An 85,579-nucleotide genomic window follows, 5' to 3' on the forward strand; every position below is an offset into this window, starting at 1 on the left:
GCAACAAGCCTTCGATTTGTTTGAATTGCTCGGCGGTCAGTTGCATGGCACTCGGTCTCAACACTATTTGCTGCATTATAGCAAATAGTGTTAACAGGCCATAGGGCGGCTTTGAGCAAATTTTTCGTGACCGTACCCTTGATGGCAGTTTTTTGCGGCTATCCAAAGCCGTCCTGGGCCAACAATTGAATGCTGTTCCAGATTTTTTCAGGGGGCCGTTTTCCCTCTTATTTGAAATTCTGCTCGCAACCTCTGCCAGGCAGCCCCAGAATTTTTGGGCGATATGCTGTTGGTTATGGGCTACTGATGGAGGGCGGGGTTACGGCAGAGGCGGGCCAGTTGATCTGGTAACGGGTGCTGCGACCGCCGCCGGGCAGTTTGCGCAGGCAGTTCTTTTCCAGCAGGTCGCCGAGGTGGCGGGTGGCGGTTGCCTTGCTGACCTTGGCCACGACCTGGTACTGGGCGGCGCTGATGCCGTGCTCGAAACCCTTCTCACCGCCATCGAGCAGGCGGTTGAGCACCTTGATCTGCTCGGCGGACAGCGCCTGCTGGCAGTGCTGCTGCCAGAAGCGCGCCTTGGCCAATACCCGGTCGATGCGGGCCAGAGCCTGCTGCAGGCTGCTGCGCAGGGTGTGCAGGAACCACTCGAGCCACTCGGTGATGTCGAGGGTGGCCTTCTGGCTGCTTTCGAGGATGCGGTAATAGCCGCGGCGGTCGTCGAGGATGCTGGCCGACATGGCATAGAAGCGGATGGCCTGGTGTTCGGCCTGGGCCAGGGCAAGGTCGGTGATGGCGCGGGCCAGGCGGCCGTTGCCATCATCGAAGGGATGCAGGGTGACGAACCAGAAATGGGCGATACCGGCTCGCAATAGGGGATCGAGGCCGGCATCGCTGTGGCTCTTCTCGAACCAGTCGAGAAAGGCGGTTAGGTGCTCCTCCAGTCCGGCCCGTGGCGGTGCCTCGAAATGCACGGTGGGGCGGTCGAGGCGACCGGAAACCACCTGCATGGGGTCTTCGCCACGCAGGGCACCGACACGGATGCGCTGCGGCAGCAGGCTGTCGTCGGCGGGAAAGAGCAGGGTGTGCCAGTGCAGCAGGCGTTCGAGTGTCAGTGGCTGCTGGAAATGCTGGGTGGCATCCAGCATCAGCTCAGCCAGGCCTTCGCTGCGCGGGCTGACGCGACTGTCCCCGGCCTCTTGCAGCCCCAGGCGGCGGGCCAGCGAGGAACGCACCGAGCCGACGTTGAGTTGTTCGCCCTCAATGGCCGAGGACGTGACGATGTTCTGCAGCAGGGCATCCAGTTCGCTCTGGGCGCTGGACTCGCTATCCACCGCGCCGGCCATGCCAAGTAGACACCCCTGGGATTGGGCGCAGTCGCGCAGCGGCGGCACCAGGCGCTCGGCTTGCCAGCGAAAATGGGGCCAATCCGGCTGCTGCCAGATCCAGCGAGGGTGTTCCATGGTGGTCCTGTTGAGGCTAGGTGAGCCGAATACTGAGCTTATTCGGCTCATGGTGTGAGCTTATTGTGATGGCTATTCGGCTCATGGTACCAAGGACCAGTACATCCTGTTCTCCATCAAGGCCGCTATTCAGGCCGCGTGGAGGTTTGACCCTGTGATACGGTCATCGGGAGCCTTCTGTCTCGATCAAGAGATAGGAGGTCACAACCCCATGGATTTCATGATCTCCGCTTCACTCACCGACTCCGGCATGACCACGGCATCCTTGAGCATCAGCTTGCCGCGTAGCAGGCGGTCGAGGTGCACATCGAAGGAGTCGAACTCGGGGTGGACCACAGCGGGCAGATGAATGTGCACATCCTTCTTCTGCCCGATGCGGTATGCCCGGTCCGAGGCCTGAGCTTCCTTCGCGGGATTCCAGTGGCGTTCGAGATGCACCACATGGTTGGCGCCGATCACGGTAAGGCCCACGCCTGCGGCGACCGGCGACATGATCAGGACATTGAAGCCGGCTTTGGCTTCGAAGACATCGATCAACTGCTTGCGGGTAAGGATCTCCGACTTCTTAGCGACGGCTGCGGTATCGCCGTTGATGATGGCGATATCCAGACCATGGATCTGATCCAGCCACAGCTTGAGCAAGCGCTGCAGGCGCTTGGTGAGGATCTGATGACTCTGGTTCAGCGCCTCGGCCTCCAGCGGCAGGCCAAAGCCTGTCTGGAAGTCGGCGGCGAGATCCCCTTCGGGCCTGAAGCGCTGGTAGATGGCGGCGATGTCCCCGGCGTTCAGGCACTCGACCCAGGCGGCGTACTCCAGCGCCTGCGCCACCACCTCGCGGGGCGTGCGCTCGCGCTTGAGTTCGATCAGCACCAGCGCGGCATCCGGGGCCATGGCCAGCAGATTGATGCGCCCGCCCTGGCCGGTGTTCTCCTGCCGGCCGATCAGCATCCAGTTGTCCGACAGCAACGCCGGTGCGGCGACGATCATCGCCTCCAGCAACTGCTCGCTGGCCAGTGGCGCGGCCTTGAGCGGCGCGGGCTGCGCGCCGACGGTCCAGATCTGTGTGCGGATGGGCATGGGGGCGCTCCTTGTCCCGGTTTCAGGCCACGGCTTGCTCGACCAGCACGCCGGCCAGCCGCTCGTGGAGCTGGCGTGCATCAACCAGGCGGGCCTTGAGCTGGTCGCAGAGGGCGAGCAACTGGTCGAGCTTGGCGACGATGCGGTGTTGTTCGGGGAGAGGGGGCACGGCAATCGGCATTTTCAAAAGAATACCGTGATTCAGGTTAACCATCGTCGTGCCTACAGCCGCTCCGGCCAAATAGGTGCGTACTAAATTACATCTGAACAGAGTCCATATATATGCTCTCGAAACTTCTGGAACGAAGCGAAGTACAAAGCTCCCTGTGCCGCAGAGCCAACCATCTTCGATCTTTGTTACCAGGGCTGCCCGCCCAACCTCGCCACGGCGGGCCATCACCATATCCCCTTCATTCAAACGGTATGAGGCTAGGCTCTCGGCTATTTCGGTGGAGAGCGAAACAGAGTGATCGGGAACTATGCTGCCATCAACCATGTGCGATGGGTTAACTAAAGGAACACCACCATCGACATAATCAGCTTGGTGTATCAACGAGCCAAATGGACCAGTAGATACGTCCAAGGCAAAATCAGCAAAGCGCACCCACTCCCACCCTTCCGGCAGCTCAAACGGCTTCTCCTCCTCGCCAATCGCTGCCAGCGGCTTCTGCTTCTTGATCTTGCCTTCGGCCACCAAGCTTGCCTTTTCCTCGGCAATGCGCTTGAGCAGTTCGCTGGCCGGTTCGTCGCTGGCATCCTGCGGCTCCAGCTTGCCCATCACCGCCAGTTGCAGCAGGGTCTGCTTGAGGGCGTCGATGCTGGATTCGCTGCTGAACAGGCTGTGGAAGTGCTCGGCCAGGCGCTGCCAGCTGGCGGCAAAGTCGTCGGCGTCGCTGGCTTGGGTCAGGCAGTCGAGCAGCGCCTGCACCAGCCGGGCGTGGGCGCTTTTAGCATCGGCCTGCCGGGCTTCCAGCCGGTCGCACAGGGCCATCAGCTCGTCGACTTTGGCGACGATGCGGTGTTGTTCGGGGAGGGGAGGTAGCGGAACGAGCAATCGCGGGATATCGCCAAGGTTCAATTTATTTGTATGGCTACCTCCTGCCTTGATTTGATCGTACTGGTGATACATCAAAGGGCTGGATAGTGCGCAGTGAAGATATCTGGAGACGTCTGCCTGCTTCGGTAGCTTCAATAGTCCTACGCTCACGAAAAGACTGAACGGGATATCAGTGTCCACAATTGTTGGACGCCCCAGTGTTCCAATCCGGCAAAGCAAAATGTCGCCTTTTTCCGGGTTGCATCTGGTATTTATTGCAGCATGTTTTTCTTGCGAAATATATTTGCAGTTGTCGAAGGAAACAGTAGTCCCATCAATGTCATTTTACAGAAATGAAGGGAACACCTGACGTCACATAGTTTGGTGTGTGATGGGTTCCATCAGTGATTAGCAATGTTAACCCTGCAATGCTGGTCCACTCCCAGCCCTCCGGTAGCTCGAACGGCTTCTCGTCCTCGCCAATCTCCGCCAGCGGCTTCTGCTTCCTGATCTTCCCCTCAGCCACCAGCCGCGCCTTTTCCTCGCCAATGCGCTTGAGCAGCTCGCTGGCTGGCTCGTCGCTCGGGTCCTGTGGCACCAGCTTGCCGCGCACGGCCAGTTCCAGGATCAGCTCGCGCAGCTTCCTGATGCCATTGGGCGCGCCGGCCAGCAAGGGCAGGCTGTCGAGCAGGCGGTTTTCCCCGCCCTGGTTCTCCAGCGGGAGAGGGAATTGGTCGTAGGCGGTCATGGGCGGGGTTCCGGGGCAAGCATGTTCATGATCAGGCGGATCAGGGTGTCTTCGCGCCCGCCGTCCACGCCCAGCCCGGGCGCGCGGGCGGTCCTGCGCACCAGCTCCAGCGCCGCCTCCAGTTCGCAGGCATTGGCCTCGAAGCGCTCGCGCTCGAGGGTGTAGCCGCGGGTCAGGTGTTCCTTGAGCAGGCGGGTGGCCCATTGGCGAAAGCGCACGCCTTCCCGGGACTTGACCCGATAGCCGACCGAGATGATCACGTCCAGGTTGTAGAAGCTCACCGGCTTGTCCGAGCCGGTAATGTGCAGATTTTGCACATTGCTTTGCCGCTCGAGCTCGCCCTCGGCGAAGACGTTGCGAATATGGCGGCCGATCACGGTCCGGTCGCGTCCGAACAGCTCGGCCAGTTGCTCCTGCCGGAGCCACACGCTTTCCTGCTCCAGCGTGACGCTGATCGCACCATTTTCGCTCTCGTAGATCGCGATCTCGCTCATGGCTCGCTTTCCTGGCTCATGGGCGCTCCAGGGCTTCGGTCAGCACGGACTTGAGCTGCTCGCGCAGGCCGGCGATCTCGTCCTGCAGCTTGGCATAGTCGCGCAGCAGCTCATCCGGGTCATGGCTGACCTGCTCGCCGACATGGGGGTTCTTGCAGTCGAGGTTCCAGTTGCGCGCCTGCAGCTCGTCGATGCCGACCTTCCAGGCGAATTCGTTCTCCACCCGGCTGGCAAAACCGTCGGCGGCGCTGCCCCACCAGGCCTGTTCGGCGGCGAATTCCTCGATGCGCATGGGGCGGGTCTTGGAGTAGTTCTTGTAACCGGCCGGGTAGGGATGCTCGTAGAACCAGACGTGCCGGGTCGGCGTGCCCTTGGTGAAGAACAGCAGGTTGGTCTTGATGCCGGTGTAGGGGTTGAACACGCCGTTGGGCAGGCGCACCACGGTGTGCAGGTTGCACTCGGTGAGCAGCTTTTCCTTGATGCGGCTCTTGATGCCCTCGCCGAACAGGAAGCCGTCCGGCAGCACCACGGCGGCGCGGCCGCCGTCCTTGAGCAGGTGCTGAATCAGCACCAGGAACAGATCGGCGGTTTCGCGGGTGCGGAAGGCGGTGGGGAAGTTGCCCTCGATGCCGTCTTCCTCCATGCCGCCGAACGGCGGGTTGGCGACGATGCACTCGACCCGCGCCGATGGCCCCCAGCTGGTCAGCGGGCGGGCAAGGGTGTTGTCGTGGCGGATCTGGCTGGGTACCTCGATGCCGTGGAGGATCATGTTGGTGGTGGCCAGGAGGTGCGGCAGCGGCTTCTTCTCGACGCCGAAGAGGCTGGCCTGCAGGGTGCGTTCGTCCTCGGCGGTCTTCACGTAGTGCCGGCGCTTGTGCTCGATGGCGCAGGTGAGGAAGCCGCCAGTGCCGCAGGCCGGGTCCATCACCTTGTCGTCGAGCCTGGGATCGACCATGCGCACCATGAACTCGGTGACCGGGCGCGGGGTGTAGAACTCGCCGGCATTGCCGGCGCTCTGCAGGTCGCGCAGCAGCTGCTCGTACATGTCGCCGAAGGCGTGGCGTTCCTGCGCCCGGTTGAAGTCGACGCCGGCCTGGATCCTGTTGATCACCTGGCGGATCAGCTGGCCGGACTTCATGTAGTTGTAGGCGTCCTCGAACACGCCGCGGACCACGAAGGCAGCGGGGGTGGTGCTGTATTCGTGGAGGTTCTGCAGTTGCGGGAACAGGTGATTGTCGATGAAGTCCTTCAGCTCCTCGCCGGTGATGCCTTCGGGATCGGCCGCCCAGTTGCGCCAGCGGCAGCTCGCCGGCAGCGGCGAGCGGTAGTCGTCGTCGAGCAGCTCCCATTCCATCTCGCGGTCGTCGAAGATCTTGAGAAACAGCATCCACACCAGCTGGCCGATGCGCTGGGCATCGCCATCGACGCCGACGTCCTTGCGCATGATGTCCTGGATGGATTTGATGGTGGTGCTGATGGACATGGTTTCTCTCGGGGCAAACGGCAAAAGTCGGGGATTCTAACCGGTAGGGTGGATAACGCCGCCTGCGGCTTATCCAGCGCATTGGCTGGTGGGCAAGGCTGCGCCGTTGCCCACCCTACGGATTTGGGGGATCAGCCGGTGTACAGCTGGTCTTCCAGCTCCTGCACGGCCTTGGTGTAGCCGGCCTTGCCACCGAAGGCTTTCACCAGCTCGATGGGCGCGCCGATCCGGCTGAATGGGTCGAGCTGGAGGATCTTGATGTCCTCGATGTGCTCGATGCCGGTATCGGCGTACTTGTCGAGCAGTGCCTCCAGCACCTGCCGCGCCGCGCCGGAGTATTTGCCGAAGTAGTTGCGCTTTTTCACCTGTTCGGCGCGCTCGCGGCGCGACAGCGGCGGCTGGTCGAAGGCGACGTGGCAGATCAGGTCGAAGGGGTCGAGGGGCTTGGCCAGCTTTTTCTCGACTTCCTCGGCCAGAGCCTCCCAGAGCACGCCCTGGGCGGCCAGTTCGTCGATGATGGCCTTCTTCTGCTCGGTGTCGCTCCAGCGGCGCAGGAAGTCGTCCAGCGAGGCGAACTGCTGTTTCACGCGGTTACGGGTGTAGTCGCGCAGGGACTCGGTGATCAGCTTGCCGTCCGGGCCGTAGTACTGCACCCGCTCGGCAATCACCGAGACCGGGACGTTGTCGACCACGTACTTGATGCGCCTCCTGCCATCGCTCTCGCCCGTGTCGGGCAGGCCGGTGTTGCTGCCATCAAGCGGGCCGTTGTCTCCGGCAAGGGTGCCGTCGTCTTCTGCCAGGTCGTCGGGCGGTACGGGCGAGTCGTCGCCCTGCGGGCTGTAGACCTGCACCGGCTCGCCGTCGAAGGCCGGGTCGGCGAACAGTTCGGTGGCCTTCTTGAAGTCCATGATGGTGAACCAGAACTTGCCGTAGTCCTCGTTGATGCGCGTGCCACGGCCGATGATCTGCTTGAACTCGGTCATCGAGCGAATTTGCTGGTCGAGGACGATCAGCTTGCAGGTCTGGGCGTCGACGCCGGTGGTCATCAGCTTGCTGGTGGTGGCGATGACCGGGTAGCGCTCCTCGGGGTTGATGAAGTTGTCCAGCTCGGCCTTGCCTTCCTGGTCGTCGCCGGTGATGCGCATGACGTATTTGCGGTTTTCCCTGACCCGTTCGGGGTTGAGGTTGACCAGCGCCTGGCGCATGCGCTCGGCGTGGTCGATGTCGTCGCAGAAGATGATGGTCTTCTGGTACGGATCGGTGGCCTTGAGGAGCTCGGTGACCTTTTCGGCGACCTTCTGGGTGCGCGCCTCGATGACCAACTGGCGGTCCATGTCCTGGAGGTTGTAGATGCGGTCCTCGATCAGCTCGCCGTGCTTGTCGCACATGCCCTTGGGCGGCCGCCAGCCGAGCAGATCCTTGTCGAAGTCGATGCGCACCACCTTGTAGGGGGCGAGGAAGCCGTCCTCGATGCCCTGCCTGAGGGTGTAGCTGTACACCGGCTCGCCGAAGTAGTGGATGCTGGAAACCTCGCGGGTTTCCTTGGGGGTGGCGGTCAGGCCGATGTGGGTGGCGCCGGAGAAGTAGTCGAGGATCTCGCGCCAGGCGGAGTCCTCGGCGGCGCTGCCACGGTGGCATTCGTCGATCACCACCAGGTCGAAGAAGACCGGGGAGAACTGCTTGTAGACGTTCTTATCTTCCTCGCTGCCGGTGACGGCCTGGTACAGCGACAGGTAGATCTCGTAGGAGGTGTCGATCTGGCGTTTGGCGATCTTGGTCATCGCCTGGCCAAAGGGTTTGAAGTCGTTGTTCCGGGTCTGGTCGACCAGGATGTTGCGGTCGGCGAGGAAGAGGATGCGTTTCTTCTGCTTCGACTTCCACAGCCGCCAGATGATCTGGAAGGCGGTGTAGGTCTTGCCGGTGCCGGTGGCCATCACCAGCAGGATGCGATCCTGGCCGCACGCCACCGCCTCGACGGTGCGGTTGATGGCGTTGGTCTGGTAGTAGCGCGGCATGCGCCCGGAGCCGTCGTCGTAGTAGGGGGCTTCGGCCTTCTGGCGGGTCTCGCCTTCGAGGCCCTTCCACTGGCAGTAGCGCTGCCAGAGTTCGTCGGGGCTGGGGAACTGCTCCAGGCTCAGCTCGGTTTCCAACTGTGCGCCGGTGCCGCTGCGGTCATGGAACAGGAAGCCGTCACCGTTGCTGGAGAACACGAAGGGCACGTCCAGCGCCTCGGCGTAGCCCAGTGCCTGCTGCATGCCAGAGCCGACGGAGTGCTTGTTGTCCTTGGCCTCGATGACGGCGATGGGCAGGTTGGGCTGGTGGTGGAGGATGTAGTCGGCGCGCTTGGCCTCGCCCCGACTATGCAGCTTGCCGCGGACAATGATGCGGCCCTTGGTAAAGCTGACCTCCTCGCGGACCTGCTTGTGGATATCCCAACCGGCCTGCTGGATGGCCGGAGCGATGAACTTGGTGCAGATGTCCCGTTCGGAAAGCGATTTTTTGTCCATGACCCGGAATCCCTTGCAAGTAGGCATGGGGGTATCTTGATGGCCTACTGATATGCTGAATCGGGTAAATGTACCTTGTTTTGGTGTGGACATGGGGAGGAGCGCCTGCTACTCGACTGTGTCAGCAGGAGATGACGGCGGGATGGCGCCCTGAGCGCCCAGGGGCAGCAAAGGAGCCAATAAGGGGGGCGTCTGATGCAGCCGGTGGTCGTTCTTTAGCGAGCGTGATTGACCGTACGCTTGAGAGGGGAGGAGTTACAAACGTAACTAATTGATTTTATTGGTGGGCCCGCAGGGACTCGAACCCTGGACCAAAGGATTATGAGTCCTCTGCTCTAACCGACTGAGCTACAGGCCCCCAGAAGGCCGGCGGATTATAGCGGCGGCTTTCCGCCTGCGCCAAGCGATTGGAGCAGAAAAGGCCAGCTCCCGCCGCGAAACCGGCAGGCTGGTTTCGCGGCGGGAGCTTTCAGCAGCAGTCGTCCTCGACCCGCTGCAGCAGGTTCAGGGCTTCCCGGTCGTCGTTGCGGGCGAAGAGTTCGTAGACGACGTTCATCTGGGCGTGCAGCAGCAGACGGGCGTCGCTCTCGGTGCCGTCGCGCGAGCCGATCTTCTCGCGAAAATAGTTGCAGATCGGGCAACTGCCCTGGTCCCGCTGCAGGTAGTGCTGGATCCGCGCGTAGATGGCGCGGATGCAGCGGTCGCAGTCGATGCAGGGCAGCGATTCTTCGCCGCAGATGCTGCGATAGGCCGTCGTGGTCATGAGCGCTCCTCCGGCAAGCCGATGGCTGAGTGGGTATCTGGAGCGCTCATGCTAGAAACTGCGCTGGGGGGCGTCTGTCAGCCAGCCGATACATTGCCGGGCTGCTGGCTGCGGGCACGCAGGCGTTCGGCGTCGTGGATGTCGAAGATGCCGTTGCCGGCGCGGCTGAGAATGCCTTCGCGGGCCATCCGGTTGAGCAGGGAGGAGACGGTCTGGCGGGTGGTGCCGAGCAGTTGGGCGATGTCTTCGGTGTTGAGGTCCAGCTCGAGGCGCAGGCTGCCCTGGTGGGGGCGGCCCTTGCGCGCCAGCATGCCGTCGAGGAAGCGCGCCAGGCGGCCCTCGACGTCGCGGAAGGCCAGGTCCTCGATGATGCGCATGCAGTTGTCGAGGGTGGCGCCGAGCACGCGGATGATCGCCGGCACGGCACTCGGCAGCGAGCGGAGGGTGGCCATCGTTTGCGCGGTGTCGCCCATCAGCACCTCGCTCGGGCGCACGGCCTGGACATAGGCCTGGCTGTGGGTGCTGTAGATGCCGCCGGCTTCGAGGAAGGTGAGGGTGTATTCCTTGTCCTCGAAGGCGAGGAATACCCGGATGCGCCCGCTGCGCACGATGAACACGCTGTCGCGCTCGCCGTTCGGGCTGCCGAGCAGTTCGCCTTCGACCAGCTGGCGCTGGTGGAAACCCTGCAGCAGTGCGGCCTGGGTGAGCACGTCCAGGCGTTCGAGCAGGTTGTGGGGGGCGGGTCCGTTCATGGCGTCATGTCGTCGGAGGAGGGCGCTGCGAGGTCCCTGCAGTATAGGGCCATCCTGCCGCCCGGTCGGCAGGCAGAAAGCAAGACCCCCGGTGGGCCGGGGGTCTTGTCGTCACTCGTCGAGGAAAGAGCGTAGGTGCTCGCTTCGTGAAGGGTGGCGCAGCTTGCGCAGGGCCTTGGCCTCGATCTGACGGATGCGCTCGCGGGTCACGTCGAACTGCTTGCCGACCTCCTCGAGGGTATGGTCGGTGTTCATGTCGATGCCGAAGCGCATGCGCAGCACCTTGGCTTCCCGGGCGGTGAGGCCGGACAGCACTTCGCGGGTGGCTTCCTTGAGGCTTTCCACGGTCGCCATATCGATCGGCGACTGCATGGCGGAGTCCTCGATGAAGTCACCCAGATGCGAGTCTTCGTCATCGCCGATCGGGGTTTCCATGGAGATCGGTTCCTTGGCGATTTTCAATACCTTGCGGATTTTGTCCTCGGGCATCTCCATGCGTTCGCCCAGTTCTTCCGGGGTTGGCTCGCGGCCCATCTCCTGCAGCATCTGACGGGAGATACGGTTGAGCTTGTTGATGGTCTCGATCATGTGCACCGGGATGCGGATGGTGCGTGCCTGGTCGGCGATCGAGCGGGTGATCGCCTGGCGGATCCACCAGGTGGCGTAGGTCGAGAATTTGTAGCCGCGGCGGTATTCGAATTTGTCCACCGCCTTCATCAGGCCGATGTTGCCTTCCTGGATCAGGTCGAGGAATTGCAGGCCGCGGTTGGTGTACTTCTTGGCGATGGAGATCACCAGGCGCAGGTTGGCCTCGACCATTTCCTTCTTGGCGCGGCGGGCCTTGGCTTCGCCGATGGACATCTGGCGGTTGATGTCCTTGATCTGGGCGATGGTCAGGCCGACTCCTTGCTCGAGGTCGATCAGCTTTTGCTGGCACTGCTTGATGTCGTCGGCCAGCTTGCCGAGGGCTTCGGAGTACTTGGCCTTGCCTTTGGCGAGGAAGTCGACCCAGTCCTGGTCGATCTCGTTGCCGGGGAACTGGCGAAGGAAATCGGCGCGCGGCATGCGCGCATCGCGCACGCACAGCTGCATGATCGCGCGCTCCTGGGTGCGCACGCGGGTCAGGGCGCCGCGCACCTGCTCGACCAGGGTGTCGTACTGCTTGGGCACCAGCTTGATCGGCATGAACAGGCTGGCCAGCGCCTGCAGCTCTTCCATGCTCTGGGCGCTGCCGCGGCCATGCTGCTGGAGGACCTTGTGGGCCTTTTCCAGCTGCTCGGCGACGGCGCCGAAGCGCAGGCGGGCGATTTCCGGATCGGGGCCGCCGTCGCCTTCCTCTTCCTCGCTGTCCTCTGCGCCCTCTTCCTCTTCCTCGTCGTCAGACCCCGCGGGGGCTGCGGCGCCCTTGCCCTTGAGGTCGACGGGGATTTCGGCCTCGGCGGGAACCGCCGAGTCGTCGTCGGGGTCGATGTAGCCACTGAGAATATCGGAGAGGCGGCCGCCCTCGCTGGCGACACGCTGGTACTCGTTGATAATGCTGTCCACGGTGCCGGGGAAGTGGGCGATGGCGCCCATCACCTCGCGAATGCCTTCCTCGATGCGCTTGGCGATCTCGATCTCACCTTCACGGGTGAGCAGTTCCACGGTACCCATTTCGCGCATGTACATGCGCACCGGGTCGGTGGTGCGGCCGATGTCGGTCTCCACTGCAGCCAGGGCTGCGGCGGCTTCCTCGGCTGCGGCTTCGTCGGTGTCGGCTTCGGCCAACAACAGGGCATCCGTATCCGGGGCGCTTTCGAATACGTTGATCCCCATGTCATTGATCATGCGGATGATATCTTCCACCTGTTCCGGATCGGAAATATCCTCCGGTAGGTGGTCGTTGACTTCGGCGTAGGTCAGGTAACCCTGTTCGCGGCCGCGAGCGATCAACTCTTTGATGCGGGACTGCTGTTGAGCTTTTACGGACATGACACCCTATCCACTGAATGTTCTGGCGGGCTGAAAAGCTAAATATTATAGCTGATGCTTGACCTCGCGCGCCAGTTGCGGGGAGGCGGGGGATGTGTTGCGGCTGAGCAGGTCGCACAGTCGAGCCTTTTCGTCTGCGCTCAGTTCGCTTTGGCGGGCTTTGCGAAGTAGCTGTTCGATACCGCGCTCGCGCTGACGGGCTGCTAATGTATTTATAGTGTCGAAAAACTGTTGTTCAAGGTTGTCCGTCGAAATCAGCCATTCCTTTTCCGCCAGGGCGCGCAGCAGGCGGCCCTGCTCGGTGCCGTGCCAGCGGGCGATCAGCTGCAGAGTGCTGCTTTGCGGATTCTTCTGCAGCGCCTCCAGCAGGGCGACCAGCAACTGGGCGTAGGGGTCTTCCTCGCTGGCGAAATGGCTGGCATCGGCGACTTTCTGCGCCAGTTGCGGATGATGCAGCAGGGTGCGCAGCGCGCTCAGGTTGGGCGGTTCGACGCTGACTGCGGCGCGCGGTCGTGGCGGGAAGTCGCCACGCTCTTTCCGATAGCCGTTGCGCCCTTGGCTCTTCCGCTGGCCCTTGCCGTGGGCGGAGCGCCCGAAGGGCGCAGGCCGTTCGGGCTCGGCGAAGTCGGGGTAGCTGGCGTGGCTGGGCTCGGCCTGGTAGTAGGCGTCTTCCATGGGGGGTGGGTAGTCGCCCGGGATCTGCCTGGACGAGGGTGGGCTCGGGACGCCACCGGTCAGCCCGGTGATCTCGCCGAGGCGCTGGCGCATCAGGGCGCGCAGGTTGGCGCCGGGAATTTTCTCGATCAGCGGGGCGGCAAGGGTCGCCAGGTGTGCCTTGCCTTCCAGGGTGCGCGGGTCGGCTTCCTCGGCCAGTTGCTGGAAGAAATAGTCGGCCAGCGGCTGGGCATGCTGCTCTAGACGGGCGAGGAAGGCCTCGCCGCCTTCGGCGCGCACCAGGCTATCAGGGTCCTCCCCTTCGGGAAGGAACAGGAATCGCGCGCGACGGCCGTCCTGCAGGCTCGGCAGGGTGGCCTCGAGGGCGCGCCAGGCGGCCTTGCGGCCAGCCTGGTCGCCATCGAAGCAGAACAGCACGCTGGGCACCAGGCGGAACAGGCGCTTGAGGTGCTCTTCGCTGGTGGCGGTGCCGAGGGTGGCCACCGCATTGCGCAGGCCCTGCTGGGCCAGGGCGATGACGTCCATGTAGCCCTCGACCACGATGATCTCGTCGAGGTCGCGGTTGTGCCGGCGTGCCTCGAAGAGACCGTAGAGCTCCTGGCCCTTGTGGAACACCGGGGTTTCCGGGGAGTTCAGGTATTTCGGCTTGTCGTCGCCGAGCACCCGGCCGCCGAAGGCGATGACCCGGCCGCGACTGTCGCGGATCGGAAAGATCACCCGGTCGCGGAAGCGGTCGTAGCGCTTGCCGGTCTCGGCGTTCTCGATCAACAGGCCCGCATCGATCATTGCCTTCAGTTGCAGGGCGTCGCCGCCCAGGTGCTTGAGCAGGTTGTCCCAGCCGGGCGGGGCGAAGCCGAGGGCGAAGTCGCGGGCGATAATGCCGGACAGGCCGCGTCCCTTCAGATAATCGACGGCGGCCTGGCGCGCGGGATGGCTTTTCAGGGCCTGACGATAGTAGTCGGCGGCGGTGGCCAGCAGGGGGTAGAGCGGTGAGTCGATGCTCTGGCGTGGCTGCTGGCCGCGACCCCGCTCCTCACGAGGGATCTCGAGGCCGGCACGCTTGGCCAGTTCCTCGACCGCCTGGGGAAACTCCAGATGGTCGTGGTCCATGAGAAAGCCCAGCGCGTTGCCGCCGGCACCGCAGCCGAAGCAGTAGTAGAACTGCTTGTCCGGGCTGACGGTGAAGGAGGGGGTCTTTTCCTGGTGGAAGGGGCAGCAGGCGCTGTAGTTCTTGCCGGACTTCTTCAGCTGGACGCGTGAGCCAACCACCTCGACGATGTCGGTGCGGTTCAGCAGGTCATCGATAAAACCTTGGGGGATCAGTCCGGCCATGGGATTTCCGCTTCGGGCGAAGGCCGGGTTGCTGGCCAGAAAAGCCAAAAGCCCGGTTCGTGACCGGGCTTTGGAGAGCGGCGAAACCTTGCTGTAGCTTAGTACAGGCGCTCGCGGCGGCGCTGCTCACGCTGCACTTTCTTGGCGTGGCGCTTGACGGCTGCGGCGGCCTTGCGCTTGCGCTCGGCAGTGGGCTTCTCGTAGAACTCACGGCTGCGAACTTCGGCCAGAACGCCGGCTTTTTCGCAGGAGCGCTTGAAGCGACGCAGGGCTACGTCGAAGGGTTCGTTCTCTTTAACTTTGACGGCGGGCATCCAGGGCTACCTTAACTATTGACCGTTGGTGAACGCCCTCTCCGGACTCGGCTCGGGAGAACGTCGATTTTCAAAGGCTGCGGATGTTACCTTATTTGCCGTGCGCAATGCAAAGCCTGCGGCGCGAAAAGCGCTGGCCTGCGGGGTGGTCGCCGATTATCATGCGCCCCTTGATTTGCCAGGCTAAAGGTCGAACCCATGCTCGTTCTGGGGCTGGAAACCTCCTGCGACGAAACCGGCGTCGCGCTTTACGACAGTGAGCACGGCTTGCTGGCCGATGCGCTGTTCAGCCAGATCGATCTGCACCGCATCTATGGTGGGGTGGTGCCCGAGCTGGCCTCGCGGGATCATGTCAAGCGCATGCTGCCGCTATTGCGCCAGGTGCTCGACGAGTCCGCTTGCACACCGGGGGACATCGATGGCATCGCCTATACCGCCGGCCCCGGCCTGGTCGGCGCGCTCCTGGTTGGCGCCTCCTGCGCCCAGGCGTTGGCGCTGGCCTGGGGGATTCCGGCGCTCGGCGTGCACCACATGGAAGGCCATCTGCTGGCGCCGATGCTGGAAGAGCAGCCGCCGCAGTTTCCCTTCGTCGCCCTCCTGGTTTCCGGCGGGCACACCCAACTGGTGCGGGTCGATGGCATCGGCCGCTACCAGGTGCTCGGCGAGTCGCTGGACGACGCCGCCGGCGAAGCCTTCGACAAGACCGCCAAGCTGATCGGCCTCGGCTATCCCGGCGGGCCGGAAATCGCCCGGCTGGCACAGGACGGCAGGCTGGGGCGCTTCGTCTTCCCGCGGCCGATGACCGACCGGCCGGGCCTGGAATTCAGCTTCAGCGGCCTCAAGACCTTCGCCCTGAACACTTGGCAGCACTGCCAGGCGAGCGGCGACGACGGCGAGCAATCGCGCCGCGACATCGCCCTGGCCTTCCAGCAGGCGGTGGTGGAGACGCTGACCATCAAGTGCCGGCGGGCGCTGAAGCAGACCGGTCTCAAGCGTCTGGTGATCGCCGGCGGGGTGAGCGCCAACCAGGCTCTGCGCTCGGCGCTGGAGAAGATGCTCGGCGAGTTGGATGGCCAGGTGTTCTATGCCCGGCCGCGTTTCTGCACCGACAACGGCGCGATGATTGCCTATGCCGGCTGCCAGCGCCTGCTGGCCGGCCAGCAGGACGGGCCGGCGATCCAGGTCCACGCGCGCTGGCCGATGGAGACCTTGCCGGTGGTCTGACCTCGGTCGGACCCTGGGCTCAGGGCTAGAAATGCCTTTCCCGTCCGGCGAAGAGGTCATGCAGGTTGCCACGATGGCGCCAGACGATCACCCCGTAGAGCAGCAGCATCGGCAACAAGGCTTCGGGCTGCTGCCAGGCCAGCAGCGGCAGGCAGAACGGCGTGGCGATCAGGGCGGCGAGGGAGCTGGTGCGGCTGACGGCGAAGACCAGCAGCCAGGCGGCGATGGCCGGCAGCACCGCCGGCGGATAGAGGCCCAGCAGCATCCCGGCGGCGGTGGCCACGCCCTTGCCGCCGCGGAAGTTGAAGTACAGGGGATACAGATGGCCGAGCACCGCGGCCAGGCCGACCCAGGCCTGCAGCTGGACACCGAGGCCGGCGTGCTGGGCGATGAGCACCGGCAGCAGACCCTTGCAGAGGTCGCCGAGCAGGGTGAGCGCCGCCAGGCGCTTGCCGGCGATGCGCAGCATGTTGGTGGTGCCGGGATTGCCCGAGCCGCAGGCGCGCGGGTCCGGTCCGCCGCTCAGGCGGCTGAGCAGGATAGCGAAGGACAGCGAGCCGAGCAGGTAGGCGAGGATCGCCAGCAGCCAGAACATGGGATCCATTCCGGGGTGAGGGCGCCCCGATTCTAGCGGGGCGCAGCGCCTTTCGTGGAGATGAATTTGGACAAAGTGTTTATCGAGGGACTGGAGGTCGACACCGTCATCGGCGTGTACGACTGGGAGCGCGGCATTCGCCAATGCCTGCGGCTGGACCTGGAGTGTGGCTGGGATGTCCGTGCGCCCGCCGCTGGGGACGAGCTCGCCTGTGCGCTCGACTATGCGGCGGTGGCGGCGCGCATCCAGGCCTTCGCCGGCGAAGCGAGCTTCCTGCTGGTGGAAACCTTCGCCGAACGCCTGGCCGGCGTGCTGATGGCGGAGTTCGGGATTCCCTGGCTGCGCCTCAGGCTGACCAAGCCGGGCGCCGTTCCCGCAGCCGCCGGGGTCGGCGTGGAGATTGAGCGCGGATGCCGCTGATTCCTGTGTTACTTGGGCTCGGCAGCAATATAGAGCGCATTGCCCATCTCACCGCCGGCCTCGAGGCGCTGTCCGGCTTTCTACAGGGCATGCGCTGCTCGCCGGTGTTCGAGAGTCTGCCGGTGGGGATCAAGAGCGGGCCCTTCTACAATCTGGTGGTGGCCGGCCAGACCGAACTGCCGCTGATCGAACTGGACCGCCGGCTCAAGTTCATCGAGGCGGACAACGGTCGCTACGCACCCGAGCGCAAGGGGCTGCCGCTGGATATCGACGTACTTATGTACGATGAACTGGTCGGCAATTTCAGTGGGCTGGTGCTGCCGCGCCCGGAAATCCTGAGAAATGCCTTCGTGCTCTGGCCGCTGGCGCTGCTAGTGCCAGAGCGGTGCCATCCCGGCGTAGGCCGCGCTTTCGCAGAACTGTGGTGGGAGGCACGGATCGAGCAGGCGTTGTGGCCGGTTTCCTTCCACTGGCGTGGCGCGCAGTTGACCCCGTTGGAGCTGAGCAGGGCCTTTCCCGCACCGCCGCTCGAGCTGTAGGGGCACGAACGCCGCGGCGCAGGTCGCGGTGCCACACAGCCTTCCTTCCTCCAATCCTGTTCGGCGTCGCTGCGCAAGCGCAGCGGTTGAGGCCGGTTTGCGGGTCTTATTCGAAGGTCGGCAGGCTCGGCGTGACCACTGCCTTGTCGGCTGCACTCCAGGCATCGAAGCCGCCGGCGATCGACTGCACCTGCAGGTAGCCCATGTCCTGCAGGGTGCAGGCGGCCAGGGCGGCGCGGCCGCTGGTCTTGCAGTAGAGGACGATGCTGAGGTCGCGGGCGGAAAGTTCCGGCGTGTTGCTGAGCTTGAATTCCAGCAGTCCGCGGGGGATGTTCACCGCGCCGGGAATATGGCCAGCGTGGAACTCGTCCGCCTCGCGCACGTCGAGCAGCACGTCGGCATAGCGGATGGCTGCCTCGGCGGCATCAAGGTCGATTTCGTGGATGCTGGCCTTGGCTTCGGCCACCAGATCATGGGCGCTTTTCACTGTCACTTTCCTGCATTGTGGGTTGAGGGGTGGGCCGAGCCGGCTGCAAAGCCTTGGCGGCGCATGCCGATGGCGCGCTGGGTGGTCTGCGGATCGAGTTCGGCCAGGGCCTCGAACTGGCTGATGAATACCCGGCCGCCGAAATGCTCGAGGAAGGCCGAATGCCTGAGCTGGTCCATCACCGGGCCCTTGACCTCGGAGAGGTGCAACTGGATGCCGGCGGCGCGCAGGCGCACACAGATTGCCTCGAGGCTTTCCAGGGCGCTGGCGTCGATCAGGTTGACCCCCGGACACATCAGCACCAGGTGCTCGGCCTGGGGATGCTCGCTGACCAGCTCGGCAATGCGGTCTTCCAGGTAGCGGGCATTGGGGAAGTAGAGGCTCTCGTCGACGCGGATCGACAGCACCTTCGGGCTTTCCACCACGGCGAAGCGTTTGACGTTGCGAAAGTGCTCGCTGCCCGGCAGCTGGCCGACCACGGCGATGTGCGGCTGGCTAGTGCGCCAGAGGAACAGCAGCAGCGACAGGCCGACACCGATGATGATGCCGGCCTCGACGTCGATCAGCAGTACGCCGAGCATGGTCGCCGCCATGGCCGCGGCATCCTGGCGCGAATAGCGCCAGGTGCGCTTGAGCGCGCCGAGATCCACCAGGGTCAGCACTGCGACGATGATGGTGGCCGCCAGCACCGCGTGCGGCAGGTTGTGGAACAGCGGGGTGAAAAACAGCACGGTGACGGCGATGCCCACGGCGGTCAGGGCGCCGGCCATGGGCGTCTGTGCGCCGGCATCGAAGTTCACCACCGAGCGCGACAGGCCGCCGGTGACCGGGAAGCCGCCGCTCAGCGCCGCGGCCAGGTTGGCGCTGCCGAGGCCGACCAGTTCCTGGTTCGGTTCGATGCGCTGGCGGCGTTTGGCGGCCAGGGTCTGCGCCACCGACACCGATTCGACGAAGCCGATCAGGCTGATCAGGATCGCCGCCGGCAGTAGCTGCAGGGCCTGCGCGGTATCCAGCGGCGGCTGGCTGAGCGATGGCAGTCCCTGGGGGATCCGCCCGACCACATGCACGCCGGCGGCGGTCAGCTCGAACAGCCAGACCACCAGCACCGAGACCAGCAGCGCCACTACCGGCCCGGTCTTGGTCAGGGTGCCGGCGACTTTCGCGGTGAAGCCGAGGGCGCGTAGCCAGCCGTTGAGGCGGGTACGCGTCAGATAGAGGAAGACCAGGCTGCCAGCGCCGATGGTCAGGGTCGACAGGTTGGTCTGCGGCAGGCCACTGGCCAATGCGCCGAGCAGCTCGACGGCGTTTTCGCCGTCGGCCTTGATGCCGAGTATGTGCTTGAGCTGGCCGAGGGTGATGAGGATGCCCGAGGCGCTCATGAAGCCGGAAATCACCGGGTGGCTGAGGAAGTTGGCGAGAAAGCCCAGGCGCAGCACCGCCATCAGCAGCAGGATGACGCCGGAGAGCAGCGCCAGCAGCAGCGCGGCGGCGTTGTATTCGGCACTGCCGGCGACGAACAGCGGGCCGAGCACGCTGGCGGTCACTAGCGACAGCACGGCGGCCGGGCCGACCGCCAGGGTGCGGCTGGTGCCGAACAGGGTGTAGGCCAGCAGCGGCAGGATGCTGGCGTACAGGCCGGTGACCGGCGGCAGCCCGGCGAGCATGGCGTAGGCCAGGCTCTGCGGGATCAGCATCAGGGTCACGATCACCGCGGCCAGGCCATCCTTGCCCGCCGCCTCGCGGTCGTACTGCCGTGCCCATTCCAGGCATGGCAGGTAGCGGGCCAGCCGCTCCATCATCATTTCTTCTCCTGGGTGAAGTCACAGGCCGCCGGCGACTCCACCGGGCGCGGCTCGAAGTCCAGATGCCTGGGCTCGGCCAGCCACTCATGACCCTTGAGCATCAGATCGAAGTAGATGCCGGGCATCCATTTGGTCTTCAGGGCCCAGGCCAGGCGGCGCGGCACGCGCGGGTCGAAGGGGAAGGTCGGCAGCAGTTTGCCGCCGTAGCCGAACTCGGCGAGGATCACCTTGCCGTGCTCGACGGTCAGCGGGCAGGAGCCGTAGCCGTCGTAGATTGCCCGCGGGCCGCGCCCGGCGAGCACGCTGAGGGCGTTCTCGGCCACCACCGGTGCCTGTTTGCGCACCGCGGCGGCGGTCTTGGCGTTGGGCGCGGAACAGACGTCGCCGAGGCTGAAGATGTTGCCGTAGCGCGGGTGCCGCAGGGTTTCGTAATCCGCCTCGACCCAGCCGTCGGCGTTGGCCAACACGCTCTGGCGGACGAAATCCGGGGCGCGCTGCGGCGGCACCAGGTGCAGGAAGTCGAATTCGCGCTCCACCGTGCTGGTGCTGCCGTCGGCGCCGGTGACCTTGAACCAGGCCTTGTGCGCCCCGCCGTCGACCTTGATCAAGTTGTGGTTGAAGTTGAGGTGGGCGCCGTAGCGTTCGACGTACTTCATCAGCGGCGGCACGAAGTCGGCGACGCCGAACAGCACTGCGCCGGCCGAGCAGAAGTCCACCTGGATGTTGTCCAGCACGCCCTGCTTCAGCCAATGGTCGCAGGATAGGTACATGGCCTTCTGCGGCGCGCCGGCGCACTTGATCGGCATCGGCGGCTGGGTGAACAGTGCGCGGCCGTGGCGCAGTGCCTGCACCTGCTGCCAGGTGTAGGGCGCCAGCTCGAACTCGTAGTTGCTGGTCACGCCGTTCCTGCCCAAGGTTTCCTGCGCGCCTTCGATGGCGTCCCAGTCGAGGATCAGGCCCGGGCAGACGATCAGCGCGCGATAGCCGAGGCGGCTGCCATCCTCCAGTACCACCTGCTGCTGTTCTGGCTCGAAGGCGCTGGCGGCGGCGCGGATCCACTGGGCCTTGCCCGGGATGCAGCGGGCCATGGCGCGCTCGGTGCGTGCACGGTCGAACATTCCGGCGCCGACCAGGGTCCAGCCCGGCTGGTAGTAGTGCTGCTCGCGCGGCTCGACCACGGCGATGCGCAGGCCGGGGTCGCGCTTGAGCAGGCTGGCGGTCACCGCGCAGCCGGCGGCGCCTCCACCAATCACCAGTACGTCATAGCGCGGGGTGTGGGCGAACTGCGCCGGTGCAAGCGGCTGGTTGGGCAGGCTCTGCCAGCGCTGCTCGAGGCGCGGCTGCAGGGCGGCGAGGTCGTAGCCGGCGGCTTTCGCGGTCTCCAGCAGGACATCGGAGGCGAGGTGGTGGGCTTCGGCCAGCGCCCACAGGGTGGTGGAACGGGTACCGGTGCGGCAGAAGGCCGCTACCGGGCCCTTGACCTGGTCGAGCAGGCTGCGGAAGGCGGCAACGTCCTCGTCGGTGATCTTCCCGGAAATCACCGGCAGGTCGTGGTATTCCAGGCCCGAGGCTTCGGCGGCGGTACGCATCGCGGCGCTGGACGGCTGGCCTTCGCCCTCGTTGTCCGGACGATTGTTGATCACGCAGCGGTAGCCGCTGGCGGCCAGGGTGCCCATGTCCGCGGGTTCGAGCTGGGCAGCCACGGCAATGAACGGGGTCAGGCGCTTGATCGGTTGCATCTTGTGGTCCTCCTGACGGAGTTGACAAGCCGTTGAATAACTACCTGCGTTGCAGATGCTGCGTTAAAAATGGCTTCAAAATGCTCATTTACACCTCGTAAACTGCGCTTTTTCAGCCATTTTTGCCTTGCCTCAATTGCCTCGCCTATGTTTCTCAACGGCCTGTCAGAGCACGTCGAGCGGGATCTTCAGGTAGCGGGTGCCGTTGTCCTCGGCTGGCGGCAGCTCGCCGGCGCGCATGTTGATCTGCACCGAGGGCAGGATCAGGGTCGGCATGCCGAGGGTGGCATCGCGGGTCTGGCGCATGGCGACAAACTGATCCTCTCCGATTCCTTCATGGATGTGCACGTTGTGCACGCGTTCGGCACCGATGGTCGTTTCGTGCAGGTGCTCCTCGCGACCCGGGGCCTTGTAGTCGTGGCACATGAACACGCGGGTCGCGTCCGGCAGCAGGAACAGCTTGTCGTGGATCGAGCGGTACAGGGTGCGTGCGTCGCCGCCGGGGAAGTCGCAGCGGGCGGTGCCGTAGTCGGGCATGAACAGGGTGTCGCCGACGAGGGCGGCATCGCCAATCACATAGGTCATGCAGGCCGGGGTGTGGCCGGGAGTATGGATGGCGAGGGCCTCGACGCTGCCGACGGTGAAGTTTTCGCCGTCGTGGAGCAGGTGGTCGAACTGGCGGCCGTCGGTGGCGAATTCGGGTTCGGCGTTGAACAGTTTGCCGAAGGTGTTCTGCACCACGGTGATGTGGTCGCCGATGGCCAACTGGCCGCCGAGCTGCTCCTTGAGGTAGTGGCCGGCGCTCAGGTGGTCGGCATGCACGTGGGTTTCCAGAATCCACTGCACCGTCAGCCCCTGCTCGCGCACGTAGGCGATCAGACGGTCGGCGTTCTTGCGCGAGGTGCGGCCGGCGGCGGGGTCGTAGTCCAGCACGGGGTCGACCAGTGCGCACTGGCGGGTTTGCGGATCGCTCACCACATAGCTGTAGGTGAAGGTGGCGGGGTCGAAGAAGGCTTCAACATGGGCGTTCATAAGGCGATTCTCCGTGCATGCCCGGGATACCCGGAGGCATTTCATGGGAATCAGCTTAATAGTACTTTTAGTGCTATGCTTATATTTTTAATTCATATACAAAAGATTTTAAGTCTTCTCCGGAGGGGCAGCAGGCCCCCATCGGTTTTGCCGGGTGGGGGATAACGGGACATGCAGTGCCCCCCCGGCGTAGTGGGGGCGTCTGCGGCAAGGGCGGCATCAACGCCGCCCTTTGTCAGCGTCATGGATTTTCCGGGAGCTCAGTCTGCTCCGCCTTTTCATCCTGTGCGCTGGCCTTGTAGGTCTTCAGCGCCCGGAGCCGCTCGTGCTTCAGCGCTTCGCCCAGCGCTGCGCCCTCGAGCCCCTTTTCCAGCAGCGGCTGGACCGTGACCGCCCGGACCGCGGCGGCGGCACCGCGCAGGTAGTCGGCCTGCGGGTAGTCGCGCCGCTCCAGGCCGAGGCGACCGCGGGCATCCATCTCGCAGGCGGCGATGAACTCCTCGAAGCGCTGCGGGCGGCGATAGACGTCGAAGCGCTGGAGCAGCTCGAGCAGGGTGGCGGGGCGCAGTTCCAGGGCACGATGAGCGTGGCTGTGGTATTCGCCGACCAGCAGGGCCAGTTCCTGGCAGTCGCGCGGAGCCTTGCCGCGGGCGTTGACCGCGCGAATCAGCTTCAAGCCCTTGTGTTCGTGGGCAATATGCCGCGGCCAGTCGTCCGCCGGCGTCATGCCCTTGCCCAGGTCGTGGAGGAGGCAGGCCCAGCGCACGGTCAGCGGCTGCTCGTGCTCGGCGCACTGGCGCAGCACGGCGAGCACGTGTTCGCCGGTGTCGATTTCCGGGTGGTGGTTGGCCGGCTGCGGCACGCCAAACAGGGCGTCGACTTCCGGCAGCAGCTCGTGCAGGGCGCCACAATCGCGCAGCACCTGGATGAATACGTCCGGACGCGGCTCCATCAGAGCGCGGGAAATTTCCTTCCAGCTGCGCTCGGCGGTGAGTGCCTGCAGTTCCCCGGATTCGGCGAGCTGGCGCATCAGCGCCAGGGTTTCCGAGGCGATCCGAAAGCCCAGTGGTGCATAGCGGGCGGCGAAGCGCGCCACGCGCAGGACGCGCAGCGGATCTTCAGCGAAGGCCGGGGAGACGTGGCGCAGCAGCCGTGCCTCGAGGTCGCGCCGGCCCAGGCACGGGTCGATCAGCCGGCCTTCGGCGTCCTCGGCCATGGCGTTGATGGTCAGGTCGCGGCGCAGCAGATCCGCCTCCAGGGTCACCTCCGGACTGGCGTAGAAGGTGAAACCGCCGTAGCCACGCCCGCTCTTCCGCTCGGTGCGGGCGAGGGCGTATTCCTCCCCGGTTTCCGGGTGCAGGAATACCGGAAAGTCCGCGCCGACCGGGTAAAAGCCCTGAGCCAGCAGATCTTCGGCGCTGGCGCCGACCACCACCCAGTCGACCTCGCTGACCGGTCGTCCGAGCAAACGATCACGTACTGCGCCACCCACTTTATAGATTTGCATGTCTACCTCCTGGGCAGAGCATAGCGGGTGGGTGGGGCCGGGGGAACGGCGCAGGGGCTGGCCGATCGCACTCTGCAGCGGCGGCAGGCCTGTTGCTGGGGGAGTGGCGCCGCCATCGTCGCGATGACGGCCGGGATGGTCAGATCGGCGGGATGGCCAGATCCAGGCGCGGGTAGTTCTCTTCGTTGTCGCCGTCACCCTTGGGTGGCATGTGGTAGCTGTTGACGATCCGCTCACCATGCATCGACTCAAGGTGGATGTCGAAGCCCCACAACCGGTGCAGGTGCTTGAGTACATCCTCGGTGGAGTCGCTGAGTGGCTTGCGGTCGTGCTGCTGGTGGCGCAGGGTCAGCGAGCGGTCACCGCGCCGGTCGACACTCCAGATCTGCACGTTCGGTTCGCGGTTGCCCAGATTGTACTGGGCGGCGAGCAGTTCGCGCACGGTGCGGTAGCCGTCGTCGTCGTGGATGGCGGAAACCAGCAGATCTTCCTTCTGGTCGTCGTCGACGACGCTGAACAGCTTGAGATCGCGGATCACCTTGGGCGAGAGGAACTGCAGGATGAAGCTCTCGTCCTTGAAGCTCTGCATGGCGAACTTAAGGGTGCTCAGCCAGTCGCTGCCGGCGATGTCGGGGAACCAGCGCCTGTCTTCCTCCGTCGGGTTTTCGCAGATCCGACGAATGTCGCGGTACATGGCGAAGCCCAGCGTGTAGGGGTTGATGCCGCTGTAGTAGGGGCTGTCGAACGGCGGCTGGTAGACCACACTGGTGTGCGACTGGAGGAACTCCATCATGAAGCCGTCGGTGACCAGCCCCTCGTCGTAGAGATCATTGAGCAGGGTGTAGTGCCAGAAGGTTGCCCAGCCCTCGTTCATCACCTGGGTCTGGCGCTGCGGATAGAAGTACTGGGCGATCTTGCGCACGATGCGCACGACCTCGCGCTGCCAGGGCTCGAGCAGCGGTGCGTGCTTCTCGATGAAGTAGAGGATGTTCTCCTGGGGTTCGGTGGGCCAGCGCGAGCGGTCCTTTTCGCTGCCTTTTCCGGACGTCCGGGGAATGGTCCTCCACAGATCGTTGATCTGTCGCTGCAGGTGCTCTTCGCGATCCTTCTGGCGGCGCCGTTCCTCCTCGGCGGAGATGGGGTAGGGACGCTTGTAGCGGTCGACGCCGTAGTTCATCAGGGCGTGGCAGGAGTCCAGCAGCTCTTCCACCGCATCGATGCCGTGGCGCTCCTCACACTGCATGATGTACTGCTTGGCGAACACCAGGTAATCGACGATTGAGCTGGCGTCGGTCCAGGTGCGGAACAGGTAGTTGCCCTTGAAGAAGCTGTTGTGTCCGTAGCAGGCATGGGCGATCACCAGTGCCTGCATGCACATGGTGTTCTCTTCCATCAGATAGGCGATGCACGGATCGGAATTGATGACGATCTCGTAGGCCAGGCCCATCTGACCGCGCTTGTAACCTTTCTCTGTGGCGAGGAAATGCTTGCCGTACGACCAGTGGTGGTAGCCGATGGGCATGCCCACCGAGGCATAGGCATCCATCATCTGCTCGGCAGTAATCACCTCGATCTGGTTGGGGTAGGTATCGAGCGCATAGCGTTCGGCGATGCGGCCGATTTCCTTGTCGTAGGCCTGGACCAGCTCGAAGCTCCACTCCGATCCGATGGAAATCGGCTGGCCCTTTCTCTCTCTCGGGGTCATGTCGCAAGCCTCCGCTGGAAGAGTTCGCGGAACACTGGATAGATGTCGGCGGTCGACACTATCTGCTGCTGGGCGAAGGAGTCGGAGAACGCCTCGCGGACGCTCTCGTACTCGTACCACAACGCCTGGTGCTCACGCGGGGTAATCTCGACGTAGCTGTAGTACTGCACGAAGGGCATGATCTGCTTGGCCAGGATGTCCCGACAAATCGGTGAGTCGTCGTTCCAGTTGTCGCCGTCCGAGGCTTGGGCGGCGTAGATGTTCCATTCGTTGAGCGGGTAGCGTTCGATCATCACCTCCTGCATCAGCTTGAGGGCGCTGGACACGATGGTGCCGCCGGTCTCCCGGGAATAGAAGAACTCCTCCTCGTCCACTTCCTTGGCGCTGGTGTGGTGACGGATGAACACCACGTCGATTTTGTCGTAGCTGCGCTTGAGGAACAGGTAGAGCAGGATGAAGAAGCGCTTGGCGATGTCCTTGGTCGCCTGGGTCATGGAGCCGGAGACGTCCATCAGGCAGAACATCACCGCCTTGGAGCTGGGGTTGGGCTGCTTGACCAGCAGGTTGTACTTGAGATCGAAGGTGTCGAGGAAGGGTACCCGCTCGATGCGCATGCGCAGGCGGGCAATTTCCGCTTCCAGTTTCTGGATGTCGCCGAAGTTGTCCGGCTCCTCGATCTTCAGCCGCTCCAGTTCGGCCTTGGCCGCGCGCAGCTTGGCGCGGCTATTGCCGGACAGGGCAATGCGCCGGGCATGGGCCGAACGCAGGGTACGGATGATGTTGATCCGCGAGGGGTTGCCCTCGCTGCTGATTCCGGCCCGCACCGTCTTGAAGGTGTCGGCACCGGTGATGTGGCGCTTGATCAGATTGGGCAGTTCGAGGTCCTCGAACATGAAGTCGAGGAACTCTTCCTGGGTAATCTGGAAGACGAAGTCGTCCATGCCCTCGCCGCTGTTGCTGGGCTTACCTGCGCCGCTCCCGCCCCCCCCGCCGCCGGACGGGCGTGGAATGCGTTCGCCAGTGGTGAATTCCTTGTTGCCCGGGTGGACGGTGGTCTGTTTGCCGCCACGGCCGTGGTGCAGCACGGGCTCGTCGATGTCGCGGCCGGGAATGCTGATCTGTTCGCCGTGCTCCATATCGGTGATGGAGCGGCGGCTGACGGCCTCCTCCACTGCCTTCTTGATGTGATCACGGTAACGCCGCAGGAAGCGCTGGCGGTTCACCGTGCTCTTGTTCTTGCCGTTCAGGCGTCGGTCGATCACATAACTCATAGGCCCCTCCGGGGAGCTGCCAGCCCCAAGCCGCAAGCTGCAAACGGAGCCGAGCTCGAGGGCTTGCTTCCGTTTGCAGTTTGAAGCATGTGGCTTGCGGCTGGATTACTGCGATTTTCGGACCCGCAGATACCACTCGGAGAGCAGCCTGACCTGCTTCTCGGTGTAGCCGCGTTCGACCATGCGCGTGACGAAGTCGTTGTGCTTCTGCTGGTCTTCCTTGCTCGCTTTGGCATTGAAGCTGATGACTGGCAGCAGGTCTTCGGTGTTGGAGAACATCTTTTTCTCGATCACCACACGCAACTTTTCGTAGCTGAGCCAGCTGGGGTTCTTGCCGTTGTTGTTGGCACGGGCACGCAGCACAAAGTTGACGATTTCGTTGCGGAAGTCCTTCGGGTTGCTGATGCCGGCCGGCTTCTCGATCTTCTCCAACTCCTCGTTGAGGGCCATGCGGTTGAGGATCTCGCCAGTTTCCGGGTCGCGGTATTCCTGGTCCTGAATCCAGAAGTCGGCGTAGAGCACATAGCGGTCGAAGATGTTCTGCCCGTACTCGCTGTAGGACTCGAGGTAGGCGGTCTGGATCTCCTTGCCGATAAAGTCGATGTAGCGCGGCGCCAGGTATTCCTTGATATAGCGCAGGTAGCGCTCGCGCACCTCCGGCGGGAACTGCTCCTGTTCGATCTGCTGTTCCAGCACGTAGAGCAGATGCACCGGGTTGGCGGCGACTTCGTTGGGGTCGAAGTTGAACACTTTGGAGAGGATCTTGAAGGCGAAGCGGGTCGACAGGCCGTTCATGCCCTCGTCCACCCCGGCGGTGTCGCGGTACTCCTGGATCGACTTGGCCTTGGGGTCGGTGTCCTTCAGATTCTCGCCGTCATAGACGCGCATCTTCGAGTAGATGTTGGAGTTTTCCGGCTCCTTCAGTCGCGAGAGCACGGAGAACTGGGCCAGCATCTTCAGAGTATCAGGCGCGCAGTGGGCCTTGGCCAGCGAGCTGTGGGTCAGCAGCTTGTCGTAGATCTTGATCTCGTCGGCAACGCGCAGGCAGTAGGGCACCTTGACGATGTAGATACGGTCGATGAAGGCCTCGTTGTTCTTGTTGTTGCGGAAGCTGTGCCACTCGGACTCGTTGGAGTGGGCGAGGATGATGCCACTGTAGGGAATCGCGCCGAGGCCTTCGGTGCTGTTGTAGTTGCCTTCCTGGGTGGCGGTCAGCAACGGGTGCAGCACCTTGATTGGCGCCTTGAACATCTCGACGAATTCCATCAGACCCTGGTTGGCACGGCACAGGGCCCCGGAGAAGCTGTAGGCATCGGCGTCGTTCTGCGAGTATTCCTCCAGCTTGCGGATGTCGACCTTGCCGACCAGCGCGGAGATGTCCTGGTTGTTCTCGTCGCCCGGCTCGGTCTTGGCCACCGCGATCTGGTTGAGAATCGAGGGATACAGTTTGATCACGCGGAACTGGCTGATGTCGCCACCGAACTCGTTCAGCCGCTTGGTCGCCCAAGGCGACATAATGGTGGAGAGGTAGCGCTGCGGGATGCCGAAATCCTCTTCCAGGATGGCACCGTCCTCGGCGGCATTGAACAGCCCCAGGGGGGATTCGAACACCGGAGAGTCTTTGATCGCGTAGAAGGGCACCCTTTCCATCAGCTGCTTGAGCTTCTCCGCCAGGGAGGACTTGCCGCCACCCACTGGACCCAGCAGGTAGAGGATCTGCTTCTTCTCTTCCAGGCCCTGGGCCGCATGGCGGAAGTAGGACACGATCTGCTCGATGCAGTCTTCCATACCGTGGAAGTCGGCGAAGGCGGGGTAGCGGCGAATGACCTTATTGGAGAAGATCCGCGACAGCCGCGGGTCGACGGAGGTATCCAGCAACTCCGGCTCGCCGATCGCCATCAGCATCCGCTCGGCAGCCGTGGCATAGGTGCTGCGGTCCTGTTTGCACAGTTCGAGGTACTCCTGGAGGGAGTACTCTTCCTGGCGCGTCGTTTCGTAGCGTTGTTGAAAGTGGCTGAAGATACTCATGTTGTCACCTCGTTCGATGCCCGGAGCCGGCTTTGATTGAAGCATTTGAGGGATCGGCGGTTCGCTGACGCGGGTCAGCCGATGAAATCCCCCTGTCCGAAGGTCATTGCCTTGAAGTGTAGTAGCAAGCCGTGTGCCGGCTTTGCTCGGATGTGGATGGCATAGGAACAAGAATAGTTCGGTATCGACAGTAACACGGTTGCGCGGAGAAATGACAAGGGGACGCGCGATTGCTCGGGCGTTGCAGATGGCTGCTTTCTGAGGGCGGAAAAGGGGCGGATTTTCGGCACGCAATGCTCAGCCCGACCCGTCTGGCGGGTCGGGAAAACATGGTTCAGGCTAGCTCAGGCAAGCTGCTCCGCTTCGCCTTGCGCGACCTCGTTGGGGAAGGTGGCGCGCCACAGCTCGAAGCCACCATCCAGGCTGTAGACCTCGGCGAAGCCCTGCTGGGCCAGGTAGGCCGCGGCTCCCTGGCTGGAGTTGCCGTGGTAGCAGGCGACGATCAGCGGCTGCTCGAAGTCCGCCTGGGCCATGAAGTCGGCAAGGGAGTGGTTGTCCAGGTGTCGTGCGCCGGCGATGTGGCTCAGGGCGTAGCTCTGCGGGTCGCGGATGTCCACCACCACGGCGCCCTGGGTGCGCAGTGCCTGGGCCTGCTGGGGCGGGATACGACGGAATTCGCTCATGAATGCACCTCGATGGCTGAAGCTGGTCGCTCGTCAATGCGGAGAAACTACCCGATCCGCGACCGCCCCACTAGAGCCACTCTTCGCACTGTTGCAGGCACAGCGGTGATACTCGCCGGTGTCCACGTTGAGCAGGGTCAGGCTCCCGCCCCAGACGCAGCCGGTGTCCAGGGCGATCACCCCGGGCTCGTCGCAGCGGCCTTCCAGCGAGGCCCAGTGGCCGAAGAGGATCTTCTGCCCGCGGGTCTTGCGTCGAGGGTGGCTGAACCAGGGGGCGAAGCCGGCCGGCGCGCTGCCCAGGCCTTCCTTGCATTTCAGGTCGAGGGTGCCGTCGGGGGTGCAGAAGCGCATCCGCGTGAGGTAATTGGTGATCACCCGCAGGCGCGCTGCGCCGTGCAGACGGCCGTTCCAGCGCAGTGGCTCGTTGCCGTACATGCCGTCGAGAAATTGCGGCAGCCGGGTGTCGTCCTGGAGGGCTTCCTCGACTTCCCCGGCCAAGCGCAGCGCCTTCTTCAGCGACCACTGCGGGGGAATGCCGGCATGCACCAGGGTGATGCCACGCTCGCCATCATGGTGCAGCAGCTTCTGCCGGCGCAGCCAGTCGAGCAGAACGTCGCGATCGGGGGCCTCGAGGATTTCCCGCAGCGTGTCGCTTTTCTTCAGGCGCTCGATGTCGTGCGCCACGGCCAGCAGGTGCAGGTCATGGTTGCCCAGCGCGCAGGTCACCGAGTCGCGCATGGCATGGAGGAAGCGCAGGCTTTCCAGCGACTGCGGGCCACGATTGACCAAGTCGCCGGTCAGCCACAGGCGATCCCGAGCCGGATCGAAGGTGACCCTGTCCAGCAGGCATTTGAGTGGCTCCAGGCAGCCCTGCAGATCTCCGATTGCATACACAGCCATCAGTGCAGGGCTCCGGGCACGGCCAGGCGGAACGGGTGGATCGGTGCGTCGAAGGGGTGCCCGTCCTCGGCAAGCATCTGGTAGCTGCCCTGCATGGTGCCGACCTGGGTGGTGAGCAGCGTGCCGCTGTCGTAGTTGTGGCTCTGTCCCGGGCCGAGCAGTGGCTGTATGCCGATCACGCCCGGGCCACGGATCTCCTGGACATGGCCGTCGCCATCGGTGATCAGCCAGTGGCGCGATAGCAGCTGGGCCGGCAGCAGGCCGCTGTTACGGATGGTCACGCTGTAGGCGAAAGCATAGCGGTTCTGTTCCGGCTGCGACTGCTCCGGCAGGTAATGGGTCTCGACGCTAACGTCGATCTGATAACGGGGATCTGACATGCGTTGGGCTCTATTGTCGGATGGCTAAACATGGGTTTGAGCTCACTTGAGCGGGCTATGTTCCTTCGCCTGTTCATGCAGGCGGTCGGCCAGGCGGACGAAGGTGGCCAGGTCCAGCTGCTCGGGGCGCAGGCTGCCGTCGACGCCGGCGGCTTCGATGTCCTCGGCGTCGAGCAGGCCCTTGAGGGTGTTGCGCAGGGTTTTGCGGCGCTGGTTGAAGGCCGCGCGGACGACCCGCTCGAGCAGGGCGGGATCCCGGGCCGGATGCGGCAGGGTTTCGTGGGGGATCAGGCGGACGATCGCCGAGTCGACCTTCGGCGGCGGGTTGAAGGCGCCCGGGCCGACGTTGAACAGGTGCTCCACCCGGCAGTGATACTGGACCATGATCGACAGCCGCCCCCAGTCGCCGCCGCCCGGCTCGGCGGCCAGGCGCTCGACCACCTCCTTCTGCAGCATGAAGTGCATGTCGCGGATCAGTCCGGCATGTTCCAGCAGATGGAAGATCAGCGGGGTGGAGATGTTGTAGGGGAGGTTGCCGACGATGCGCAGGCTGTGCGGCGTGCTGCATAATGGGGCGAAATCGAATTTCATCGCATCGCCCTGGTGCAGATGGAAACGCGGATCGAGGCCGAACTTCAGCTTGAGGAGGGGAATCAGGTCGAGGTCGAGTTCGATGACGTCGAGGCGTGCACCACTGCCGAGCAGCCCCTCGGTCAGCGCGCCCTGACCCGGGCCGATTTCGACCAGGTGTTCACCGGCACGCGGGTGGATGGCCCGCAGGATGCGGTGGATCACCCCGGCATCGTGCAGGAAGTTCTGGCCGAAGCGCTTGCGCGCGCGGTGCTGGTACAGCTCGGACATGGGACGGCTCCAAGCTTCAAGCCACAAGCTCAAAGCGAATGCAAAAGGATGCAGTTTAGCAGTGAGGTGGCGGCAAGCTTCAAGCCGTATGCTGCAGGAAAGGCTCGGAAAGGCTGCAGTGATTCCCGCTTCAGCCGACCTGCGGTCGGCTGGCGGTCATCAGGTAGGCGGTTTCCAGCGCCACCTGCAGGCTGCCGGCGTCGATCCGGCCGCTACCGGCCAGATCCAGCGCAGTGCCGTGATCGACCGAGGTGCGCACGATCGGCAGGCCGAGGGTGACGTTGACCGCGGCGCCGAACCCCTTGTACTTGAGGACCGGCAGGCCTTGGTCGTGGTACATCGCCAGCACCGCGTCGCAGTGTTCGAGGTGTCTGGGGGTGAATAGGGTGTCCGCCGGCAGCGGGCCGACCAGTTGCAGGCCTTCGCTGCGCAGACGCTCCAGCGTTGGCTCGATTATCTCGACTTCCTCGCGGCCCAGATAGCCGCCTTCGCCGGCATGCGGATTCAGGCCGCAAACCAGGATGCGCGGGCGGGCGATGCCGAACTTGCCGACCAGGTCGTCATGCAGGATGCGCGTCACCCGCTCCAGACGCTCGGCGGTGATGGCGTCGGCCACCGCGCGCAGCGGCAGGTGGGTGGTGACCAGAGCCACGCGCAGGCCGGCGGTGGCGAGCATCATCACCACCTGTGCGGTGCCGGTCAGCTCGGCGAGGAATTCGGTATGCCCGGAGAAAGGGATGCCGGCCTCGTTGATCACGCCCTTGTGCACCGGCGCGGTGATCATTCCGGCGAAGCCACCGGCGAGGCAGCCCCGACCGGCGCGGCTCAGGGTTTCCAGGACGTAGGCGGCATTCGCCGGATCGAGCCGGCCAGTCTGTACCGTGGCGCGCAGCGGAGTGTCCCAGACATACAGGCTACCGGCCACGGTGGGGGTGGCCGGCCAGGCATCCGGCGCGACGGGAATGAGATCGATGTTTAAACCCAGCTGAGCGGCACGCTCCTCTAGAAGTGTGCGGCTGGCGATGGCGATCAGCACCTGGGCCTGGGCCTGGCGGGCCTGCAGCAGGCACAGGTCGGGACCTATGCCGGCCGGCTCGCCGGGGGTGAGGGCGAAGCGTCGCGGGCTCACAGCTTGGTTTCCACGTAGGCCTCGTCGCGGATCTGGCGCAGCCAGGACTGCAGCTCCTCGTCAAACTTGCGGTTGCGCAGCACGTTGAGTGCCTGCTGCTCGCGGGCCTGTGCGCTGCTGTCGGTGGCGCGGCGCCCGAGCACTTCCAGCACGTGCCAGCCGAACGGGCTCTTGAACGGGGGGGACAACTCCCCGGCGGGGGTATTGGCCATCATGTCGCGGAACTCCGGGACCAGAATGTTCGGGTCGATCCAGTTGAGGTCGCCGCCATTCAGTGCCGAGCCCGGATCTTCCGAGAAGCTCTTCGCCAGCTCGGCGAAGTTCTCGCCGCTGCGGATGCGCTCATGGATGCGTTCGATCAGGACCCGGGCCTCGGCCTCGCGGCGGATCTCGCTCGGCTTGATCAGGATGTGGCGGACGTGCACCTCGTCACGGACCTGGACGCTGCCGCCGCGCTTTTCGAGCAGCTTGATAATGATGTAGCCGCCCGGGGTGCGCACCGGTTCGGTCACTCCGCCGACCGACAGCTGGCTGACCAGGCTGTCGAATGGTGGCGGCAGTTGGGCAGCCTTGCGCCAGCCGATCTCGCCACCTTCCAGTGCGGTTTCGCCGGCCGAGCTGGCGATCGCCAACTGGGCGAAGTCTGTGCCCGCGCGCAGTTGCCGGTAGATGTCCAGCACCCGCTGCTCGGCGGCCTGGATCTCCTCGGGAGAGGCGCCGTCGGGCAGCGGAATGGTGATATTGGCCAGCCGGAACTCTTCTGACAGCTGCAGCTTGCCGAGGTCCGAGGCGAGGAAGCTCTGCACCTCATGGTCGCTGACCTGGATGCGATCGGCCACGACGCGCTGGCGGACGCGGCTGACGATCATCTCGCGGCGCACCTGCTCGCGGGCGTCGGCGAAGGACAGGTCGTCGCGGGCCAGGGCGGCCTGGAACTGCTCGGGGGTCAGGCCGTTACGCTGGGCAATGGTGGCCATCGCCTGGCTGAGCTCTTCGTCACCGATGCGGATGCCGGAGCGCTCGCCGATCTGCAGCTGGATGTTTTCCAGGATCAGCCGCTCCAGCACCTGCGAGCCGAGCTGCTCCCGCGGTGGCAGCTGGGCACCGCGCTTGGCGATGGTCTGCTCGACCTCGCGCAGGCGCTGGTCGAGCTGGCTTTGCATGATCACGTCGTTGTCGACGATGGCGACGACGCGGTCCAGTGGCCGCACCTCGGCGTGCACCGCGCTGCCGAGCAGCAGGGTAGCCAGCAGCAGTGGGCGCAGGCGCTCACTTAGCGTTTTGTTGCTCTTCACGTTCACGGTACCCTTCGATGCCTTGGTCGAGGAAGGCCTCCACCTTGTTGCCCATCACGCCGCCGAGGCCCTTGAACACCACCTGCAGGAAGATGCCCTTGTCGGCCTCGTCGTTGCGGTCCGGGTTGAGGTCGGTCTCGTCGTAGCCGATCCAGTAGCGGTTGATCACCCGCAGCTTCCAGCAGCAGCTGTCGTACTCGAAGCCGCCGAAGGCTTCCAGGGTGCGGCTGCGGCTGTAGTCGTACTGCCAGCGGGCGATGGCGCTCCAGCGCGGAGCGAGCGGCCAGATGGTGGAGAAGTCGTGCTGGTCGATCTTATAGTAGTCCTCGATGTAGTAGGGGTCCCCCGGCCTGCCGTAGTCGGTGCTGTAGTCCCAGCTGCCGCTGGACTGGTTGTAGCGCATCACGTCGTTGCGGTAGCGATAGCCCAGGTTGACGATCTTGTTCGGATTGTCCGCCGGCTGGTAGTGGAACATGACATTGCTGGAGCGCGGGTGGTGGTCGTCCGGGTCCCAGTTGAGCTCGGAGGTCAGGCGCCAGTCGTGGTTGAAGCGGTACAGGTACTCCAGCGCGTAGGGCGAGACCTTGGATTCGGAGTCGTCGCGCTTCTCATGGTCCACGCGCGGCATCTGCACCCGGCGATCCTTGAAGTAGAAGGTCTGGCCGAAGCTGATGCGCTGGCGCTCGAAACCGTTGGCCTCGATCCAGCGGCTGGTCACGCCGAGCGACAGCTGGTTGGCGTCGCCGATGCGGTCCTTGCCGGTGAAGCGGTTGTCGCGCCACAGCGAGGCGTAGCTGAAGACGTGCTCGCCGGTGTCGAACACCGGGATGTCCTCCTGGTCGCGGTAGGGTACATAAAGGTAGTACATCCGCGGTTCCAGGGTCTGGCGGAAGCCCTTGCCGAACCAGTTGACCTTGCGGTCGAAGTAGAGACCGCCGTCCAGGCTATAGAGCGGTACGGTGCGGTCCGGGCTGTCGTCGAAGTTCTGATCGCCGAGCGTGGCCTTGCCCTTGGCATCGAGGTCCAGATCGTAGCGGGTGTGGGCGAGCTTGACCGAGGGCTTGAGGTAGCCCCAGGTCCACTCCAGCGGCAGGCTGACGCCCGGTTCCAGGTGGATGCGGTCGCCTTCGGCGCGGTCCAGACCTGTAATGAGTTCGTCATACCATAGGTCGCCTCTTGTTCCATCAGCATTAACCGGGCCGCCATCTTCATCAATAAATCGGCCGCTGCGCAGGTCGCGCTCGAACTTCACATATTCAGTGCCGTAGGTGAAGTTCAGGCCGTACGGCTGGTATGGCAGGAAGCCGTCGAGGCTGAGCTGCGGCAGGCGGTCATAGGGCGTGGTGTCGGTGACCGAGGTGCGCTCGAAGGCATGCACGTTGAGGCGCGCGGTATAAGTGTCGCCGCGCCAGGTCAGGCTGCCGCGCTGGTTGAGGAAGTCCGGCTGGTCGATGCCCAGGTCGGTCTGCAGATCCTGGAAGTAGTAGGGGTCGCTGATGTCGGTGAAGTCGACCTCGGCCAGCAGGCGCGAGTTCAGTCCGCCGGTGTGCTGCCAGCTGTACATCCAGCGCTGATCCTCGTAGTCCGACTGCAGTTCGCGCTCGTCTTCCTTGTCGTCGATGTAGGCCGCGCCGACCTGGCCTTCGCTGGTCTTGGTCAGGTAGCGGAACTCGCCTTCCAGCAGCAGGCCGCGGTCGGCCATGTAGGTCGGGTAGAGCGTGGCATCGTAGTTCGGCGCCAGGTTGAAGTAGTAGGGCGCCTGCAGGGTCAGGCCGCTGTCGCCCGAGCTGCCGAGGGCCGGCGCCAGGAAGCCGGACTGGCGGCGGTCGTCGATCGGGAACTGGATGTATGGGGTGTAGAACACCGGTAGATCCTTCACCCGCAGCGTCACGTTGGTGGCGGTGCCGCGGCCGGTAGCCGGATTCAGCTTGATATTCTTGCCCTTCAGGGTCCAGGCGTCGCTGCCCGGGTCGCAGGTGGTGTAGGTGCCGTCCTTGAGGCGGATGATCGCGGTTTCCTCGCGCTTGGCGGTGAGCGCGCTGCCGCGGACGTGGCCGCGGTGGATGACGTACTCGACGTTCTCTATCCGCGCCTCGCCGTTGTCCAGCTGGAGCTCGGCGCGGTCGCCGACGATCAGGAAGCCCTTGTCGCGCAGTTTGACGTTGCCGAGCACCTCGCCGCGGTTCTCCAACTGGTGCAGGCGCGCCTCGTCGGCCTCCACCTGCATGCTGCCCTGGCGCATGACCACGTCGCCGGCGATCGAGGTGATCTGCCTCTCCTGGTCGTAGCGCGAGGCCCTGGCGGAGACGTGGGTCGGCGCGTCGCGCAGCGGCGTGTCGTCCTCCAGGCCCGCACGGGGCGGCTCGATGTAGGTGCCGGCGCAGTAGGGGCCGGTTTCCGCCAGTTGCGCCGGGGTGAGCTTCTCCCGCGGAACCCAGTCCAGGTGGCTGTAGTCGGCGCTGCGCGAGGCCAGGGCGCGGCCGCCGCTCTCGGTGACCTGGGTTGGCAGGGGCTCCTCCTTGCCGGGGGCGGCTGTGGGGAGCGCACCGGCGGTGGCGGCCTCGTGCGGGCGCGGCGGCACGGGTCTGGCGCTGGTCTTCGGCGCGCAGTCCCAGCCGCCGGTGGCGGAGGCCTGGCAGTCGAACTGCTCGGCGGCGAGCAGGCGGGCCGAGCCCAGGACCAACAGGCTGCCGGTTACGAGAAGGGGAAACTTTCTGCGGAACAACGAGCGGGGAGGAGTGAGTGCCATCTGAATTTATGTCCGGGCTTCCTGTGCGCCAACAGCCGGTGCGGCACGCCTTCGATAGGCTGGAGTAAGATCGACCATAATAAAGCAATGCGTCTGGCAACGGCTAGGTCCGTGGGAGTAGGGGGTAGTAGATGTCTGTGGATGGTCGATTGGAAAACCTCGAGCGCTGGCTGGCGCGGTGTCTGCCGGCGCTGTTCGCCGAGCGCGGCTGGGAGGCGCCGGGGCCCGCGAGCTTGACTCCGGCGAGCAGTGATGCCAGCTTCCGCCGCTATTTCCGCTGGCAGGACGGCGAGCGCAGCCTGATCGTGATGGATGCGCCGCCACCCCAGGAGGACTGCCGACCGTTCGTCAAGGTCGCCGGGCTGCTCGCCGCTGCCGGCGTGCACGTGCCGGAGATCCTCGCCGCCGATCTCGAGCAGGGCTTTCTGCTGCTCTCCGATCTCGGCCGGCAGACCTACCTGGAAGTGCTCGATGAGCATAAGGCCGACGCTCTCTTCGAGGATGCCCTCGAGGCCCTGCTGGCCTTTCAGCGCCTGCCGCTGGACGCCGGCCTGCCATGCTACGACGAGGCTCTGCTGCGCCGCGAGCTGCAGCTGTTCCCCGACTGGTACCTGCAGCGCCATCTCGGCGTGACCCTGGATGGCGAGCGCCTGGCCGCCTGGCAGCGGGTCTGCGAATTGCTGCTGGAGAGCGCCCTGGCCCAGCCGCGGGTGTTGGTGCACCGCGACTACATGCCGCGCAATCTGATGGCCAGCACGCCCAACCCGGGCGTGCTGGACTTCCAGGATGCGGTCTACGGCCCGGTCAGCTATGACGTCACCTGCCTGTTCAAGGATGCCTTTCTCAGCTGGCCGGAGGCGCGCGTGCGCAGCTGGCTGGAGCGTTACTGGCGGATGGCCGTCGCGGCCGGCATTCCGGTACCGGCGGATCTGGAGGACTTCCTGCGCGCCAGCGACCTGATGGGCGTGCAGCGCCATCTCAAGGTGATCGGCATCTTCGCGCGCATCTGCCATCGCGACGGCAAGCCCAGGTACCTCTCCGACGTGCCGCGCTTCTTCCGCTACATCGAGGCGGTGCTGGCGCGCCGGCCGGAACTGGCGGGGCTCGGCATGTTGCTTGCCAGCCTGCCGCAGGCCGCGGAGCTACCGGCATGAAGGCAATGATCCTGGCTGCCGGCAAGGGCGAGCGCCTGCGCCCGCTGACCCTGCACACCCCCAAGCCGCTGGTGCGCGCCGGCGGCGTGCCGCTCATCGAGTACCACGTGCGCGCCCTGGCTGCCGCGGGGTTCCGCGAGCTGGTGATCAACCACGCCTGGCTCGGCGCGCAGATCGAGGCCTACCTGGGCGATGGCGCGCGCTTCGGCGTGAGCATCGCCTACTCGGCCGAGGGCGCGCCGCTGGAAACCGGCGGCGGCATCCACCGTGCCCTGCCGCTGCTCGGCAGCGAGCCCTTCCTGCTGGTCAATGGCGACATCTGGACCGACTACGACTTCGCCGGCCTGCACCGCGTCCCCGCGGCTCTGGTCCATCTGGTGCTGGTGGACAACCCGGCGCACCACCCGCAGGGCGATTTCCGCCTGCAGGACGGCCGGGTCAGCGCCCGCGACGAACAGACCGGGCTGACCTACAGCGGCATCGCCGTGCTCGACCCGGCGCTGTTCGCCGACTGCCGGCCGGGGGCTTTCAAGCTGGCGCCGCTGCTGCTCGCGGCGATGGCCCGAGGGCAGGTCGGCGGCGAGCACTTCCGTGGGCGCTGGGTGGACGTCGGCACCCACGAGCGTCTCGCCGAGGTCGAGCGGCTGCTGGCGGAGCCGGGCTGAGATGGTCTGGCCGTTCGCTCTGCTGGGGGCCCTGGCCGGCCTGCTGCTGGCCGGGCTGCCCGGGGCCGCGGTTGGCGGCCTGCTCGGCCTGCTGCTGGACCGCCGCCTGAAGCTGGGTTCGTGGCGGCAACTGGCCGAGCGCCTCGGCCTGCGCCAGGCGGAGAACGACCATGAGCTGCTGTTCCACCTGCTCGGTCGTCTGGCGCGGCGCGAGGGACCGGTGCGGGAGGCCCATCTCCGCCAGGCCTGCCGCGAGATGGGGGAGTTCGGCCTGGACGCCCGGGCGCGACAGACCGCCAGCCGGATCTTCGCCCACGGCATGCTCGGGGTCGACGGACTGCGCCGTTCGCTGCAGCGCCTGAGCGGCCAGGCCGAGCGCGTCGAGCGTCTGCTGCGCGCCTGCTGGAGGATGGCCTGGGTCGACGGCAAGGTGACGTCCGCCGAGCGCGAGCTGGTGTTGCTCTGGGGGCGCTGGCTGGGGCGCAGCAACGCCCAGGTCGAAGCGTTGGGCCGCGACTGCGCGCCCCTGCCGGCGCCGTCTGCCGCCGACGGCTACCCGGAAGCCCTGCGCCTGCTCGGCATCCACGCCGACAGCGATCCGGAGACCATCAAGCGCGCCTACCGCCGACTGCTCAGCCGCCACCATCCGGACAAGCTCGCCGGCGCCGGGGCGAGCCCGGCGCGGCTGCACGCCGCCACGGCGCGGACCCGCGAGCTGCACGAGGCCTACCGGCTGGTCCGTGACCGTCACGGCTTCCGCTGATTCCTTCAAGCGGACCGCTCCCGGCCGGCCGGCCCCTGCGCTAGAGTGGCAGGAGGAAGGCCGATCCGGGCGCCCGCGCTTGCCGCTGGCAGCCCATTCTCCTTGAGCGAAGCGCCGCCGCGCGGCCAGTGAGGACCCCATGAGCAGGACCAACGACTCTCTGATGCAACGCCGGATCGCCGCGGTGCCACGCGGCGTCGGGCAGATTCATCCGATCTTCGCCGACCATGCGCGCAATTGCAGCGTGGTCGACGTGGAGGGACGCGAGTACATCGACTTCGCCGGCGGCATTGCCGTGCTCAACACCGGTCACCTGCATCCGAAGATCGTCAAGGCGGTGGAGCGGCAGCTGCACAAGCTTTCCCACACCTGCTTCCAGGTGCTGGCCTACGAGCCCTACGTCGAGCTGTGCGAAAAGCTCAACGCGCGCGTGCCGGGCGACTTCGCCAAGAAGACCCTGCTGGTCAGCACCGGCTCGGAGGCGGTGGAGAATGCCGTGAAGATCGCCCGCGCGGCCACCGGTCGGACCGGGGTGATCGCCTTCACCAATGCCTACCACGGGCGCACCCTGATGACCCTGGCGCTGACCGGCAAGAAGGTCCCCTACGCCGCCGGCATGGGTCTGTTGCCGGGCGGTGTGTTCCGCGCCCGCTACCCCTGCGCGCTGCACGGCGCCGATGTGGCCGAGGCACTGGCCAGCGTCGAGCGGATCTTCAAGAACGACGCCGAGCCGCGCGACATCGCTGCGATCCTCGTCGAGCCGGTGCAGGGCGAGGGCGGCTTCAACGTCGCCCCGCCCGAGTTCATGCGCGGCCTGCGGGCGATCTGCGACCGACACGGTATCCTGCTGATCGCCGATGAGGTGCAGACTGGCGCCGGGCGTACCGGGACCTTCTTCGCCATGGAGCAGATGGGCGTGGCCGCCGACCTCACCGCCTTCGCCAAGTCCATCGCCGGCGGCTTTCCGCTGGCCGGGGTGTGCGGCAAGGCCGAGTACATGGACGCCATCGCCCCCGGCGGGCTCGGCGGCACCTATGCTGGCAGCCCGCTTGCCTGCGCCGCGGCGTTGGCGGTGCTGGAGGTGTTCGAGGAGGAGCGTCTGCTGGAGCGCGCCCGTGGCATCGGCGCGCGGCTGACCGAGGAGCTCCGGGCGATCCAGGCCCGCCACCCGTCGATCGCCGAGGTGCGCGGCCTCGGCGCCATGGTCGCCATGGAGCTGTGCGAGGATGGCGACGTCCGGCGGCCGGCCAGCGCGCTGACCGGGCAGATCGTCGCCCGGGCGCGGGACAAGGGGATGATCCTCTTGTCCTGCGGCAGCTACGGCAACGTGCTGCGCTTCTTGATGCCGCTGACCGTGCCGGACGAGTTGCTCGACCGCGGCCTGGCGATCCTCGCCAAGTGCTTCGACGAGCTGGACTGAGCCGGCAGCGGTCCGCTTCGCGCAAGGGCAGGGCAGGCTACTGCCCTTGCCGCACCGGCGGCGAAGCGGGAAACTGCACATCTTTTTTGCCGCAAGTCGCTTCGAGGTACCCATGCAGCCCTTCGCCATCGCCCCGTCGATTCTCTCCGCCGACTTCGCCCGCCTGGGCGAAGAGGTGGACAAGGTCCTCGCCGCCGGCGCCGACATCATCCACTTCGACGTGATGGACAACCACTATGTGCCCAACCTGACCATAGGCCCGATGGTCTGTACGGCGCTGCGCAGGTACGGCATCACCGCGCCGATCGACGTGCACCTGATGGTCAAGCCGGTCGACCGTATCATCGGTGACTTCCTCGAAGCCGGCGCCAGCTACATCACCTTCCATCCCGAGGCCTCCGAGCACATCGACCGCTCCCTCCAGCTGATTCGCGACGGCGGCGCCAAGGCCGGCCTGGTGTTCAACCCGGCGACCCCGCTGGACTGCCTGAAATACGTGATGGACAAGCTCGACATGGTGCTGCTGATGAGCGTCAACCCCGGCTTCGGCGGCCAGAAGTTCATCCCCCGCACCCTCGACAAGCTGCGCGAGACGCGCGCGCTGATCGACGCCAGCGGCCAGGACATCCGCCTGGAGATCGACGGAGGAATCAATGTGAAGAACATCGGCGAGATCGCCGCTGCCGGTGCCGATACCTTCGTCGCCGGCTCGGCGATCTTCGGCCAGCCCGACTACAAGGCGGTGATCGACGCCATGCGCGCCGAACTGGCCCGGGTGCGCCCATGACGCCCCTGCACGGGCTGTTCGGCGGGCGCCTGCCGAAACTGGCGATGTTCGATCTCGACGGCACCCTGGTGGACTCGGTGCCGGACCTGGCGGCGGCGGTGGACCGCATGCTCGTCCAGCTCGGCCGGGCGCCGGCCGGCGTCGAGCGGGTGCGCCTGTGGATTGGCAACGGCGCGCCGGTGCTGGTGCGTCGCGCCCTGGCCGGCAGCCTCGAACACACGCAGGTGGACGCGGCCGAGGCCGAGACGGCGCTGGCGCTGTTCATGGAGGCCTATGCCGACAACCACGCGCTGACCCGCGTCTATCCCGGCGTGCCGGAAACCCTCGACTGGCTGCACGAGCGGGAAGTGCAACTGGCCCTGATCACCAACAAGCCGGAGCGCTTTTTGCCCGAGCTGCTGGCCGACAAGGGCCTGGACAGCTACTTCCGCTGGATCGTTGGCGGCGACACCCTGCCGCAGCAGAAGCCCGATCCGGCGGCGCTGCTCTGGGTGATGAGCAAGGCCGGCGTGGCGGCGGAGGAGGCGCTGTTCATCGGCGACTCGCGCAACGATGTGCTGGCCGCCCGGGCGGCGGGCGTCGCCTGCGTGGCGCTGTCCTACGGCTACAACCACGGCCGGCCGATCGCCGAGGAGGGGCCGGCGCTGGTGCTCGACGTGTTGTCCGGGCTGGTTGATTCGGCACCCGCGGCTGCGCTAGTGTGACTGCCTCCGTTGTCCATTCCGCCTCCGAGAGAAACGCAATCGTGGTGGTTTCCCGCAAACTCTGGATGAAGGTCATCAAGGCCCTGGCCCGCTGGCGCTGGCGCGCCTGACGACATCCCCTGCCGGTTCGCCGGCGCGTTTGCCCCTTCCTTTTATATCTCCGCCCGCCACGAGGCTGATTCATGACCCGCGAAGAATTCCTGCGCCTGGCCGCCGAAGGCTACAACAGCATTCCGCTCGCCTGCGAAACCCTCGCCGACTTCGACACCCCGCTGTCGATCTACCTGAAACTCTCCGACGCCCCCCACTCCTACCTGCTCGAGTCGGTGCAGGGCGGCGAGAAGTGGGGCCGCTACTCGATCATCGGCCTGCCGGCGCGCACCGTGCTGCGTGTCCATGGCCATCGGGTGACGGTGAGCGTGGATGGCGAGGAGGTGGAACGCCACGATTGCGCGGACCCGCTGGCCTTCGTCGAGCAGTTCAAGGCGCGCTACAAGGTGCCGACCCTGCCGGGACTGCCGCGCTTCAACGGCGGCCTGGTCGGCTACTTCGGCTATGACTGTGTGCGCTATGTCGAAAAGCGCCTGGCGCACTGTCCGAACCCCGACCCGCTGGGCACCCCGGATATCCTGCTGATGGTGTCCGACGCCGTGGTGGTGTTCGACAATCTGGCCGGCAAGATGCACCTTATCGTTCTCGCCGACCCTAACGAGGCGGATGCCTTCGAGCAGGGCCAAGCCCACCTGCAGACGCTGCTGAAGCGGCTGCGCCAGCCGCTGGCGCCACGCCAGGGCATCGACCTTGGTGCCCCGGCCGGCGCCGAGCCGGCGTTCCGCGCGAGCTTCACCCGCGACGATTACGAGCGCGCAGTGATGCGCATCAAGGAGTACATTCTCGCCGGTGACTGTATGCAGGTGGTGCCTTCGCAGCGCATGTCGATCGACTTCAAGGCCGCGCCCATCGACCTGTACCGGGCGCTGCGCTGCTTCAACCCGACTCCCTACATGTACTTCTTCAACTTCGGCGATTTCCATGTGGTCGGCTCCTCGCCGGAAGTGCTGGTGCGGGTCGAGGACGGCCTGGTCACGGTGCGCCCGATCGCCGGCACCCGCCCGCGCGGGGCGACCGAGGAGGCGGACCTGGCCCTGGAGCGCGACCTGCTCTCCGATGCCAAGGAAATCGCCGAGCATCTGATGCTGATCGACCTCGGCCGCAACGACGTTGGCCGGGTCGCCGACACCGGCTCGGTGAAGGTCACTGACCGGATGGTCATCGAGCGCTACTCCAATGTCATGCACATCGTCTCCAACGTCACCGGCCACCTCAAGCAAGGACTGACCGCGATGGACGCGCTGCGCGCCATCCTGCCCGCCGGCACCCTCTCCGGCGCACCGAAGATCCGCGCCATGGAGATCATCGACGAGCTGGAGCCGGTCAAGCGCGGGGTCTACGGCGGCGCCGTCGGTTATCTGGCGTGGAACGGCAACATGGACACCGCGATCGCCATCCGCACCGCGGTGATCAAGGACGGCGAGCTGCACGTACAGGCCGGCGGCGGCATCGTCGCCGACTCGGTGCCGGCGCTGGAGTGGGAGGAAACCATCAACAAGCGCCGCGCCATGTTCCGCGCCGTGGCCCTGGCCGAGCAGGGCAAGGCCTGATCCGAAGCCGCTGGGGTTGTACCCGGCTCGGGGTACAGATCGTAGGGCGGGTGAAACCCGCCGAACATGGAGCGGGGCCGCACCGAAATCGGCGGGTTTCACCCGCCCTACGGCGCTGTAGGGTGGGCAACGGCGCAGCCTTGCCCAGAACGCATTATCCCTACGCCGGATCGAGTGCCAGACGCAGGGGGATCATCGGCGAGCGGGCGAAGCCCTGGCGGGCGTAGAAGCGCTGGGCGTCGCGGTTGTCGGCATCGGTCAGCAGGGTGATGCGTCGGCAGCCGCGTACCCGGGCGGTGGCGATGGCCGCCTCCAGCAACTGCGTGCCGAGGCCGTGGTCGCGGGCCGCGGCATCCACCACCATGTCCTCGAGTAACGCCACCGGCGTGCCCAGCGCGGTGGAGACGGTGTAGAGCAGATTGACCATGCCGAGGATGTGCCCGTCCTCGTCGGCGACGAGGATCTCGCCGACTGCCGGACGCTCGATGATCGCCGCCAGGCCGCGCTGCTGTGCGGCGCGGTCGGGGGTGAATTCGGCTTCCTGGGCGAACAACTGGTCGAGCAGACGGCACAGCGCCGGAATGTCGGCGGATGTGGTGGAGCGGATGTGCATCGGACGGGTCTCCGGGGGATCGGATCGCCATTATGATGCGCCCGGCGCTCCCGTGCTGCGGGTCTACAGGGTCTTGGACACCGAGACGACGAAGTTGGCGTTGCAGTAGGTGTCGTTGCCGACGAAGTTCTTGCATTCCTCGTTCTTGAGGTCGGTCTGGGTATAGGCCAGGCCGAACTGCAGGCCGAGATACTCCTTGGTCAGGGCGAGATACCAGTCGAAGTAGCTGTCCTCGCCCTTGGTCGCGCCGTCCTTGAAGAAGGTATCGTCCTTGAAGTCGTACTTGCCGAAGCGCATGGCCAGTCCCATTCCGTAGGGCAGGCCGCGTTCGTAGCCGATGTAGGTGTAGACGACGTTGTTGTCGCTGCTGACGTCGTCCGAGTAGTTGATCCCGACCTTGAAGCCGTAGGCGGAGAGGTTGCCGTAGAACTCGCTGTAGTTCAGATCGGCATCCTTCAGGTCGTCGCCGGGATAGTCGTACTTGAGCCAGCCCACGTCGAAGGCCAGGGTCTCGGTGATGTTGCCGCCGTAGCCGGCGTAGTAGTTGTATTCCACCGGGGCGTCGGAGAACTCGAAGTCGACGTTGGAGGCCCAGATGCCGACGTACAGGCCGCTTTCATGGACGACGTCCAGTCCGCCCTGGATGGCCGGGTCGCCCTTGGTTTGCGAGATGCCGCGGAAGATGTACTCGGAGGCCAGGGTGGCGTTGGCACTGACCTCGAACTGGCCGATGGCAGTGTCCACTGTCGTCCCCGCCATGGCGATGCAACTGCCGGCCACGGCGCCTGCGGCAGTGAGGGCGAGGGTTGTTTTCTTGAGCATGACTCTTCTGTCCTTGGTGGTTGCCGTGCGCGTGTTCTGCGCTTGTCCTGATTGGATCCGGTAAAGCTGTTTTTGAGATAAGCACAGGGCTTGTCAGCCATCAAAAAACTTCATGAAAAAAAGCATTCCAGGCTTTTTCGTGGATTCTCTGCACCAACTTTGAGCACGTTGAGCCTGTGTCGTGTATTGCCCCGGTGCGCCTGGCAGGATCTGCGCATAAGGTTGTCGCGGCTGCACCGCCAGCAGGCAGTCTCCGGCCTTGCGATAGGGCATGGGCCTGACGGAATGGCCTTGTCGGGGCACGGGGTGGGGCTGGTGCGGGCAAAGCGCAGGTTGCTCCAGAAGGGGGCGGTCCTGTGTCCAGTGCCCGGTTTTCAATCGCCGGTGCAGGTCAGCCGTTTCGCAAGGGCAGACTGATCCGCGCCCGCAGGCCTGGACCGGGCTGCTCGGAGAGTTCCAGGCGGCCGCCGTGCCCACGGGCGATGCATCGACGATGGCCAGGTCGTGGCCGGCGCCCGCTGCTTCGCCGCGGGCGCTCACGCCGCGGCGGAAGGTCTGCTTCAGCTCGTTGTGAATGCCTTGGGCCTCTCGCTGGCGGCGCCTGCATTTGCGGCAATCAAAGTCCATCGGCCGCGTTTCAGCGTAGTGATGTAGGTAGAGGAAGAGCCGGGTTGCAGTGATGAGCTTGGCCGGGCATGGCTAACCCCGCATTGAACTGGCTCGTTCATGGCCAGTCGTACCTGAATGAAAGGCATCGACCACGAAGCGGTTCGCCGCGATCCGAGGACCGATCCGCATGCAGAAATCGCCAGCTTCGCCTTGGTGGAAAGGCGCCGTTATCTATCAGGTTTATCCAGGTTCCTTCGCCGACAGCAATGGCGACGGTATTGGTGATCTGCCAGGGCTGATCAGTCGCCTTGACTACCAGCAACAGCCCGGCGTCGAGGCTCTCTGGCCGTCGCCGATTTATCGCTCGCCGATGTCCGACGCTGGCTACGACATCAGTGACTACTGCGCTGTCGACCTGCGCTGCCTGGCTGGCGAGGTGATGGCGCACATCAACGACCGCCCCTACAGCCACGAAGCGCTGCGCGGCCTGCGCCCTCTGGTGGACGGCTATTCCGGCGAGCGGGTGCCGATCGGCGAAGTCAATATCCGCTCCACCGCGCGGATCGTCGAATACTACGGTGCCGGCGACGAGTTGCACATGGCGTTCAATATCCTGCCGCTGGACGCCCCCTGGGACGCGGTGACCTTCCGCCTGTGCATCAGCGAGGTCGAGGAGTCGCTGGGCGTGGCCCACTCCTGGCCAACTTCGACCCTACAGCTCTACCGCCGGTTGCTGACGATTCGCCGTGCCAGCCCGGCGCTGCATTCGGGCGATTGGGAAGAGCTTCCTTTGCACCCCGAAGTGCTGGCGTACCGCCGCCGCCGGCACGGCAGCGACCAGCGCATCGTCTGCATCAACTTCGCCGAGCAGCCTCATGCCTTTCCCCTGGCTGGCGACTGGCAGGTCGAAATCGCCAGCGATGACCAGGGCGATGGCGCGTCCTTCATCGGCAAGCTGAACGCCGAGCAAGCACTGATCCTCAAGCCAAAGGAAGCTTGAACATGCGCCCCCTCTGGTATCGCAACGCGGTGATCTACCAGATCGATCCCTCGTTGTTCCGCGACAGCGATGGCGATGGCTGCGGTGATTTGCGTGGCGTCACCGAGCGCCTGGACTACGTGCGCGGGATGGGGGCCTCAGCGATCTGGCTGATGCCGATCTACGCCTCACCGTTCCGTGACGCCGGCTACGACGTCAGCGACCACATGGCCGTCAACCCGCGCTTCGGAGATCTGGCCGACGTGGTCGCCCTGCTGGAAAAGGCCGAGGAACTGGGGCTCCACGTCATCCTCGAACTGGTCGTGCAGCACACCTCGGACCAGCATCCCTGGTTCCAGCAGGCGCGCCAGGATCGCAACTCCCGCTACCGGGACTATTACCTGTGGTCCGACAAGCCGGTGGAAACCAAGGTCGAACCGATCTTTCCCACAGTCGAGGAAGAGGTCTGGCACTGGGACGAGGAGGCCGGCCAGTACTATCGCCACCTGTTCTACCACCATGAACCGGACCTCAACCTGGCCAATTCCAAGGTTATCGAGGAAATCGAGCGGATCATGTCGTTCTGGTTGCGCCTGGGGGTTTCCGGCTTCCGGCTCGACGCCGCCTCGCACCTGATCGAGCAGGCCGGACGAGGCGAGGCAAAGGCCGGCGTCTGGCTACTCGACCACCTGCGCGACTTCATCACCCTGCGTCGCCCGGAAGCCATCCTGATGGGCGAGGTGGATATCGAGCCGGAAGGCTATGTCCAGTACTTCGGCGAAGGCGACCGTCTCACCCTGCTGCTGGATTTCTGGGTAAACAACCATCTCTACCTGGCAATGGCCCGTGGCGAGGCCGAGCCCTTGCACCGCGCTATCGCCAGCCAACCGGTGCCGCCCGCGCGGGCGCAGTATGCGGTGTGGCTACGCAACCACGACGAGCTCGACCTGGAGCGCCTGAGCGAAACCGAGCGCGAGGAGGTCATGCAGGCCTTCGCCCCGGAGCCGAACATGCGTGCCTACGAACGCGGCATCCGCCGACGTCTGGCGCCGATGCTCGGAGGCGACCCGCGGCGCCTGGCACTGGCCAACGCCATACTCTTTTCCCTGCCCGGTACGCCGATCCTGCGCTATGGCGAAGAAATCGGCATGGGCGACGATCTCTCGTTGCCCGAGCGGCTGGCGGTGCGCACGCCGATGCAGTGGTCCGACGAACCCAACGGCGGCTTCTCCTGCGCACGTCCCGAGGCGCTGGTGGCACCGCCGATCGACGAGGGCCCGTTCGCCTACAGTGCCGTCAACGTCTACGCCCAGGCCCTCTGCAACGACTCGCTGCTGGCGCATACCAGCAACATGATGCGTACGCGCATCGGCCTCACGGAGATCGGTTCCGGCACCTACCGCCCGGTAAAGGTCGACTGCCCGAGCGTGTTCGCCATCCGTTACGACGGCGACTCGACCCTGCTGATGCTGGCCAATCTCTCGCAGGAGGAGGTCGAGGTGCAGGTGGAGGAAAGCGATCTGCAGGACTTCGCCGACATCCTCGCCGACAGCCTGTACGAGCAGTCACAGGGGCATCCGCTGCGCCTGCGCCTGCGCGGATACGGCTACCGCTGGCTGAGGCGCAGGCAGCAGCTCTTCGGTTGAACAGCAGCGGCCAACGGAGTTGTTGGGAGGGCAGGATGTTACCGTATGTCATGAATATCGGCAGGCCGGCCGCCTGGCTGTGCGCGAGGAACAGGACATCGTCTACCGCGGGCCCTGCCCGCCGAAAACCCGCTCCGGCGAGGCGGTGCCGCAGGGCGACTGGCGCGAGACGGTCGAGCCGACCGCCACGCTGTTGTTCCGCTATTCCTATTCCGCGGTGGCCTTCAACGGCCATTGCATCCACTACGACTAGCCCTACGTCACCAAAACCGAGAGCTAACCCGGCCGCGCGTCTGCGCCGCTTCGCCTATCGCGGCCTGCGCCCGCTGATCGCGCCGGAACCCTTCGAGGGCAGCGGATGCATCGATGCGCCGGGGCACGCCGAGTTGTGGGCCGGCAGCGCCAACGGCATCGCCCAGAAGGGCGAGGTCTGGTTCGACTGAGCACGCCCGCGTGTCGGCGCTGCCTGGCGAGGCGAACACTGGAGGCATTCGACAGGCGCGAGGCCGGCAGCGGCGAAGTCGAGGGCAATCGACAAAAGACGGTGTGCGCGGCCAGGCGGCCGCGCATGAGCGAAGGGGGGCGCCTCAGTTTCCCGTTACCACCCCGCTCAGGAAATAGCCGACCAAGGTTACGATCAGCAGGCCCGCCAGGTTGAGCGCCAGACCGGCTCTCATCATGGAGCCGATACGTACCTTGCCGGTGCCGAAGACAATGGCATTCGGCGGCGTGGCCACCGGCAGCATGAAGGCGTAGCTGGCGGCGACGGCCGCCGGAATGGCCAAGAGTTCGGGGGCGAATCCCAGGGAGGCGGCCAAGGCGCCGAGCAGCGGCAGGAAGGCGGCGGCGGTGGCGGTGTTGGAGGTGATCTCGGTGAGGAAGATGATCACCAGCACCACCAGTCCCAGCAGCAGCAACGGTGGCAGCGATGCAAAGATCTGCAGCCCCTGGGCGATCCATTCGGCCAGGCCGGTGCTGCGGATGGCCTGGGCCAGAGACAGGCCACCGCCGAAGAGCAGCAGCACGCCCCAGGGCAATTTGAGCGCCTGCTCCCAGCTCATCAGAAACAATCCGTCCTTCCTCTGTACGGGAATGAGAAAGAGCGCGAGCGCGGCCGCCATGGCGATGCCGGTGTCGTTGATTCCTGGCAGCCAGGTACCGATTGCGGGCTGGAATATCCAGCACAGCGCCGTGGTCAGCAGCACCGCTGCGACGAGCTTCTCTCCCCTGGACATCGCTCCAAGCCCGGCGAGCTCCTCGCGAAGCCTGGTCTGGCTGTCGTACCCGGAAAGCTTGAAGCCCTTGCGGGTCATCCACCAGCAGCTGAAGGCCAGCATCAGTACCGCTACCGGAAGACCGAACAGCATCCAGCTACCGAAGCCGACCTCTATGCCATGGTTGTCCCGGAGAAAGGCCGCCAACAGGGCGTTCGGTGGCGAACCGATCAGGGTGGCGACCCCTCCGATACTGGCGGCATAGGCAATCCCCAGCAGCAGGGCTACGGCAAAGCGTTCCTGCTCGCTCCGTTCACCCCGTTCTGCGACCAGGCCAATCACTGACAGGCCGATGGGCAGCATCATGATGGTGGTGGCGGTATTGCTTACCCACATGCTGAGAAAGGCGGTGGCCAGCATGAAGCCGGCGATCTGTCGGGTCGGCTGGCTGCCTGCCGCGACCAGGATTGACAGGGCGATGCGCCGGTGCAGATTCCAGCGCTCCATCGCCAGCCCGAGCATGAATCCGCCCATGAACAGGAAGATCACCGGATTGGAGTAGGGCGCAGTAGCCTTCTCCAGGCTGGCAATGCCCAGTGCGGGAATCAGCAGGATGGGTAACAGCGACGTGATGGGGATGGGTATGGCCTCGGTCGACCACCAAGTCGCCATCAGGCAGGCCAGGCCCACGGTGGCCCAGGCCTCGCCGGACATGCCTGCCGGCGGCTCGCTCAACAGGCAGGCGAGCAGCAGCAGCGGACCGAGGAGCAGGCCGACGGAAGCTGCGGTAGAACGGCCGGCAGGCTCCTGTGGCGCCGGGCTGCCAGGTTCTGATGCGGAAAGGTCGTCGAAGGGGGCGGGCATGGTTGCGGATTCGTTGTTGTCGGGGGGTATGGAGCACTTTTTCATTGTGGTTGCCGTTATTATCGTTGTCAGCCGTTGCTGCGCAGGCAGTGGAGCGCCCCCGGTATGATCTTTTGGTGCTGCAGGGGGCTGCAGAAAGGAAGCGGCTTCAGAGCAGGAAGGCGAGCACTTCTTCGAGCAGCAGTTCGGGAACTTCCTCGGCCAGGTAATGGCCGGCGGGCAGCGGCTTGCCGCGTACATCGCTGGCCACCTTGCGCCATTCGGCCAGCGGGTCGAAACATTTGCCCACCGTACCTTCGCCTCCCCACAATGCCAGTAGCGGCGTGTCCATCAAGCGTCCTGCCTCGACGTCGGCGCGGTCATGCTCAAGGTCGATGCCGGCACTGCGGCTGCCCATCACACTGCGTAGATAGAGTTCCGGGTCGGCTTCGATCAGGGTTTCCGGCAGTGGTGCCGGCCGGATCAGGAAGAATCAGTCCAGTAGGCGCGCGCAAAGGCTTCCATGGTTTGTGTGTACATCGCCAGAGTTGGCGCGATATCCAGCAGGATCAAGCGACGCACCGCGGCCGGACTGTCCAACTCCAGCCGGTGGGCAACCCGCGCACCGCGATCATGCGCCAGGAGATCGAACTGAGCGAAGCCCAGACTGGCCATCAGCTCGACCATGTCGCGGGCCATCTCGCGCTTGCTGTAAGCGGCATGCCCGACGCCGTCCTCGGGTTTGTCGCTGTCGCCGTAGCCGCGCAGGTCAGCGGCGACAACCGTAAAGTATCGCGCCAGCTCCGGCGCGACCTTGTGCCTGATGACATGGGTCTGCGGGTGGCCGTGGAGCAGCAGCAGGCCCGGTCCGCTGCTCCCTATGCGGTAGGCGATCTGCATGCCACTGACATGATCAACGACGACGAGAGCAGTTTCCGGACGCCAGACCTTGCGCCCGGTCTGACCCAGGCCGCCAGGCAGTCAGGTCGACCGGGCATGAGGAGCGCAAGCCATGACCTTGCAGGTGACGATTCTTGCCGGCAGAGTCCTTTGCCGCTACGGGAGTTGTCCCGATGCCACCTCTTGTTGCGTTTCCTTGGCCGTCTGGTCATCGAAGCGGCCGACATGACCGGTCCACGCGAGCGGCTTCCCGTCGACCACGGCCTGATGCGCCTTCGCCGCGTCTGCATCGTCCGCTATGGCCAGCGTCACAGTCCTGCCGTCGATCAGGTCGAGAGCGACGATGTCGACATCCGTCGCGCGGAAATGGCGAAGCGCCGTGATCCGGCTCTTGCTGTCGGTGACCGTCTCCCCGGCAGGATCATAGAGGCCGTGCGGCTCGAGCACGGAGACGAAGGTGGCGTCGGTGGCACCGCTCAGGCGCTCGATCAGCACGGGCTCCCGGCGCAGATTGAAGCTCGGATCGTTGGCGCCGCTCTCGGCCAGGATGATCTTCGTACCTTCGGGTGGCAGCATGCGGTAGGTATAGAAACGATGGTTGTTGAGCCACGTCAGTGTCGCATTGCCGGCATTCGGCGCGCCTGTCGCATCCACCCACAGATGCTGATAGCCATTGGCCTTTCCAAGCACAGGCCTGTCCGTCGGGTTCGACTGGAGTGGGAAACCCACCTCGGTGATATGTCCCGAATAGTGCAGGGGCAGGTCATACTGCGCCGGCTGGCTGCCCCGGACGCGCATCAGGTCGACGACAACGGGGCTGGCAAGGCCGTCTATCGACAACTGCGCCAGGGTGCGGCGCAAGCGCACGTCGGGGTAGGCGCCCTCGATTTCGGCGGTGCTCACCCGCGTCGGCCCGTCTGCCGAGAAGAAAATCTGTCGGGGTGAAATAGTTTCTCCCACCTTCCACTGGCCGTCGAAGTGGCTGGTCTCGTTCACCACCAGGGTGTTGTGCGCGATGGTCTGCCTGGCCCAGCTCTGGTTTTCCTTCAGATAACGACCGCCGTCCTTGGACTCGATGTTGAGAAAGCGCGCCGACCCGTAGTCGGTAACGATCGGGGCGCCATCGTCGTAGAGCATCCAGCCCAACTTGTCGAAATGCCCATGCCCCATGCCCTGTGCGCTGTTCTTGGCGATCAGAACCTGGTCCTTGTTGCCCGGCCCGGAACGCATCACCGCGAGGCCCCCTTGTTCGCCCTGCGGGCCATCCCGGAACAGCAGGGAGGCGAAGGGGAACGGCTTTTCCCCGTCCGCCGCCAGATCGCGTGCGACCAGCAGCCCTTCGGGGGTGAGTGAGGTGCGCCCCTGCCAGTTGGCGATGGCAAGAAAGCCCGGGTCGCGCGTCGCGGCATAGCCGATGGCGATTGCCTGATAGAGCTCATCCGTCTTCAAGCTCTTGTCTGGCAGTGCATCGTTGAGCGGAAAAAAATAACCGTCATAGGTGAGCTGGACGGTGGTACGGATCGCCTTGAGCAATACGCCGTCCCGATAATCGAAGATTTTGCGCTGCGGCTCACTCGCCTCGATCGCATGGGCGAAGAGCACGAAGGGCAACAAGGCATAACGCTGGTAATAGGGGCCTTCCGTGTAATAACCATCGGGTGAGAAGAGTTGGTCCACCTGGCGCAGGAAGCCCGTCCTGCCGCTCTTGTCCAGGCCCTCGAGGGACTTCGCCACCAGTTCCCCGTCGCGCAGCACGTAGCCGGTCATGCCGACGGCAGCGCAGGCCCAGGTCGCATGGTTGTGAATCAGGTTGAAAACCTGCGGCTGGCCTTCGGAAAGAAACGCTGCCATCGGGCGAAAGACGTTGTCGTCTATGGTCTGCCGGTCCTGGGCCGAAAGCGTATAGCGGATCGCGTCGTAGCCCTGCACCGCATAGACCAGCCAGACACTGTCGTTGAGGCTCTGCCAGAACAGCCGCCCCGGCGAGTCGCCGGTCGCGGCGGGATGCGGCCCCAGCGTCGGATACAGCTTGGCGTATTCCAGCAGCATGCGCCGCGCGTAGTCGGCATAGGCCGTATCCCCCGTGATCCGGTACAGGAGTCCGGCGCCATAGAGCGCCATATAGTTGCGCTTGTGTTGTTCGTGGGTGAAGCCGCCACCGGGGTCCTTGGGCACAGGTACATTTATTCCGGCGCGCCTTGCCGCGTCGACCAGCGCCTCCATGCGCTTCTGCTCGCTGGCGAAGAGCGGATAATCGCCTTGAGTCGAACTCGGTTCGGCATGCTTGAACAGCACGGGCCCGGCGGTTTCGGGCTCTGGAGCCACTGCGTCGGCCTGTCCCGAAAGCATCATGGCGGCGATCAGGCCCAACGTAGTTTGCAGTCTTTGCATCGGCTATCTTCCCTCACTTTTCTAATTATCCAGCTGGCAATGGCCAACCTGTTGGTTTCGGCCTGACTGGCTTTCCTTGCAGCAGTCGAGACGACCATTGCCGCCTGGATGACCGGGCGGATGGCATCGATGGGCTGAATTCCATAGCGTTCAGGCGCAAATCGCGCCCACGGTAGCATGGATGCCGCCCTGGCTCAGGCCGAGCATGACCAAGCATGAAGCTGCCACCCAACTGCCATTGCCCATGCCCAAGGTGAGCAGACCCGCCAGGATCGGCAGCAGCAAGCGGCAGAGAGCGCTGCGTGCCTTTCCGGCCGATGATGAATACCGCCGGTGCGTGCAATGCGCCGGGCCGATCTCCGAAGGACGGCTCGACTTCGATCCCTCCACCCCCGGTGGTCCGTCCGTGCGGGCAAGGCTTAGAAATATTTGGTCCGTTTTCTCGCCTGGCGCGCTCTCGTCCAGCACTGTGGTTTGATAAAGTGCCCACCCCGCTCGACCGGGGCTCGCCTCCACGCCTTCCTCGGCGGCCGCTGATCGGATGCAATCGAAGGCCCCGATAGCCGTGACCCCCGACTGCTCCGCGTGCCAGCATCCTGACTCCGCCGTCGATGACGAGGGTGGCAAGCATGGAGATCGATCTGATGACTCCGTTGGCATGCCGGCCATCGCCAGGGCAGCTCGGTATGAGATTCCGCGCAGTGTTCGGGGTATGTTCGGTTCCATAGCTTTAGGAGTCTCCAGCAGCATGACCAATCCTCTCCATTTCGATCTGCAGTCCCTGCGGGTGTTTCTGCTGGCCGCCGAGCTGGGCAGTCTGACCCGGGCGGCGGAGCGCGCCCATCTCACCCTGTCGGCGGTGAGCAAGCGCATCTGCGATCTGGAAAGGACCATCGACTGCCCACTGTTCGTCCGCCAGCCGCGCGGGCTCGAGCTGACCCCGGCCGGCCGGGAGCTCCTGGAGCACGCCCGCGTCATTCTCGACAACGTCAATCGCATGGCCGCCGACATCGGCGAGTTCGCCATGGGCGTGCGCGGCCATCTGCGGCTGTGGGCCAATACTTCCGCGGTGTTGCAGTTCCTGCCGCACGATCTGGCCAGCTTTCTCGCCGACCGGCCCCAGGTGCGCATCAACCTGGAGGAGCGGCTGAGTGAGGAGATCGTCGCGGCGCTGGACAGCGGCCGGATCGATGTCGGGGTGTTCGCCGACAACGTGCCGGCGCCGACCCTGGAGCTGCGGCCCTACCGGCAGAGCCGGTTGGTCCTCTTGGTGCCGGTCGGGCATCCGCTGGCCAAGTTCGGCAGGATCGCCTTCGTCGACACCCTGGCCTTCGATTACATCAGCCTCGCCCACGGCACCTCCTTGCTGCGGCTGCTGATCGATTCCGCGGTGACCGCGCAGCGCATCCTCCGCTTGCGCATGCAGGTGGGCAGCTTCGACGCCATCAGCCGGATGATCGAGGCCGGGCTGGGGATCGGCGTGGTGCCCGAGGCGGCGGTGCGCGGCGAACCCCTGGCGGCCGGCCTGCGCGCCATTCCGCTGACCGACGACTGGGCCAGCCGCTTGCTGTGGATTGGCGTGAAGTCGGAGCAGGACCTGCAGCCCGAGGCGCGTGAGCTGTGGCAGTTCCTCCTGCGCGAGGGGGCCTGAGGTTTTCGCCTTCCGCCGCCCAGCGTCTTGTAGAAACTCACCAGACTGATGGAAACCGCCTCGTCGCTGCGAATCCGCTGCTCCTCGGTGGCCAGCAGATTCCTCTGCACATTGAGCACGTTGAGAAAGTCCACGGCGTCGGCCAAATACTGCTGGCGGGCGTTGCCCAGCGCCGTTTCGTTCTGCTCGACTGCCTCGATCAGCTTGAGCTGGCGCTGCTGGTTGGTGCTGTAGGCGGTCAGGGCGTCGTCGACCTCGTGCCAGGCCTTGAGTACCGTGCGCCGGCAAATGATGGCGGGCTTCCTGCTGCTGGGCCTCGCGCAGCGCCAGCCGGCCCTTCAGGCGCCCACCCTCGAAGATTGGTATATACATAAAGGCCGGGGGCCGATGGCGAACAGGCGGTTGTCCCACTCGAAGGGGAGGAGTTGCGAAGACTCGAAGCCAAAGCGGCCTATCGAGGGTGATCCGCGGATAGAAGTCGGCCTGCGCCGCGCCGCCACCACTACGCTTCCCTCTTCCAGCAGGACGTTCAGGGCAACCAGCAGGTTCAGATCGGGCAGGGACATGGCAGGCTCCAGACGGGACGGTGCCTATGCTTTCCAACTCCGTCGCACCCGGCAAGGATTATGGCCGGGCGATACCCGCCACGGCTCATTCCCCGGCCCTGCGCCACTCCCCAGGAGACCTCCGATGATCGATCACCTCGACCATCTGGTACTGACCGCCAGCGACCCGGACGCCACCACGCACTTCTATACCCAGGTGCTCGGCATGCGCCTGGAAACCTTCGGCAACGGCCGCCTGGCCTTTTGCTTCGGCAACCAGAAGATCAATCTGCACGTGCGCGGCCGCGAGTTCGAGCCCAAGGCGCACCTGCCGGTGCCCGGTGCGCTGGACCTGTGCTTCATCGCCAGCCAGCCGCTGGAGGCGGTGATCGCCCACCTGCAGCGGATGAACTGGCCGGTCGTCGAGGGGCCGGTCATGCGCACCGGCGCGACCGGGCCGATCCGCTCGATCTATCTGCGCGATCCAGACCTCAACCTGATCGAGATTTCCGAACCGGCCGCCTGAGCCGCGTGCGGCGGGGAGGGCAGGCGGAGGTACCCCTCCGCGAAGGTGTGGGGATGAACCCGGGCGGCAGGCGCTAGACTGCGGAAACACCTCGGACTCCACACGGAGACGGCCATGACCGCCCGCACCCTGCTGCTCACCGCCCTCGCCATGCTGGCCTTCGCCGGCAACTCCCTGCTCTGCCGCCTGGCCCTCAGGGACACGGACATCGACGCTGCCAGCTTCACCGGCGTGCGCATCCTGGCCGGCGCGCTGACCCTCTGGCTGCTGCTGCGCCTGAGTGCGGGGCAGGGCAGGGTGGGCGGCAGCTGGTCCGGCGCCGCCGCACTGTTCGTCTACGCCGCCGGCTTCTCCTTCGCCTACCTGAACCTGGACACCGGCGTCGGTGCCCTGCTGCTGTTCGGTGCAGTGCAGCTCGGCATGCTCCTGTACGGCCTGCAGCAGGGCGAGCGCTTTGGCGGCTGGGCGAGCTTCGGTCTGCTGCTCGCCCTCTCCGGGCTGGTGGCGCTGCTGCTGCCGGGGGCCAGCGCGCCGGCGCCGGGCAGCGCCGCGCTGATGCTGCTCGCCGGCCTGGCCTGGGCAGTCTACTCTCTGCTCGGCCGCGGCGCCGCCGATCCCCTGGCCACCACCGCTGGCAACTTTATACGCGCCATTCCCTTGGCCCTGCTGCTCAGTCTGCTCCTCTTGGCACAAAGCGAGCCGGACCCGCTGGGGCTGCTTTATGCGCTGCTCTCCGGCGCACTGACCTCGGGCATCGGCTATGCCATCTGGTACAGCGCCCTGCGCGGCCTTGGCACCCTGCAAGCGGCGACCGTCCAGCTCAGCGTGCCGATCCTCGCCGCCCTGGCCGGCGCCCTGCTGCTCGGCGAAGCTCTGACCCTGCGCCTGACCCTCGCTGCCCTGGCCGTGCTCGGCGGCATCGCCCTGGTGTTGACCGCGGAGCGCCTCGCCCCGGCGGTGCGGCGGGAGGCGTGAGGGGAGGGGCAACCTGTAGGGTGGCAAAACCCGCGAAGGGTTTTCCACCGGCGGCGCCCGCGCAGCAGTACATGCTCGATATCACCACCTGCGCTCACCCTCAAGAGCAAGCCCCAGGCCGTGCGGGAAGCATTCAACCGCCAGCATGGGCAGCGGTGTATCAGTACCGTCGCGCTGATGAAGGTGATCTACGGGGCCGAGGACTGAAGTAACAGAGGAAAGGCGCCGGGAAATAAAATCCGTCCATTTTCTGCAATCAAGGATTCTTTCATGCGCGACCGTTTCCTCGTCCGTTTGCTCGGCCTCACGCTGGCCGCCAGCGTGTTGACCGTGCTTTGGCGTAGTCTGCCTGACCACCGGGATTGTTTCTGCCCTGGACCGCACCCTGTCGGGTGAAGGCGGTCCCTCGATCGACCATCTGATCCAAACCGATGCCGCGATCAATCCAGGCAGGCGGTCATGCTGGAAAGCGATCGCCCGCACGTGCTGCGCGAGATGATCTACGTCTGCTGCCCGGCCGGGGTGCTGTCGATCCCGGGGGTCTATGGCGGACTGGTGGACAAGCTGCCGTTCGGCGCGCTGATGAACAAGGGCCTCACGGTCCGCACTGGGCAGACCCACGTCAGGCGCTGGACCGACGGCCTGCTGCGGCACATCGAGGAGGGACAGATCGATCCGTCCTTCGTCATCACCCATACCGTGGGCCTGGAGCAGGGGCCGGACATGTACCGGGTCTTCCGCGACAAGCTCGACAACTGCATCAAGGTCGTGCTGAAGCCTTGAGGGGAACGTCATGAACCATTCGAATATGTCTGCAGCGTCCGGAACTTCGTCGATGGCTACCTCCGACCGGGTCACCCGCGGCCTGGGCTACTTCTGGGGCTGCTGGAGCAGGCCTCGCGTTCCCTGGGCATGGAGGGCTCCGAGGCGCTGGTGCACGCGAGATCCTCACCGGCCTCGGCGCGCTGGGAGTGAATCCCACTCCGGCGCTCTGGGGCCGTGTGGCCGGGGATACGCTGGACCTGGCGACGCTGGTCTCGGGCCTGTCGCCGGACAATCCCAAGCGGGGCAACGTCAAGGCGGCGATGGCCGTGGTGCTGGGGACGGCCCTGGTCGATGCCCTGGCGGCCCGCTCGATGATCGAGCGACATGTCCGGCCCCGGCATGCGCGCATCGCCGATTACAGCCACTGCAGCGGCTTTTCCCGTCCGGTGGCGGAGACGCGTGGCGTAGCCAGCGACTTCGAGACGCCGGCCGACATGCGCGCCGATATCGGCACCGGGCCGCGCCCTGCGCCTGTGCCGATCAAGCTGAGCGATGTCGATTCGTGACGCTGCCGGCTTTGCCCAAGGCCTGCTCGGGGGCTTCATGAGCAGGCCTTGGCGGGCTGCCTTGCGTCAGTCAGCCGGTTTCGCTGTGCGCGTGCAGCCATTGGAGGACTTGCGGCCATAACGCCTGGTGCGCCCGCTTCCCGACCAGGACCCCGACATGTTGCAGGGCAACCCCGACGTCGCCCGCATACCACAGCACCTGCGCATCGCTATTCCCGGCGGCAGCATGAAACGGCAGGACCGATTGGGGCGGCACTACGTGCGATCGTGGATCAACCACGCTGAGAATGGGCGTTTTCACGCGTGAGGGTGTGGCCAACTGCCCCAGGATACTCAGTGTTCCGCCCATGAAGCGATTTTCCCGATACAAGAGTTCCACGACCTCTTCGAAAAGCCGCCGGGGAAACGGCATCTCATCCAGCGTCCAGCGTATGACCAGCAGATGAGTCTGCAGGGCCTCGCTATCGGCGAGGCTCTTCAGCCAGTCCGCCCAGCGTGCCCAGACGAAGCTGTCCGGGGAGGCCCGGGCGGCCGCCATACTCAGAAAGGAACCGGGTACCTCGTGCAGGAGGGTGGTGACCTGCTGGGCGCGAGGGGCACGGGCCACGAACGGGGTGAAGGCGTCTGCAGCCGTGCCGAACTCGATTGGCGCCTCGAGCAGGATGAGCCCGCGGATCCGTTCGGGATGGAGAGCCGCGAAGATGGCCGCCAGGGTTCCCCCCAGGGAATGTCCCGCCAGGAATACCTGGCGCTGCCCGCACTCTGCGGCAATGGCATCCAGGCACTCCAGGATGTAGCGATCGGCATATTCGGCCAGCCCGAGATCTTGCTCATTTATGCCCGGTTGCTTCCATTGGAGCAGATAGACGCAGGCCCCATGGCGCAGGAACTGCTGCACGACACTGACCCTGGGGATAAGGTCCCAGATATAGTCGCGCTTGATGGGAGCCGGCATCAGCAGCAGGGCCGGCCCTGTCTGGTCGGCCTTGCCATAGGCCTTGAGCGTGAACGATGGCGTCGAGAGTACGACCCGTGACGGCGTCTCCCGCGGGCCCAGGCCCATGGCATCCAACATCCGGCCTTGCAGCCGGCGAACACGATCGATCTGGCCATAAGCATTCATACGTGACCAGGCCTTGTTCTCATTGGACGGAGCCGCAACTGGCCACAGTGTCAATGACTGGTGCTTCATGCCTGTCATATCACCCAGTACCTCCTTGGAGGATCTTGACCAGCCATCGAGGACTCCGGCTCAAGATCAATGGATTAGGAAACCCTTCCTGCTCTTGGCAAGGGTAGTTTATGGGTCACTCTGCAAGGTTTGCCCTGTATGACCGCTCCTGGCCAGGGCAGCGAATTCGGCAGCAAGAGGCGGGGTGTCCTGCCTTCGCCGGGGGGCTAGAGTGCCGGCTCTGGAGATTGATTCGGCTTCGAGAGGTCGGGCCGGGTGAGAGGCGAGATGAACATCACGAGTGAATCGCGAGCGGCAGAAACCCTGGGCGATCCGCGCTGGGCCGCCCTGACGGCGCGCGATCCCGAGGCGGACGGGCGCTTCGTCTATTCGGTGAGGACGACAGGGGTGTACTGCCGGCCCAGTTGCCCTGCGCGCCGTGCCAAGCCGGAGAACGTCGCCTTCCATGCCTGCGCTGCCGATGCGGAGCGGGCCGGCTTTCGTCCGTGCAAGCGCTGTCGGCCCGAGCGCTGGAGTCCGGCGCAGGCGCAGGCGGCGAAGGTCGCCGGGCTCTGTCGCTTCATCGAGGCCGCCGAGCAGCCGCCGACCCTGGGGCAGCTGGCGGAACAGGTAGGCTGGAGCCTCTGGCACCTGCAGCGCACCTTCAAGGCGATCACCGGGTTGACACCCAGGGCCTATGCCGGGGCGCAGCGGGCCGGGCGGCTACGCCGCGAGCTGGCGCACGGCGAATCGGTGACGCAGGCGATCTATGCCGCGGGTTACAACTCCAGTGGGCGCTTCTATGCCCAGGCTGATGAACTGCTCGGTATGACCGCCGGCCGTTACCGGAGCGGCGGTGCCGGCAGCGCGATCCGCTTCGCGCTGGGCGAGTGCTCGCTGGGCGCGATTCTGGTGGCGCAGAGCGAGCGCGGGGTGTGCGCGATTCTGCTGGGCGACGATCCAGAGGCGCTGCTGCGCGAGCTGCAGGAGCGCTTCCGCTCGGCGGAGCTGATCGGCGGCGATGCCGATTTCGAACAGCTGGTCGCCGGGGTGGTGGGTTTCGTCGAGGCGCCCCGGCTGGGTCTCGACCTGCCGCTGGACATCCGCGGTACGGCCTTCCAGCAGCGGGTGTGGGAGGTTTTGCGGCAGATTCCGCCGGGGACCACCCTCAGCTACACCGAGGTGGCGCGGCTGGCCGGCGTGCCGAAGGCGGTGCGCGCGGTGGCCCAGGCCTGCGCCGCCAACGCCCTGGCGGTAGCGATTCCCTGCCACCGGGTGGTGCGCCGCGACGGCGGGCTGTCCGGCTATCGCTGGGGTGTGGAGCGCAAGCGCGCGCTGCTCGAGCGGGAACGGGAATGAGGGGGGCGGAGGAGCTACGCTGTCCACATCAGCCCATCAGGCCCACTCCATGCGCTGGCAGACCTTTTCCCACGAAGCCGACATCGGCGTGCGCGGCACCGGCGCGACCCTGGCCGAGGCCTTCGCCGGAGCGGCGACGGCCCTGACTGCAGCGATCTGCGATCCGGCCGCGGTAGCGCCTCGCCAGGCGGTGGCCATCGAGTGCGCGGCGCCGGATCTCGAGCTGCTGCTGGTGGACTGGCTGAATGCCCTAGTGTTCGAGATGGCCACCCGGCACCTGCTGTTTTCGCGCTTCGAGCTGGCCATCGAGGGCACCCGGCTGCACGCCTCGGCCTGGGGCGAGCCGCTGGAGGTGGCCCGCCACCAGCCGGCGGCGGAGGCCAAGGGGGTGTCGTTCTGCGAGCTGAAGGTGGCGCAGCAGGCTGACGGTCAGTGGCTGGCGCAGGCGGTGGTGGACGTCTGAGCGGGCGTGGTCGGGTGTCGCGGCCGAGGCCATTGGTTCCCGTGGCGTAGGAGAGCCATCAAGACAGCCTTGATGGCCGCCTGATGGCTGAGGAAGTCAACAGAGTGCCGAGCTGAAGATCGGATCGTCGCTTCTCTCGAAACGAACCAGCTTGCCGAGCGCATCGTCTGCAGCTTCGGTGGCTTCCGACAGTCGGGAGAAGTGCGAACCGTCATAGACGAGGTGGAAATGGATTCCTGCCTCAGGGATACGGGACTGGGTGGCAACGAATGCCAAGGCATGGTCCCCGTTCATGCGGGCCTCACTCCAAGCGATATGGTCTGGAAAATCGCGTCGTTTCATATCGATTCCTCCCGAGTTAGGCACATCTCAACGTGAGATTGCCAATTCACTATCCTCCCTTTGCGAAGCTGTGCTGGTGTTTCTGGCTTGAAACCGACGAGGGGACGTGAAGTCAAGCCCGCAGGGTTTCAGCTCCGGCGATGAACGGGCCGCTCAGTCCCTGGCGCTTTGGGCGACCCAAGCTCGCTGCTCCGCTGATGGCGCCAGCCGACCGGACTGGCGAACCATCGGGCGGCGGTCCTAGCGTTCGGCCGCGCCGAACACCTCAGTCAGGTGCGCCTGGTAGGCGCGGATGTCGCGTTCGATATCGGGGGCCTTGATCACGTCGGTGGCGAGGAAGGTGGGCAGGCCCTGCATGCCGAGGAATTCCTGCGACTTGTGGAAGGGGAAGTAGACGCCGTCCACGCCGCGGCCGTCGAAGAAGTTGTCCGGCTCGTCGAAGGCCGCCTGCGGGGCGTTCCAGGTCAGTGAGAGCATGTAGCGGCGGCCCTGCAGCAGGCCGCCGCTGCCGTAGTGGCGGCTGGGGTCCTGGCGGCTGCGCCCGTCGTTGGCGTAGAGGGTGCCGTGGCCGGCGGTGAACACCTCGTCGAGGTATTTCTTCACCGTCCAGGGCGCGCCCATCCACCAGCCGGGCATCTGGTAGACCAGGGCGTCGGCCCAGAGGATCTTGCGCACTTCCGACTCGGCTTCATAGCCAGAGGCGATGCACGTCTCCTCCAGCGCATGGCCCAGCTCGGCGAGCTGGGCGCGTGCCGCTTCGTGCAGGGTGTCGTTGAGGCGCCCGCCCGAGTGGGCGAAGCGTTGGCCGCCGTTGATCAGCAGGATCTTCATGGAGCTCTCCGAACAGAGGGTCAGGGTCGCCGCAAAGGGGGGCGGCCGGGATGGTGGCCAGTATCGGAGAAACGGCCGGCGGCATTAAGCCGGGGAAGGGGAACAGAACCTGTGATTTGAAATCATGGATTGGGGGCTCGGACCCCCGAGGGAACGGCCTTGGCCGCGATGGTGCCGTTGGTGGGTAACGCTGCGCGGCTACCCACCCTACGGAGCTCGATACCATGCGTAGGGCGATTTTCCACCAACATCGCGGCCAAAGGCCGCTCCACAGGAGGCTCAGGCTGCGGCAGGCCATCCGAGGCGGAAGGTGCGCCGGTCGCCGTCGCCGTCGCCGTCGCACAGGCGGCAGCCGAAGCGTGCGCATTCGCGGTTCAGGGTGTCCCGCAACCACTGGCGGTCCTTGCCTTCGGCGTAGCGCAGGCTGAAGCGCCACTGGCGGGTGGGCACCAGTTCCAGGGCCTGCAGACGGCCGTCGGCGCCCAGGTCGGCGAAGTACAGCAGACCCAGGTCGCCGCGCCAGGCATCGTGATCGTCGATGCCTTCGTAGTCGTCGAGCAGGTCGCCGCAGCCGTAGAGGATCAGCCGCTGGCGGTACACCTCGATGCCCTTGACATGGTGCGAGGAGTGGCCGTGGACCAGGTCGACGCCGGCCTCGTCGATCAGGGCGTGGGCGAAGTGCCGCTGCTCGATGGGGACGCTGAAGCCCCAGTTGCCGCCCCAGTGCAGGGCAACGACGACCCGGTCGCCGGGCCTTCTGGTCGCCTGGATGCGCCGCGCCACCCGCTGCAGGCTGTCAGGCGAGAAATCCTCGAGCAAGGCGACGCCCGGCTGTCCTTCGCCGGCCGCCCAGTGGAGCGGCACGCCGCAGCCCGGGCCGGCGAAGGCGAACACCAAGAGGCGCTCACCGTCAGCCAGCGGCAGGATTGCCGGCGCTTCGGCGCGCTTGCGGTCCGCCCCGGCGCCGGTGTGGCGCAGGCCGCAGGTGTCGAGGCTGTGCAGGGTGTCGAGCAGGCCCTGCTCACCCCAGTCCAGCACATGGTTGTTGGCCAGCACGCAGCAGTCGATGCCGGCCGCCGCGAGCACCGGCAGGTTGGCCGGGTTCATCCGGTAGTTGATGCCCTTGGGCTGCGGCCAGCCGCGCGCCGTCACCGCGGTTTCCAGGTTGACCAGGCGCACATCCGGGTGGCGCCGCTCGAGCTCGGCCAGGGCCACGCCCCAGACGTAGGCGAAGTCCACCGGGCGGGGAATGGGGCCATTTCGCTGTTCGGCCAGTTCCACATAGTCGTCGGCGTACCTGGCATAAGCTTCATGGAGGAGGGGATCGCCGGGATAGGGCAGGATGCGGTCGATGCCGCGGGCGGTCATCAGGTCACCGGAGAGAAAGAGCCTGGTGCTGGACATGCGCGCCTCCCGGATGTGCCAAGTTCCCTTCCAGTCTGGCCTGCACGGACCCGCCCGTGCCGAGCCGCGGCGACCGGCCGTCGGGCCGCCATCATTTGCGAAGGAGAATGCTCCATGCCGCTCGATCCGCCACGCCTCGCCGATCCCGGCGCGCTGCTCACCGACCTCTACCAACTGACCATGCTGCAGGGCTATGTCGAGCGCGACATGCTCGACACCGCGGTGTTCGAGTTCTTCGCCCGCCAGCTGCCGGCCTGCCGCAACTTCTACCTGGCCGCCGGGCTGGAACAGGCGCTCGACTACCTGGAGGGGCTGCACTTTGCCCCGGCCGAGCTGGACTGGTTGAGCGGCCTGGGCCTGTTCCGCACGGCCTTCCTCGACTACCTGGCCGGGCTGCGTTTCACCGGCGAGGTGCAGGCCATGGCCGAGGGCACGCCGTTCTTCGCCGACGAGCCGATCCTGCGCGTCACCGCGCCCTTGCCCGAGGCGCAGTTGGTGGAGTCGCGGCTGATCAACCTGCTGCACTTCCAGACGCTGATCGCCAGCAAAGCGGCGCGGGTGGTGCTGGCGGCGCCGGGCAAGCGACTGGTGGACTTCGGCCTGCGCCGCGCCCACGGCGCCGAGGCCGGGCTGCTGGCCGCCCGTGCCGGTTATCTGGCCGGCTTCCACGCCAGCGCCACGGTGCTGGCCGGCGCGCAGTTCGGCATCCCGCTGGCCGGCACCATGGCGCATTCCTTTGTCCAGGCCCACGCCGACGAGACAGAGGCCTTCGAGCACTTCGCCCGCAGTCTGCCGCAGTCGGTGGTGCTGCTGATCGACACCTACGACACCGAGGTGGCGGCGCAGAAGGTGGTCGAGCTGGCCCCGCGCCTGGCCGCGGCCGGCATCCGCATCCATGGGGTACGCCTGGACAGCGGCGACCTCGGCGAGCATGCGCGCAAGGTACGTACCATCCTCGATCGGGGCGGACTGAACGGCGTGACCGTTTTCGCCAGCGGCAACCTGGACGAGTACCTGATTCAACGGCTGGTGGCGGAGGGCACGCCGATCGACGGCTTCGGCGTCGGCACCCGGCTGGACACCTCCAGCGACGCGCCGGCCCTGGACTGTGCCTACAAGCTGCAGGAATACGCCGGCCAGCCGCGGCGCAAGCGCTCGGAGGGCAAGGCTACCTGGCCGGGGCGCAAGCAGGTCTGGCGGCGCTATGACGAGGCCGGGCACTGCTGCGGCGACAGCCTGATGCTGGACGGCGAGGTGGGCGAGGGGCAGGCGCTGATCCAGCCAGTGATGCGCGACGGCCGGCGCCTTGCGCCCTCGCCGCCCTTGGCGGACGTGCGCGCCCATGCCTTGCGCCAGCTCGACAGCCTGCCGCCGGTGCTGCAAGGCCTGGAGCCGGCGCCGGGCTACTCGGTGACGGTGAGCGATGCGGTGCGCGACCTGGCCGAGACGGCCGACCGGCTGGTCGGGTGGGGTTGAGGGCGACGCCGGCGCCGGCGCGTAATCGTAGGGTGCCCTACGACAGCTCCTCCTGCCCGACGATTTCCACCCCCGCCGCGCGCATCGCACTCAGCGCCGCGGCGAGGGAGCCTTCGCGGTCGATGGCGCGGCAGGCGCCGAGCAGCAGCAGCGTCTCGAAACCCGCCAGGCGCGCATCCAGCGCCGTGTAGTGCACGCAGAAGTCGGTGGCCAGGCCGGCGAGGAACAGCCGGCGCATGCCCCGTTCGCGCAGGTAGCCGGCCAGGCCGGTGGGCGTGCAGCGGTCGTTCTCGTGGAACGCCGAGTAGGAGTCGACTTCGGCGCGGTAGCCCTTGCGCAGGATCAGCTCGGCATGGGGGATGGCCAGCTCGGGGTGGAACTCGGCACCAGGGGTGTTCTGCACGCAGTGGTCGGGCCACAGGGTCTGCTCGCCGTAGGCCAGCTGGACGGCTTCGAACGGACTGCGGCCGGGATGGCTGCTGGCGAAGCTCCGGTGGCCTGGCGGGTGCCAGTCCTGGGTCAGCACCACATGAGCGAAGTCCGCCGCGAGGCGGTTGATCGCCGGCACCACTTCGTCGGCGTCCGGCACGGCCAGTGCGCCGCCGGCGCAGAAGTCGTTCTGCAGGTCGATCACCAGCAGCAGGTCGCCCTCGCCGGGCGGCGGCAGCCGCTTCATGCCGGCATCTCCGCCATGGGGGACAGGCGGTATTCCTCGGTCAACCGCGCGGCTACCGCCGTGGTGGAGTCGAGGATTTCCAGCCGCCGTGCGGCCAGGTCCGCCGCCAGGCGGAACGGCGGCACGCTGTCGCAGATCACGATGCGCTCGAACACCGGGCTGTCGAGCAGCTCGCTGCCGCCGGTGAACAGGCCGTGGGCGGCGGCGGCGAACAGCCGCGTGGCGCCAGCGGCCTGGCAGGCCTGGCCGGCGCGCAGCAGGGTGCCGCCGGTACTGATCAAGTCATCGACGATGATCGCCACCTTGCCGCGCACCTCGCCGACCAGCAGCGAGCCGCTGACCTGGTCGTCGCTGCGGTATTTCTCCATGAAGGCGCTGCCCACCGGGCGGCCGATGCGCTGCTCCAGCTCCTGGCGGAACTGCTCGGCGCGCTTGGCGCCGCCGGCGTCGGGCGACACCGCGACCACCTCCGCCGCGCCCAACAGTGGGGCGAAGTGCTCGGCGAACAGCGCGGCGCCTTCCACATTGTGGGTGGGGACGCGGAAGGCGTTGTCGAAGGCGGCGATGTTGTGCACCTCCAGGGTGGTCAGCCGGTCCACCCCGCAGCTCTCGAACAGGCCGGCGACGTAGCGGGTGATGATCGGGTCCTGGAACTTGGTGCGGCGATCCTTGCGTGCGTAGCACAGGTAGGGGGTGACCACCTGCACGCGGCGGGCGCCGGCATCTTTCAGCGAGGCGCAGAGGAACAGCAGGCGGCACAGCTTGTCGTTGGTGCTGTGCCGGTCGTCGCCATACAGCGCGTGGAAGACCACCGCCTCGCGGCCCTCGACCGACTCCAGCGCCCGGCTCTTGTGCTCGCCGTCCTCGAACTCGCGCTCCTCGTGGGCGGCCAGCGACAGGCCGAGGCGTTGCGCGACGCGGCCGGCGTAGTCCTCGCTGCCGTGCAGGGCGAAGAGCAGGGGAAGTTCCGTGGACATGGGGGGCTCCTTGGCATCGGTAGAGTTTGGACATTGTGCCTGTTCTTTTCCTTGCGCGGTCAAGGCAGACCGTCGCCGCGCAGGCAGGCCGCTGCCCGCTCGAGCAGGGCGCGGGCCTGGCGGGCCTTGTCGGCGGACAGCGTCGGGTCGCGCTGGCGCCGGGCGCTGCAGGCCAGGGTGAAGCAGCGGGTGGCAGCGCGCAGGGAGAGGAACAGCGGCAGGGGACGGTAGTCCTCAGGCTCGGCGACATGCGCCAGATAGCTCTTGAGCAGGCGCGTCGCCAGCGTGGTCAGGCCGTGGTGCTGCAGGTCCAGCAGCAGGAAGGCGAGGTCGTGGAGTACGTCGATGCAGCTCAGCCGGTCGCTGAACTCGATGCCGTCGAAGGGGGTCGGCCGGCCGTCGAGCAGGCAGACGTTGGCCAGCCGCAGGTCGCCATGGCAGCGTCGCACCCGGCCTTCGCGGCGGCGCCGGTCGAGCTCCGCGGCCTGGGCCGCGAGGGCGGCCAGCGAGGCGCGGTGCAGGGCGTCCAGGGCGCTGGCGTCGAGCAATTCCGGATAGCGGCACAGTTCCCGATGATTTTCCTCGATGACCTGGCGGACCGCGTCCGGGCCGCCGAACGCCGGGGTGATCTCGGCGCCGGCGTGAAAGCGGGCGATCTCCGCGCCCAGGCTGTCCATCAGCGCCGGGGTCAGGTGCCCGGCGACGGCCATGCTCTCGAACAGTGCCTCCTGGGGAAAACGCCGCATCACCACTACCCAGTCGAGCACCGGCCCGGCGCCGTCGAAGCGCAGCCGGCCGTCCGCGCCGCGGTTGATCGAGCGCACCTGCAGATACAGTTCCGGCGCGGTGCGCCGGTTCAGGCGCAGCTCGGCACGGCAGCCGCGTTCGCGGCTGTCCAGACGGCGATAGTCCAGCGCCGCGTAGGCCACGGCGCGCTTGAGCTTGTAGGCGCGGTCGCCGTGCAGGAAGACCAGCGAGCCGTGGGTCTCGATGCGCTCGACGTGGCCGTCGGGCGCGCCGTAGCTGTCGGCCCGGGAGAGAAAGGCGATGACCTCCGCCTGGCCGCTCATGGGCACTCCGTGGTGGCCGGCCGATCCTCGGCGTGACGCGGGGCTGGCATGGTGTCCCTGTCCCTCCGGGTGGTGAGGGCCGCCGCAGGGGAGGGCGGCCGTCTGAGCAGTCTGGACCAGCCGCCTGGCAAAGTCCTCCTGCGGATCTCGGGCGAGTTCCGTGGCGGTCTACTCTGAAATTAGGATCGCTCGCCCCTTTTCGCCGAGCCTTATGCGCTGCGCGCGGAGGAGAAGCTCATGCGTTCGGCCATCATAGAGAAAACCCCTACCGAACTGCGCCTGGTGCCGAACTGGCCGGACACGGCTGCGGCCCGCGCAGCCTTCTCCTGGCAAGCGGAGGCGGCGGGGCTCAGCGGCCTGTCCGGCGGCGGGCTGAACCTGGCCTTCGAGGCGGTGGACCGGCATGCCGCCGGGCTGCGCCGCGCACATGTCGCCCTGCGCCTGCTCGAACGGGGCGGCCGCCGCCGCGAGGTCAGCTACGGCGAGCTGGGCCGGCTGACCAGCCGCTTCGCCAATCTGTTGAACAGGCTCGGCATCGAGTCCGGGGCGCGGCTGTTCGTACTGTGCAACCGCGGCCTGGAGCTGTACCTGGGCGTGCTCGGCGGCCTCAAGTGCGGCTGCGTGGTTTCGCCGCTGTTTTCCGCCTTCGGCCCGGAGCCGCTGGAAACCCGTCTGCGCCTGGGTGAGGGCAGCGTGCTGCTGACCAGCGTGGCGCTGTACCGGCGCAAGGTGGCGGCGATCCGCGACCGGCTGCCGTTGCTGAAGCATGTGCTGCTCTACGACGAGGAGGGCGGGCCGGTCGCGGTCGATGGCACCCATGACCTGCATCGGCTGCTGGGCGAGGCCTCCGATATCTTCGAGGTTGCCCCGACCACCGCCGACACCCCCTCGCTGCTGCACTTCACCAGCGGCACCACCGGCACGCCGAAGGGCGCGCTGCACGTGCATGGCGCGGCGCTCATCCACTACGTCACCGGCAAGTATGCCCTCGACCTGCACCCGGAGGACGTGTTCTGGTGCACCGCCGATCCCGGCTGGGTCACCGGCACCTCCTACGGCATCCTCGCCCCGCTCTTGCTCGGCGTCACCAGCGTGGTCGACTGCGCCGACTTCGACGCCGAGCGCTGGTACGCCATTCTGGAAAGCGAGCGGGTCAGCGTCTGGTACACCGCGCCCACCGCCATCCGCCTGCTGATGAAGGCCGGCGCTGAGCTGGCGCAAGGTCACAGCTATCCGGGGCTGCGCTTTGTCGCCAGCGTCGGCGAGCCGCTCAACCCGGAAGCGGTGTGGTGGGGCCAGGAGGTGCTCGGCCTGCCGATCCACGACAACTGGTGGCAGACCGAGACCGGCGGGATCATGCTGGCCAACACCGCGGCCATGTCGATCAGGCCCGGCTCCATGGGCAAACCGCTGCCGGGGATCGAGGCGGCCATCGTCCGGCGCCGCGAGGACGGCAGCCTGGAATTGCTGGGTGATGAGGCCATCGGCGAGCTGGCGCTGAAGCAACCCTGGCCCGGCATGTTCCGCGCCTATCTCGGCCAGGAGGAACGCTACCAGCGCTGCTTCGTCGACGACTGGTACCTGAGCGGCGACCTGGCTCGCCGCGATGCCGACGGCTACTACTGGTTCGTCGGCCGCGGCGACGATGTGATCAAGTCCGCCGGCCACTTGATCGGCCCCTTCGAGGTGGAGAGTGCGCTGCTCGAGCATCCGGCGGTGGCCGAGGCGGCGGTGATCGGCAAGCCCGACCCGCTGCTCGGCGAGACGGTGAAGGCCTTCGTTTCATTGAAGAGTGGCTTCGAACCCAGCCCGGAGTTGCATGACGAGCTGCTCGGCCACGCGCGCAAGTGCCTCGGCGCGGCGGTGGCGCCCAAGGAGCTGGATTTCCTGCCGAGCCTGCCGCGCACCCGCAGCGGCAAGCTGATGCGCCGCCTGCTCAAGGCCCGCGAGCTGGGCCTGCCGGAAGGCGACACCTCGACCCTGGAGAATCCGTCATGAGTGTGCCGGTGCCCTATCCGACCGAGTTCGCCCTGCATCTGCTGCGCGACATGCTGCGCATCCGCCGTCTGGAGGAGCGCGCCGCCGAGCTGTATGGCGAGGGCAAGATCCGCGGCTTCCTGCACCTGTACATCGGCGAGGAAGCGGTGGCGGCCGGCGCGCTGCACGCGCTGGCGCCGGATGACGCCATTGTCGCCACCTACCGCGAGCACGGCCACGCGCTGATTCAGGGCGTGCCGATGACCGCGATCATGGCCGAGATGTACGGCAAGCAGGAGGGCTGCTCACGCGGGCGCGGCGGCTCCATGCACCTGTTTGACGCCAAGACGCGATTCTTCGGCGGCAACGCCATCGTCGCCGGCGGGCTGCCGCTGGCGGTGGGCCTGGCCCTGGCCGAGCGCATGCAGGGCGGCCCGCGGCTGACCGCCTGCTTCTTCGGTGAAGGCGCGCTGGCCGAGGGCGGCGCCGCCGAGGCGCTGAACCTGGCCGCGCTCTGGCAGCTGCCGGTGCTGTTCTGCTGCGAGAACAACCTCTACGCCATGGGCACCGCCCTGGCGCGCTCGCAGGCGCAGACCGACCTGTGCGCCAAGGTGCAGGCGTTCAAGGTGCCGGCCCGCTCGGTGGACGGCATGGACGTGGTCGCCGTGCACGAGGCGACCCGTGCGGCGGTGGAGCAGATGCACGCCGGCCACGGGCCTTGCTTTCTCGAATTCCGGACCTACCGCTTCCGCGCCCACTCGATGTTCGACCCCGAGCTGTACCGCGACAAGGCCGAGGTGGAGGAGTGGAAGAAGCGCGGGCCGATCCACTCCTACAGCACGCAACTGAAGGCCCAGGGGCTGCTCGACGAGCCGGGCTTTCTTGCCCTCGAGGCTGAGGCGGCGGCCGAGGTGGAGGCGGCGGTGGCCTTCGCCGAGGCCGGCAGCCTGGAGCCGGTCGAGGATCTGCTGCGCGACATCTACACTCCGGAGCAGCAGCCATGAGCCGCACCACCTACCGCGAGGCGCTGCGCCAGGGCTTGCGCGAGGCGCTGAGCCGCGATCCACGGGTGTTCCTGATGGGCGAGGACGTCGGCCGCTACGGCGGCACCTATGCGGTGTCCAAGGGCTTGCTCGAGGAGTTCGGCGAGCAGCGCATCCGCGACACGCCGCTGTCCGAGCTGGGCTTCGTCGCCGCTGGCATCGGCGCGGCGCTGGGCGGCATGCGGCCGGTCGTCGAGGTAATGACGGTGAACTTCAGCCTGCTGGCGCTGGACCCGCTGATGAACACCGCCGCGACCCTGCGGCACATGTCTGGCGGGCAGTTCTCGGTGCCGCTGGTGCTGCGCATGGCCACCGGCGCCGGGCGCCAGCTGGCGGCGCAGCACTCGCACAGCCTGGAGGGCTGGTACGCGCACATCCCCGGGCTGAAGATCCTCACCCCGGCCACCCTGGAGGATGCCTGCGGCATGCTCTGGCCGGCCCTGCAGGACCCCGACCCGGTGCTGATCTTCGAGCATGGCGCGCTGTACAACGTCGAGGGCGAGCTGGACGCGGGCGAAGTGGTGGACATCCACTCGGCACGGGTGCGCCGCGCGGGCAGCGACCTGACCCTGATCGCCTACGGTGGCACCCTGGTCAAGGCCCTGGCGGCAGCCGAGCAGCTGGCCGGCGAAGGCATTTCCGCCGAGGTGATCGACCTGCGCGTGCTGCGCCCGCTGGACGACGCCACCATCCTCGCCTCGGTGCGCAAGACCCGCCGCGCCCTGGTGGTCGACGAGGGCTGGCGCAGCGGCAGCCTGGCCGCCGAGATCATCGCGCGCATCGTCGAGCAGGGCTTCTACGAGCTTGACGCCTCGCCGGCTCGGGTGTGCAGCCTGGAAGTGCCGATACCCTACGCCAAGCACCTGGAGGACGCGGCGCTGCCGCAGGTGCCGGGCATTGTTGCAGCGGCGCGGGGGTTGTTGGGCTGACATCACGGCGCTGATCGTGCCCAGGCTCCCGCGTAGGCATGCCGTCAGGGGCGCTCCGGTCTCCCGAGGGCGCGGAGCGCCCGGCCCCGGGCTCCCACGCAGGAGCGTGGGAGCCATCTGATCAACATTGGTGAGAGGGACCCATGATCGAATTCAAGCTGCCCTCCCTCGGCGCCGACATGGACGAGGGCACCCTGCTCGAGTGGCGGATCGCGCCGGGCGACGCGGTCAGGCGCGGTCAGGTGGTCGCCGTGGTCGACACCGCCAAGGCGGCGGTGGACGTGGAGTGCTGGCAGGACGGAACCGTGCTCGATCTGCTGATCCAGCCCGGCGAGAAGGTGCCGGTGGGCACATCGATCGCCACCCTGCTGGAGGCAGGGGAAAGCGCGGAAACCGTGCGCCGGCCGGAGCGCACCGCGAAACCGCCTGAGACAGTGCCCGCGCCAGCCACCGCTATCCTTGTCGCCGCGCCGGCCAGTCGCCCGCGCATCTCGCCGGCCGCCCGCAAGCGCGCCGTCGAGCTGGGCATCGATGCCAACACCCTGCGCGGAACGGGTCCGCAGGACGCAGTGACTCTGGAGGACGTCGAGGCCGCTGCCAGCCAAGCTGCGCCCGGCGATCGCCAGGTCGCCATGCGCCAGGCCATCGCCGCAGCCATGAGCCGCTCCAAGCGCGAGATTCCCCATTACTACCTGGGTGAGACGGTGCAACTGGGCGCCGCGCTGGCCTGGCTTTCGGCGCATAACGCCGAGCTACCGCCGGAGCAGCGCCTGCTTCCCGGCGTGCTGCTGCTCAAGGCCATCGCCCTGGCCCTGCGCGACTACCCTCAACTCAACGGCTTCTGGCTGGACGGCGCCTTCCACCCGGCCGCCGGCATCCACCTCGGCGTGGCCATCGCCCTGCGCCAAGGCGGGCTGATCGCCCCGGCGCTGCACGACGTCGCCGACAAGCCGCTGGAGCAGTTGATGAGCGAGCTGGGCGACCTGGTGCAGCGCGCGCGCAGCTACTCGCTGCGCAGCTCCGAGCTGTCGGATGCCAGCCTGACCGTCACCCAGCTCGGCGACCAGGGCGTCGACAGCGTGTTCGGCGTGATCTACCCGCCGCAGGTGGCGCTGGTCGGCGTCGGCCGCATCGCCGAGCGGCCCTGGGTGGAGGAGGGGCGGTTGTGCGTGATGCCTACCGCCCTGTTCAGCCTGGCCGCCGACCACCGCGCCAGCGACGGCCGCTACGGCGCACGCTTTCTCGCCGAGGTCCGCCGCCGCCTGCAGACCCCGGACAGCCTGTGAGGAATCGAAAATGGACGAAGTGCAGATCCGCCAGCAGGTATTCGAAGCCCTGCAGGGCATCGCCCCGGAAGTCGAACCGCAAACCCTGTGCTGCGACCGCCCGCTGCGCGACGAGGTCGACCTCGACTCTATGGACTGGCTGCGCTTTCTCGCCGCCCTGCACCAGCGGCTCGGAGTGAGCATTCCGGAGGCCGACTACCAGAAACTGACCACGCTGGATGCGCTGATCGCCTACTGCGCACAGCGGCTGACAGGAGACCGACCATGAGCCTCTCACAATTCCGCCAGCGCGGTCCCTTCGAGTGGGAGCTGCCGGCCCATGGGGCGATGCGCGTGCCGGGGGTGATCTTCGCCTCGCGCGAGCTGATTGAGACAATGGATGACAAGGTCGGCGAGCAACTGGCCAACGTCGCCGGTCTGCCCGGCATCGTCGATGCCGCCTACGCCATGCCCGATGCGCACTGGGGCTATGGCTTTCCCATCGGCGGGGTGGCGGCCTTCGACGCCGAGGAGGGGGGGGTGGTGTCGGCCGGCGGCGTGGGCTTCGACATCTCCTGCGGGGTGCGTAGCCTGCATACCGGGCTCAAGCTGGCCGACGTGGAGGCGGTGAAGACGCGCCTGGCCGACGTGCTCTACCGGCGCATCCCGGCCGGCCTCGGCAGTACTGGCGCGCTGCGCCTGACGGCGGCGGAGATGACGGCCATGCTGCGCGGTGGCGCGAAATGGGCAGTCGAGGAAGGCTTCGGCAGCGAGGCGGACCTGGCGCGCATCGAGGAGTCCGGCTGCATGGCCGGCGCCGAGCCTTCCGCCGTCTCGGAGCAGGCGAAGAAGCGCCAGCGCGACGAGATGGGCACCCTCGGCTCGGGTAACCACTACCTGGAAGTGCAGGTGGTGGACGCGCTGTTCGATACGAAGGCGGCACAGGCCTATGATCTGGCCGAAGGCAACGTGCTGGTGACCATCCACTGCGGCTCGCGGGGCATGGGCCACCAGATTGGCACCGACTATCTGCGGGCGATGGTGATTGCCGCTGCGCAGGCGGGCATCGCCCTGCCGGATCGCGAGCTGGCCTGCGCCCCGCTGAAGTCCGAGCTGGGCCAGCGTTATCTCGGCGCCATGCGTGCGGCGATCAACTGCGCCCTGGCCAACCGGCAGATCCTCACTCACCTGACTCGCCAGGCCTTTGCCGAGGTGTTTCCCGGCACTCACCTGCCGCTGCTCTACGACGTGTCGCACAATACCTGCAAGGAGGAGCGTCACGTCCTCGGGGGGCGCCATCGGCGGCTGTTCGTCCACCGCAAGGGGGCGACGCGCGCTTTCGCCGCGGGGCATGCCGAGCTGCCGGCGGAGTACCGCCAGGTCGGCCAGCCGGTGCTGATCGGCGGCAGTATGGGCACCGCTTCCTGGGTCCTTGCCGGCGCGGCCGGCACCGGGGAGCACGCCTTCGCCTCGGCCTGCCACGGCGCCGGCCGGGCGATGAGCCGCCATGAGGCGCTGCGCCGCTGGCAGGGGCGTGCGGTGGTGGATGAGCTGGCATCCCGTGGCATCCTGATTCGCAGTCCGAGTATGCGCGGTGTGGCTGAGGAGGCGCCGCTGGCCTACAAGGATGTCGCCACGGTGGTCGAGGCGGCCGAGCAGGCGGGGCTGGCGGTGCGGGTGGCGCGGCTCAAGCCGCTGGTGTGCATCAAGGGATGAGAAGTTGGCCGGCCCGGAGCGAGGCTGGCCAGTGGTGAGTCAGGAGCCGACCAGCCAGGCGCCGGCGGGGAGCTGGCGCTTCAGCGTCCGGCAGTCGCCGGGCGGCGGCTGATGCCCCGGCGGACGGTCCGGGAACCAGATGCGGCACTGGCCCGGTGGCGGCCAGTGGCTGGCCGGGACCGGTGACGCGTTCCGGTCATGGTCCACGCCGAGCGCGGTCTCCTGGGTATCGGCCTGCGACCATTCCAGGTAGGACTCCCCGCGGCTCTGCCCGGTCGTGGCGGACTGTCTTGAGGAGGGCATCGGCGCCTGGCTGGATGCCGTGCATTGCGCCTGGGCCTGTTCCAGCCGTTCGCGCAGGGCGGCGATCTCGGTCTCGGCTTGCCGGCGCCATTCGATTTCCTCGTCGAGCCGCTGTTGCAGGGGTAGTCGCTCGCTGTCGGCGACCGTCGGGGTGCGATTCTGGCCGGTGGCTTGCCGGGCGGCACCGATCAGCCAGGCATTGCGCGCCCGCAAGGCGTCGTTGTCGCCGACCAGGGTGTTGGACTTGGCGGCCAGGGAGTCGGCCTCCTGATAGTGGCCCTGATGCAGGCGGGTCTGCCCCAGGTAGTGCCAGAGGATGGCATTGTTCGGCTCGATGCGCAGTGCCCGTTCCAGAGCGGACGCAGCCTGATCGGGTCGCCCGGCGCCGAACTCCTCGATTGCACTTTTCAATAGGGAAACCACCGCCTGGTTTTCCTGCTGGGACAGCACTGCCGGGGCTGGGGTGGCGTTTCGCTCCTCGGCAGCGCTGGCGGGCAAGGCCGAGCCGACTGTGCAGAGCAGCAGTGCCGGCCACAGGCCGGAAATCCTGTAGGGTGTTTTCATCATGTCGGTGAACCGTCGTCTCGGCCTCAGTGATCTTCTCGCCAGTGCTCCCCGGCCTGTTTGCGCCGCTCCCGGCGCATCTCCTCAGCATGCTTGCGGGCCTCGCGTTGCATCTCCTCGTGATCCTTGCGGTGTTCCCGGCGGGCTTCCATCTCGGCCTTGTCGTATTCCCTGTGCATTTCCTGGCGGCGCTTTTCCGCCTCGTGGATGTCTTGAGGGTACGAGTCAGCGAAGGCCGCAGGCGTGCTGCCGGCCAAGGCGATCAGGGCTGCCGCCGCCAGTGCTTTGCGTGGTCTCACTGGAGTTGCCTCTGCAAGAGTGAAAAACGGACGCGATCATACCGTGCCCGCTTCACGCCGGCGCTGCCGGGCCGCGCGCTCTGGTATAGTCCGGTTGCAGGCCGATCGGGCCTGGGCTACTGTGCCCCGACAGCAAGGCGAGACATTTCCGTGACATCCAGCAGCACCCTTCTGATGCGAGTCGTCAAGGCCCACGCCCGTTGGCGCTGGCGCGCCTGATCCCTCTCCTTCCGGCTCGGCCGGACGCTTCATGACGCCCCGTTCCCGGCTCGCCGACGAGCCCTCTCAAGCGGACAACGGATCGGGGCCTTTCATCCGGACGCAGTGAATCAAGGGGTTACGCCTACTATGCTGCTGATGATCGATAACTACGATTCCTTCACCTACAACGTCGTCCACTATCTCTGCGAGCTGGGGGCGGAAGTCAAGGTGATCCGCAACGACGAGCTGAGCATCGCCGAGATCGAGGCCCTGCGCCCGGAGCGTCTGGTGGTCTCGCCGGGACCCTGCACGCCCAGCGAGGCCGGGGTTTCGCTGGAGGCGATCCGCCATTTCGCCGGCAAGCTGCCGATCCTCGGCGTCTGCCTTGGCCACCAGAGCATCGGCCAGGCCTTCGGTGGCGAGGTGGTGCGCGCGCGGGTGGCCATGCACGGCAAGACCAGCCCCGTGTTCCATCAGGGCCAGGGGGTATTCGCCGGCCTCAACAACCCACTCACCGTAACCCGCTACCATTCCCTGGTGGTCAGGCGCGAAACCCTGCCCGAGTGTCTGGAGATAACCGGCTGGACCCAGTTCGAGGACGGCTCGGTGGATGAAGTCATGGGCTTGCGGCACAAGACCCTGAACATCGAGGGTGTGCAGTTCCACCCCGAGTCGATCCTCACCGAGCAGGGACACGAGCTGTTCGCCAACTTCCTGAAGCAGAGCGGAGGCGTGCGCTGATGGACATCAAGCAGGCCCTGGACCGGGTGGCCAACAACCTTGACCTGAGCACGGCGGAGATGCACGACGTAATGCGTCAGATCATGACCGGCCAGAGTACCGACGCGCAGATCGGCGCCTTCCTGATGGGCCTGCGCATGAAGAGCGAGACCATCGACGAGATCGTCGGTGCTGCCCAGGCCATGCGCGAATTGGCCGCGCCGGTGCGGATCGATGCCGAGCGCCTGGTGGACACCTGCGGTACCGGTGGCGATGGCATGAACATCTTCAACGTCTCCACGGCAGCGGCCTTCGTTGTCGCGGCGGCCGGTGGCCGGGTGGCCAAGCACGGAAACCGCGCGGTTTCCGGCAAGAGTGGCAGCGCCGATCTGCTGGAGACTGCCGGGGTCTATCTGGACCTGACTCCCGAACAGGTAGCGCGCTGCGTCGAGTCGGTCGGTGTCGGCTTCATGTTCGCCCCCGCCCACCATGGAGCGATGAAGCATGCCATCGGGCCGCGCCGCGAACTCGGCCTGCGCACGCTGTTCAATATGCTTGGGCCGATGACCAATCCGGCCGGGGTGAAGCATCAGGTACTCGGCGTCTTCAGCCAGGCGCTGTGTCGGCCACTGGCGGAGGTGATGGCGCGTCTGGGCAGTGTGCATGTACTGGTGGTGCATGCCCAGGACGGCCTGGACGAGATCAGCCTGGCCGCGCCGACCCATATCGCCGAGCTGAGGAACGGCGAAATCGACGAATATCTCATCCAGCCCGAAGACTTCGGCATCAAGAGCCAGAGCCTGATCGGTCTCAATGTGGAGGGGCCGCAGGAGTCGCTGGCGCTGATTCGCGATGCCCTCGGTCGGCGCAAGACCGTGAGCGGCCAGAAGGCTGCCGAGATGATTGTGCTCAACGCCGGCGCCGCGCTCTATGCCTCCGACCGGGCCGGCACCCTGAAGGAGGGTGTGGCGCTGGCCCACGACGCCCTGCACACCGGGCTGGCGCGCGACAAGCTGGAGGAGCTGGTATCCATTACCGCCGTCTTTCGTCAGGAGAATCAAGCGTGAGTCTGCCAACCGTTCTGGAAAAGATCATCGCCCGCAAGGCCGAGGAAGTCGCCGAGCGCAGCGTCCTCGTCCCGCTCGCCGAACTCGAAGCGCTGGCCCGTTCCGCCAGCGCCACGCGCGGCTTTGCCGTGGCCCTGCAGGCGCAGGTCGGGCGCAAGCAGCCGGCAGTGATCGCCGAGGTCAAGAAAGCCTCGCCGAGCAAGGGTGTGCTGCGCGAGCACTTCGTTCCCGCGGAGATCGCCAAAAGCTATGAGGAGGGTGGGGCGACCTGCCTGTCGGTGTTGACCGACGTGGACTTCTTCCAGGGCAGCGACGCCTATCTGCAGGAGGCCCGCGCGGCCTGCAGCCTGCCGGTGATCCGCAAGGATTTTCTCATCGATCCTTATCAGGTGGTCGAGGCCCGCGCGCTGGGGGCCGATTGTGTGCTGCTGATTGTCGCCGCACTGGGCGATGCGCAGATGATGGAGCTGGCCGCCACCGCCATGGAAATCGGCCTCGACGTGCTGGTGGAGGTACATGATGGCGCCGAGCTGGAGCGGGCGCTGCAGCTGGAGACGCCACTGATCGGCATCAACAACCGCAACCTGCATACCTTCGAGGTGAGCCTGGAAACCACTCTCGATCTGCTGCCGAAGGTGCCACGGGACCGTCTGGTGATTACCGAGAGTGGCATTCTCAACCGTGCCGATGTTGAACTGATGGAGGTCAGCGGCGTGTATGCCTTCCTTGTCGGCGAGGTTTTCATGCGTGCCGAGAAGCCGGGTACCGAGCTGCGCCGGCTGTTTTTCCCGGAGAGCTGAGGAGTGCCGGCCCGGTGTGTTGCGCGCCGGGCCCGAGGGGCTGTCAGCGAGTGCCGAAGACCACCATTGTCTTGCCCTTGACGTGGACCAGACCCTGCTCCTCCAGGCTCTTCAGCACGCGGCCGACCATTTCCCGCGAGCAGCCGACGATGCGGCCGATTTCCTGGCGGGTGATCTTGATCTGCATGCCGTCGGGATGGGTCATGGCGTCGGGCTGCTTGCACAGGTCGAGCAGGGTGCGCGCCACGCGTCCGGTGACGTCGAGGAAGGCCAGGTCGCCGACCTTGCGGGTGGTGTTGCGCAGGCGGTCGGCCATCTGCCGGCCGAGGGCATAGAGGATTTCCGGGTCCTGCTGGGCCAGTTCGCGGAACTTCGCGTAGCTGATCTCCGCCACTTCGCATTCGGTCTTGGCACGGACCCAGGCGCTGCGCTCCTTCTCACTGCCTTCCTTGTCGAACAATCCCATTTCGCCGAAGAAGTCCCCGACGTTCAGGTAGGCGATGATCATCTCGCGCCCGTCGTCATCCTCGATGAGGATGGTGACTGAACCCTTGATGATGAAGAACAGACTTTCGCACCGGTCGCCCGCGTAAATAACAGTGCTCTTGGCGGTATAGCGGCGCCGATGGCAATGGGCGAGCAGTTTATCGTGGTTGTTGAGTTTGGGCGGAAGAAGGGTGAAAGCGACCACGCTGGATTCCCCTTGGAATGAAAATTGGTCCTTGTCATCTGGCGTTTTTCTACTTGTGGAGTAAGTGTGCCAGCAAACTAATGGCAGCTTAACAGAAGCATGTGCCATGCCGGCTCCGATTTGTGATGGAGCGATCATCTTTCCCAATCTTTCCTGTCTTTCTGTCTTCCTTTCCTGTCTTTCTGTCTTCCTTTCCTGTCTTTCCTGTCTTTCCTGTCTTTCCTGTCTTTCCTGTCTTTCTGGCTGCGGCAGTGAGCAGGGGACGCTGTGCTAGACTCCGCGGCATTTTCAACAAGGGGATTGGCGATGAAAGCGCGCATTCAATGGGCCGGCGAAGCCATGTTCATCGGCGAGTCCGGCAGCGGTCATGCGGTTGTTATGGATGGCCCGTCGGAGAATGGCGGGCGCAACCTTGGCATCCGGCCAATGGAGATGCTGCTGCTCGGCCTGGGCGGCTGTTCCAGCTTCGATGTGGTGAGCATCCTGAAGAAGTCGCGGCAGGCAGTGGAGAGCTGCGAGGCCTTCCTGGATGCCGAGCGGGCTGGCGAGGACCCCAAGGTATTCACCAAGATCCATCTGCATTTTGTGGTCAAGGGGCGGGGGCTGAAGGAGGCGCAGGTCAAGCGGGCGGTGGAGCTGTCTGCGGAGAAATACTGTTCCGCGTCCATCATGCTGGGACGCGCCGGGGTGGAGATCAGCCACGGCCACGAGATCGTTGAGCTCGGCTGAGTTGTCCCGGACATCGCGAAAGTGTTGTGGGCACTGGCATCGCGACGCGTGGCTCTGCATAATTCGCCCCCATTTTCGAGGGCATCAAGACCCCGGCAGCACAACCATAATCGCCAATGCGAAGAGGTGTTAACCGTCCCACGCAGATGCTTCCCGCGCATCTGACGGGCACGCCCAATCACGCGGCGGGGCCGCATCGACTGAGAGTTTCCAAACGGTGAAAAGCAAACTCAAGCTCCACGGGTTCAATAACCTGACCAAGACCTTGAGCTTCAACATCTACGACATCTGCTACGCGGAAACGCCGGAAGACCAGCAAGCCTATGTCCGGTATATCGACGAAGAATACGATGCCCAGCGGCTGACGCAGATTCTCACCGATGTTGTCGACATCATAGGCGCCAATGTGCTGAACATCGCCCGTCAGGACTACGATCCGCAAGGCGCCAGCGTGACCATCCTGATCTCCGAGCAGCCGGTCGAGCCGACCGAAAGCCAGATCGAAGAGTCGCCGGGGCCGCTGCCGGAAACCATTCTGGCGCACCTGGACAAGAGCCACATCACCGTGCACACCTATCCGGAAATCCATCCGGTCGATGGCCTGGCTACCTTCCGGGTGGACATCGATGTGTCCACCTGCGGGGTGATTTCACCGCTGAAGGCGCTTAATTACTTGATCCACCAGTTCGATTCGGACATCGTCACCGTGGATTATCGCGTGCGCGGCTTCACCCGCGACGTGGAGGGCCGCAAGCATTTTATCGATCATGAGATCAATTCGATCCAGAAGTATCTCTCCGCAGATACTCGTGCGGCCTACCAGATGACCGACGTGAACGTGTATCAGGAGAACATGTTTCACACCAAGATGCTGCTCAAGGACTTCGACCTGGACAACTATCTGTTCGGTGATGCCACTCGCAACCTCTCCGCCGAGCAGCGCAAGCAGGTGGAGAAGCGCCTGCGTCACGAAATGCTGGAAATCTTCTATGCGCGCAATATGCCGCACTGAGGTGGCGGCAGGCCTCAGACCTCGCGCTTGAAAATACAAAGGGCGCCGCGGTGCCCTTTGTGTTACACGAGATTCTGTGCCATTCAGATTCGGTAGGTGGTATTGGTCATCACCTTGGACAGCAGGGACATGCCGAATTTGACTGGCGCCGGGAAGCGCAGGCCTCCGGCCTCGAGAGCGGTAGCGGCATGTTGCTGCTCGTCGATACGCATCTGCTCGAGGATGGCGCGGGATTTCCGGTCTTCCTCCGGCAGTTGACCCAGGTGATCGTCCAGGTGCTTGCAGACTTGGTCCTCGGTCGCCGCGACGAAGCCCAAGCTGACCCTGTCGCTGATTATGCCGGCAGTTGCGCCGAGGCTGAAGGACAGACCGTAGAACAGCGGATTGAGCAGGCTGGGGCGGCTGTCCAGTTCGCGGATACGCTGTTCGCACCAGGCCAGGTGATCGACCTCCTCGTTGGCGGCCTGCTCCATGGCGCTGCGCACCTGCGGCAGTCGGGCCGTCAGCGACTGGCCTTGGTAGAGCGCCTGGGCGCAGACCTCGCCGGTATGATTGATGCGCATCAGGCCGGCGACGTGGCGGGCCTTGCTGGCGTCGAGTTGAGTCTCCGGTTCGCTCTGTGCCGGTGACGGACGATAGGGCTTGCCGCTGAAGGGCAGCAGGGTGCGCAAGGCGGCATCGGCCTGCAATAGCAGACGATCTGTGGCCGAGTAGTGGCGTTCGTTGGCCATGGAGCCTCCGGGAGAATTCATGCCGGGCAGTTTAACCCGGGCGGGTGGCGCTTGGGGGTGCCGCAGCTGCGGCGCAGAGCCGCTCAGCCCGGCGGCCAGTGCATCGGGCGCTGGCCGAGCACGTGCATGTGAATGTGGTAGACGGTTTGTCCGCCTTGTTCGTTGCAGTTCATCACCACGCGGAACCCCTCCTCGCAGCCCTGCTCTCTGGCCAGGCGCTGGGCGGTGAAGAGAATATGCCCGGCAAGAAGCTTGTCCTCTTCGCTCAGGTCGTTGAGGGTGGGAATGTGCCGCTTCGGGATAACCAGAAAATGCACCGGCGCCTGTGGGCCGATGTCGTGAAAGGCGACAACCTGGTCATCTTCGTAGAGCCTGCGCGCAGGGATCTCCCCGGCCACGATCTTGCAAAATAGACAGTCCACGGACAGTCTCCCAGCCTGTTGTGAGGTCCTCCGAGTTTAACGGGGCCGCTCCAGAGCGGCCAGTGGCGAGCTGATATGGAGGCAGATCGGAGCGATCTTGTCGGCGGGGGTGGCTGTTCCGTTGCTCCCTGGTGTATTAGAACGGGCGCACCACGACCAGGATCACGATGACCAGCAGAAAGAGCACCGGAACTTCGTTGAACCAACGGAAGAACACATGACTGTGCGGGGTTTCGCCGCTGGCGAAGCGCTTGAGCTGGGCGCCACATGCATGGTGATAGCCGATCAGCAGAAGGACCGCCGTGAGCTTCGCATGCATCCAGCCCTGGCTAAAGTAGTAGCTCGGGTTTGTTGCGATGAGCCCTATGCCGATCAGCAAGGTAGCGATCAGCGAGGGAGTCATGATGCCCCGGTAGAGCTTGCGCTCCATGATGCAGAAGCGTTCGCGGCTGGTCTGGTCCTCGCTCATGGCGTGGTAGACGAACAGGCGCGGCAGATAGAAGAGTCCGGCGAACCAGCAGATGATGGCGATGATGTGCAGGGCTTTCAGCCAGAGGTAGAGCATGGAGCACTCCCGATAGCGGTAAACCCGGAATACTAGTAGCTGGCAGTGGCGTACGTCATCCGGGCGGTTGGCCGGCTGCCGGCTGGGGCTTTATTATCGATACCCTTTCAGTGGCTTGATGCGAGGGCGGATTATGGTCAAGGTCGGTATCGTTGGTGGCACGGGCTACACCGGGGTCGAACTGCTGCGCCTGTTGGCGCAGCATCCCCAGGCGGAGGTGGCGGTGATCACTTCACGCTCGGAGACGGGGGTGAAGGTCGCCGATATGTACCCGAATCTGCGCGGCCATTATGACGAGCTGGCCTTCAGCATGCCGGACAGTGCCATTCTGGGTGGCTGTGATGTGGTGTTCTTCGCCACGCCGCATGGTGTCGCCCATGCCCTGGCCGGCGAATTGCTGGCCGCCGGCACCCAGGTGATCGACCTGTCTGCCGACTTCCGGCTGCAGGACGCCGAGGAGTGGGCCCGCTGGTACGGTCAGCCGCACGGCGCTCCGGAGCTGCTGCCGGAGGCGGTCTACGGCCTGCCAGAAGTGAATCGCGAGCAGATTCGTGTGGCGCGTCTGATCGCCGTTCCCGGCTGCTATCCGACCGCCACCCAGCTGGGCTTCCTGCCGCTGCTGGAGGCCGGTCTGGCCGACAATGCGCGGCTGATTGCCGACTGCAAGTCCGGGGTCAGTGGCGCTGGTCGCGGAGCCAAGGTCGGCTCGCTGTTCTGCGAGGCGGGGGAAAGCATGATGGCTTACTCGGTGAAGGGGCACCGTCACCTGCCGGAGATCAGCCAGGGCCTGCGCCGCGCAGCCAAGGGCGAGGTCGGGCTGACCTTTGTGCCACACCTTGCGCCGATGATCCGCGGCATCCATGCCACCCTGTATGCAACCGTTGTCGACCGCTCAGTGGATCTTCAGGCGCTCTACGAGAAGCGCTATGCCAACGAACCCTTTGTTGACGTGATGCCGACCGGCAGCCATCCGGAAACCCGCAGCGTACGGGGTGCCAATGTCTGCCGCATCGCTGTGCACCGACCGCAGGGCGGCGATCTGGTAGTAGTGCTGTCGGTGATCGACAATCTGGTCAAGGGGGCCTCCGGCCAGGCGGTGCAGAACATGAACATCCTCTTCGGGCTGGATGAGCGGCTTGGCCTGGCTCATGCCGCCTTGCTGCCCTGATCGCCAGGCTGGCTTGCAGGTTGCCTAGTGCAGTTTCATAGGTGTAGTTGTGGAAAATACGGCGTCGAGCGATGCTATGGCCCATGAAAGCACCTCTATTCGTTCGCCCTTTGGCTGCCGAGGAACGGCAGGCCCTGCAGGCTGGCCTGCGTGCCCGAGAAGCCTTCACGCTGCGGCGCTGCCAGATCCTGCTGGCCAGCGCCGACGGCAAGACCGCCACGGAAATCGCCGCCCTGTTCGGCTGCGCCACGCAAACCGTACGCAACACCCGGCGGGCCTTTGCCGCCGAGGGAGTGTCTTGCCTGACGGAGAAGTCGCATCGGCCCAAGCGCGTCCGTCCCCTGCTCGCGGGGACGCAGACCGAACGCTTGCGCGCCTTGCTGCACCGCAGCCCTCGCGACTTCGGCAAACCGACCAGCCTGTGGAGTTTGAGCCTGGCCGCCGAGGTGGC

General features: G+C 65.8%; 77 protein-coding genes, 1 tRNA gene and 6 pseudogenes. 34 read left to right on the top strand and 50 right to left on the bottom strand.

The window, feature by feature from the left end; all coding sequences use genetic code 11:
* Positions 1 to 293 precede the first annotated feature (293 nt).
* From ACYVD0_RS19245 to rpsU, 13 genes and pseudogenes are all read right to left on the bottom strand, one after another.
* The gene (locus ACYVD0_RS19245; RefSeq protein ID WP_460428295.1) at positions 294 to 1,460 is read right to left on the bottom strand and encodes a Fic family protein; all 1,167 of its coding nucleotides are present in this window, start codon (positions 1,458 to 1,460) and stop codon (positions 294 to 296) included.
* 381 nt (positions 1,461 to 1,841) lie between these two features.
* Positions 1,842 to 2,537 (bottom strand): annotated as a pseudogene (locus ACYVD0_RS19250) (helicase-related protein); the annotation flags it as partial.
* A 22-nt stretch (positions 2,538 to 2,559) separates the two neighbouring features.
* Positions 2,560 to 3,813, bottom strand: coding sequence for a restriction endonuclease subunit S (locus ACYVD0_RS19255; protein ID WP_460428296.1), 1,254 nt, complete (start codon positions 3,811 to 3,813; stop codon positions 2,560 to 2,562).
* A 184-nt stretch (positions 3,814 to 3,997) separates the two neighbouring features.
* Positions 3,998 to 4,321: pseudogene (locus tag ACYVD0_RS19260) on the bottom strand (hypothetical protein); the annotation flags it as partial.
* Positions 4,318 to 4,815 (bottom strand): virulence RhuM family protein, encoded by a 498-nt coding sequence (locus tag ACYVD0_RS19265; protein ID WP_460428297.1) that lies wholly within the window; start codon positions 4,813 to 4,815, stop codon positions 4,318 to 4,320. The pseudogene ACYVD0_RS19260 and the gene ACYVD0_RS19265, both read right to left, overlap by 4 nt.
* Before the next feature lie 16 nt (positions 4,816 to 4,831).
* Complete coding sequence (locus ACYVD0_RS19270) at positions 4,832 to 6,298, bottom strand: type I restriction-modification system subunit M (protein ID WP_460428298.1); 1,467 nt, start codon at positions 6,296 to 6,298, stop codon at positions 4,832 to 4,834.
* Between the two features lie 131 nt (positions 6,299 to 6,429).
* A complete protein-coding gene (gene hsdR, locus ACYVD0_RS19275) occupies positions 6,430 to 8,805 on the bottom strand; it encodes a type I restriction endonuclease subunit R (RefSeq protein ID WP_460428299.1) in 2,376 nt (791 codons plus the stop codon).
* 281 nt (positions 8,806 to 9,086) lie between these two features.
* A tRNA-Ile gene (locus ACYVD0_RS19280) sits at positions 9,087 to 9,163 on the bottom strand.
* A gap of 111 nt (positions 9,164 to 9,274) precedes the next feature.
* A complete protein-coding gene (cowN, locus tag ACYVD0_RS19285) occupies positions 9,275 to 9,568 on the bottom strand; it encodes a N(2)-fixation sustaining protein CowN (protein WP_460428300.1) in 294 nt (97 codons plus the stop codon).
* Between the two features lie 77 nt (positions 9,569 to 9,645).
* A complete protein-coding gene (locus ACYVD0_RS19290) occupies positions 9,646 to 10,320 on the bottom strand; it encodes a Crp/Fnr family transcriptional regulator (RefSeq protein ID WP_460428301.1) in 675 nt (224 codons plus the stop codon).
* Between the two features lie 111 nt (positions 10,321 to 10,431).
* Positions 10,432 to 12,291 (bottom strand): RNA polymerase sigma factor RpoD, encoded by a 1,860-nt coding sequence (gene rpoD / locus ACYVD0_RS19295; protein ID WP_460428302.1) that lies wholly within the window; start codon positions 12,289 to 12,291, stop codon positions 10,432 to 10,434.
* Positions 12,292 to 12,336: 45 nt separating this feature from the next.
* Complete coding sequence (gene dnaG / locus ACYVD0_RS19300; protein ID WP_460428303.1) at positions 12,337 to 14,298, bottom strand: DNA primase; 1,962 nt, start codon at positions 14,296 to 14,298, stop codon at positions 12,337 to 12,339.
* A 98-nt stretch (positions 14,299 to 14,396) separates the two neighbouring features.
* Positions 14,397 to 14,612, bottom strand: a complete 216-nt coding sequence (rpsU, locus tag ACYVD0_RS19305; protein ID WP_003085057.1) for a 30S ribosomal protein S21 — start codon at positions 14,610 to 14,612, stop codon at positions 14,397 to 14,399.
* Positions 14,613 to 14,810: 198 nt separating this feature from the next.
* On the opposite strand from rpsU, the gene tsaD reads away from it, so the two are divergent.
* Complete coding sequence (tsaD, locus tag ACYVD0_RS19310) at positions 14,811 to 15,836, top strand: tRNA (adenosine(37)-N6)-threonylcarbamoyltransferase complex transferase subunit TsaD (RefSeq protein WP_460428304.1); 1,026 nt, start codon at positions 14,811 to 14,813, stop codon at positions 15,834 to 15,836.
* A gap of 25 nt (positions 15,837 to 15,861) precedes the next feature.
* On the opposite strand, the gene plsY is transcribed toward tsaD, so the two are convergent.
* Positions 15,862 to 16,431: a glycerol-3-phosphate acyltransferase gene (gene plsY / locus ACYVD0_RS19315; protein ID WP_460428305.1), complete on the bottom strand. Its 570-nt coding sequence runs from the start codon at positions 16,429 to 16,431 to the stop codon at positions 15,862 to 15,864.
* A 66-nt stretch (positions 16,432 to 16,497) separates the two neighbouring features.
* Between plsY and folB the strand changes: the two genes are divergently transcribed.
* Together folB and folK are read left to right on the top strand one after the other, a co-directional pair.
* Complete coding sequence (gene folB, locus ACYVD0_RS19320) at positions 16,498 to 16,851, top strand: dihydroneopterin aldolase (protein WP_460428306.1); 354 nt, start codon at positions 16,498 to 16,500, stop codon at positions 16,849 to 16,851.
* Positions 16,842 to 17,390 (top strand): 2-amino-4-hydroxy-6-hydroxymethyldihydropteridine diphosphokinase, encoded by a 549-nt coding sequence (gene folK / locus ACYVD0_RS19325; protein ID WP_460428307.1) that lies wholly within the window; start codon positions 16,842 to 16,844, stop codon positions 17,388 to 17,390. The genes folB and folK overlap by 10 nt, the downstream gene beginning before the upstream one ends.
* 106 nt (positions 17,391 to 17,496) lie before the next feature.
* Here folK and ACYVD0_RS19330 read toward each other — a convergent pair whose 3' ends face one another.
* The 15 genes from ACYVD0_RS19330 to ACYVD0_RS19400 form a co-directional block, all read right to left on the bottom strand.
* Positions 17,497 to 17,877, bottom strand: coding sequence for a rhodanese-like domain-containing protein (locus ACYVD0_RS19330; RefSeq protein WP_460428308.1), 381 nt, complete (start codon positions 17,875 to 17,877; stop codon positions 17,497 to 17,499).
* Between the two features lie 2 nt (positions 17,878 to 17,879).
* Positions 17,880 to 19,676 (bottom strand): SulP family inorganic anion transporter, encoded by a 1,797-nt coding sequence (locus ACYVD0_RS19335; RefSeq protein WP_460428309.1) that lies wholly within the window; start codon positions 19,674 to 19,676, stop codon positions 17,880 to 17,882.
* Complete coding sequence (locus ACYVD0_RS19340; RefSeq protein ID WP_460428310.1) at positions 19,676 to 21,418, bottom strand: bifunctional protein tyrosine phosphatase family protein/NAD(P)/FAD-dependent oxidoreductase; 1,743 nt, start codon at positions 21,416 to 21,418, stop codon at positions 19,676 to 19,678. Before ACYVD0_RS19340 ends, ACYVD0_RS19335 begins: the two co-directional genes overlap by 1 nt.
* Positions 21,419 to 21,583: 165 nt before the next feature.
* On the bottom strand, positions 21,584 to 22,450 hold the full coding sequence (locus ACYVD0_RS19345; RefSeq protein ID WP_460428311.1) for an MBL fold metallo-hydrolase: 867 nt from the start codon (positions 22,448 to 22,450) through the stop codon (positions 21,584 to 21,586).
* 241 nt (positions 22,451 to 22,691) lie between these two features.
* Positions 22,692 to 23,957, bottom strand: coding sequence for a multifunctional CCA addition/repair protein (locus ACYVD0_RS19350; RefSeq protein WP_460428312.1), 1,266 nt, complete (start codon positions 23,955 to 23,957; stop codon positions 22,692 to 22,694).
* Positions 23,958 to 24,096: 139 nt separating this feature from the next.
* The gene (locus ACYVD0_RS19355; RefSeq protein ID WP_460428313.1) at positions 24,097 to 25,662 is read right to left on the bottom strand and encodes a SpoVR family protein; all 1,566 of its coding nucleotides are present in this window, start codon (positions 25,660 to 25,662) and stop codon (positions 24,097 to 24,099) included.
* Positions 25,659 to 26,933, bottom strand: coding sequence for a YeaH/YhbH family protein (locus ACYVD0_RS19360; protein ID WP_460428314.1), 1,275 nt, complete (start codon positions 26,931 to 26,933; stop codon positions 25,659 to 25,661). Before ACYVD0_RS19360 ends, ACYVD0_RS19355 begins: the two co-directional genes overlap by 4 nt.
* Before the next feature lie 105 nt (positions 26,934 to 27,038).
* Positions 27,039 to 28,961 (bottom strand): PrkA family serine protein kinase, encoded by a 1,923-nt coding sequence (locus ACYVD0_RS19365; RefSeq protein ID WP_460428315.1) that lies wholly within the window; start codon positions 28,959 to 28,961, stop codon positions 27,039 to 27,041.
* A 344-nt stretch (positions 28,962 to 29,305) separates the two neighbouring features.
* Positions 29,306 to 29,644 (bottom strand): thiosulfate sulfurtransferase GlpE, encoded by a 339-nt coding sequence (gene glpE, locus ACYVD0_RS19370; RefSeq protein ID WP_460428316.1) that lies wholly within the window; start codon positions 29,642 to 29,644, stop codon positions 29,306 to 29,308.
* Between the two features lie 33 nt (positions 29,645 to 29,677).
* Positions 29,678 to 30,544, bottom strand: coding sequence for a diadenosine tetraphosphatase (locus ACYVD0_RS19375; RefSeq protein WP_460428317.1), 867 nt, complete (start codon positions 30,542 to 30,544; stop codon positions 29,678 to 29,680).
* Complete coding sequence (apaG, locus tag ACYVD0_RS19380) at positions 30,544 to 30,924, bottom strand: Co(2+)/Mg(2+) efflux protein ApaG (RefSeq protein WP_460428318.1); 381 nt, start codon at positions 30,922 to 30,924, stop codon at positions 30,544 to 30,546. The genes ACYVD0_RS19375 and apaG overlap by 1 nt, the downstream gene beginning before the upstream one ends.
* 42 nt (positions 30,925 to 30,966) lie before the next feature.
* Positions 30,967 to 31,785 (bottom strand): ribosomal RNA small subunit methyltransferase A, encoded by an 819-nt coding sequence (gene rsmA, locus ACYVD0_RS19385; RefSeq protein WP_460428319.1) that lies wholly within the window; start codon positions 31,783 to 31,785, stop codon positions 30,967 to 30,969.
* Positions 31,786 to 31,915: 130 nt separating this feature from the next.
* Positions 31,916 to 32,914 carry a 4-hydroxythreonine-4-phosphate dehydrogenase PdxA gene (gene pdxA, locus ACYVD0_RS19390; RefSeq protein WP_460428320.1) on the bottom strand — a complete coding sequence of 333 codons (999 nt, stop codon included), beginning with the start codon at positions 32,912 to 32,914 and terminating at the stop codon, positions 31,916 to 31,918.
* Positions 32,911 to 34,215 carry a peptidylprolyl isomerase family protein gene (locus tag ACYVD0_RS19395; protein ID WP_460428321.1) on the bottom strand — a complete coding sequence of 435 codons (1,305 nt, stop codon included), beginning with the start codon at positions 34,213 to 34,215 and terminating at the stop codon, positions 32,911 to 32,913. Before ACYVD0_RS19395 ends, pdxA begins: the two co-directional genes overlap by 4 nt.
* The gene (locus ACYVD0_RS19400) at positions 34,184 to 36,958 is read right to left on the bottom strand and encodes an LPS-assembly protein LptD (RefSeq protein WP_460428322.1); all 2,775 of its coding nucleotides are present in this window, start codon (positions 36,956 to 36,958) and stop codon (positions 34,184 to 34,186) included. Before ACYVD0_RS19400 ends, ACYVD0_RS19395 begins: the two co-directional genes overlap by 32 nt.
* 131 nt (positions 36,959 to 37,089) lie before the next feature.
* Here ACYVD0_RS19400 and ACYVD0_RS19405 point away from each other — a divergent pair, with 131 nt between their 5' ends.
* The 7 genes from ACYVD0_RS19405 to trpE all read left to right on the top strand — a co-directional run bounded on the left by ACYVD0_RS19405 (position 37,090) and on the right by trpE (position 44,112).
* Positions 37,090 to 38,112 carry an aminoglycoside phosphotransferase family protein gene (locus ACYVD0_RS19405; RefSeq protein WP_460428323.1) on the top strand — a complete coding sequence of 341 codons (1,023 nt, stop codon included), beginning with the start codon at positions 37,090 to 37,092 and terminating at the stop codon, positions 38,110 to 38,112.
* Positions 38,109 to 38,777, top strand: coding sequence for a nucleotidyltransferase family protein (gene murU, locus ACYVD0_RS19410; RefSeq protein ID WP_460428324.1), 669 nt, complete (start codon positions 38,109 to 38,111; stop codon positions 38,775 to 38,777). The genes ACYVD0_RS19405 and murU overlap by 4 nt, the downstream gene beginning before the upstream one ends.
* Position 38,778: 1 nt before the next feature.
* Entirely contained in the window at positions 38,779 to 39,540 is a 762-nt protein-coding gene (locus ACYVD0_RS19415; RefSeq protein ID WP_460428325.1) for a co-chaperone DjlA, read from the top strand.
* 139 nt (positions 39,541 to 39,679) lie between these two features.
* Positions 39,680 to 40,960: a PLP-dependent aminotransferase family protein gene (gene gabT, locus ACYVD0_RS19420; RefSeq protein ID WP_460428326.1), complete on the top strand. Its 1,281-nt coding sequence runs from the start codon at positions 39,680 to 39,682 to the stop codon at positions 40,958 to 40,960.
* A gap of 112 nt (positions 40,961 to 41,072) precedes the next feature.
* Entirely contained in the window at positions 41,073 to 41,747 is a 675-nt protein-coding gene (gene rpe / locus ACYVD0_RS19425; protein WP_460428327.1) for a ribulose-phosphate 3-epimerase, read from the top strand.
* On the top strand, positions 41,744 to 42,451 hold the full coding sequence (locus ACYVD0_RS19430) for a phosphoglycolate phosphatase (RefSeq protein WP_460428328.1): 708 nt from the start codon (positions 41,744 to 41,746) through the stop codon (positions 42,449 to 42,451). Before rpe ends, ACYVD0_RS19430 begins: the two co-directional genes overlap by 4 nt.
* Before the next feature lie 182 nt (positions 42,452 to 42,633).
* On the top strand, positions 42,634 to 44,112 hold the full coding sequence (gene trpE, locus ACYVD0_RS19435; protein WP_460428329.1) for an anthranilate synthase component I family protein: 1,479 nt from the start codon (positions 42,634 to 42,636) through the stop codon (positions 44,110 to 44,112).
* Positions 44,113 to 44,272: 160 nt separating this feature from the next.
* On the opposite strand, the gene ACYVD0_RS19440 is transcribed toward trpE, so the two are convergent.
* The 3 genes from ACYVD0_RS19440 to ACYVD0_RS19450 form a co-directional block, all read right to left on the bottom strand.
* Entirely contained in the window at positions 44,273 to 44,725 is a 453-nt protein-coding gene (locus ACYVD0_RS19440; RefSeq protein ID WP_460428330.1) for a GNAT family N-acetyltransferase, read from the bottom strand.
* Between the two features lie 63 nt (positions 44,726 to 44,788).
* Positions 44,789 to 45,547 (bottom strand): TorF family putative porin, encoded by a 759-nt coding sequence (locus ACYVD0_RS19445; protein WP_460428331.1) that lies wholly within the window; start codon positions 45,545 to 45,547, stop codon positions 44,789 to 44,791.
* A 93-nt stretch (positions 45,548 to 45,640) separates the two neighbouring features.
* Positions 45,641 to 46,174, bottom strand: a complete 534-nt coding sequence (locus tag ACYVD0_RS19450; protein WP_460428332.1) for a hypothetical protein — start codon at positions 46,172 to 46,174, stop codon at positions 45,641 to 45,643.
* Positions 46,175 to 46,343: 169 nt separating this feature from the next.
* Between ACYVD0_RS19450 and ACYVD0_RS19455 the strand changes: the two genes are divergently transcribed.
* From ACYVD0_RS19455 to ACYVD0_RS19465, 3 genes and pseudogenes are all read left to right on the top strand, one after another.
* A complete protein-coding gene (locus tag ACYVD0_RS19455) occupies positions 46,344 to 47,156 on the top strand; it encodes an alpha-amylase family protein (RefSeq protein ID WP_460428333.1) in 813 nt (270 codons plus the stop codon).
* Positions 47,157 to 47,158: 2 nt separating this feature from the next.
* Positions 47,159 to 48,781: an alpha-amylase family protein gene (locus ACYVD0_RS19460; protein ID WP_460428334.1), complete on the top strand. Its 1,623-nt coding sequence runs from the start codon at positions 47,159 to 47,161 to the stop codon at positions 48,779 to 48,781.
* Positions 48,782 to 48,818: 37 nt separating this feature from the next.
* A pseudogene (locus ACYVD0_RS19465) lies at positions 48,819 to 49,224 on the top strand (HTD2 family dehydratase); the annotation flags it as partial.
* A gap of 144 nt (positions 49,225 to 49,368) precedes the next feature.
* On the opposite strand, the gene ACYVD0_RS19470 reads toward ACYVD0_RS19465, so the two are convergent.
* From ACYVD0_RS19470 to ACYVD0_RS19480, 3 genes and pseudogenes are all read right to left on the bottom strand, one after another.
* Complete coding sequence (locus ACYVD0_RS19470; protein ID WP_460428335.1) at positions 49,369 to 50,859, bottom strand: SLC13 family permease; 1,491 nt, start codon at positions 50,857 to 50,859, stop codon at positions 49,369 to 49,371.
* Positions 50,860 to 51,007: 148 nt separating this feature from the next.
* Positions 51,008 to 51,738, bottom strand: a pseudogene (locus ACYVD0_RS19475) (alpha/beta fold hydrolase).
* Positions 51,739 to 51,894: 156 nt separating this feature from the next.
* Complete coding sequence (locus ACYVD0_RS19480; protein ID WP_460428336.1) at positions 51,895 to 54,129, bottom strand: alginate lyase family protein; 2,235 nt, start codon at positions 54,127 to 54,129, stop codon at positions 51,895 to 51,897.
* Positions 54,130 to 54,877: 748 nt separating this feature from the next.
* Here ACYVD0_RS19480 and ACYVD0_RS19485 point away from each other — a divergent pair.
* Positions 54,878 to 55,780, top strand: coding sequence for a LysR family transcriptional regulator (locus ACYVD0_RS19485; protein ID WP_460428337.1), 903 nt, complete (start codon positions 54,878 to 54,880; stop codon positions 55,778 to 55,780).
* A gap of 11 nt (positions 55,781 to 55,791) precedes the next feature.
* Here the strand turns inward: ACYVD0_RS19485 and ACYVD0_RS19490 are convergent.
* Positions 55,792 to 56,275: pseudogene (locus ACYVD0_RS19490) on the bottom strand (TolC family protein); the annotation flags it as partial.
* Positions 56,266 to 56,346: pseudogene (locus ACYVD0_RS19495) on the bottom strand (hypothetical protein); the annotation flags it as partial. The pseudogenes ACYVD0_RS19495 and ACYVD0_RS19490, both read right to left, overlap by 10 nt.
* A gap of 124 nt (positions 56,347 to 56,470) precedes the next feature.
* Here ACYVD0_RS19495 and ACYVD0_RS19500 point away from each other — a divergent pair.
* The 4 genes from ACYVD0_RS19500 (at position 56,471) to ACYVD0_RS19515 (ending at position 59,157) form a co-directional block, all read left to right on the top strand.
* Positions 56,471 to 56,851: a VOC family protein gene (locus ACYVD0_RS19500; protein ID WP_460428338.1), complete on the top strand. Its 381-nt coding sequence runs from the start codon at positions 56,471 to 56,473 to the stop codon at positions 56,849 to 56,851.
* 114 nt (positions 56,852 to 56,965) lie between these two features.
* Positions 56,966 to 57,826: an EamA family transporter gene (locus ACYVD0_RS19505; RefSeq protein ID WP_460428339.1), complete on the top strand. Its 861-nt coding sequence runs from the start codon at positions 56,966 to 56,968 to the stop codon at positions 57,824 to 57,826.
* A 459-nt stretch (positions 57,827 to 58,285) separates the two neighbouring features.
* Positions 58,286 to 58,609, top strand: a complete 324-nt coding sequence (locus ACYVD0_RS19510) for an MDR/zinc-dependent alcohol dehydrogenase-like family protein (protein ID WP_460428340.1) — start codon at positions 58,286 to 58,288, stop codon at positions 58,607 to 58,609.
* A 188-nt stretch (positions 58,610 to 58,797) separates the two neighbouring features.
* Positions 58,798 to 59,157: a hypothetical protein gene (locus ACYVD0_RS19515; RefSeq protein WP_460428341.1), complete on the top strand. Its 360-nt coding sequence runs from the start codon at positions 58,798 to 58,800 to the stop codon at positions 59,155 to 59,157.
* A gap of 70 nt (positions 59,158 to 59,227) precedes the next feature.
* On the opposite strand, the gene ACYVD0_RS19520 is transcribed toward ACYVD0_RS19515, so the two are convergent.
* Complete coding sequence (locus ACYVD0_RS19520) at positions 59,228 to 60,358, bottom strand: alpha/beta fold hydrolase (RefSeq protein ID WP_460428342.1); 1,131 nt, start codon at positions 60,356 to 60,358, stop codon at positions 59,228 to 59,230.
* Between the two features lie 258 nt (positions 60,359 to 60,616).
* Between ACYVD0_RS19520 and ada the strand changes: the two genes are divergently transcribed.
* The gene (gene ada, locus ACYVD0_RS19525; RefSeq protein WP_460428343.1) at positions 60,617 to 61,687 is read left to right on the top strand and encodes a bifunctional DNA-binding transcriptional regulator/O6-methylguanine-DNA methyltransferase Ada; all 1,071 of its coding nucleotides are present in this window, start codon (positions 60,617 to 60,619) and stop codon (positions 61,685 to 61,687) included.
* A gap of 49 nt (positions 61,688 to 61,736) precedes the next feature.
* Complete coding sequence (locus tag ACYVD0_RS19530; RefSeq protein ID WP_460428344.1) at positions 61,737 to 62,150, top strand: archease; 414 nt, start codon at positions 61,737 to 61,739, stop codon at positions 62,148 to 62,150.
* 96 nt (positions 62,151 to 62,246) lie between these two features.
* On the opposite strand, the gene ACYVD0_RS19535 is transcribed toward ACYVD0_RS19530, so the two are convergent.
* From ACYVD0_RS19535 to ACYVD0_RS19545, 3 genes are all read right to left on the bottom strand, one after another.
* On the bottom strand, positions 62,247 to 62,492 hold the full coding sequence (locus tag ACYVD0_RS19535) for a hypothetical protein (protein ID WP_460428345.1): 246 nt from the start codon (positions 62,490 to 62,492) through the stop codon (positions 62,247 to 62,249).
* Positions 62,493 to 62,732: 240 nt separating this feature from the next.
* The gene (locus ACYVD0_RS19540) at positions 62,733 to 63,323 is read right to left on the bottom strand and encodes an NAD(P)H-dependent oxidoreductase (RefSeq protein ID WP_460428346.1); all 591 of its coding nucleotides are present in this window, start codon (positions 63,321 to 63,323) and stop codon (positions 62,733 to 62,735) included.
* A 279-nt stretch (positions 63,324 to 63,602) separates the two neighbouring features.
* Positions 63,603 to 64,727, bottom strand: coding sequence for a CapA family protein (locus ACYVD0_RS19545; protein WP_460428347.1), 1,125 nt, complete (start codon positions 64,725 to 64,727; stop codon positions 63,603 to 63,605).
* Between the two features lie 114 nt (positions 64,728 to 64,841).
* On the opposite strand from ACYVD0_RS19545, the gene ACYVD0_RS19550 reads away from it, so the two are divergent.
* Positions 64,842 to 66,203, top strand: a complete 1,362-nt coding sequence (locus ACYVD0_RS19550) for a nicotinate phosphoribosyltransferase (RefSeq protein ID WP_460428348.1) — start codon at positions 64,842 to 64,844, stop codon at positions 66,201 to 66,203.
* 37 nt (positions 66,204 to 66,240) lie between these two features.
* Here the strand turns inward: ACYVD0_RS19550 and pncA are convergent, their stop codons facing one another.
* The 3 genes from pncA to ACYVD0_RS19565 are packed head-to-tail and all read right to left on the bottom strand — an operon-like array spanning position 66,241 to position 68,926.
* Positions 66,241 to 66,879, bottom strand: coding sequence for a nicotinamidase (gene pncA / locus ACYVD0_RS19555; RefSeq protein WP_460428349.1), 639 nt, complete (start codon positions 66,877 to 66,879; stop codon positions 66,241 to 66,243).
* Positions 66,876 to 67,856 carry a ribose-phosphate diphosphokinase gene (locus tag ACYVD0_RS19560; protein ID WP_460428350.1) on the bottom strand — a complete coding sequence of 327 codons (981 nt, stop codon included), beginning with the start codon at positions 67,854 to 67,856 and terminating at the stop codon, positions 66,876 to 66,878. The genes pncA and ACYVD0_RS19560 overlap by 4 nt, the downstream gene beginning before the upstream one ends.
* Positions 67,857 to 67,915: 59 nt before the next feature.
* Positions 67,916 to 68,926, bottom strand: coding sequence for a phosphotransferase (locus ACYVD0_RS19565; protein ID WP_460428351.1), 1,011 nt, complete (start codon positions 68,924 to 68,926; stop codon positions 67,916 to 67,918).
* 237 nt (positions 68,927 to 69,163) lie between these two features.
* Here ACYVD0_RS19565 and acsA point away from each other — a divergent pair, with 237 nt between their 5' ends.
* From acsA to ACYVD0_RS19595, 6 genes are all read left to right on the top strand, one after another.
* Entirely contained in the window at positions 69,164 to 70,924 is a 1,761-nt protein-coding gene (acsA, locus tag ACYVD0_RS19570; RefSeq protein WP_460428352.1) for an acetate--CoA ligase, read from the top strand.
* Positions 70,921 to 71,907 carry a thiamine pyrophosphate-dependent enzyme gene (gene pdhA / locus ACYVD0_RS19575; RefSeq protein ID WP_460428353.1) on the top strand — a complete coding sequence of 329 codons (987 nt, stop codon included), beginning with the start codon at positions 70,921 to 70,923 and terminating at the stop codon, positions 71,905 to 71,907. Before acsA ends, pdhA begins: the two co-directional genes overlap by 4 nt.
* Positions 71,904 to 72,875 (top strand): alpha-ketoacid dehydrogenase subunit beta, encoded by a 972-nt coding sequence (locus tag ACYVD0_RS19580; protein WP_460428354.1) that lies wholly within the window; start codon positions 71,904 to 71,906, stop codon positions 72,873 to 72,875. Before pdhA ends, ACYVD0_RS19580 begins: the two co-directional genes overlap by 4 nt.
* A 143-nt stretch (positions 72,876 to 73,018) precedes the next feature.
* Entirely contained in the window at positions 73,019 to 74,161 is a 1,143-nt protein-coding gene (locus tag ACYVD0_RS19585) for a dihydrolipoamide acetyltransferase family protein (RefSeq protein WP_460428355.1), read from the top strand.
* Between the two features lie 10 nt (positions 74,162 to 74,171).
* On the top strand, positions 74,172 to 74,429 hold the full coding sequence (locus ACYVD0_RS19590; RefSeq protein ID WP_460428356.1) for an acyl carrier protein: 258 nt from the start codon (positions 74,172 to 74,174) through the stop codon (positions 74,427 to 74,429).
* On the top strand, positions 74,426 to 75,856 hold the full coding sequence (locus ACYVD0_RS19595) for an RtcB family protein (protein WP_460428357.1): 1,431 nt from the start codon (positions 74,426 to 74,428) through the stop codon (positions 75,854 to 75,856). The genes ACYVD0_RS19590 and ACYVD0_RS19595 overlap by 4 nt, the downstream gene beginning before the upstream one ends.
* Before the next feature lie 39 nt (positions 75,857 to 75,895).
* Here ACYVD0_RS19595 and ACYVD0_RS19600 read toward each other — a convergent pair whose 3' ends face one another.
* Together ACYVD0_RS19600 and ACYVD0_RS19605 are read right to left on the bottom strand one after the other, a co-directional pair.
* Positions 75,896 to 76,723, bottom strand: coding sequence for a tetratricopeptide repeat protein (locus ACYVD0_RS19600; protein WP_460428358.1), 828 nt, complete (start codon positions 76,721 to 76,723; stop codon positions 75,896 to 75,898).
* Between the two features lie 26 nt (positions 76,724 to 76,749).
* A complete protein-coding gene (locus ACYVD0_RS19605; RefSeq protein ID WP_460428359.1) occupies positions 76,750 to 77,022 on the bottom strand; it encodes a hypothetical protein in 273 nt (90 codons plus the stop codon).
* 348 nt (positions 77,023 to 77,370) lie between these two features.
* Here ACYVD0_RS19605 and ACYVD0_RS19610 point away from each other — a divergent pair, with 348 nt between their 5' ends.
* From ACYVD0_RS19610 to trpC, 3 genes are read left to right on the top strand one after another with little or no spacing between them, the layout of a single operon-like run.
* The gene (locus ACYVD0_RS19610; protein ID WP_460428360.1) at positions 77,371 to 77,964 is read left to right on the top strand and encodes an aminodeoxychorismate/anthranilate synthase component II; all 594 of its coding nucleotides are present in this window, start codon (positions 77,371 to 77,373) and stop codon (positions 77,962 to 77,964) included.
* Complete coding sequence (gene trpD / locus ACYVD0_RS19615; protein ID WP_460428361.1) at positions 77,964 to 79,010, top strand: anthranilate phosphoribosyltransferase; 1,047 nt, start codon at positions 77,964 to 77,966, stop codon at positions 79,008 to 79,010. The genes ACYVD0_RS19610 and trpD overlap by 1 nt, the downstream gene beginning before the upstream one ends.
* Positions 79,007 to 79,810, top strand: coding sequence for an indole-3-glycerol phosphate synthase TrpC (gene trpC / locus ACYVD0_RS19620; RefSeq protein ID WP_460428362.1), 804 nt, complete (start codon positions 79,007 to 79,009; stop codon positions 79,808 to 79,810). Before trpD ends, trpC begins: the two co-directional genes overlap by 4 nt.
* A 43-nt stretch (positions 79,811 to 79,853) precedes the next feature.
* Here trpC and crp read toward each other — a convergent pair whose 3' ends face one another.
* A complete protein-coding gene (crp, locus tag ACYVD0_RS19625) occupies positions 79,854 to 80,501 on the bottom strand; it encodes a Crp/Fnr family transcriptional regulator (protein ID WP_460428363.1) in 648 nt (215 codons plus the stop codon).
* Between the two features lie 306 nt (positions 80,502 to 80,807).
* Between crp and ACYVD0_RS19630 the strand changes: the two genes are divergently transcribed.
* Together ACYVD0_RS19630 and speD are read left to right on the top strand one after the other, a co-directional pair.
* Positions 80,808 to 81,230, top strand: a complete 423-nt coding sequence (locus tag ACYVD0_RS19630; protein WP_460428364.1) for an OsmC family protein — start codon at positions 80,808 to 80,810, stop codon at positions 81,228 to 81,230.
* A gap of 217 nt (positions 81,231 to 81,447) precedes the next feature.
* Complete coding sequence (gene speD, locus ACYVD0_RS19635; protein ID WP_460428365.1) at positions 81,448 to 82,242, top strand: S-adenosylmethionine decarboxylase; 795 nt, start codon at positions 81,448 to 81,450, stop codon at positions 82,240 to 82,242.
* Positions 82,243 to 82,325: 83 nt separating this feature from the next.
* Here the strand turns inward: speD and coq7 are convergent, their stop codons facing one another.
* From coq7 to hemJ, 3 genes are all read right to left on the bottom strand, one after another.
* Positions 82,326 to 82,973, bottom strand: coding sequence for a 3-demethoxyubiquinol 3-hydroxylase (coq7, locus tag ACYVD0_RS19640; protein ID WP_460428366.1), 648 nt, complete (start codon positions 82,971 to 82,973; stop codon positions 82,326 to 82,328).
* 83 nt (positions 82,974 to 83,056) lie between these two features.
* Positions 83,057 to 83,395 carry a histidine triad nucleotide-binding protein gene (locus ACYVD0_RS19645; protein WP_460428367.1) on the bottom strand — a complete coding sequence of 113 codons (339 nt, stop codon included), beginning with the start codon at positions 83,393 to 83,395 and terminating at the stop codon, positions 83,057 to 83,059.
* Positions 83,396 to 83,531: 136 nt separating this feature from the next.
* A complete protein-coding gene (gene hemJ, locus ACYVD0_RS19650; protein ID WP_460428368.1) occupies positions 83,532 to 83,960 on the bottom strand; it encodes a CopD family protein in 429 nt (142 codons plus the stop codon).
* Positions 83,961 to 84,093: 133 nt separating this feature from the next.
* Between hemJ and argC the strand changes: the two genes are divergently transcribed.
* Together argC and ACYVD0_RS19660 are read left to right on the top strand one after the other, a co-directional pair.
* Complete coding sequence (argC, locus tag ACYVD0_RS19655) at positions 84,094 to 85,128, top strand: N-acetyl-gamma-glutamyl-phosphate reductase (protein WP_460428369.1); 1,035 nt, start codon at positions 84,094 to 84,096, stop codon at positions 85,126 to 85,128.
* Positions 85,129 to 85,211: 83 nt separating this feature from the next.
* Positions 85,212 to 85,579: helix-turn-helix domain-containing protein (locus tag ACYVD0_RS19660; protein ID WP_460428370.1), on the top strand; the 368-nt coding region annotated here is incomplete at its 3' end.

It is taken from the genome of Azotobacter armeniacus (genome assembly GCF_054779355.1).

Excerpts from the sequence above, each read along its gene's own strand:
- ACYVD0_RS19245 (WP_460428295.1), bottom strand. The coding sequence starts at position 1,460 with ATGGAACACCCTCGCTGGATCTGGCAGCAGCCGGATTGGCCCCATTTT.
- ACYVD0_RS19265 (WP_460428297.1), bottom strand. The coding sequence starts at position 4,815 with ATGAGCGAGATCGCGATCTACGAGAGCGAAAATGGTGCGATCAGCGTC.
- ACYVD0_RS19270 (WP_460428298.1), bottom strand. The coding sequence starts at position 6,298 with ATGTCCATCAGCACCACCATCAAATCCATCCAGGACATCATGCGCAAG.
- hsdR (WP_460428299.1), bottom strand. The coding sequence starts at position 8,805 with ATGGACAAAAAATCGCTTTCCGAACGGGACATCTGCACCAAGTTCATC.
- cowN (WP_460428300.1), bottom strand. The coding sequence starts at position 9,568 with ATGACCACGACGGCCTATCGCAGCATCTGCGGCGAAGAATCGCTGCCC.
- ACYVD0_RS19290 (WP_460428301.1), bottom strand. The coding sequence starts at position 10,320 with ATGAACGGACCCGCCCCCCACAACCTGCTCGAACGCCTGGACGTGCTC.
- rpoD (WP_460428302.1), bottom strand. The coding sequence starts at position 12,291 with ATGTCCGTAAAAGCTCAACAGCAGTCCCGCATCAAAGAGTTGATCGCT.
- dnaG (WP_460428303.1), bottom strand. The coding sequence starts at position 14,298 with ATGGCCGGACTGATCCCCCAAGGTTTTATCGATGACCTGCTGAACCGC.
- rpsU (WP_003085057.1), bottom strand. The coding sequence starts at position 14,612 with ATGCCCGCCGTCAAAGTTAAAGAGAACGAACCCTTCGACGTAGCCCTG.
- tsaD (WP_460428304.1), top strand. The coding sequence starts at position 14,811 with ATGCTCGTTCTGGGGCTGGAAACCTCCTGCGACGAAACCGGCGTCGCG.
- plsY (WP_460428305.1), bottom strand. The coding sequence starts at position 16,431 with ATGTTCTGGCTGCTGGCGATCCTCGCCTACCTGCTCGGCTCGCTGTCC.
- folK (WP_460428307.1), top strand. The coding sequence starts at position 16,842 with ATGCCGCTGATTCCTGTGTTACTTGGGCTCGGCAGCAATATAGAGCGC.
- ACYVD0_RS19335 (WP_460428309.1), bottom strand. The coding sequence starts at position 19,676 with ATGATGGAGCGGCTGGCCCGCTACCTGCCATGCCTGGAATGGGCACGG.
- ACYVD0_RS19340 (WP_460428310.1), bottom strand. The coding sequence starts at position 21,418 with ATGCAACCGATCAAGCGCCTGACCCCGTTCATTGCCGTGGCTGCCCAG.
- ACYVD0_RS19345 (WP_460428311.1), bottom strand. The coding sequence starts at position 22,450 with ATGAACGCCCATGTTGAAGCCTTCTTCGACCCCGCCACCTTCACCTAC.
- ACYVD0_RS19350 (WP_460428312.1), bottom strand. The coding sequence starts at position 23,957 with ATGCAAATCTATAAAGTGGGTGGCGCAGTACGTGATCGTTTGCTCGGA.
- ACYVD0_RS19355 (WP_460428313.1), bottom strand. The coding sequence starts at position 25,662 with ATGACCCCGAGAGAGAGAAAGGGCCAGCCGATTTCCATCGGATCGGAG.
- ACYVD0_RS19360 (WP_460428314.1), bottom strand. The coding sequence starts at position 26,933 with ATGAGTTATGTGATCGACCGACGCCTGAACGGCAAGAACAAGAGCACG.
- ACYVD0_RS19365 (WP_460428315.1), bottom strand. The coding sequence starts at position 28,961 with ATGAGTATCTTCAGCCACTTTCAACAACGCTACGAAACGACGCGCCAG.
- glpE (WP_460428316.1), bottom strand. The coding sequence starts at position 29,644 with ATGAGCGAATTCCGTCGTATCCCGCCCCAGCAGGCCCAGGCACTGCGC.
- ACYVD0_RS19375 (WP_460428317.1), bottom strand. The coding sequence starts at position 30,544 with ATGGCTGTGTATGCAATCGGAGATCTGCAGGGCTGCCTGGAGCCACTC.
- apaG (WP_460428318.1), bottom strand. The coding sequence starts at position 30,924 with ATGTCAGATCCCCGTTATCAGATCGACGTTAGCGTCGAGACCCATTAC.
- rsmA (WP_460428319.1), bottom strand. The coding sequence starts at position 31,785 with ATGTCCGAGCTGTACCAGCACCGCGCGCGCAAGCGCTTCGGCCAGAAC.
- ACYVD0_RS19400 (WP_460428322.1), bottom strand. The coding sequence starts at position 36,958 with ATGGCACTCACTCCTCCCCGCTCGTTGTTCCGCAGAAAGTTTCCCCTT.
- ACYVD0_RS19405 (WP_460428323.1), top strand. The coding sequence starts at position 37,090 with ATGTCTGTGGATGGTCGATTGGAAAACCTCGAGCGCTGGCTGGCGCGG.
- murU (WP_460428324.1), top strand. The coding sequence starts at position 38,109 with ATGAAGGCAATGATCCTGGCTGCCGGCAAGGGCGAGCGCCTGCGCCCG.
- ACYVD0_RS19415 (WP_460428325.1), top strand. The coding sequence starts at position 38,779 with ATGGTCTGGCCGTTCGCTCTGCTGGGGGCCCTGGCCGGCCTGCTGCTG.
- gabT (WP_460428326.1), top strand. The coding sequence starts at position 39,680 with ATGAGCAGGACCAACGACTCTCTGATGCAACGCCGGATCGCCGCGGTG.
- rpe (WP_460428327.1), top strand. The coding sequence starts at position 41,073 with ATGCAGCCCTTCGCCATCGCCCCGTCGATTCTCTCCGCCGACTTCGCC.
- ACYVD0_RS19430 (WP_460428328.1), top strand. The coding sequence starts at position 41,744 with ATGACGCCCCTGCACGGGCTGTTCGGCGGGCGCCTGCCGAAACTGGCG.
- trpE (WP_460428329.1), top strand. The coding sequence starts at position 42,634 with ATGACCCGCGAAGAATTCCTGCGCCTGGCCGCCGAAGGCTACAACAGC.
- ACYVD0_RS19440 (WP_460428330.1), bottom strand. The coding sequence starts at position 44,725 with ATGCACATCCGCTCCACCACATCCGCCGACATTCCGGCGCTGTGCCGT.
- ACYVD0_RS19445 (WP_460428331.1), bottom strand. The coding sequence starts at position 45,547 with ATGCTCAAGAAAACAACCCTCGCCCTCACTGCCGCAGGCGCCGTGGCC.
- ACYVD0_RS19450 (WP_460428332.1), bottom strand. The coding sequence starts at position 46,174 with ATGGACTTTGATTGCCGCAAATGCAGGCGCCGCCAGCGAGAGGCCCAA.
- ACYVD0_RS19455 (WP_460428333.1), top strand. The coding sequence starts at position 46,344 with ATGCAGAAATCGCCAGCTTCGCCTTGGTGGAAAGGCGCCGTTATCTAT.
- ACYVD0_RS19460 (WP_460428334.1), top strand. The coding sequence starts at position 47,159 with ATGCGCCCCCTCTGGTATCGCAACGCGGTGATCTACCAGATCGATCCC.
- ACYVD0_RS19470 (WP_460428335.1), bottom strand. The coding sequence starts at position 50,859 with ATGCCCGCCCCCTTCGACGACCTTTCCGCATCAGAACCTGGCAGCCCG.
- ACYVD0_RS19480 (WP_460428336.1), bottom strand. The coding sequence starts at position 54,129 with ATGCAAAGACTGCAAACTACGTTGGGCCTGATCGCCGCCATGATGCTT.
- ACYVD0_RS19485 (WP_460428337.1), top strand. The coding sequence starts at position 54,878 with ATGACCAATCCTCTCCATTTCGATCTGCAGTCCCTGCGGGTGTTTCTG.
- ACYVD0_RS19500 (WP_460428338.1), top strand. The coding sequence starts at position 56,471 with ATGATCGATCACCTCGACCATCTGGTACTGACCGCCAGCGACCCGGAC.
- ACYVD0_RS19505 (WP_460428339.1), top strand. The coding sequence starts at position 56,966 with ATGACCGCCCGCACCCTGCTGCTCACCGCCCTCGCCATGCTGGCCTTC.
- ACYVD0_RS19510 (WP_460428340.1), top strand. The coding sequence starts at position 58,286 with ATGCTGGAAAGCGATCGCCCGCACGTGCTGCGCGAGATGATCTACGTC.
- ACYVD0_RS19520 (WP_460428342.1), bottom strand. The coding sequence starts at position 60,358 with ATGACAGGCATGAAGCACCAGTCATTGACACTGTGGCCAGTTGCGGCT.
- ada (WP_460428343.1), top strand. The coding sequence starts at position 60,617 with ATGAACATCACGAGTGAATCGCGAGCGGCAGAAACCCTGGGCGATCCG.
- ACYVD0_RS19530 (WP_460428344.1), top strand. The coding sequence starts at position 61,737 with ATGCGCTGGCAGACCTTTTCCCACGAAGCCGACATCGGCGTGCGCGGC.
- ACYVD0_RS19535 (WP_460428345.1), bottom strand. The coding sequence starts at position 62,492 with ATGAAACGACGCGATTTTCCAGACCATATCGCTTGGAGTGAGGCCCGC.
- ACYVD0_RS19540 (WP_460428346.1), bottom strand. The coding sequence starts at position 63,323 with ATGAAGATCCTGCTGATCAACGGCGGCCAACGCTTCGCCCACTCGGGC.
- ACYVD0_RS19545 (WP_460428347.1), bottom strand. The coding sequence starts at position 64,727 with ATGTCCAGCACCAGGCTCTTTCTCTCCGGTGACCTGATGACCGCCCGC.
- ACYVD0_RS19550 (WP_460428348.1), top strand. The coding sequence starts at position 64,842 with ATGCCGCTCGATCCGCCACGCCTCGCCGATCCCGGCGCGCTGCTCACC.
- pncA (WP_460428349.1), bottom strand. The coding sequence starts at position 66,879 with ATGAAGCGGCTGCCGCCGCCCGGCGAGGGCGACCTGCTGCTGGTGATC.
- ACYVD0_RS19560 (WP_460428350.1), bottom strand. The coding sequence starts at position 67,856 with ATGTCCACGGAACTTCCCCTGCTCTTCGCCCTGCACGGCAGCGAGGAC.
- ACYVD0_RS19565 (WP_460428351.1), bottom strand. The coding sequence starts at position 68,926 with ATGAGCGGCCAGGCGGAGGTCATCGCCTTTCTCTCCCGGGCCGACAGC.
- acsA (WP_460428352.1), top strand. The coding sequence starts at position 69,164 with ATGCGTTCGGCCATCATAGAGAAAACCCCTACCGAACTGCGCCTGGTG.
- pdhA (WP_460428353.1), top strand. The coding sequence starts at position 70,921 with ATGAGTGTGCCGGTGCCCTATCCGACCGAGTTCGCCCTGCATCTGCTG.
- ACYVD0_RS19580 (WP_460428354.1), top strand. The coding sequence starts at position 71,904 with ATGAGCCGCACCACCTACCGCGAGGCGCTGCGCCAGGGCTTGCGCGAG.
- ACYVD0_RS19585 (WP_460428355.1), top strand. The coding sequence starts at position 73,019 with ATGATCGAATTCAAGCTGCCCTCCCTCGGCGCCGACATGGACGAGGGC.
- ACYVD0_RS19590 (WP_460428356.1), top strand. The coding sequence starts at position 74,172 with ATGGACGAAGTGCAGATCCGCCAGCAGGTATTCGAAGCCCTGCAGGGC.
- ACYVD0_RS19595 (WP_460428357.1), top strand. The coding sequence starts at position 74,426 with ATGAGCCTCTCACAATTCCGCCAGCGCGGTCCCTTCGAGTGGGAGCTG.
- ACYVD0_RS19600 (WP_460428358.1), bottom strand. The coding sequence starts at position 76,723 with ATGAAAACACCCTACAGGATTTCCGGCCTGTGGCCGGCACTGCTGCTC.
- ACYVD0_RS19610 (WP_460428360.1), top strand. The coding sequence starts at position 77,371 with ATGCTGCTGATGATCGATAACTACGATTCCTTCACCTACAACGTCGTC.
- trpD (WP_460428361.1), top strand. The coding sequence starts at position 77,964 with ATGGACATCAAGCAGGCCCTGGACCGGGTGGCCAACAACCTTGACCTG.
- ACYVD0_RS19630 (WP_460428364.1), top strand. The coding sequence starts at position 80,808 with ATGAAAGCGCGCATTCAATGGGCCGGCGAAGCCATGTTCATCGGCGAG.
- coq7 (WP_460428366.1), bottom strand. The coding sequence starts at position 82,973 with ATGGCCAACGAACGCCACTACTCGGCCACAGATCGTCTGCTATTGCAG.
- hemJ (WP_460428368.1), bottom strand. The coding sequence starts at position 83,960 with ATGCTCTACCTCTGGCTGAAAGCCCTGCACATCATCGCCATCATCTGC.
- argC (WP_460428369.1), top strand. The coding sequence starts at position 84,094 with ATGGTCAAGGTCGGTATCGTTGGTGGCACGGGCTACACCGGGGTCGAA.